This is a genomic window from Metabacillus sp. FJAT-52054 (genome assembly GCF_037201815.1).
GTDB classification, from domain to species: domain Bacteria; phylum Bacillota; class Bacilli; order Bacillales; family Bacillaceae; genus Metabacillus_B; species Metabacillus_B sediminis.
This window is the reverse complement of sequence record NZ_CP147407.1, coordinates 1,603,198-1,718,540: the sequence shown is the minus strand read 5'-3', so window position 1 is coordinate 1,718,540 and position 115,343 is coordinate 1,603,198. Positions and strand designations below refer to the sequence as shown.

118 protein-coding genes and 1 riboswitch (2 of these 119 only partly in view) are annotated in these 115,343 nt (G+C 42.5%); of the genes, 32 read left to right on the top strand and 86 right to left on the bottom strand.

Going from position 1 to position 115,343, the window contains the following annotated elements; translation table 11 throughout:
• On the bottom strand, positions 1–204 hold the beginning of the coding sequence (typA, locus tag WCV65_RS09070) for a translational GTPase TypA (protein WP_035413052.1). The gene continues 1,638 nt to the left of window position 1, outside the view; only the first 204 of its 1,842 coding nucleotides appear in the window; it begins with the start codon at positions 202–204; the stop codon falls past the left edge of the window.
• A gap of 121 nt (positions 205–325) precedes the next feature.
• Between typA and WCV65_RS09065 the strand changes: the two genes are divergently transcribed.
• Positions 326–511: a YlaF family protein gene (locus WCV65_RS09065; protein ID WP_035413055.1), complete on the top strand. Its 186-nt coding sequence runs from the start codon at positions 326–328 to the stop codon at positions 509–511.
• 42 nt (positions 512–553) lie between these two features.
• Here WCV65_RS09065 and WCV65_RS09060 read toward each other — a convergent pair whose 3' ends face one another.
• The 3 genes from WCV65_RS09060 to WCV65_RS09050 all read right to left on the bottom strand — a co-directional run bounded on the left by WCV65_RS09060 (position 554) and on the right by WCV65_RS09050 (position 2,173).
• Positions 554–964, bottom strand: a complete 411-nt coding sequence (locus WCV65_RS09060) for a GNAT family N-acetyltransferase (protein WP_338781729.1) — start codon at positions 962–964, stop codon at positions 554–556.
• A gap of 43 nt (positions 965–1,007) precedes the next feature.
• Complete coding sequence (locus WCV65_RS09055; protein ID WP_338781727.1) at positions 1,008–1,802, bottom strand: inositol monophosphatase family protein; 795 nt, start codon at positions 1,800–1,802, stop codon at positions 1,008–1,010.
• 182 nt (positions 1,803–1,984) lie between these two features.
• The gene (locus tag WCV65_RS09050) at positions 1,985–2,173 is read right to left on the bottom strand and encodes a hypothetical protein (protein ID WP_035413064.1); all 189 of its coding nucleotides are present in this window, start codon (positions 2,171–2,173) and stop codon (positions 1,985–1,987) included.
• Positions 2,174–2,430: 257 nt separating this feature from the next.
• Here WCV65_RS09050 and WCV65_RS09045 point away from each other — a divergent pair, with 257 nt between their 5' ends.
• Positions 2,431–3,066: a DUF1054 domain-containing protein gene (locus WCV65_RS09045; protein WP_338781725.1), complete on the top strand. Its 636-nt coding sequence runs from the start codon at positions 2,431–2,433 to the stop codon at positions 3,064–3,066.
• A gap of 30 nt (positions 3,067–3,096) precedes the next feature.
• Here the strand turns inward: WCV65_RS09045 and WCV65_RS09040 are convergent, their stop codons facing one another.
• Both WCV65_RS09040 and WCV65_RS09035 read right to left on the bottom strand, forming a co-directional pair.
• Entirely contained in the window at positions 3,097–3,369 is a 273-nt protein-coding gene (locus WCV65_RS09040; RefSeq protein ID WP_035413078.1) for a UPF0223 family protein, read from the bottom strand.
• A 9-nt stretch (positions 3,370–3,378) separates the two neighbouring features.
• Positions 3,379–4,350, bottom strand: coding sequence for a nitronate monooxygenase (locus WCV65_RS09035; RefSeq protein WP_338781722.1), 972 nt, complete (start codon positions 4,348–4,350; stop codon positions 3,379–3,381).
• 152 nt (positions 4,351–4,502) lie between these two features.
• Between WCV65_RS09035 and WCV65_RS09030 the strand changes: the two genes are divergently transcribed.
• Complete coding sequence (locus WCV65_RS09030; protein ID WP_338781720.1) at positions 4,503–5,978, top strand: aminotransferase class I/II-fold pyridoxal phosphate-dependent enzyme; 1,476 nt, start codon at positions 4,503–4,505, stop codon at positions 5,976–5,978.
• An 89-nt stretch (positions 5,979–6,067) separates the two neighbouring features.
• Here WCV65_RS09030 and WCV65_RS09025 read toward each other — a convergent pair whose 3' ends face one another.
• From WCV65_RS09025 to WCV65_RS09010, 4 genes are all read right to left on the bottom strand, one after another.
• Positions 6,068–6,190, bottom strand: coding sequence for a GapA-binding peptide SR1P (locus WCV65_RS09025; protein ID WP_035413085.1), 123 nt, complete (start codon positions 6,188–6,190; stop codon positions 6,068–6,070).
• A gap of 95 nt (positions 6,191–6,285) precedes the next feature.
• Complete coding sequence (locus WCV65_RS09020; RefSeq protein WP_338781718.1) at positions 6,286–6,663, bottom strand: VOC family protein; 378 nt, start codon at positions 6,661–6,663, stop codon at positions 6,286–6,288.
• A gap of 14 nt (positions 6,664–6,677) precedes the next feature.
• The gene (locus WCV65_RS09015) at positions 6,678–7,700 is read right to left on the bottom strand and encodes an S-adenosylmethionine:tRNA ribosyltransferase-isomerase (protein WP_338781716.1); all 1,023 of its coding nucleotides are present in this window, start codon (positions 7,698–7,700) and stop codon (positions 6,678–6,680) included.
• Positions 7,697–8,419 carry an SDR family oxidoreductase gene (locus tag WCV65_RS09010; protein WP_338781714.1) on the bottom strand — a complete coding sequence of 241 codons (723 nt, stop codon included), beginning with the start codon at positions 8,417–8,419 and terminating at the stop codon, positions 7,697–7,699. The genes WCV65_RS09015 and WCV65_RS09010 overlap by 4 nt, the downstream gene beginning before the upstream one ends.
• Positions 8,420–8,615: 196 nt before the next feature.
• Between WCV65_RS09010 and WCV65_RS09005 the strand changes: the two genes are divergently transcribed.
• Together WCV65_RS09005 and WCV65_RS09000 are read left to right on the top strand one after the other, a co-directional pair.
• On the top strand, positions 8,616–9,002 hold the full coding sequence (locus WCV65_RS09005) for a DUF1885 family protein (protein WP_338781712.1): 387 nt from the start codon (positions 8,616–8,618) through the stop codon (positions 9,000–9,002).
• Positions 9,003–9,319: 317 nt separating this feature from the next.
• Complete coding sequence (locus tag WCV65_RS09000; protein ID WP_338781710.1) at positions 9,320–9,718, top strand: hypothetical protein; 399 nt, start codon at positions 9,320–9,322, stop codon at positions 9,716–9,718.
• Between the two features lie 38 nt (positions 9,719–9,756).
• Here WCV65_RS09000 and lpdA read toward each other — a convergent pair whose 3' ends face one another.
• The 5 genes from lpdA to WCV65_RS08975 form a co-directional block, all read right to left on the bottom strand.
• Positions 9,757–11,169, bottom strand: coding sequence for a dihydrolipoyl dehydrogenase (lpdA, locus tag WCV65_RS08995; RefSeq protein WP_035413092.1), 1,413 nt, complete (start codon positions 11,167–11,169; stop codon positions 9,757–9,759).
• Positions 11,170–11,172: 3 nt separating this feature from the next.
• Positions 11,173–12,528 carry a dihydrolipoamide acetyltransferase family protein gene (locus WCV65_RS08990; protein ID WP_338781707.1) on the bottom strand — a complete coding sequence of 452 codons (1,356 nt, stop codon included), beginning with the start codon at positions 12,526–12,528 and terminating at the stop codon, positions 11,173–11,175.
• 94 nt (positions 12,529–12,622) lie between these two features.
• Entirely contained in the window at positions 12,623–13,600 is a 978-nt protein-coding gene (locus tag WCV65_RS08985; RefSeq protein ID WP_035413098.1) for an alpha-ketoacid dehydrogenase subunit beta, read from the bottom strand.
• Positions 13,601–13,603: 3 nt separating this feature from the next.
• On the bottom strand, positions 13,604–14,719 hold the full coding sequence (pdhA, locus tag WCV65_RS08980) for a pyruvate dehydrogenase (acetyl-transferring) E1 component subunit alpha (protein WP_035413099.1): 1,116 nt from the start codon (positions 14,717–14,719) through the stop codon (positions 13,604–13,606).
• Positions 14,720–15,661: 942 nt separating this feature from the next.
• Positions 15,662–16,324: a YkyA family protein gene (locus WCV65_RS08975; RefSeq protein ID WP_035413101.1), complete on the bottom strand. Its 663-nt coding sequence runs from the start codon at positions 16,322–16,324 to the stop codon at positions 15,662–15,664.
• A 246-nt stretch (positions 16,325–16,570) separates the two neighbouring features.
• On the opposite strand from WCV65_RS08975, the gene WCV65_RS08970 reads away from it, so the two are divergent.
• Together WCV65_RS08970 and def are read left to right on the top strand one after the other, a co-directional pair.
• Positions 16,571–16,702: a YjcZ family sporulation protein gene (locus WCV65_RS08970; RefSeq protein WP_035413103.1), complete on the top strand. Its 132-nt coding sequence runs from the start codon at positions 16,571–16,573 to the stop codon at positions 16,700–16,702.
• Between the two features lie 806 nt (positions 16,703–17,508).
• The gene (gene def, locus WCV65_RS08965) at positions 17,509–18,060 is read left to right on the top strand and encodes a peptide deformylase (RefSeq protein WP_035413105.1); all 552 of its coding nucleotides are present in this window, start codon (positions 17,509–17,511) and stop codon (positions 18,058–18,060) included.
• Positions 18,061–18,095: 35 nt separating this feature from the next.
• Here def and WCV65_RS08960 read toward each other — a convergent pair whose 3' ends face one another.
• Complete coding sequence (locus tag WCV65_RS08960; RefSeq protein ID WP_338781700.1) at positions 18,096–18,887, bottom strand: Cof-type HAD-IIB family hydrolase; 792 nt, start codon at positions 18,885–18,887, stop codon at positions 18,096–18,098.
• Between the two features lie 401 nt (positions 18,888–19,288).
• On the opposite strand from WCV65_RS08960, the gene WCV65_RS08955 reads away from it, so the two are divergent.
• A complete protein-coding gene (locus tag WCV65_RS08955; protein ID WP_338781698.1) occupies positions 19,289–19,498 on the top strand; it encodes an RNA polymerase epsilon subunit in 210 nt (69 codons plus the stop codon).
• 3 nt (positions 19,499–19,501) lie between these two features.
• On the top strand, positions 19,502–21,169 hold the full coding sequence (gene rnjA, locus WCV65_RS08950; protein WP_035413110.1) for a ribonuclease J1: 1,668 nt from the start codon (positions 19,502–19,504) through the stop codon (positions 21,167–21,169).
• Between the two features lie 54 nt (positions 21,170–21,223).
• Here the strand turns inward: rnjA and WCV65_RS08945 are convergent, their stop codons facing one another.
• On the bottom strand, positions 21,224–22,771 hold the full coding sequence (locus WCV65_RS08945; protein ID WP_338781696.1) for an MDR family MFS transporter: 1,548 nt from the start codon (positions 22,769–22,771) through the stop codon (positions 21,224–21,226).
• 11 nt (positions 22,772–22,782) lie between these two features.
• Positions 22,783–23,424, bottom strand: a complete 642-nt coding sequence (locus WCV65_RS08940) for a GTP pyrophosphokinase family protein (protein ID WP_035413113.1) — start codon at positions 23,422–23,424, stop codon at positions 22,783–22,785.
• A 302-nt stretch (positions 23,425–23,726) separates the two neighbouring features.
• Between WCV65_RS08940 and WCV65_RS08935 the strand changes: the two genes are divergently transcribed.
• Together WCV65_RS08935 and WCV65_RS08930 are read left to right on the top strand one after the other, a co-directional pair.
• Positions 23,727–23,897, top strand: coding sequence for a hypothetical protein (locus WCV65_RS08935; protein ID WP_156505993.1), 171 nt, complete (start codon positions 23,727–23,729; stop codon positions 23,895–23,897).
• Positions 23,884–24,765 (top strand): TetR/AcrR family transcriptional regulator, encoded by an 882-nt coding sequence (locus WCV65_RS08930; RefSeq protein WP_338781693.1) that lies wholly within the window; start codon positions 23,884–23,886, stop codon positions 24,763–24,765. Before WCV65_RS08935 ends, WCV65_RS08930 begins: the two co-directional genes overlap by 14 nt.
• 22 nt (positions 24,766–24,787) lie before the next feature.
• Here the strand turns inward: WCV65_RS08930 and ade are convergent, their stop codons facing one another.
• The 7 genes from ade to WCV65_RS08895 all read right to left on the bottom strand — a co-directional run bounded on the left by ade (position 24,788) and on the right by WCV65_RS08895 (position 31,559).
• Positions 24,788–26,521: an adenine deaminase gene (gene ade / locus WCV65_RS08925; RefSeq protein WP_338781691.1), complete on the bottom strand. Its 1,734-nt coding sequence runs from the start codon at positions 26,519–26,521 to the stop codon at positions 24,788–24,790.
• A 45-nt stretch (positions 26,522–26,566) separates the two neighbouring features.
• Positions 26,567–26,668: riboswitch (purine riboswitch) on the bottom strand.
• Positions 26,669–26,951: 283 nt separating this feature from the next.
• A complete protein-coding gene (locus tag WCV65_RS08920) occupies positions 26,952–27,614 on the bottom strand; it encodes a TrkA family potassium uptake protein (protein ID WP_035413116.1) in 663 nt (220 codons plus the stop codon).
• Positions 27,615–27,867: 253 nt separating this feature from the next.
• Positions 27,868–28,320, bottom strand: a complete 453-nt coding sequence (locus WCV65_RS08915) for a DUF6884 domain-containing protein (RefSeq protein WP_338781688.1) — start codon at positions 28,318–28,320, stop codon at positions 27,868–27,870.
• On the bottom strand, positions 28,317–29,777 hold the full coding sequence (locus tag WCV65_RS08910) for an NAD(P)H-hydrate dehydratase (protein ID WP_338781686.1): 1,461 nt from the start codon (positions 29,775–29,777) through the stop codon (positions 28,317–28,319). The genes WCV65_RS08915 and WCV65_RS08910 overlap by 4 nt, the downstream gene beginning before the upstream one ends.
• A gap of 291 nt (positions 29,778–30,068) precedes the next feature.
• Positions 30,069–30,494, bottom strand: a complete 426-nt coding sequence (locus WCV65_RS08905) for a hypothetical protein (protein WP_035413122.1) — start codon at positions 30,492–30,494, stop codon at positions 30,069–30,071.
• Between the two features lie 120 nt (positions 30,495–30,614).
• On the bottom strand, positions 30,615–31,130 hold the full coding sequence (locus tag WCV65_RS08900; protein WP_035413126.1) for an acyl-CoA thioesterase: 516 nt from the start codon (positions 31,128–31,130) through the stop codon (positions 30,615–30,617).
• A 288-nt stretch (positions 31,131–31,418) separates the two neighbouring features.
• Positions 31,419–31,559, bottom strand: coding sequence for a hypothetical protein (locus WCV65_RS08895; protein ID WP_338781684.1), 141 nt, complete (start codon positions 31,557–31,559; stop codon positions 31,419–31,421).
• 171 nt (positions 31,560–31,730) lie between these two features.
• Here WCV65_RS08895 and WCV65_RS08890 point away from each other — a divergent pair, with 171 nt between their 5' ends.
• On the top strand, positions 31,731–31,982 hold the full coding sequence (locus WCV65_RS08890; protein WP_338781683.1) for a hypothetical protein: 252 nt from the start codon (positions 31,731–31,733) through the stop codon (positions 31,980–31,982).
• Between the two features lie 40 nt (positions 31,983–32,022).
• On the opposite strand, the gene WCV65_RS08885 is transcribed toward WCV65_RS08890, so the two are convergent.
• Together WCV65_RS08885 and WCV65_RS08880 are read right to left on the bottom strand one after the other, a co-directional pair.
• Positions 32,023–32,436 carry an Hsp20/alpha crystallin family protein gene (locus tag WCV65_RS08885; protein ID WP_035413135.1) on the bottom strand — a complete coding sequence of 138 codons (414 nt, stop codon included), beginning with the start codon at positions 32,434–32,436 and terminating at the stop codon, positions 32,023–32,025.
• 39 nt (positions 32,437–32,475) lie between these two features.
• Entirely contained in the window at positions 32,476–34,359 is a 1,884-nt protein-coding gene (locus WCV65_RS08880) for a prenyltransferase/squalene oxidase repeat-containing protein (protein ID WP_338781681.1), read from the bottom strand.
• Positions 34,360–34,497: 138 nt separating this feature from the next.
• On the opposite strand from WCV65_RS08880, the gene WCV65_RS08875 reads away from it, so the two are divergent.
• Entirely contained in the window at positions 34,498–37,077 is a 2,580-nt protein-coding gene (locus WCV65_RS08875) for a PAS domain S-box protein (protein ID WP_338781680.1), read from the top strand.
• A 37-nt stretch (positions 37,078–37,114) separates the two neighbouring features.
• Here the strand turns inward: WCV65_RS08875 and tatC are convergent, their stop codons facing one another.
• From tatC to WCV65_RS08850, 5 genes are all read right to left on the bottom strand, one after another.
• Entirely contained in the window at positions 37,115–37,849 is a 735-nt protein-coding gene (gene tatC / locus WCV65_RS08870) for a twin-arginine translocase subunit TatC (protein ID WP_035413141.1), read from the bottom strand.
• 60 nt (positions 37,850–37,909) lie between these two features.
• Positions 37,910–38,095, bottom strand: coding sequence for a twin-arginine translocase TatA/TatE family subunit (gene tatA, locus WCV65_RS08865; RefSeq protein ID WP_035413143.1), 186 nt, complete (start codon positions 38,093–38,095; stop codon positions 37,910–37,912).
• 14 nt (positions 38,096–38,109) lie between these two features.
• Positions 38,110–39,996, bottom strand: a complete 1,887-nt coding sequence (locus tag WCV65_RS08860) for an alkaline phosphatase D family protein (RefSeq protein ID WP_338781678.1) — start codon at positions 39,994–39,996, stop codon at positions 38,110–38,112.
• A 185-nt stretch (positions 39,997–40,181) separates the two neighbouring features.
• On the bottom strand, positions 40,182–40,718 hold the full coding sequence (locus tag WCV65_RS08855) for a YtxH domain-containing protein (protein ID WP_338781676.1): 537 nt from the start codon (positions 40,716–40,718) through the stop codon (positions 40,182–40,184).
• Between the two features lie 126 nt (positions 40,719–40,844).
• Positions 40,845–42,287, bottom strand: coding sequence for an NAD-dependent succinate-semialdehyde dehydrogenase (locus WCV65_RS08850; protein ID WP_035413149.1), 1,443 nt, complete (start codon positions 42,285–42,287; stop codon positions 40,845–40,847).
• Positions 42,288–42,375: 88 nt separating this feature from the next.
• Between WCV65_RS08850 and WCV65_RS08845 the strand changes: the two genes are divergently transcribed.
• Positions 42,376–42,546, top strand: a complete 171-nt coding sequence (locus WCV65_RS08845; protein WP_338781675.1) for a hypothetical protein — start codon at positions 42,376–42,378, stop codon at positions 42,544–42,546.
• Positions 42,547–42,590: 44 nt separating this feature from the next.
• Here the strand turns inward: WCV65_RS08845 and WCV65_RS08840 are convergent, their stop codons facing one another.
• The 4 genes from WCV65_RS08840 to WCV65_RS08825 all read right to left on the bottom strand — a co-directional run bounded on the left by WCV65_RS08840 (position 42,591) and on the right by WCV65_RS08825 (position 44,252).
• On the bottom strand, positions 42,591–42,902 hold the full coding sequence (locus tag WCV65_RS08840; protein WP_338781674.1) for a hypothetical protein: 312 nt from the start codon (positions 42,900–42,902) through the stop codon (positions 42,591–42,593).
• Entirely contained in the window at positions 42,899–43,243 is a 345-nt protein-coding gene (locus WCV65_RS08835; protein WP_035413154.1) for a WXG100 family type VII secretion target, read from the bottom strand. The genes WCV65_RS08840 and WCV65_RS08835 overlap by 4 nt, the downstream gene beginning before the upstream one ends.
• Positions 43,244–43,529: 286 nt before the next feature.
• Complete coding sequence (locus tag WCV65_RS08830) at positions 43,530–43,670, bottom strand: hypothetical protein (protein WP_338781672.1); 141 nt, start codon at positions 43,668–43,670, stop codon at positions 43,530–43,532.
• A gap of 378 nt (positions 43,671–44,048) precedes the next feature.
• Positions 44,049–44,252, bottom strand: coding sequence for a hypothetical protein (locus WCV65_RS08825; RefSeq protein ID WP_338781671.1), 204 nt, complete (start codon positions 44,250–44,252; stop codon positions 44,049–44,051).
• Between the two features lie 241 nt (positions 44,253–44,493).
• Here WCV65_RS08825 and WCV65_RS08820 point away from each other — a divergent pair, with 241 nt between their 5' ends.
• Both WCV65_RS08820 and WCV65_RS08815 read left to right on the top strand, forming a co-directional pair.
• On the top strand, positions 44,494–45,111 hold the full coding sequence (locus WCV65_RS08820; protein WP_338781670.1) for a hypothetical protein: 618 nt from the start codon (positions 44,494–44,496) through the stop codon (positions 45,109–45,111).
• 95 nt (positions 45,112–45,206) lie between these two features.
• Positions 45,207–48,365 carry a DUF3427 domain-containing protein gene (locus tag WCV65_RS08815; protein WP_338781669.1) on the top strand — a complete coding sequence of 1,053 codons (3,159 nt, stop codon included), beginning with the start codon at positions 45,207–45,209 and terminating at the stop codon, positions 48,363–48,365.
• Between the two features lie 120 nt (positions 48,366–48,485).
• Here WCV65_RS08815 and WCV65_RS08810 read toward each other — a convergent pair whose 3' ends face one another.
• From WCV65_RS08810 to WCV65_RS08765, 10 genes are all read right to left on the bottom strand, one after another.
• Positions 48,486–49,262: a SurA N-terminal domain-containing protein gene (locus WCV65_RS08810; RefSeq protein ID WP_035413421.1), complete on the bottom strand. Its 777-nt coding sequence runs from the start codon at positions 49,260–49,262 to the stop codon at positions 48,486–48,488.
• Between the two features lie 176 nt (positions 49,263–49,438).
• Positions 49,439–49,834 carry a (deoxy)nucleoside triphosphate pyrophosphohydrolase gene (locus WCV65_RS08805; RefSeq protein ID WP_035413167.1) on the bottom strand — a complete coding sequence of 132 codons (396 nt, stop codon included), beginning with the start codon at positions 49,832–49,834 and terminating at the stop codon, positions 49,439–49,441.
• A 208-nt stretch (positions 49,835–50,042) separates the two neighbouring features.
• Entirely contained in the window at positions 50,043–51,353 is a 1,311-nt protein-coding gene (locus tag WCV65_RS08800) for a hypothetical protein (RefSeq protein WP_338781668.1), read from the bottom strand.
• A gap of 12 nt (positions 51,354–51,365) precedes the next feature.
• The gene (locus WCV65_RS08795; RefSeq protein ID WP_338781667.1) at positions 51,366–52,415 is read right to left on the bottom strand and encodes a dihydrodipicolinate synthase family protein; all 1,050 of its coding nucleotides are present in this window, start codon (positions 52,413–52,415) and stop codon (positions 51,366–51,368) included.
• Between the two features lies 1 nt (position 52,416).
• Positions 52,417–53,433, bottom strand: coding sequence for an NAD(P)-dependent oxidoreductase (locus WCV65_RS08790; protein WP_338781666.1), 1,017 nt, complete (start codon positions 53,431–53,433; stop codon positions 52,417–52,419).
• Positions 53,434–53,576: 143 nt separating this feature from the next.
• Complete coding sequence (locus WCV65_RS08785) at positions 53,577–53,822, bottom strand: hypothetical protein (RefSeq protein WP_035413176.1); 246 nt, start codon at positions 53,820–53,822, stop codon at positions 53,577–53,579.
• A complete protein-coding gene (locus WCV65_RS08780; RefSeq protein WP_338781665.1) occupies positions 53,819–54,091 on the bottom strand; it encodes a hypothetical protein in 273 nt (90 codons plus the stop codon). The genes WCV65_RS08785 and WCV65_RS08780 overlap by 4 nt, the downstream gene beginning before the upstream one ends.
• Positions 54,092–54,183: 92 nt before the next feature.
• A complete protein-coding gene (locus WCV65_RS08775; RefSeq protein ID WP_338781663.1) occupies positions 54,184–55,413 on the bottom strand; it encodes an MFS transporter in 1,230 nt (409 codons plus the stop codon).
• Positions 55,414–55,680: 267 nt separating this feature from the next.
• Positions 55,681–58,701, bottom strand: coding sequence for a DUF6359 domain-containing protein (locus tag WCV65_RS08770; RefSeq protein WP_338781661.1), 3,021 nt, complete (start codon positions 58,699–58,701; stop codon positions 55,681–55,683).
• Positions 58,702–59,056: 355 nt separating this feature from the next.
• Positions 59,057–60,466: a sigma 54-interacting transcriptional regulator gene (locus WCV65_RS08765; protein WP_338781660.1), complete on the bottom strand. Its 1,410-nt coding sequence runs from the start codon at positions 60,464–60,466 to the stop codon at positions 59,057–59,059.
• 208 nt (positions 60,467–60,674) lie between these two features.
• Here WCV65_RS08765 and WCV65_RS08760 point away from each other — a divergent pair, with 208 nt between their 5' ends.
• Positions 60,675–62,579 (top strand): hypothetical protein, encoded by a 1,905-nt coding sequence (locus WCV65_RS08760; protein WP_338781659.1) that lies wholly within the window; start codon positions 60,675–60,677, stop codon positions 62,577–62,579.
• 53 nt (positions 62,580–62,632) lie between these two features.
• Here WCV65_RS08760 and WCV65_RS08755 read toward each other — a convergent pair whose 3' ends face one another.
• The 4 genes from WCV65_RS08755 to WCV65_RS08740 are packed head-to-tail and all read right to left on the bottom strand — an operon-like array spanning position 62,633 to position 66,287.
• Positions 62,633–63,418, bottom strand: a complete 786-nt coding sequence (locus WCV65_RS08755; RefSeq protein ID WP_338781658.1) for a 3-hydroxybutyrate dehydrogenase — start codon at positions 63,416–63,418, stop codon at positions 62,633–62,635.
• 24 nt (positions 63,419–63,442) lie between these two features.
• Positions 63,443–64,096: a 3-oxoacid CoA-transferase subunit B gene (locus WCV65_RS08750; RefSeq protein WP_338781656.1), complete on the bottom strand. Its 654-nt coding sequence runs from the start codon at positions 64,094–64,096 to the stop codon at positions 63,443–63,445.
• Positions 64,097–64,112: 16 nt separating this feature from the next.
• A complete protein-coding gene (locus WCV65_RS08745) occupies positions 64,113–64,817 on the bottom strand; it encodes a CoA transferase subunit A (protein ID WP_338781654.1) in 705 nt (234 codons plus the stop codon).
• A 27-nt stretch (positions 64,818–64,844) separates the two neighbouring features.
• Positions 64,845–66,287: a GntP family permease gene (locus WCV65_RS08740; protein ID WP_338781652.1), complete on the bottom strand. Its 1,443-nt coding sequence runs from the start codon at positions 66,285–66,287 to the stop codon at positions 64,845–64,847.
• A gap of 444 nt (positions 66,288–66,731) precedes the next feature.
• Between WCV65_RS08740 and WCV65_RS08735 the strand changes: the two genes are divergently transcribed.
• From WCV65_RS08735 to WCV65_RS08725, 3 genes are read left to right on the top strand one after another with little or no spacing between them, the layout of a single operon-like run.
• A complete protein-coding gene (locus tag WCV65_RS08735; RefSeq protein WP_338781650.1) occupies positions 66,732–67,454 on the top strand; it encodes a type II toxin-antitoxin system SpoIISA family toxin in 723 nt (240 codons plus the stop codon).
• Between the two features lie 26 nt (positions 67,455–67,480).
• Positions 67,481–67,648 carry a hypothetical protein gene (locus WCV65_RS08730; RefSeq protein WP_156505996.1) on the top strand — a complete coding sequence of 56 codons (168 nt, stop codon included), beginning with the start codon at positions 67,481–67,483 and terminating at the stop codon, positions 67,646–67,648.
• Positions 67,649–67,685: 37 nt separating this feature from the next.
• Complete coding sequence (locus WCV65_RS08725; protein ID WP_338781647.1) at positions 67,686–67,922, top strand: hypothetical protein; 237 nt, start codon at positions 67,686–67,688, stop codon at positions 67,920–67,922.
• 78 nt (positions 67,923–68,000) lie between these two features.
• On the opposite strand, the gene WCV65_RS08720 is transcribed toward WCV65_RS08725, so the two are convergent.
• Positions 68,001–68,201: a hypothetical protein gene (locus WCV65_RS08720; RefSeq protein ID WP_035413203.1), complete on the bottom strand. Its 201-nt coding sequence runs from the start codon at positions 68,199–68,201 to the stop codon at positions 68,001–68,003.
• 214 nt (positions 68,202–68,415) lie between these two features.
• On the bottom strand, positions 68,416–69,213 hold the full coding sequence (locus WCV65_RS08715; protein ID WP_338781644.1) for an STAS domain-containing protein: 798 nt from the start codon (positions 69,211–69,213) through the stop codon (positions 68,416–68,418).
• 885 nt (positions 69,214–70,098) lie between these two features.
• Here WCV65_RS08715 and WCV65_RS08710 point away from each other — a divergent pair.
• The 3 genes from WCV65_RS08710 to WCV65_RS08700 are packed head-to-tail and all read left to right on the top strand — an operon-like array spanning position 70,099 to position 72,943.
• Positions 70,099–71,274: a M20 family metallopeptidase gene (locus tag WCV65_RS08710; protein WP_338781642.1), complete on the top strand. Its 1,176-nt coding sequence runs from the start codon at positions 70,099–70,101 to the stop codon at positions 71,272–71,274.
• The gene (locus tag WCV65_RS08705) at positions 71,271–71,465 is read left to right on the top strand and encodes a DUF3311 domain-containing protein (protein ID WP_035413210.1); all 195 of its coding nucleotides are present in this window, start codon (positions 71,271–71,273) and stop codon (positions 71,463–71,465) included. Before WCV65_RS08710 ends, WCV65_RS08705 begins: the two co-directional genes overlap by 4 nt.
• Positions 71,465–72,943 (top strand): sodium:solute symporter, encoded by a 1,479-nt coding sequence (locus tag WCV65_RS08700; RefSeq protein WP_338781640.1) that lies wholly within the window; start codon positions 71,465–71,467, stop codon positions 72,941–72,943. Before WCV65_RS08705 ends, WCV65_RS08700 begins: the two co-directional genes overlap by 1 nt.
• Before the next feature lie 57 nt (positions 72,944–73,000).
• Here WCV65_RS08700 and WCV65_RS08695 read toward each other — a convergent pair whose 3' ends face one another.
• The 13 genes from WCV65_RS08695 to WCV65_RS08635 form a co-directional block, all read right to left on the bottom strand.
• On the bottom strand, positions 73,001–73,828 hold the full coding sequence (locus WCV65_RS08695) for a PAS domain-containing protein (RefSeq protein WP_338781639.1): 828 nt from the start codon (positions 73,826–73,828) through the stop codon (positions 73,001–73,003).
• 169 nt (positions 73,829–73,997) lie between these two features.
• Complete coding sequence (locus tag WCV65_RS08690; protein ID WP_338781637.1) at positions 73,998–74,789, bottom strand: DUF4240 domain-containing protein; 792 nt, start codon at positions 74,787–74,789, stop codon at positions 73,998–74,000.
• Between the two features lie 365 nt (positions 74,790–75,154).
• Complete coding sequence (locus WCV65_RS08685; protein ID WP_156505998.1) at positions 75,155–75,316, bottom strand: hypothetical protein; 162 nt, start codon at positions 75,314–75,316, stop codon at positions 75,155–75,157.
• 292 nt (positions 75,317–75,608) lie between these two features.
• Entirely contained in the window at positions 75,609–76,349 is a 741-nt protein-coding gene (locus WCV65_RS08680; RefSeq protein ID WP_338781634.1) for a S1C family serine protease, read from the bottom strand.
• A gap of 18 nt (positions 76,350–76,367) precedes the next feature.
• The gene (locus WCV65_RS08675) at positions 76,368–77,936 is read right to left on the bottom strand and encodes a zinc ribbon domain-containing protein (RefSeq protein WP_338781632.1); all 1,569 of its coding nucleotides are present in this window, start codon (positions 77,934–77,936) and stop codon (positions 76,368–76,370) included.
• Positions 77,937–78,124: 188 nt separating this feature from the next.
• The gene (locus tag WCV65_RS08670) at positions 78,125–78,718 is read right to left on the bottom strand and encodes a YdcF family protein (protein WP_338781630.1); all 594 of its coding nucleotides are present in this window, start codon (positions 78,716–78,718) and stop codon (positions 78,125–78,127) included.
• Positions 78,719–78,853: 135 nt separating this feature from the next.
• The gene (locus WCV65_RS08665; RefSeq protein WP_338781628.1) at positions 78,854–79,993 is read right to left on the bottom strand and encodes a DUF2628 domain-containing protein; all 1,140 of its coding nucleotides are present in this window, start codon (positions 79,991–79,993) and stop codon (positions 78,854–78,856) included.
• A gap of 230 nt (positions 79,994–80,223) precedes the next feature.
• Positions 80,224–80,457 (bottom strand): hypothetical protein, encoded by a 234-nt coding sequence (locus WCV65_RS08660; protein WP_338781626.1) that lies wholly within the window; start codon positions 80,455–80,457, stop codon positions 80,224–80,226.
• 67 nt (positions 80,458–80,524) lie between these two features.
• Complete coding sequence (locus WCV65_RS08655) at positions 80,525–81,295, bottom strand: glucose 1-dehydrogenase (protein WP_035413229.1); 771 nt, start codon at positions 81,293–81,295, stop codon at positions 80,525–80,527.
• 249 nt (positions 81,296–81,544) lie between these two features.
• Positions 81,545–82,534, bottom strand: a complete 990-nt coding sequence (locus WCV65_RS08650) for an LLM class oxidoreductase (RefSeq protein ID WP_338781622.1) — start codon at positions 82,532–82,534, stop codon at positions 81,545–81,547.
• Positions 82,535–82,549: 15 nt separating this feature from the next.
• Positions 82,550–83,758 (bottom strand): MFS transporter, encoded by a 1,209-nt coding sequence (locus WCV65_RS08645; RefSeq protein WP_338781620.1) that lies wholly within the window; start codon positions 83,756–83,758, stop codon positions 82,550–82,552.
• 399 nt (positions 83,759–84,157) lie between these two features.
• Positions 84,158–84,763 carry a hypothetical protein gene (locus WCV65_RS08640; RefSeq protein ID WP_338781618.1) on the bottom strand — a complete coding sequence of 202 codons (606 nt, stop codon included), beginning with the start codon at positions 84,761–84,763 and terminating at the stop codon, positions 84,158–84,160.
• Entirely contained in the window at positions 84,751–85,338 is a 588-nt protein-coding gene (locus WCV65_RS08635) for a hypothetical protein (protein WP_338781617.1), read from the bottom strand. Before WCV65_RS08635 ends, WCV65_RS08640 begins: the two co-directional genes overlap by 13 nt.
• 474 nt (positions 85,339–85,812) lie before the next feature.
• Here WCV65_RS08635 and WCV65_RS08630 point away from each other — a divergent pair, with 474 nt between their 5' ends.
• Positions 85,813–86,049, top strand: a complete 237-nt coding sequence (locus WCV65_RS08630; RefSeq protein WP_338781615.1) for a hypothetical protein — start codon at positions 85,813–85,815, stop codon at positions 86,047–86,049.
• An 86-nt stretch (positions 86,050–86,135) separates the two neighbouring features.
• Here the strand turns inward: WCV65_RS08630 and WCV65_RS08625 are convergent, their stop codons facing one another.
• A complete protein-coding gene (locus tag WCV65_RS08625; protein ID WP_035413244.1) occupies positions 86,136–86,519 on the bottom strand; it encodes a DoxX family protein in 384 nt (127 codons plus the stop codon).
• A gap of 162 nt (positions 86,520–86,681) precedes the next feature.
• Here WCV65_RS08625 and WCV65_RS08620 point away from each other — a divergent pair, with 162 nt between their 5' ends.
• Complete coding sequence (locus WCV65_RS08620) at positions 86,682–87,500, top strand: lipid II flippase Amj family protein (RefSeq protein WP_338781612.1); 819 nt, start codon at positions 86,682–86,684, stop codon at positions 87,498–87,500.
• A 30-nt stretch (positions 87,501–87,530) separates the two neighbouring features.
• Here the strand turns inward: WCV65_RS08620 and WCV65_RS08615 are convergent, their stop codons facing one another.
• Positions 87,531–89,621 carry a UvrD-helicase domain-containing protein gene (locus WCV65_RS08615; protein WP_338781610.1) on the bottom strand — a complete coding sequence of 697 codons (2,091 nt, stop codon included), beginning with the start codon at positions 89,619–89,621 and terminating at the stop codon, positions 87,531–87,533.
• Between the two features lie 123 nt (positions 89,622–89,744).
• On the opposite strand from WCV65_RS08615, the gene WCV65_RS08610 reads away from it, so the two are divergent.
• Positions 89,745–90,260, top strand: a complete 516-nt coding sequence (locus WCV65_RS08610; RefSeq protein WP_338781608.1) for a hypothetical protein — start codon at positions 89,745–89,747, stop codon at positions 90,258–90,260.
• Between the two features lie 75 nt (positions 90,261–90,335).
• Here WCV65_RS08610 and WCV65_RS08605 read toward each other — a convergent pair whose 3' ends face one another.
• Entirely contained in the window at positions 90,336–91,181 is an 846-nt protein-coding gene (locus WCV65_RS08605; protein WP_035413433.1) for a Cof-type HAD-IIB family hydrolase, read from the bottom strand.
• A complete protein-coding gene (locus tag WCV65_RS08600; protein ID WP_035413257.1) occupies positions 91,181–91,954 on the bottom strand; it encodes a DeoR/GlpR family DNA-binding transcription regulator in 774 nt (257 codons plus the stop codon). Before WCV65_RS08600 ends, WCV65_RS08605 begins: the two co-directional genes overlap by 1 nt.
• Before the next feature lie 159 nt (positions 91,955–92,113).
• Here WCV65_RS08600 and WCV65_RS08595 point away from each other — a divergent pair, with 159 nt between their 5' ends.
• Positions 92,114–92,335: a hypothetical protein gene (locus WCV65_RS08595; RefSeq protein ID WP_035413260.1), complete on the top strand. Its 222-nt coding sequence runs from the start codon at positions 92,114–92,116 to the stop codon at positions 92,333–92,335.
• Between the two features lie 38 nt (positions 92,336–92,373).
• On the opposite strand, the gene egtD is transcribed toward WCV65_RS08595, so the two are convergent.
• The 3 genes from egtD to WCV65_RS08580 form a co-directional block, all read right to left on the bottom strand.
• On the bottom strand, positions 92,374–93,339 hold the full coding sequence (gene egtD / locus WCV65_RS08590; RefSeq protein WP_338781605.1) for an L-histidine N(alpha)-methyltransferase: 966 nt from the start codon (positions 93,337–93,339) through the stop codon (positions 92,374–92,376).
• Positions 93,336–94,601 (bottom strand): ergothioneine biosynthesis protein EgtB, encoded by a 1,266-nt coding sequence (gene egtB, locus WCV65_RS08585; protein WP_338781603.1) that lies wholly within the window; start codon positions 94,599–94,601, stop codon positions 93,336–93,338. Before egtB ends, egtD begins: the two co-directional genes overlap by 4 nt.
• Positions 94,602–94,824: 223 nt before the next feature.
• On the bottom strand, positions 94,825–95,868 hold the full coding sequence (locus tag WCV65_RS08580; protein ID WP_338781601.1) for an aldose epimerase family protein: 1,044 nt from the start codon (positions 95,866–95,868) through the stop codon (positions 94,825–94,827).
• 177 nt (positions 95,869–96,045) lie between these two features.
• Here WCV65_RS08580 and WCV65_RS08575 point away from each other — a divergent pair, with 177 nt between their 5' ends.
• Complete coding sequence (locus tag WCV65_RS08575; protein ID WP_338781599.1) at positions 96,046–97,179, top strand: zinc-dependent alcohol dehydrogenase; 1,134 nt, start codon at positions 96,046–96,048, stop codon at positions 97,177–97,179.
• Positions 97,180–97,193: 14 nt separating this feature from the next.
• On the opposite strand, the gene WCV65_RS08570 is transcribed toward WCV65_RS08575, so the two are convergent.
• Positions 97,194–97,742, bottom strand: a complete 549-nt coding sequence (locus WCV65_RS08570) for a VanZ family protein (protein WP_338781598.1) — start codon at positions 97,740–97,742, stop codon at positions 97,194–97,196.
• 194 nt (positions 97,743–97,936) lie between these two features.
• On the opposite strand from WCV65_RS08570, the gene mreBH reads away from it, so the two are divergent.
• Both mreBH and WCV65_RS08560 read left to right on the top strand, forming a co-directional pair.
• Positions 97,937–98,944 (top strand): rod-share determining protein MreBH, encoded by a 1,008-nt coding sequence (gene mreBH, locus WCV65_RS08565; RefSeq protein ID WP_035413275.1) that lies wholly within the window; start codon positions 97,937–97,939, stop codon positions 98,942–98,944.
• 312 nt (positions 98,945–99,256) lie between these two features.
• Positions 99,257–100,009, top strand: coding sequence for an STAS domain-containing protein (locus WCV65_RS08560; RefSeq protein WP_051860870.1), 753 nt, complete (start codon positions 99,257–99,259; stop codon positions 100,007–100,009).
• A 36-nt stretch (positions 100,010–100,045) separates the two neighbouring features.
• On the opposite strand, the gene WCV65_RS08555 is transcribed toward WCV65_RS08560, so the two are convergent.
• The 5 genes from WCV65_RS08555 to WCV65_RS08535 all read right to left on the bottom strand — a co-directional run bounded on the left by WCV65_RS08555 (position 100,046) and on the right by WCV65_RS08535 (position 107,766).
• A complete protein-coding gene (locus tag WCV65_RS08555) occupies positions 100,046–103,606 on the bottom strand; it encodes a heparinase II/III family protein (RefSeq protein WP_338781592.1) in 3,561 nt (1,186 codons plus the stop codon).
• Between the two features lie 243 nt (positions 103,607–103,849).
• Positions 103,850–105,052: a glycoside hydrolase family 88 protein gene (locus WCV65_RS08550; protein ID WP_338782214.1), complete on the bottom strand. Its 1,203-nt coding sequence runs from the start codon at positions 105,050–105,052 to the stop codon at positions 103,850–103,852.
• A gap of 21 nt (positions 105,053–105,073) precedes the next feature.
• Complete coding sequence (gene kduI / locus WCV65_RS08545) at positions 105,074–105,901, bottom strand: 5-dehydro-4-deoxy-D-glucuronate isomerase (RefSeq protein WP_338781591.1); 828 nt, start codon at positions 105,899–105,901, stop codon at positions 105,074–105,076.
• A 19-nt stretch (positions 105,902–105,920) separates the two neighbouring features.
• Positions 105,921–106,673 (bottom strand): 2-dehydro-3-deoxy-D-gluconate 5-dehydrogenase KduD, encoded by a 753-nt coding sequence (gene kduD / locus WCV65_RS08540; RefSeq protein WP_338781589.1) that lies wholly within the window; start codon positions 106,671–106,673, stop codon positions 105,921–105,923.
• A gap of 334 nt (positions 106,674–107,007) precedes the next feature.
• Positions 107,008–107,766, bottom strand: coding sequence for a DeoR/GlpR family DNA-binding transcription regulator (locus WCV65_RS08535; protein WP_338781587.1), 759 nt, complete (start codon positions 107,764–107,766; stop codon positions 107,008–107,010).
• A 73-nt stretch (positions 107,767–107,839) separates the two neighbouring features.
• Between WCV65_RS08535 and WCV65_RS08530 the strand changes: the two genes are divergently transcribed.
• Positions 107,840–108,652, top strand: a complete 813-nt coding sequence (locus WCV65_RS08530) for a type II toxin-antitoxin system SpoIISA family toxin (protein ID WP_338781585.1) — start codon at positions 107,840–107,842, stop codon at positions 108,650–108,652.
• A 134-nt stretch (positions 108,653–108,786) separates the two neighbouring features.
• On the opposite strand, the gene WCV65_RS08525 is transcribed toward WCV65_RS08530, so the two are convergent.
• The 5 genes from WCV65_RS08525 to WCV65_RS08505 form a co-directional block, all read right to left on the bottom strand.
• Positions 108,787–109,755 (bottom strand): sugar phosphate isomerase/epimerase, encoded by a 969-nt coding sequence (locus tag WCV65_RS08525; RefSeq protein ID WP_035413297.1) that lies wholly within the window; start codon positions 109,753–109,755, stop codon positions 108,787–108,789.
• 21 nt (positions 109,756–109,776) lie between these two features.
• Positions 109,777–110,808, bottom strand: a complete 1,032-nt coding sequence (locus WCV65_RS08520) for a Gfo/Idh/MocA family oxidoreductase (RefSeq protein WP_035413299.1) — start codon at positions 110,806–110,808, stop codon at positions 109,777–109,779.
• Entirely contained in the window at positions 110,805–111,848 is a 1,044-nt protein-coding gene (locus WCV65_RS08515) for a Gfo/Idh/MocA family oxidoreductase (protein WP_035413302.1), read from the bottom strand. The genes WCV65_RS08520 and WCV65_RS08515 overlap by 4 nt, the downstream gene beginning before the upstream one ends.
• A 139-nt stretch (positions 111,849–111,987) precedes the next feature.
• Complete coding sequence (locus WCV65_RS08510; protein ID WP_035413304.1) at positions 111,988–112,707, bottom strand: ThuA domain-containing protein; 720 nt, start codon at positions 112,705–112,707, stop codon at positions 111,988–111,990.
• Between the two features lie 54 nt (positions 112,708–112,761).
• Positions 112,762–113,793, bottom strand: coding sequence for a LacI family DNA-binding transcriptional regulator (locus tag WCV65_RS08505; protein WP_338781579.1), 1,032 nt, complete (start codon positions 113,791–113,793; stop codon positions 112,762–112,764).
• Positions 113,794–114,014: 221 nt separating this feature from the next.
• Here WCV65_RS08505 and WCV65_RS08500 point away from each other — a divergent pair, with 221 nt between their 5' ends.
• Positions 114,015–114,143: a hypothetical protein gene (locus tag WCV65_RS08500; protein WP_338781577.1), complete on the top strand. Its 129-nt coding sequence runs from the start codon at positions 114,015–114,017 to the stop codon at positions 114,141–114,143.
• Between the two features lie 261 nt (positions 114,144–114,404).
• Here the strand turns inward: WCV65_RS08500 and WCV65_RS08495 are convergent, their stop codons facing one another.
• The 3 genes in view from WCV65_RS08495 to WCV65_RS08485 are tightly spaced (at most 25 nt apart) and all read right to left on the bottom strand, a layout consistent with a single transcriptional unit that may run on beyond the window.
• Positions 114,405–114,848, bottom strand: coding sequence for a hypothetical protein (locus tag WCV65_RS08495; RefSeq protein ID WP_338781575.1), 444 nt, complete (start codon positions 114,846–114,848; stop codon positions 114,405–114,407).
• A gap of 25 nt (positions 114,849–114,873) precedes the next feature.
• The gene (locus WCV65_RS08490; RefSeq protein WP_338781573.1) at positions 114,874–115,296 is read right to left on the bottom strand and encodes a bifunctional adenosylcobinamide kinase/adenosylcobinamide-phosphate guanylyltransferase; all 423 of its coding nucleotides are present in this window, start codon (positions 115,294–115,296) and stop codon (positions 114,874–114,876) included.
• Positions 115,248–115,343 carry the end of a histidine phosphatase family protein gene (locus tag WCV65_RS08485; RefSeq protein ID WP_338781571.1) on the bottom strand. The gene runs 531 nt beyond the window's last position, so only the last 96 of its 627 coding nucleotides appear in the window; the start codon falls outside the window, past its right edge; the stop codon is at positions 115,248–115,250. The genes WCV65_RS08490 and WCV65_RS08485 overlap by 49 nt, the downstream gene beginning before the upstream one ends.

Here is a 115,343-nt window from a genome sequence, read left to right as displayed (position 1 = left end):
TTTATATTGAATAGCCGTATTTTTGGCCAAGATTGTTATTCCGCGTTCACGTTCCAAATCATTGGAGTCCATGGCACGTTCAGCAACCTGCTCGTTTGCACGGAATGTTCCAGCTTGATGAAGCAGTTTGTCTACCAGCGTCGTTTTTCCATGGTCAACGTGGGCAATAATCGCAATATTGCGAAGATCGTTTCGAAGTTTCACAATTTCATCTCCTATAAATTCAAAATACCCTCGATATTATAACACACACTGCTGGTAAAATAGAAAGTTTTTAAGTAAACTTAGTTTGAAATCTTTTTTTATACGTTAGGGGATGCAGGAAATGAAGTCGGGAAAATGGATTTTTTTAGTACTGGCAGTGCTCGCTGCCGTTATGATGATGCTGATCGGAGTTTCTGTCGGATTCAGAAGTATACTCGGTGTGATTGCATCTATTATTGGATTATGTGCTGTAATGGGCTTCGGTTTTGCCAGGAAAAAGAAGATGCGTGAAAAAGGTCTGATTTAAAATAGGAAGGCCGCGGAACATATAGGTTCCGCGGCCTTTTTTCTATAACGGGAAAATCAGAATGGTGTAGTCTTCACCTTCGTTTTTCTCCATTTTAAATTGTTCAAACCCTGCTTTGCTTAAAAATTGAATCCAAGCCAAACGTTCAGCGGGGACTCCGGCAAAGAGCACTTTATGACCCTTTTCCTTCAATTCAGCTGCAATCATGCGAATGACTCGTTCACCTATTCCCTGACTTCTTTTGGATGGATGTACCAAAATGGTGCCAAGCCACGGCTTTTCATTAGATGGTGACCATTCAATTGAAAAGGTTATGGCTGCAGGCTCTCCATTTAATTCCCAGATTCGCCATTCACCCTGATACATCTCGTATTTTTTCAAGTACTCTTCAAGAAGACCCGGTTCCGTTTCTTCGCTAATCCATTCAGGACTCTCCTTTACGCATTGAAGCAAAAAAGAAAAATCTTCCTCCTGGTACATTCTTGCCGTCAGCATATTATGCTTTGTTCAAATAGGAATTCAGTATTTCTTTATGCAGCCCCGGTCTTGAGGCAAATATACTGTTCCGTTCTAATATGCTGATCGGCTCCCCGCTGACTGTAGTTGCTATGCCTCCCACTTCATGAAGTAAAACAAGACCGCCTGCGAAATCCCATGGGGCAAGCCTCATTGTGATGTAGCAATCCAGTCTTCCTGAAACAACATAGGCGAATTCCAGTGCTGCAGATCCGTATGAACGGGTACCTCTTGCATTCCTAACCAGGGGAGCCAAAACGGATGGATCAATTCTTTTGTTTTCCGTAACCCAGGTCGCATTCAGACCGATAATCGCTTCCTTCACTTCTCGGTGTTCAAGCTTTGGCAAAGGAGTGTCATCCATAAAAGCTCCTTCCCCTTTAAAAGCATGGTACAGTTCATCATGGACTACATCATAAATGAGACCAATCATTCCGGTTCCCTCTTCGTAAATACCGATCGAGATGGCGAAATTCCGCTGCTGATGCACGAAATTCATTGTTCCGTCTATTGGATCAATAATCCAGATGATCCCTTTGGAGTCCTCGATTTCATGTCCATATCCCTCTTCCCCCAGGATACGGTGATCGGGGTAGGTTTCTTTGATCCTGCTGATGAAAAATTGCTCTGTTTCTTTGTCCATGTTGGTAACGAGGTCGTTCGGATTGGATTTAGTTTGAATTGAAAGAGACGTTGCAAAGGAACCGCGGATTCTTTCTCCCGCTTCTCTAATCCAGCTTTTTGCATGATGATCAATATCTTTCCAATTAGTCATGATTAGCCTCTTTTCTATTGGGACTTAACGGTTACAGGCATTTTGGGCCTGTCCAAAATATGTATAGGTATGTAATAAAGGATACTGCAAGAAAAACACGAATTCAAGCCGAAAGGGGAGCATGCAAAGAGCCGGGCGCAGATAAAAACGAACCTTCTTAAGGTTCGTTTAACATCCTCAGGCTATGCCTGCAGCTTAAGCCATTCTCTTCTGAGTTTTTCAAGTCTTTGTTTGCTTTCTGATTTTTGATCTTCGTTGTTATCCTGCATCGCATCAAACAATGTAGCCAGTTCATAATCCAATTCAAGCTGGATTACACTGATACGATTTTTCAATTCTCTGGGCTGTGCGGCTTTAATGACCTGTTTCATCGAAAAACTCCCCTTTCATATCTTACTTATTTTATGAATAGCTTTCGAAAACTTGGGACCGATGAGATTTTGTATATCTTATGTTCATTAATAATGACAGGGAACATGGTGAAAAAAATTGTGTATCTACCTATATATAAAGCTTGTTTACAATACTTTACCACTTTGCCGTTACGATGAAACGTGCAACTTTATTGGAGCGCGCTGCCGGTTATGCTACAATATTTTTACTTATATTCAGGAGGTTTCTCACAGCAATGAAATTCACGGGTTTCACTCAAAAAGATTTTGAAGTATTCACGATAGATGGACTGGATCAGCGAATGGAGAAATTAATCGAGCAAGTACGCCCGAAGCTTGAAAGCCTTGGCGAGCATTTCAGTACAGAATTGTCCAGCTGGACAGGAGATGAAATGTTTTCGCATGTAGCAAAGCATGCAAGGCGTTCCGTAAACCCGCCTGATGATACGTGGGTTGCTTTCGCCAGCAGCAAAAGAGGTTACAAAATGCTTCCCCATTTTCAGATTGGTTTATGGGAAACCCATGTTTTTATCTGGTTTGCCATGATTTATGAAGCTCCCGCCAAAGTAAGCTTCGGAAAAGCGGCTGAAAAAAATCTTAATCAGATTTTACATGACATTCCGGAAAACTTTGTATGGTCCTCAGATCATACGAAGCCTGGAGCAGTTTCACAAAAAGAGCTTGGGAAAAAAGGGCTGAAAGAGATGGCTAAAAGGCTTCAGACGGTTAAAAAGGCTGAAATGCTCTGTGGTGTTCATTTCAGCAAGGAGGAAGCAGAATCCATGAATCCGGAAGAATTTCTGGATAAAGCAGAGCAATCATTAAAAACACTGCTGCCGCTCTATCAGCTGGCTCAAAAATCGTCTAACTAACAAAATCCCGGGTGACCCCCGGGATTTTGTTTAAGGCATTTTTATTCGATTTCCATCTTCACTGTCTTTTGCTTTCTTTACAGTACGGTACGAAGAATAACCGCTTACCTCTTCAAATTCATCACAAAGGTTCTTCTCCTCTGCTTTACCTGGTACGATCTCCTTGAATCTGCGATAGCTGTTCATAAAATCTTCCCTGCTGATTCCCTGTTCATAGGCTTTTTCAACATTTTCGAAAAATTGAACGGCATCAATTATTTCTTCTGTGGACCAATCTGCAGAAAGCGGATATTGATAATCCATGTTCTCACCTCAATCTCTTTTGCCATTCCCCCATTGATTGCGGATGATTTCTCCCTCTTTCAACATTCTATCAAATAATTCCTGTACAGTGGGAATGTCGTATATTAGACCTGCGGACTGTCCGCTCCAGCCGAAACCTTCTGATCGATTTCCCTCATATATGTATTTTTTATTTGCCCTGCCATCAATATACTCTTTTAATCCTTCATAGCCTGATTTTAGTTCTTCAAGCTGGATAATTTGTTCTGTCCATTCGTTCGCCAAGGCTCTGGCAGGAGCTCCAATGCTCTTTTTTATAAGCACTGTGTCTGTTTCACTGGAAGAAATTAAATCCTGCTTGTAGTGATGATGGGCATGGACACATTCTTTTACAGCAATAAATCTTGTCCCCATTTCAATTCCCTCTGCTCCAAAAGCAAGGGAGGCCATTAGCCCTCTTCCGTCGGCGATTCCCCCAGATGCAATAACTGGAATTGAGACCGCCCTTACAATTTGCGGAATCAGGACAAAGGTTCCGGTATCATTTCTCCCTAAATGACCTCCCCCTTCCTGTCCAACGGCTATAACTGCATCTGCCCCCATTTCTTCCGCTTTTTCCGCCTGCCTTCGCGCTGCAACCAATACAAGTTTTTTTATTGATGTTCCTTTTAGCTGTTCAAAAATAGGAGCCGGATTTCCTCCCGTCATGGAAATGACCTTTACTCCCTCTTGGATCGCTGCTTCAAGCATGCTGGAAAACGGCCTGCCATGCTGACCTATGGCAAAGTTCACACCAAACGGCTTGTCTGTTTTCAATCTCGTTTTACGAATTTCTTCCTTAAGTTCTTCTGGAGATCCTAGAGACATGGCTGTAATCTGGCCGAGGCCCCCGGCATTGGAGACAGCGGCTGCCAAATCAGAATATGCGAGATACGCTAGCCCCCCTTGAATGATCGGATATTTGATGCCGAGCAATTCCGTTACTTTCGTTTTCCAAATCATTTTCATCCCCCCTTTTATTTTTTTCGATAGAGAAGATTCGATTTCCTTTGACAAAGCCAGTCAAAATTTACTTTATAAAAATTCTCCCTAATGATATAATTCATGTGTTTTTATTAAGGACGTATTTCAGAAAAAGAAGGTGGAATGAACCATTGAACCAAAACCTGACACCGCTTTATACCGGGTTAAAAAAACACATTGACCGGAATCCCATTCAATTTCATATACCTGGGCACAAAAAAGGTGCCGGAATTGATCCAGATTTCAGAGAATACATCGGCGAAAACGCCCTTAAAATGGATCTGATTAATATAGGACCTCTTGATGATTTGCATTCTCCGAAGGGTATTATTAAAGAAGCCCAGGAGCTTGCTGCAGATGCATTTGGAGCTGATTTCACATTTTTCTCCGTTCAAGGAACGAGTGGAGCAATTATGACAATGGTTATGGCTGTCTGCAAGCCTGGAGATAAAATTATCGTCCCTAGAAACGTTCATAAATCCGTCATGACCGCTATTGTTTTCTCAGGTGCGGTTCCCGTTTTTATTCATCCTGAGGTTGATAAAGAGCTCGGTATATCTCACGGAATTACCACTGACTCTGTGCAGACGGCTCTGGATCAGCATCCTGATGCTAAAGGAGTCCTAGTCATAAACCCGACGTATTTTGGAATATCGGCAGACTTGAAAAAAATCGTCGAAATTGCCCATTCCTACCATGTACCGGTTTTAGTAGATGAAGCACACGGTGTTCACATCCACTTCCACGAAGAGCTTCCAATGTCAGCGATGCAGGCAGGGGCTGACATGGCTGCAACAAGTGTTCATAAGCTGGGAGGGTCTATGACCCAAAGCTCGGTCCTAAACGTCAGAGAGGGGCTTGTGTCCGCTCAGAGGGTACAGTCGATTTTAAGTATGATGACAACAACCTCAACCTCCTACTTGCTGCTCGCTTCGCTTGATGTAGCCCGTAAGCGCCTGGCCATGGAGGGCAGAGAACTGATTGACCAAACCATTCAGCTTGCTCAAAAAGTGCGTCAGCAGTTAAACGCTATAGAAGATATTTATTGTGTAGGCAGCGAAATTCTCGGAACGAAGTCAACTTATGATTACGATCCGACAAAATTGATTATCTCAGTGAAGGAGCTTGGATTAACAGGCTATGACGTGGAGAAGTGGCTTCGGGAGAAATACAGAATTGAGGTTGAACTTTCCGATCTATATAATATCCTGTGCATCGTTACCCCTGGTGACACTGTAAAGGAAACAGATTTGCTCGTCGAAGCATTGACTGAACTATCAGACCGGTTTAAACACCGAGATCCGGGTCAAATCGAAGAAACCGCCGTGCTGCTGCCTGATATACCAGTGCTTGCCCTTACACCAAGGGATGCTTTTTATTCCGAAACAGAAATCGTGGACTTTAATGAATCCGCAGGCCGGATTATCGCTGAGTTTATTATGGTTTATCCTCCCGGGATCCCAATCTTTATTCCCGGTGAGATTATTACTGAAGATAATCTTGCCTATATTCAAAAAAACATGGAAGTCGGGCTGCCTGTTCAGGGACCTGAGGATCCTAACTTAAATTCTCTTCGGGTTATTAAAGAGCATAAAGCAATACGATAAGAGAACGAATCGAATCAATCGTGATAAATAAAAGCATGCGCCAGATTCAGCGCATGCTTTTCCCTTTTTATCTTAACCCCTTGTCATGTTTACCGTTTGATTTCTGTTTTTTCACACTCACAATTTAAGCATCTTCCGTACAAAGTGGAGACTTTTTCATCCTCAAAATGGCTGATTGTGCTGTTGCAATCCTGACAAACGATTGTTCCCATCTTCCCATCCCCTTTTCTTAAATGTAAGCGGTTTTAATAATTTGTTAGTTTTATATTATTATGTCACATTATATTCGTCAAGCATAAAAAGTATGTCACATTAATTTTATTTTGAGTGCCCTTTTTTTCTCAATCAGTTCGATTGTTTCTCCATCGGGTCCCTCATAGAAAACTGTTTTCCATTCGTTCGGCAGCTTGAACGGTCCAAGGGCAGGCAGGAGTCCCTTCTTTTCAAGCCGGTCAAGCCAATATTGGATAGACTCAACCTCCCACGCCAGATGAATGGCTTTTTCATTAAAAACGGCACTCTTATCCTCAATCAGTTCAAGCATTCCATTTGCACCATGCAGAAATACAATGTTATCATCCAAAAAAGAGAACTCCGTTTCTTTATTTAAATCGAAGAAAACGGTATAAAAATTCGTGGAAGCTTCCAGGTTTCGAACATTCAGCCCAATATGATGCACTTTCATCTTTTCCCCTTCTCTCATGGCAAAATAAGATTCATATCACCAAATTCATGCCATAAATAATTTTTCATTAAAGCTTCCTTATAGGCTTCTCCCAATAGATTTGGTTTAATGAAGGCACTCAGCATGTCTAAATGGCTTGCTTCCGGTTCGTGAAAGCCTGTAAGCAGTCCGTCTACAGCCTTCCGGGCAAAGTTACGGGTAACATAAAGATTTGTAACCCCTTCCGTTCCATTTGGCAAACCGCCGTTTTCGGCTGCCGTTTCCAGTGCCCTTACAACTGTGGTTCCAACTGCTATGACCCTTCCCCCTGTAAGCTTTGTATCCAATACAGCTTTAGCCGTTTCCTCTGGTACTCGATAAGACTCGAAGTGTTTAGCAGGATCTGGCCATATGTCACCTCCAAAATAGCTTAAACCTGCATGAAGCTGCAAAAAGGCTATTTGAACTCCTTGAGACTTGAGCTGCTGCAGAAGCTTCCAGGTAAACGCTCTTCCTGCAGAAGGCATCTCAACTGAACCGGGCACAGAGGCATAGACCGTTTGATAGCTTTCCAGAGGCCATGGGTGCTGGATGTATTCGTAATCAACCGCTTTGCCAATTAAGTAGATTTCCTGGAGAAGCTCCACCCCGCTTTTTGAGAACTTCAGCAGAATCAGCGGCCGTTCTATTCCTCTCCCGTAAATCACTGCTTCAAGTCTGTCATTAAATGTAATCGTATCTCCGATATTTGCTAATCCATCATATATGATTGCTTCCCAAATATGATCCGATACCTTCCTGCTCAGCCTGACCTCAACTTCTCCCTTCCTAAATGTTCCCTTTAATACAGCAGGAATGGTTCGGCTGTTATTGAACACCAATAGATCACCGGGCTTCAAAAAAGAGCCAATCTCCCTAAACGATGAATGCCTTCTCATGCCGCTTTCCGCTTCGAGAACCAATAAACGGACTGCGTCTCTCCTCCCGGTTCTCTGTTCAGCCGGTTCTGCTGCATGGAGACTGTCTGGTATATGAAATGCCTGATGCTGAATAGTCATGCTCTTCCCTCCTTATAGCTGAAGGACTGGGCTTCAAATCGCTGTCCATTTATAAGTGCTGACTGATTTGATGCAAGATATAAGAAGATATCTAGATGATCCAGCGGATTGGCTAAATCATAGTCACAATCTGGGACCGCTGTCCGGTGCATTTCCGTATCCATTTCACCGGGATCTACCATATTCATTCTTACCCCAGTATCTTTTAACTCATCAGCCCAGGTCTGTGTCATGCCTTCTACAGCGAATTTAGATATTCCATAGGCTCCCCACTCAGCAAAGCCTGTCTTTCCTGCTTCCGAAGTTAAGTTAATAATGCTGCCCTGCTGGCGGATCAGCATACCTGAGAGCACCCTTTTTGTCATTAAAAAGGGATTTAGTATGTTTACTTCAAGAACTTCTTTAAAGGCATTTTCTGTATAGTCTGCCAGTTGTAAAGGACCTGGTCCGAAAATAGAGGCATTATTGATAAGAACATCAATGTACCCGTAAGCTTCCTCTGCTAGGGATACGAAACGATCGGCTTCTTCAGCAATGGAGATATCCGCCTGGACGGCAAGAACTTCCCCTCCAAACTCAATTATTTCCCTTTCCAGTAAATTAAGCTCATGTTTCCCCCTCGCACACACTGCAATGCGTGCCCCTTTTTTCGCAAAAGTCAGCGCGAGTGCTCTTCCCAAACCTTTAGAGCCTCCAGTAATCATCACAGTCTTTTTCATAGTGATCTTTCCCCTCTTTATTTGATATAACTTTATTGTATTGGGATTAGAAGGGAATCACATCAGAAGCAAGGTGCATCCATCTCTCATAAATTAGAACGGGAATTTCTCGGTCTTTTGATTGAGTCAATTTTAATTGTAAATATCAGATTATTTAGAATACAATGGAATAAACAGAGGATAGGGAGGACTGAAAGTGGGACAACATGCGAGCATCGTTATGAATGACAGGGAGCCAATCTCTTTAGAAATCATTTATAAACATATTGACTACTATAAAGGAATTACAGCCAAAACAGGGGAACAGCTTGGGTGGGAATACAGTGAGACTGCATTCCCATATGAAATCTGCCAGGAACATGAACGCTTGCTAATTTTAAGAAGTGTCCAGCCTGGCTTCAATCATATTTATATAGGAATCATCCAATCAGAAGATGAGTCTGCTGAAGCGGTGCAGATCTACCTGCCAGCCTCTTCTGCACATGGGGACAAAGGAAAGGCCAATGAATTGTGCAAATTCCTGGCAAAAAAAATGAAAGGTGAGCTGCATTTGTTTAATGGGAAGGTTATGCGGTTTACATAATGGTTTACTAAATACAGGAAGCCTCCAGATGCGCACAGTGTCTTAGGAAAATTATCGTTCAATTGCTATAATTAAATTGACCTGGTATGTATGAAGGACAATGATAAAATACTTATGCAAAGGTTTTTATAAAACTTCCAATAAAACGAAACTTTTTTCCAGTTACTCCCGTTTATATTAATGAGAGTAACTTTTTTTAATTGAAAATCCCATTTTTCAATTCGGTAACATTTTGATGACATTTAAAGGAATGAGATGGGATTATGATAAAATGGGATTAATTTGAGACCGGAAATAGGACTGGGGAGGGATAAATCGTGTTTGCAGATAAAATGAATAAGTTCGATCGAATGTTTTTAGCAGTGATGATTGGGCCTGTTTTGTTTCTCTCTTCCTGCACGTTCCCGGGATTAATGTCCCAGACCTCAGGCACTTCCATCCAAACAAAAGATAAAGTGATTGTCTTTTTTTCAGACGGGGACAAAATTGAGGATGAAAAACAGTATTATGATGCGCTGCTGGCAATTAAAGAAAAATACCCGGTTGATTCCAAAAATTTCAAGGTGTATCAGGAGGAACAAAACAATCCTTTTGGCGTCCGTAAATATCCTTCCCTGCTTGTTATGGACAATAAAAAAGTCGTGATTCACATTGAAGGAATGGTCCAAACTAAAGAAGAAATATTAAACCCGCTTCGAAAAGTTTTGAAGCATTAAAAAGACCTCCGCTTTCGCAGAGGTCTTTTTGATGCAATTTATTTAATGATATGAATTGGGCTGCCAAGAGCGACCTCAGCAGCTTCCATCGTAATCTCTCCCAATGTTGGGTGAGCATGGATCGTCATTGCGATATCTTCCGCGGTCATTCCGGATTCGATTGCAAGTCCAAGTTCAGAAATCATGTCAGAAGCGTTCGCACCAGCGATTTGAGCTCCGATAACGATTCCGTCTTCTTTCGTTGTGATTAGCTTCATGAAACCGTCTGTTTCATTAAGAGACAGAGCACGTCCATTAGCAGCGAATGGGAATTTGGCAGCTGTTACTTCAAGACCCTCTTCCTTCGCTTGAGCTTCTGTATATCCTACAGTAGCAAGTTCAGGCTCTGAGAATACAACTGCTGGAATTCCAAGATAGTCGATCTCAGACGTTTCGCCAGCGATTACTTCTGCAGCAATTTTACCTTCATAAGAAGCTTTGTGCGCAAGAGGCGGTCCTTCAACAATATCACCAATTGCGAAAATGTTGGAAACGCTTGTGCGGCACTGTTTATCAATTTTGATAACGCCGCGGTCGCTCATTTCAACGCCTACTTGCTCAAGACCAAGTTCATCAGTGTTTGGACGGCGTCCTACTGTTACCAGTACGTAATCCGCTTCAACTGTTTGTTCTTCGCCTTTCACTTCAAATGTTACTTTCACGCCATTTTCTGTTTCTTCAACAGATTTAGCCATTGCTTTCGTATGGATGTCAACGTTCCCTTTTTTCTTCAGGTTGCGTTTAACTAGTGAGCTCATTTGTTTCTCGAAGCCCATTAAAATATCATCCAAAGCTTCAATAATCGTAACTTCAGTACCGAAGTTAGCATACGCCGTTCCAAGCTCAGTTCCGATGTAGCCTCCGCCGATTACAACCAATTTCTTCGGAACATCTTTAAGAGCAAGAGCGCCGGTAGAATGGATGACACGGTCAGAGTATTTGAATGCTGGTAGTTCGATCGGACGGGAACCCGTCGCAATGATTGCATTTTTAAATTTATAAGTTTGAGAAGAATTTTCATCCATTACTTTAATGGATTCGCCATCTACGAAGTATGCTTCTCCGCGGACGATTTCTACTTTGTTTCCTTTTAGAAGGCCTTCAACACCGCTCGTAAGCTTGTTGACAACACTGCCTTTCCATTCCTGAACCTTTGTAAAATCAACTTTTACGTTTTCAGCCGTGATTCCCATATCTTCGGAATGCTTAGCATTTTCGAAGCGGTGACCAGCTGAAATTAATGCTTTGGAAGGAATACATCCAACGTTTAGGCAAACTCCGCCTAGAGTTCCTTTTTCAACAATTGTTACTTTTTGTCCTAGCTGTGCAGCGCGGATGGCGGCTACATAGCCGCCAGGTCCCGCACCAATGACAAGAGTGTCTGTCTCAATAGGGAAATCTCCTACTACCATTGATTACGCCTCCATTAAAATAAGTTGTGGGTCGTTAAGTAAACGCTTGATGTGGTTCATTGCATTTTGTGCAGTAGCACCATCAATCATACGATGGTCGAAGCTCAAGGAAAGAGCAAGAACTGGAGCTACAACAATTTCACCATCGCGTACAACAGCCTTTTCAGCAATACGGCCAATTCCAAGGATTGCTACCTCAGGATGGTTGATTACTGGAGTAAACCATTGTCCGCCGGCAGAACCGATGTTAGAGATTGTGCAGGATGCACCTTTCATTTCGGCACCGGAAAGTTTACCATCACGCGCTTTAACTGCAAGCTGATTGATCTCATCAGAGATTTCGAATACAGATTTGCGGTCAGCGTTCTTAACAACAGGTACTAGAAGACCTTTTTCAGTATCTGCAGCGATACCGATGTTGTAGTAGTGCTTTTGAACAATTTCGTCTGTGCTGTCATCAAGAGATGTATTAAGCACTGGGAACTTTTTCAGCGCAGAAGTAAGAGCTTTCACAACGTACGGTAAATATGTTAACTTAATACCCTGGTCTGCCGCAACACCTTTGAATTTTTTACGGTGTGCAACAAGCTCAGTAACATCAATTTCATCCATAAGCGTAACGTGAGGAGCCGTATGCTTGGAGTTTACCATTGCTTTAGCAATCGCTCTTCTCATGCCGGACATTTTTTCACGTGTTTCAGGAAGCTCGCCTTCCGGAATTGCTTGTGCAGCCGGTTTTGAATCTTGTTTAGATTCTTGTTTGCTTTCTTCTGCTGCTGAAGCTTCTGTTGGTTGCGCAGCTCCGCCTTTGCCGAATGCATCGATATCTTCTTTAGATACGCGTCCGTTTTTGCCGGATCCGTTTACTTGACGGATATCAATACCTTGCTCGCGTGCATATTTACGCACAGATGGCATAGCTACAATGCGTTTATTAGGGTCAGCTTCAACCTGATCCTGGCTTCCTGCACCTGTTTCAGCAGCAGGTTCTTGCTTTGGAGCTTCTTCTTTTTTCACATCTTGACCCGCTTCGCCTGTTGATTGAACCTGAGCCTCAGTTTTTTCTTCTTTTTTCTCATCGCTTCCATGATCGTCACCCTTGAATTTAAGGTTCTCGTAGCCTGGAGCGTCAAAAGTGATTAGAGTTTGTCCAACTGTTGCAACTGTTCCCTCATCAACTTTAAGTTCTAATACTTTTCCTTTTACAGGAGAAGGAATTTCAACGACTGCTTTATCGTTTTGCACTTCAGCTAGCACGTCGTCCTCTTCAATTTCGTCACCTGGCTTAACAAACCATTTTACGATCTCGCCTTCATGGATTCCTTCACCGATATCCGGCATTTTAAATTCGAATGACACGGTTTTTCAACCTCCCAGTTTTGTGTGATTTGCTATGAACGAAAAGAAACCAGCTTCACTGATTTCTTTTCGATTGCTGTTTCGTCCTGTTTGATTAAAATTCCAAAACTTTTTTAGCTGTTTCAATTACGTCTTTGTGGTTAGGCAGCCATACACCCTCTGCTTGAGAGAAAGGGAATACTGTATCAGAAGCTGTAACACGAAGAACAGGAGCTTCAAGGCTTAGGATAGCGCGGTCATTAATTTCAGCAACAACGTTTGCACCAACTCCAGCTTGCTTTTGAGCTTCTTGAACAACGATTGCACGGCCTGTTTTTTCAACAGAAGCAATAATTGTATCGATATCCAGCGGCTGAACTGTACGAAGGTCAATAACCTCTACGGATTTACCTTCTTTTTCAAGCTCTTCAGCTGCTTTAAGAGATTCATGAACCATTGCACCGTAAGTGATGATAGAAAGATCTGATCCTTCGCGTTTCACTTCAGCTTTTCCAAGTTCAATTGTGTACTCTTCTTCAGGAACTTCCTGACGGAAAGAGCGGTAAAGCTTCATGTGCTCAAGGAAGATAACCGGATCGTTATCACGAATAGCGGCAATTAAAAGTCCTTTTGCATCATAAGGCGTTGAAGGAATAACTACTTTTAGTCCAGGCTGTTGAGTCATGAGACCTTCCAGGCTGTCCGCATGCATTTCTGGAGTATGTACTCCTCCTCCAAACGGGGAACGGATTGTGACAGGAGATGTCCATCTTCCGCCAGAACGGTAACGCATACGTGCCATTTGGCCGGAAATGGAATCCATTACTTCATACACGAATCCGAAGAACTGAATTTCAGGTACTGGACGGTAGCCTTGAAGACCAAGTCCAAGTGCAAGACCTCCGATTCCAGATTCTGCAAGCGGAGTATCGAATACACGGTCTTCGCCAAATTCCTTCTGCAATCCTTCAGTCGCGCGGAAAACCCCGCCGTTTACGCCAACGTCTTCTCCAAATACTAGAACGTTTTCGTCATTTTTTAGTTCTGTGCGTAACGCATCAGTGATTGCCTGAATCATTGTCATTTGCGCCATGGCTTACTTCGACTCCTTCGCTTTATAAATTTCAAACTGCTCCTTGAGATTATTAGGCATTTCTTCGTACATAATGCCCATAAGGTCAGTTACTTTTTGTTTTGGATAATCGTCGGCTTTTTTGATTGCCTCTTTAATTTCTTCTTTTGCCTGTTCGATTACTTTATTTTCTTCCTCTTCGCTCCAAAGCTTTTTGCCTTCAAGGAACTTGCGGAAACGAACAAGCGGATCTTTTTCTTCCCACTCGTTTTCAATATCTTTTGTGCGGTAGCGTGTCGGGTCATCCCCAGCCATTGTATGTGGTCCATAACGGAACGTAAGGGTTTCAATCAATGTCGGGCCTTCTCCGCCGATTGCGCGTTTGCGTGCTTCAGCTGTAGCAGCGTAAACAGCAAGCGGATCCATACCGTCAACTTGAATTCCTACAATTCCAGCCGCAACTGCTTTTTGAGCAATTGTACGTGCAGCAGATTGTTTTTCAACTGGAGTAGAAATTGCATAGCGGTTGTTTTGCACTACGAAAATTGCAGGAGCCTTAAATGCTCCGGCAAAGTTAATTCCTTCATAGAAATCACCTTGTGAAGCTCCGCCGTCCCCTGTATAAGTGATGGCAACTGCTTCTTTTCCACGCTTTTTCATTCCAAGCGCTACGCCGGCAGTCTGGATGTATTGAGCTCCAATGATAATTTGAGGAGACAATGCATATACATCTTCAGGCATTTGGTTGCCGTGGAAATGTCCACGGGAGAATAGGAACGCTTGATAAAGCGGAAGACCATGCCAGATAATTTGAGGCACATCACGATAACCAGGAAGAATAAAGTCATCTTTTTCCAATGCAAAATGGGAAGCGATCTGAGAAGCTTCCTGTCCGGCAGTCGGAGCATAGAAACCAAGACGTCCTTGACGGTTTAGAGAGATAGAACGCTGATCAAGAATACGCGTATAAACCATACGGCGCATAAGCTCTTTCAATTGATCATCAGATAGATCCGGCATTGCCGCTTCATTCACGACTTCGCCTTTTTCATTTAAAATTTGTAACGTTTGGAACTGCTCAGCAATCGCATCAAATTGCTTTTTGCCGTCTACAAGTGCAGATTTAGTTTTAGCAGCCATCTAAGTCACCTCTTCCTTTCATTTAGACAATTTTGATAGCAGAATGATTCCAGTCATATACAGATTTAGGATACCCTAAATTAAATCACAGACACATTTTTTTCAAACACATTCCACTACCATTTACCACATTAGAGCAACTTAAAACTTCAGGATATGTAAAGATTTAAGCTACGGAAACTGTATTAATTTTTTCAGAAGCAAAAATAATACAATACTAATAATACAAACATAGTTTACACCTCATAAAAACTGAAGTCAATCTGTTTACACAAGGTTTATTAAAGGAATTTGGCAAACTTTATTTTTACAAATAAATCCCATTTTAACAAACTGTATTAGTACAAATAAATAACCTGTACTACAATAGTAGCGTTTTCATTTTTAAAAAATTCAGCTGTTGATTTCCACTGCAGACAATCTCTTGTCCTTGAAGTGCAGTGAGCTTCCTGTACGCTTTGCATTTGCGGGGTCTCACCTGTCACGCTGTCCCAGCATGAGTCTCATACCTTCCGCTCCAATCAATCAGGTGTTAAAAAATGGTATCCATCTAAACCATGATCTTTCCCCAGACTTTTCTTTGGTTGTTGATTTGCGTTGCAGGCGCTCGCTTATCCTTGAACGGGCTGCTTGAGCCTCCTCGCCGCTTTGCGCTTGCGGGTTCTCACCTGTCCCGCTGCTCCCGCAGGAGTCTCGGCCTTCCATTCCAATCAACAGCTGTTATAAATCGACACGGGGCTTTAACAGAGCCTAATAAAAAATGGACACTGTTGATAATTGCTGTTTGCACTCTGGGGACAAAACAGGATTTTGCCCATTAAACCTATGTAAGGAAAGCGTTTCTACTATATACAGACAAAAACAAAGACTGTACAAATAAGGACGGCAGCCCCCGGATTTTGTTAACTTCCGGTGGCTTCCCTTCCATTCGCATCAGTCTTTTTATTGATCGACTTTAATATCAGCAGCCTTATAAAAAGCCTTTTTGGCTGTATTATACTGCTCTGTGTACTCATTGAACTTTTTATTCAATTCCATAACTTCTTTATAAGAGGCATTGATCTTACTGATATGCGCTTCCAGATCTTCAAGCTTCAGCTCTTTATTCTGGAACATCTTATACAGTTCTTCATCAAGTGCAATTGCCGATTTGTAGGATTTTGCAAGCTCGTTGTATGAATTATAACGGTCGTGCATGAGCTTTTTTAACTCATCTGCCTCTTTTTCAGCTTTGCCATCCTCAATTTTCCCAAGTGCTTCTTCTGCATCTTTAAATGCCTTTTCCGATTCCGCAATGCTTTTTTGCTCTGTTTCAATCCGGTCTTTTCGATCCGCCACTAATTTAAGCGCATCTCCGGAAAGTGTTTTAATTTTTTCAAAATCTTTCATGCCAAGAGCGATAATTTGGTTGTAAATCTTATTCTCCTTCTGTTCAAGTTCAAGAAGAGGTTGTTGCTCCTTCTTAAACGGGCTCTCTTTAGAGACTACATTTTCAAGCGCCTCATATGCCTGCTCGGATGGTGACGGCCCCATACAGCCTGTGAGAATGGAGCCTGATAAGGCCGCACTCATGCCAAACATTAGCCATTTATTCTTTTTCCGCACATTTAATCCCCCTTACTCTACAACTACTAACTATAAAATCTCTGTGCAAAGAACACAATACATCTCTGTAAAGTAATTGGCGAAAGCCTGCAAAAACAGGTAATTCGGCTGTCCTTTTCCTTCGATGGGTGGGACAAAACCCAAAAAGAAAAAAGAACTGGGCTAATGACTATACACATTTACCCCGCAAGCATATGTTATATCAGACGCTCAAGCAAGAGCGCTATTTTAAAGGAGGTTGTCAATATGTATTGTTATCCTGCTTACCCTGCATACGGCTGCGGTGGCTACGGCTACGGACGCACATTTGCTCTAATCGTTGTATTGTTTATCCTTTTAATCATCGTCGGTGCAGCATACCTCGGCGGAGGCTGCTAACAAGAAAAGCGGAAGGCGCTTGCTCAGCCCTGAAAGACGGTGGAGCTCTCGACCGAGGGGCGCTTTTTGCCCCGACCGAGAGAGCGAAGCGGCCGAAGGGCTAGCGCCTGGAGCTGGACATCAAAAAAAGCGGAAGGCGCTTGCTCAGCCCTGAAAGACGGTGGAGCTTCTGGCCGAGGGGCGCTTTTTGCCCCGACCGAGAGAGCGAAGCGGCCGAAGGGCTAGCGCCTGGAGCTGGACATCAAGAAAAGCGGAAGGCGCTTGCTCAGCCCTGAAAGACGGTGGAGCTCTCGACCGAGGGGCGCTTTTTGCCCCGACCGAGAGAGCGAAGCGGCCGAAGGGCTAGCGCCTGGAGCTGGACATCAAGAAAAGCGGAAGGCGCTTGCTCAGCCCTGAAAGACGGTGGAGCTCTCCACCGAGGGGCGCTTTTTAAAGGAAGTTCTGCTAAGAGCGCGGTTTCCTTCCGCAACGCAGAACTGACCCGCGTCCTGCGGGCCCGAGAGAGCGAAGCGGCCGAAGGGCTAGCGCTGGAGCTGGCAAAATAAACACCAAAGCACTCCTATTAAGGGGTGCTTATTCTAATATATACGTGCAGACAATTAAACGGTGCTTGCTTAAAACGATCCCGAGGAATGGACAGCCCCCGCGCCTGAGCAAAACCACATACATGGAAAATTCAATCCTGCAATGGATTAATGTTCTTATGAAACGGTGTTAAAAATACAATAGAATCATCTTTCATTCAAAAAGCGGTTTCTATATAATGAAAAAGATACGGGTTGAAACGATGAAAGGAAGTGCTTGCAATGCTTACAAGCAAAGACATCATTAGAGAAGGCCATCCGACTTTGCGGGAGGCGGCAAAGGAAGTGTCGCTGCCTGCTTCTCAGGAAGATCGCCAAATACTTCAGGAGATGCTTGATTACTTAAAAAACAGCCAGAATCCTGAGATTGCCGAGAAACATGATCTCCGTCCTGGCGTCGGGCTTGCCGCCCCTCAGATAAATGTGGGAAAACGAATGATTGCCGTTCATTTTTCAGATGAAAACATTCAATACAGCTATGGACTGTTTAATCCGAAAATTATCAGCCATTCGGTTCAGCAAAGTTTTCTTGCAGAGGGAGAAGGCTGCCTTTCCGTTGACAGACCGGTTCCTGGGTATGTACCCCGATATGCAAAAGTAAGAGTAAAGGCCACGGCTTTAGATGGCAGCGAAGTGGATTTGCGGTTAAAAGGTCTGGCTGCGATTGTTTTTCAGCATGAGATTGATCATTTAAATGGTGTTATGTTCTATGATCACATGAACAGCAGCGAGCCATTTTCCATTCCAGAAGGTGCCATAGCTGTAGAAAGATAAAAGGGAGCCACATGCGGCTCCCTTTTGCATTATCCTTAATTTTTTTCCGGCGCAGATGATAGAAGGCCGAGTTCGTGAACAGCATACTGAATGCCGTCTTCATCCACAGGCTTTGTGATAAAATCCGCGATTTCCTTCAGTTTAGGATTGGCATTTCCCATCGCTACACCTGTTCCAACATATTTAATCATTTCCAGATCATTTAACTCGTCACCAAATGCATATATATCTTCTCTTTCAAATTTAAGACGTTCAACTAATTTTTTAATCCCTTCTGCCTTCGAGCCGCCCATCGGCAGAATATCAGTCGCCAGGTCATGCCAGCGAATGAAATGCAAATCCTTATATTGCTTGTATGCCTCTTCCTCTCCTGCCTTGCAGAAAAGCAGTGTCTGGTAGATTTCAGATTCTGAAAAAAAATCCGGATTTACTTCTGGATGGTCAAACTTTAAGGAGCCCATGCTTTCGCGAATAAAAGGATGATCTCCCTCCGATGCCATCATGGTTTCATGATTCATAAAAACAAGCGGATGTTTTGTTTGGGACGAGTAAGCCAAAACTTTCTCCAGCGTCTCCGTTTTCAGAGGATTTTTATAAATCACTTCCCCTTCAAATACCACAAATTGACCATTAAATGAAACAAAGGAATCGATTCCAAGTTCCTCCCGCAAATCTTTAAACATAAATGGAGCCCGTCCTGTAGCAATTGCTACATGGTGTCCTGCCCGGCGCAAATCATCAATCGTCTGTCTGGTTGATGCAGGTATTTTTTTATCATGGTCAAGCAGTGTCCCGTCAATATCAAAAAAAATCACTTTTTCATTCATCATCAGACTCTCCTCTTCCTGCTGCAATAAGCTTAATAAATGTCAGATATACTATAACAAAGTTTGCATATGCGGCAAAACAATAATTTCCGAGAAAAAACTTATCTTTTAATTTCCACGAATACCCATGAAAAAAAAACCGATTATCTCATATAATATAAGTAACAGAGATAAAGCACCGGATTGATGGATGATGGACAAGTTTTATGAAAAGGGGTGTTAAAATGCTTAGAAGACTCAGGAATAAACTCAAAGATCAGTGGAAACATTTGCTAAGAAAAAAGACAATCGCGTAGGGGTCAGACCTTTAAAGGGGTTCGGCCCCCTTTTCTTACGCGCCCGTTTCGAATATAATGTTAGAAGGCAATCTAACAAACGGTATCTAAGGAGAGATTTGGCAAATGATTTACAAAGTATACTTTCAGGAATCTGTACTAGAGGTACCTGTTCGGGAAAAGACACAAACACTCTACGTGCATGGTGATTCTGAGCGCGATGTCCGACTTAAGCTTAAAGATCGGAATTATAATATTGAGTTTGTACATCTGGTTGACAATTCTTATCTTCAATATGAAGAGAAGAGTGAAAATTATAAAGTATTGGAGCTATGATCAATGAAATTCGTTAAAAACGACCAAGTTGCCGTTTTTGCCCTCGGAGGTTTGGGTGAAATCGGAAAGAACACGTACGGTGTTCAATTTCAGGATGAAATCATTCTGATTGATGCAGGAATTAAATTCCCTGAAGAAGAGCTTCTCGGAATTGACTATGTTATTCCTGACTACACATATCTAGTAAAGAACGAAGACAAAATTAAAGGCTTATTTATTACGCACGGACACGAAGACCATATAGGCGGAATTCCATACCTTTTAAGACAGTTAAATATTCCGATATATGGCGGGAAGCTTGCACTTGGCTTAATTCGCAACAAATTAGAAGAGCACGGTTTGCTTAGAACTGCAAAGCTTCATGAAATTCAGGAAGAAGACGTGATTAAATTCAGAAAAACGTCTGTTACGTTCTTCCGCACAACTCACAGTATTCCGGATTCTTATGGAGTGGTTGTAAAAACACCTCCTGGAAGCATTGTACATACTGGAGATTTTAAGTTTGACTTTACTCCGGTAGGTGAACCTGCCAACTTAACGAAAATGGCTGAAATCGGCAAGGATGGCGTGCTTTGCCTCCTATCCGACAGTACAAACAGTGAAGTGCCTCATTTCACGATGTCGGAGCGCAAGGTTGGAGACAGCATCAACGAAATCTTCAGAAAAATTGATGGCCGTCTTATTTTTGCTACCTTCGCATCTAACATCCATCGCCTTCAGCAGGTGGTAGAGGCAGCGGTGATCAACAACCGTAAAGTGGCGGTATTCGGGCGCAGCATGGAAGCTGCCATTCAAATCGGACAAGATCTCGGCTATATCCAATGTCCTAAAGATACATTTATTGAACCAAATGCGATTAACCGGATGCCGGCTAACCGCGTCGTTATCCTGTGTACAGGAAGCCAGGGTGAACCAATGGCTGCCCTTTCCAGAATTGCGAACGGTACTCACCGTCAAATTCAGATCATCCAGGGAGATACGGTTGTCTTCTCATCTTCCCCTATTCCGGGTAATACAGTGAGCGTCAGCCGGACGATCAATAAGCTGTTCCGTGCGGGAGCAGAAGTCATTCACGGACCATTGAATGATATTCACACATCCGGACACGGCGGCCAGGAAGAGCAGAAATTAATGCTTCGCCTTATGAAGCCTAAATATTTCATGCCGATTCACGGGGAGCACCGCATGCAGAAAATGCATATGAAGCATGCTATGGATTGCGGTGTACCAGCTGAAAATTGCTTTATCATGGATAATGGTGAAGTATTGGCTCTTGGCGGAAGTGATGCCGGAGTAACAGGCAAAATTCCTTCGGGCTCCGTCTACATTGACGGAAGCGGAATTGGCGATATTGGGAACATTGTGCTTAGAGACCGCCGTATTCTATCCGAAGAGGGTCTTGTCATTGTCGTAGTAAGCATTAATATGAAAGACTTCAAAATCGCTGCAGGTCCAGATTTAATTTCCAGAGGATTCGTCTACATGAGAGAGTCCGGAGATTTGATTAACGATGCGCAGGATCTGATCACGAAACATCTTTCAAAAATTATGGACCGAAGAACAACTCAATGGTCTGAAATTAAAAATGAGATTACGGATACTCTTGCACCGTTCCTTTATGAAAAAACAAAACGCCGTCCGATGATCCTTCCGATCATTATGGAAGTTTAAAGAACATACGTGCATAACGAAAAAGCGGCCGCTCAATTGAGCGGCCGCTTTTCATTAATTTGCAGCAGAAGGTATGTCTTCGATAATCTTTTCAGAATCTCTTTTGACTCTTCCCTTACCTACCGAGAGAGCAAACAGAATTCCGACCAGGACGAAAACCAATCCCGTTAAAAACGTAATGGAAAACGACGAAACCCACATATCTTTAATTGCTCCGATAAAGGCATTTTTTTGAGCCTCAGGAATCTTCAGTAAATCAGGATGAATCAAAATTCCAAATAACGCATTCGAATCAGGTGCCTGCCCTGAGCCCATTGAGAATTTCTGCTCCGCAATGGACTCCTGCAAAGAGTGATTCATCACAGCATTGAGTACCGTTACACCAATGGTTCCTCCAATTGAACGGAAGAATGTTGAAGCGGATGTTACGGTTCCTAGCTGATGCTTAGGGAACTCATTCTGAACAGCGATCATGATGGTCGGCATCACAAGACCCATTCCCAGTCCTAGTACGACCATAAAAGTATAGGCAACCCACTGAGGTGTTCCTGTTCCCATTGTGCTCATCAAGAAAAATCCAATGGTTGTAATTGCCATTCCGGAAGTTAATACAGTGCGGAATGTCCATTTAAGCAATAGCCTTCCGCCAATGACGCTTGCCGCAATCAACGCGATCATCATCGGCGTCATTGTCGAGCCAGCTACTGTTGGCGAGACCCCCATTATTCCCTGCATGAACATCGGTACAAACATGATGGCACCAAACATACCCAAGCCAAGCAAAAATCCAATCATATTCGTTGTAAAGAAAACTCGGTTCTTAAAAAGAGATAGTTCTAGAATCGGCTCTTCTGCTCGCTTCTCTGCAGCGATGAATAACCCTGTAAAAAGAATGGCCCCTGCAATTAACGCGATACTTGGAGCTGATATCCATTCAAACTTATCTCCGCCGAGAGAAAGCTCAAGCAATAAACAGACAAGCGCTGGAATGAGAGTCGCAATTCCCAGAAAATCTATTTTCGCCTTGCCTTTTCCCCTTATTACTTCGTGCTTCATTCCTGCAAAAATAAGAATAGCTGAAAGCAATCCGAACGGTACGTTAATAAGGAAAATCCAATGCCAGCTGATCGTATCAACGAGCAGCCCTCCAATAAACGGGCCAATAACTGAGCTTAATCCAAAAATTGCTCCAAATACACCCTGCCACTTTGCTCTTTGTTCCGCTGTAAAGATATCACCAATGATGGTTTGAGAGAGCGGCATGATCATTCCGCCGCCGATTCCCTGAAGGCCTCTGTAAACAATCAGCTGTTCCATGGTTTCAGCTGTCGCACACAGGGCAGAAGCGATAATAAAAAGAATCGTACCAATTAAATAAAGCTTTCTTCTTCCAAATAAATCAGAAAGCTTTCCTGTTATTGGAATGACGGTTGTGGATGTAATTAGATAAGCCGTGGTAACCCATGCGAAAATTGAAAATCCATTAAGTTCGCCAATAATCGTCGGCATAGCCGTTCCGACAATTGTTTGTTCGAGCGCACTGAAAAACATTCCAATAATTAACCCTGTTAAAACTAACTTTCTATTAATGGCTGGCTCCATATATGTTCCTCCTATAGCGGCATAAGAATTTGATCCCGCGAATCCTCGATTGTTCCTATTTCATCTCTTATATGCTCCATCTTTTGGTCCAGTAATTGAACCGCCATGGCAGCTTCATACAAATCCTGCTTTAAATAATCTGGTATCTCCCGTTCAAATTTATAGAAAATTTTATGTTCCAGACTTGCCCAAAAATCCATCGCTAAGGTCCTTAGCTGAATTTCAACTTTCACTTTTTTTACACCCTGCTTTAATGTAACGGGCACCTCTGCAATGTAGTGCATGCTTTGGTATCCATTCGGCTTCGGATTTTGGATATAGTCTTTTTTTTCAAGAATGGACATGTCCGTTCTTTCTTCGATCTGCTGCGCGACTAAGTATATGTCCTTAACGAAGGAACAAACAATCCGGACACCTGCAACATCCTGCAAATGGTCCGCTGCATTCATCAGGGTCGGCTCAATCCCTTTTCTTTTCAGCTTTCTGAAAATGCTATCCGGCTGCTTGATTCTTGCTTTGACATGCTCAATAGGATGATAGCTGCCTGAGATAAAAGCCTCTTCCTTAATCATGTTTATTTTTAATTTGCATTCATCAAGAGCGAATTTATATGGCATGAGAAAATCCCGCCACTGAGCCATTTCTGAATTCATTAATCTCTCTCCCGGCTGTTGAATTTTTTGAACGGAAGGTCTATAATTCATTTATACTGACCATCCAGTCATATTTTATATGACGGACGAGTTTCCGTCAATTACTTATCGATAAAATTGATTTATAATCATACTATGGTTTAGCGAATTCCTGCTTTTCACCCTATTCTATATCAAGCTCATGCCCCACATGATAAGAATACCCAAACGGGACGCCTGATGAGGAAAAGACTGATGCTGGGTACATGAAGCGTAAATCAGAAGCGATGTAAAGCAGTGTAAAACCATAAAAGGAGCCGGTTATGGAGCAGACAATTGATCGAATAAGAAATCTAGTAAAAACGCTACAGTCCTATGGAGTCAAAGCAGAACTTGTTCACCTCTCAAAAAACGGCAGCAAGCTTCCTGCTCCAGCTCCATTTAAAAACCTGAGTCCACTCGAGAAAGGTGTAAATGTCATTGAAGGATCGTGAGAAAATTATCATAAACAGCGCAATTAAATGCTTTTCTCAAAATGGTTATCATCAAACCTCTATTCAGGAGATTGCAGATGCTGCCGGAGTAGCAAAAGGCTCGATTTACAATTATTTTGGTTCAAAAGAGGATCTTCTGTTTTCGATTTTTCAGCATCACTTTGAAACTCTTTTCGAGAAAATGGATGAGCTGCATGAACCTGATGGAGATTACAGAGCAAGCTTTGAAAAGCAGCTATCAAGTATCTTTTATATCAATTCAACTCATAAAGAGGTACTCCATATGCAGATTAGGGAACAAATTATGAAGGAAAACAGCGAGCTGTTCCATTACATAAAAACGGTCAGACTGCGTCTGTTTGCCTGGTATTCTGAAAGGCTTGGAGAAGTATATGGGGCAGAGATTAAACCCTTTTTATATGATTTGGTTATTTTGCTTGAGGGAATGGTAAAAGAATTTTTGGTGCTGATGATCAAAGGAAAACAAACATTTCCGATTCCGGAGATGGGGCCGTATCTTCTGAAAAGAATGGATTACTTAATAAAGAGCTTCAATGAAACTGGAGATCAGCCACTTATCCAGGAGGAAGAAGCAAAAATCATATTATCCGAGCTTAAATTAGCGGAAAATAAGCCCAAGCAGCGGATCAGCGACCTCCTCTCTTTATGGATTGGAGAGATTAAGGATGATGAAGATAAATTAAAGACTGCACTTGTCTCCTTAAAAGACGAATTAAATAAAAGCTCTGTAAATGAAATCATTATTGAAAGTCTGTATATGTACATCAATCAAATAGAAAACAAATCATGCCATTCTTATAAAAACGAACTGGATAAATGGTATGGTTTATACAAAAAAACGATCTGACTGGTCAGTTCGTTTTTTAAAATCAAATCTTAACATGTTCAAATTTAGTAACATCAAATAGTCCGTTTACTGTAAGCTTAATTTCGGGAATGACAGGCAAGGCAAGAAAGGAAAGCATAACGAATGGGTTAAACGGTTCGTTAAAGCCAGTCTTCTTTAAAGCATGATGAATGTCTGTCATTCTTACAATGACTTCCTCAAAAGGCCTGTCTGACATCAGCCCGCCGACAGGAAGAGACAATTCAGCTAAAACCCTGCCTTCTTCATCCGCCACAACCATCCCGCCTTGAAGTTCCTCCAATCGGCTAATCGCTGCAAAAAGGGTTTTATCATTCGTTCCTGTCGCCATAATATGATGGGAGTCGTGAGAAATGGACACTGCGATGGATCCTGTTTTTAATTTAAATCCTTTCACTATGCCTACTCCGGCTTTCCCTGATGAGCGGTGACGCTCCACACAAACCAGCTTCAAATGATCGAGTTCAACGCTTGCATGAAAAACTCCCTCTGCTCCAGATGTTTCTTCTATTCGTTTTTTGGTGATTAGCTGATTGGGCAGGATTTCTATAATAGGTACTTTCTGATTTTTTTGCAAAGGCAAGGCGAGTTGTTCCTGATTAAAGGCACCGATATGAACCGTGTTTAACAGGCTCTCTTCATACGGCTCAGGAACCGGCCAGTCTTTGGAAATGAGGTTTCCATCTGATGCCCGCTCTTTTCCCAGTCTAAAGACATTCTTAATAGGCAGGCTTGTTAAATCATCCGTTAAAATGAAATCAGCCTCAAACCCTGGAGCAATTGCTCCTTTTTTCTGAAGACCGTAGCATTCCGCTGCGTTGATGGATGCCATTTGAATCGCCGTTAGCGGATCGATTCCTTTTTCAATTGCAAGTCTCACAAGATGGTCGATGCTTCCTTCTTCTTTTAACTCATCAAGATGTTTATCATCCGTACAAAGAATAAATCTTCTTGAATTCAGCGGAGTAACTGCCTGAATGACAGCAGGGAGATTTTGTGCTACAGATCCCTGTCTGATTTGAACATACATCCCTCTTCGAATTCTGTTTACCGCTTCCTCTGCAGAATTAACTTCATGATCGGTTTTTACACCCGCCGTCCTGTATAGATCAATAAGTTCGGAAGGCAATCCGGCAAGATGACCATCAATCGGCATTGAACGGCTTGAGGCCATATGGATTTTTTCCAGCATATCCTTATCGCCATTTACCAATGAAGGATAATCCATTACTTCCGCAAGACCTAATACCCTCGGATGATCTGCGAAAGGGACCAAATCAGGCATATGAAGGGTGGCTCCGCTCTCTTCAAAGCTTGCTGCCGGAACTGAAGATGGAAGCATGATCCTTACATCAAGCGGCAGATTTTCTGATTGTTCGAGCATAAACCGAATTCCATCTGTTCCAGATACATTCGCGATTTCATGAGGGTCAGCAATTACCGTCGTAACGCCATGCGGAAGAACAGCCTTTGCAAATTCAGAGGGAGTGACCATTGAGGATTCAATATGCACATGTGAATCTATAAACGAAGGAATCATATACATCCCTTTACCATCGATTATTTCTTTAGCAGCCCTGCGGCCGCAGCTAACAAATTCACCATTTTTTACCGCTACATCCATCTTTACAAGCTCGTGGTTGAAGACATCTGCTACAATGACATTCGTTATAAGCAGGTCCGCCATTTCTTTGCCTGAAGCAGCATCGTTTCTTTCTTTCATGTTTTCGATCGACATAAAAAAACCCCTCTCACAGATGAAATGACCGGGAGAAGAGCAAAATTTTGCCTCTATTCTTCTCGTAGTCAAACTCTTTACGGCAGTTTGGTAGAAACTTATGGACCTTATCTCCAAGATTATACGAGTATACATATTTTCATGAATATTTTGTTTTATGTTAATGGATTCACATAAGCGAGTCAATCATTTTTTTAATAAGCTCTGTTAAACTTGGCTGTTGATTGAAGCTAGCAGGCACTGAGCTTTCCTTAGGGGGGGGCGGTTATAGCCTCCTCTTCGGTTCGCGGCTGCGGGGTCTCACCTGTCTTGCTGCTCCCACAGGAGTCTCGCCCTTCCACTCCAATCTACAGGTGTTAAAAATCAACTCCAGGTTTAACAGAGCCTTTCGAAAAAAAAACGCCCTTCAAATAGAGCGTTCGTTTGATTCTTATACATCCAATACTTTTCGTTCAAAACGGTCTATGTCGGAATCCGCTCCAATGACAATGAGAATATCATTGAGCTCGATTGCTTCCTCTGCTTGAGGCGAAACGATTATATCTTTGTTTCTTTTTATTGCTACTATATTGATTCCATAGTTAGCACGGATATCAAGGTTGATCAGTGTATTGCCTGCGAGCTTTTTGTTTGCAACAATCTCAACAATACTATGTTCATCTGAAAGTTCGAGGTAGTCCAGCACGTTATTGGAAATGATATTATGGGCAATCCTTCTTCCCATATCCCGTTCAGGATGGACAATTTTGTCTGCGCCGATTTTAGCGAGTACTTTTTCGTGATAATCATTTTGCGCTTTCACGGTAATGTTTTTTACACCCAGGTCTTTTAAAATCAATGTTGTGAGAATACTCGCCTGAATATTTTCCCCGATGGCGACTATTACGTGGTCAAAATTACGGATTCCAAGGCTTTTCAATACCGCTTCATCTGTAGTGTCTCCCACTACTGCATGGGAGGCAATATTTGCGAATTCATTGACACGGTCTTCATCATTATCTATGGCCATCACTTCCATGCCTTCTTCACTTAATGCACGGCAAATACTGCCGCCAAAACGACCAAGCCCAATTACTGCAAATTCCTTTTTCATATGTATAGTCCCCTTTATGTAGGCATTGTAAAAAAGTTTATCATTCCGATTATTGAACTCCGCCACTTAATTTACTGGAGAAACTTTATTGTGGGGCCTTCTCGCTGTAAGGATAAATTCCAGCCTAACTGCCGTACAGCTTCAGCAAACGTGAAGCTATTTTTATAGTTATCCCCTTTTCCCCTGAGCTTACTAACCATATACCATTATCATAGCAGAAAATTTGATGTCCTTTTATCAATAAACAAAATTATTAACAAACGATTTCAGTCTCAGTTTCCACCGCTGTCTTTAGCTTTCTCTGCATCTCTCCAATTCCCTTTGAACCCTTTAAGGGAAATTGCACCGATTTTCCAAAAACCTCTGATAGAATCCGGTCAAATTTCTTCCCGCCCAGCATGAAAATTTGATCTACATTATTCAATTTCTTTTTGTCCAGCTGATTTCGCAGATCTCGGATACTAATAATCTCAGGATGCTTCATCTGAAAAGCGAGATCGTAATTTCCCGGAACCAGTTCCTCTGGTTTTAAAAATCCATGCTTTGCAGAGAGGATAACCCAGGAAGAAAAAAAGGTGCGGGCATATGCTTGGCAGAGAGTGTGAAAAACACCGGTATAAGCATACTGAGCTTGAACGGGTCCAAGTCCAGGCTGTTTATCCCAAATTTTCCGTTTCCCGCATGGAATAATGCATAATCTATTCATCCACTATAAGTCTCCTTCTTATTCTCAAGGTACTTCATCACTTCTGGAATCATATCCGAAATATCACTTGCAGTCATGGAGCGGGCTCCATATTTGCTTACCCACAGATCTGCCGTCTTTCCATGGATAAATACGGCATTTGCAGCTGCCTCTTTAACGTTTTGATGGGTGCACAAACAAGCGGTTAAAATTCCGGTAAGGGTATCCCCAGTTCCGCCTTTTGCAAGTGCAGAATTACCTGTCAGGTTGACTATCGCTTCACCATCAGGAAAGGCAATGACCGTATGCTCTCCCTTTAACAATAGGATAACATCATGTTCATCTGCATATTGAAGGGCAGCCTGGATCCGGCTGCTCTGAATTTCATTTACATTCAATCCAGTCATCCTGCTGAACTCACCTGGATGGGGAGTAAGAATTGGGGGTACTTCTCTTTTTTTATACTCCCGCTTTTGCAGAGCACCTGCGTCCAAAACTACTGGAAAATCTTCTTTCAGCAAGTTTTGGACTGCTTGTTCAATATAATTCTTGTTCTCTAATCCCGGTCCAATAGCGGCTGCTTTCAACTTTTCAGGGACAAACCCGCTAGCCGTTTTTTCAAGTCCGTCAAACTCGTATGTGGTTTCAGGGACTTCACCTGCCAATATTGCTGAAGCAAATTGGCTTGTCCCCATAATCAGCTTTCCAATACCGCTTCTCAGCGCTCCCTTCGCTGCGAGCATGGCGCTGCCGGGCATATGGTCACTCCCGGCTATGATATAGCCTGTACCGAAGCTTCCTTTATGAGCAAAGGGTGAAAAGGATGGCCATGCGTTAATTGCATCTTCCTCAGTCCATATCTTTAATTTGCTATCCTGGGGAAGTCCAATGGATACTGTCGACACTTTCCCATAATATGCTGTTGATGGAATCAAAATAGCGGATGGCTTGTATCCATGTAAACAAAATGTATAGTCCGCCCGGAACGCTTCACTTACCGAACCATGGTCAGCTTCCACTCCGGAAGGTATGTCTATTGAAATTTTAAGTGCTTGCTTTTCGTTTAATCGTCTGACCCATACCTTTGCTTCTTCTCTCAAGGGCTGCTGGAAGCCAATACCAAAAAGCGCGTCAACGATAACATCACCTTCAATAGCATCCGCAAAGGGTGAAAAACCGCAGGCAGTTAAATAATGGAGATGCCGGCCTGCTGTTCCATCCTCTGCAGGAAGACCAAATGGAAAGAATAGCTTTGTCTGATAGCCGTTGAGAAGCAGGTACCTGGCCAAAACAATTCCATCACCGCCATTATTGCCTTTTCCTGCAGCAATGCAAATCTCCTGCTGCTTAGTAACCAGGGTGGAAATTTCTCTATACAGTCCAGCACCCGCATTTTCCATTAATGTAAATCCGCTTATTCCTCTTTCTTCTGCCTGCCTGTCTATAAGACGTATATTCTCTTTTGTACAGATAAACATGAACGAGCATCCCCTTCATGACAAAATATAGGTAACATCCAGCTTACATAAACTTTCGCTTTCTTGACCGCTGTAAGATCCTTTGCATGTTCAATCCAAGATATTTAAATTCTCAAATTAAGCCGGCAGATGGTATTTTTAACTTCTTGCATCCTTGTATGATCATAGGACTATGCATGAGGATTATCTTATTAAAAGATATTATAGACTGCACCCGCTTTCTCCATAACAGTTCTATTCCCATATCCGGATTTAAAAAAACTGGTCCCAGCAGGGAACCAGTTAGTGAGACTAATCTAATTTAATTTTTTCAAGACCAAATTCTTCAAAATATTGATGATACTTTTCTTCTATTTCCATGAGCCGTTCAAAACGCTGTTCAGGGCTGTATGTATTCATCACCGTTTCTTCTTTCATTAAATCGCGGCGGGCGAGCAGAGCGCAAAGTTTATCCCAGAAGACTTCTTCCTCATAATCAGCAATAATGTCTTCCAGCTCCTCATCCAGCTGGCGGGAAGCATAGTATTCATCTTCCAGAGAATCATAATCTACTAAATGCTCAACACCGTATGATTTGGCAAAGGACAGGACATAATTTTCCAAATCGAAAAATTCATCCGCCTGCTCCTCGTGCTCTTCTCTTGCCCCAACCCAGGTTGAGAGGTAAAGCATCTTCAAAAGCGTATGATACTGCTGTTTCGTAAAGTTAATTTTCATAACGGATCCTCCCCCGAACCATAATGCTTTTATACCCTCATTAAATCACAATTGAGTGCTAAAAAGAAGTCAGACTGATGAAAAAACCTGTCCAGTTTATGGAATAAATTTTGGGTCACCTTACCAAGGCATATCCGTTCCGAACATTTCTGCCATTTTTTCAAATTCCTGCTTTCTATTCCTTCTTGCTTGGGCTCGTGCTTTTGCCGTTTCATTCAGCTGTTTTTCCATCTCCGTTTGAGGAATCACCTGAGGAACAGGCGTTGGCTTATTATTTGCATCTACAGCGACAAAGGTCAGGAAGCTTAACGCGCAAACATTGCGGTCACCTGAGAGCATATCCTCCGCGACCACTTTGACAAAGATCTCCATGGATGTTCTTCCGGTATAGGTCACGAATGCTTCCAAGCAAACAGAATGACCGACCATGATCGGATGCAGAAAATCAACAGAATCGGTGGAAGCCGTTACCACGAGCGTTCTTGAATGCCTTGTAGCAGCAATCGCAGCTACATCATCAATATAAGCCATCAGCCTTCCGCCAAAAAGAGTGCCATGATTGTTAGTATCCGGAGGCAGTACCATAGATGTTTTAACCACAAAAGATTCTTTACAGGTTTTAGTCGGAGTGTTCATATTTCATTCCCCTTTATTATAAAAAAATTTATCCAAATTTTATTATATCACTGTAAAAGCAATTCATACGATTTGACGGATTATTCAGCGTCCTGCCATTCTACTGATGGCGTTCTTATTTGGCATTGCACCTTTTTTTGCAATGCCTGGCATTCTCCTTCTTTTTCACCCAATGCCTGGCATTCTTCCCTGGCATTGCACCCTTCTTACGCAATGCCTGGCATCCTTCCCTGGCATTCCTTCTTTTTCACCCAATGCCTGGCATCCTTCCCTGGCATTCCTTCTTTTTCACCCAATGCCTGGCATCCTTCCCTGGCATTCCTTTTTTTTCACCCAATGCCTGGCATCCTTCCCTGGCATTCCTTCTTTTTCACCCAATGCCTGGCATCCTTCCCTGGCATTCCACTTTTTCTCCGTGATGCCTGCCATTTCATCATTTACTTCAATGTCAGTTTTTTTATGTATACATTTCTAGCAGCCTTACCTCAACATACTCACCAGCCAAAAACCAGGTCATTATACTCATTTTTTGTCGTAATTTGAAAAAAACTTACTAAATCAGCTACCATATACAAATGGAGTGAAAGTTGAGGAATTGATATGAAAAGATGGATGGTCCTGTTTCTTTTAAATGGATTGATTTATTCTATGCTGATTTTATCAGTCATTCAGATTGGACATTTTCCCCAAAAGCCGTTTACCGTTCTTTCTGAATGGGTTGGGGCATTTTTAATAATCGCTGCTGCCGGATCCCTTCTCAGATGGTTTAACCCCCGTGAGAAACAGCTTTTTTGGATTATGTTCTTAATTATGTTTACTGTGATAGGAATTGTTTTGTTTTTCCTTTTTTAGGACAAAGAGCGGGCTTAACCTCATAAGGTTAAGCCCGCTTTTATTCAACGATAATTTTCTTCCCTTGTTTTTTAGGAAAGCGTACACTTAGAATTCCACTGCGGTATTGAGCTTTCATGTCCTGTAAAATCGCGTTGCCGGGCAGCTCGATGGTCCGGATTGCCCCTTCCCATTTTGCTCCGTCTTTATTCTTCGGATCTGGGAAAAGCCTTATGATTAAATCCTGATTCTCTAGTTCCAAATCGATTTCCTCTTTTGATATACCGGGAATTTCCGCCTTAATGATATAGTGGGTCATCGTTTCTGTCATGTCCACTCCAAAGTACATCTTGTTTGGGTTTCGTGTAAAGATATCATCGATCGTATCAAGCAGAGATTTGGAGGGGCGGTTTTCGAAGAAATCATTGATCATCCTCATTGGTCCTGCATTCGGTCTATTTTTATCTTCCGGCATGACTTTAGCAGCTCCTATCCAATTGGTTTCTGCTATAGCCTATGCACTCTCCCCTTCATTTGCCCTTTTAATAAATCGTGATAATGCCAAAAGCGGATATACAAAGTCATAGCTTTCATAGTGTATATAAAATTGGCCGGCAAAGCCCTGTCCCTTAGGATAGTATGACGTCCAATCCTTTTTCCTTATATGGCTGATAAGGTAGCGAATTCCCCTTTCCACAGAAGGTGTTATCTCCTTGCTGCAGCAAAGGAGAGCTTCAATCGCCCAGGCGGTTTGTGTCAGGGTACTTGTTCCAAGCGGCACATAGTGATTCATGATATCGCTTTTACAGGATTCTCCCCAGCCGCCATCAGAATTCTGATGCTGCTCAAGCCATTGTTTTGCACGCTGTATGGGTGGAGAATCTTCTGAATATCCGGCTGCCGCAAGTCCTGTAACTGCAGCCCATGTTCCATATATATAGCAGATTCCCCATCTGGAATTCCATGACCCGTCCGTTTCCTGGTGTTTAAGGATCCACCTTATTCCTTTTTGAACAGCTGAATTCTCAGGATTAAGATTGGCAAACGTGCAAAGAAATTCAATTGTCCGCCCTGTTAAATCCGCTGATGATTCATCTGAAATGATGAATTCCGCTTTTTCAATTGGGACGAAGTGGACATATGGAGGGGCAGCATTTCGTTCAAAAGAGGCCCATCCCCCATCGCCATTCTGCATGGACAGCAGCCATTGCAGCCCTTTGTTCCATGCTTCCCGGCTTTGGAAATTTTCTGCTGCCTCTATTTTAATCGCCCTTAAAGAAGCTGTCGTATCATCTATATCAGGGTTCATTGTATTGATATCCGAAAAGCCCCAGCCTCCTGGTGCAGCTTTCGGATTGTGAATGACCCAGTCCCCATACTGTATATGCTGTTTTGAGCGCAAATACCGGTTTGCCTTTTGAATAATGGAGCCGCTTACGCCTGCTTCTTGAAGGGCATAGGAAAGAAGGGATGTATTCCATACGTGGGCTGTCGTATATTGCATATGCAGCCCTTCTGGAGTGACGGCCGCCATATTAATCAAACCTTGTACTGCCTTCGTAATTACAGGGTGCTCACGATCATATCCGAGTGACATGAGGGCAAATATCATTAAAAAGGTGCAGCTGAAATAGCTGTAAAGGGTTCCGTCCGGTTCCAGCCTGTGAAGCATGTAGGTTTCCGCTTTTTTTAAAGCATCCTTCCGTAAGCGCCCTGGTCCGCCCGCCATTAGCTGAACACCGGAACCTACCATACCGAATAATCCCCTCCACTCGCTTGAACGGTAGGTCTCAAGCGGCTCCTCCCTGTTACCTTCCATAGCAGTTAGATCTGGGGATCCCTCTATTTTAATCTTAAATTTATTCGCAGCAGCTGTAAGAATAGGAATAAGATTAGCGCGTCCATATACAGAAAGGTCATAAATATTCACCGGGAAATTTTTTGGAAGAAGGATCGCTTCAATCGGTACGGACAACAGAGACGGCCATTCTGCCTGGGAGGTAAGGGCAAGCATTATTTTTGTAAAAAGTCCTGCTTTTCTTATCCCTCCCTTAGATATGATGTATCTTTTTGCCGCTATCATCTGAGGAGCCGTCTCCTCATAGTATCCTGAAAGCAGAAGAGCGTAATAGGCTTCAATAGCTGTTGATACATCTCCTTCTTCCTGATCATGGAACAGTCTCCATGATCCATCCCTCTCTTGTTTCCTTGCGATTCTTTCAGATAGGGAGTTCAATAGATCCGGTTTATATAGACGGAGTGCCTTTATAAGAACAATCATAAAACAATCCGTTTTGATTCCAGTTTCAAATAGATAGGACCAGGAACCGTTAGGCAGCTGCTCATTTTTCAGTTTTTCTGTCAGATATAACAGTTCAAGTTCCGCTTCCCGCTTCATGGCTACACACCTCTCCAATAGTCTATGTACATGTATATAAAGACCGCAAAAAATTTATGCATATCTGCACATAATGGATTAGTATTTTTTTCACAAATCTAATAAAATAAGGATAACCAAGCCAAAGGGGGCGGGAAAATGAAGGATTCAATAATGGGCGAAAATTCGCACAACCTATTACACTACTATTTCAATCAAACGAACGAAGCAATCGTTATTACGGAACTCACATCATTGGTACCCCTTGCTGCAAAATTCTATGATTTTAATGACAAGTCATGCAGCCTTCTTGGATACACAAGAGAAGAAATGAAAAAGCTTAACCCCATTACACTGTTCTTTGGGCATATTGATTCAGAAATTTTCCGCTCTATACAGAATCGCTTCGCCATTGAACGGGAAATTACGGTTGAAATGGAGCTGCTGACGAAACTCCAAACCAAAATCCCCGTTGAAGCGAATTGCTTCCTCATCAAAATGGACGGTAAAACGTTCATTTATTCTTCCATCAAAAAAATTTCAAGAAGGAAAAAGGAATTTGATCAACTGCTCTCAGAAAAGGAATTTTCTCATTCTATTTTAGATACGATTCAGGCATTCGTCGTTCTCCTGGAACCTGATGGAAGGATTGCGGATTGGAACCGCCATTGCACGTTTCACACAGGATATGCCTTTGAGGAAGCTGCAGGAAAATATATTTGGGATGTCATGCTTGAGAAGGAGGAGAGCAGGAATGCAAAGGATTTCTTTTCTCGGTCCGTTACCCCCTTCCCTGCCTTTCACGAAAATAACTGGGTGGCAAAAACAGGCGAAAAGATGATGATTCGGTGGTCTAATAAAGAAATTTTTGACCAAAATGGACAGGTTCAATATATTGTTTGTACAGGTATAGATTTGACTGAAAATAAGCTTTATGAGGAAAAATTGAAGGAAAGCAATGAGAAATTCAAGCGTCTTGTAGAACATAATCCAGATGGAATTATCATTTACCAGAATGCCAAGCTTACCTATATGAATTTAGAGGCTGAGAAAATGCTGGGGATGAATTGTATGCAGGCAGGCGGTTCTATATCCAATCTTCTTCACCCATCAGATCAAATAGTGGCACATGAAGCTCTGCATTCACTTATAAATCACGAGCAGGATGTCGCCGGTCCTATTGAACTCACCCTTACAAGAAGAGATGGAAGTTCAATTTCTATAGAAGCAAAAGGCATTTCTGACTGGAATCAGAACGATACTTCCGTCATCGTGGTTATGAGGGATATTTCGCCCCGCAAAAAAGCGGAACAGGAATTTCAGCACGCCTTTAACCAAATGCAGGGTATCCTTTCCTCTTCAGTTGAGGGATTGCTCGGTATTGATGAACATCATCACGTCATCTTTGTTAATCAAGCCATGTTAAGCGCGATAAATATGAACCGCTCCGATATAATAGGGCAGTCAATCAAACCCTTGCTTCTGAAGTATACGGATACTGCTTCAATTCATTCTCTCCTTGAAGAGAACCGCACAATCGAGGTGAAGATTGGGGATGGCCGAAAAAAGAGGCACTTGGAGCTGTCTGCTAATCCAATGAAAAATGAGCGCGGCCAGGTTATCACTTTTTATGACCAAACAGACAGGGTGCTTCTAGAAACGGCAAAAAACCGCTATTATGATGCAATAGCCTGCGGAATCACAGTGCAAAATTCGGATGGAACGATTGTTTTTGCTAATCAATGCGCTTCAGAAATATTAGGGTATGAAAGCTCTGATTTACTAAATATGAGTTCGTTAAATATCGAATGGAATGCAAAAGACGAAAATGGACGAGATTTAACCGGACAGGAGCATCCTTCCATGACAACGCTCTTAACGAAAAAAGAAATCTCACATTTCGTTATGGGAGTGTACAATCCGATTAGAGAAGAAAACCGCTGGATCCTGATTGATACCCGGATTTTATACGCCGATCAAAGTCAGGACATCGAATACATCATTGCTACTTTTCAGGATATTACAGAAAAAATCGAATTGGACAAGATGGTCAAAAGTCAGGAAAAGCTTGCTTTAGCAGGACGAATGGCTACTGCTGTAGCCCATGAAGTGAGAAACCCCCTGACCTCGGTTCTAGGATTTCTTCAGTTAATGGAAACCTCAGATGAACTGAACAAAGACTATTTAAGAATCATGAAAAAAGATCTTGAACGCATTAAGCTTGTGACGAATGAATTCTTATCATTGGCTAAACCTGAGAGTATGGAGACTGTCAAGCTTGAATTAAAGGATGATATCCTCGTGCCTGTCGTTCACATTTTGATGCAGGACTTAAATGACCGGAACATAACATTTGAATTTTTTGAGGAGGAGAATGGTCCTTATTATGTTGAAGGGAAGCAGGAGTCTCTAAAACAAGTATTTTTAAATTTCCTTACGAATGCCATGGATGCGATTCCGAAAGAGGGCAGCATCCACCTTATCCTTTCCCATTTTGGTGAACATGTCCTCATCACCATTGAAGACACAGGCATTGGCATTGACCCAGAGCGCCTCCCTTTCCTTGGAGAGCCTTTCTATTCATTGAAAGAGAAAGGTACAGGACTCGGCCTTCTTATTTGCCGTAAAATTCTTGAAGATCACAGGGGCCATTTCAGCATAGTGAGCAGCCCTGGTGAAGGTACAAAGGTAACGATTTTCATTCCTGCAGCCTCACAATCGGATTCGGAAACTGCTTAATGAAAAAACAGGCCCGGCTCAAGTCCGGACCTGTTATTTAAATTGTCTGAAGCGGTTCTTGGTCCCCTTTGCTGTTTTTCCTTTTTACGGCTGCCGCAGCCAGAAAAATACTTGCTTCAAATAAAAATGCCATTGGAATCAGCACAAATAACTGCGAGCTGAAATCAGGCGGAGTTATGACCGCCGACAAAATGGCCAAGACAAAGTAAACATATTTACGGTACTTTCTCATCATTCCTGGCGTGATCAGTCCAAGATTGGTTAAAAAGACGACGGCTGCCGGCAGTTCAAATAAAAAACCAAACGGCAAAACAATTTGAAAGAGAAAACCAAAATATTTTTCAGTTGTGAATAACGCGGTAAACAGACCATCGGACATATTTAAAAGAAAACCTAAGGCAGAAGGAAATACAACAAAGTATCCAAAACAAATACCTCCGGCAAATAAGATTCCAATTGCCGGTACAAACGCATAGACAGCTTTTTTCTCTTCAGTCGTTAAGGCTGGTCCAACGAATGCCCAGAGCTGATGGGCTGCTACCGGAAATACAGCAGCTATTGCCATTATGTTCGCCATACTAAAGTAAACCCACATAATTTCAGAAGGACCCAGTACAGTCAGCTTAATGTCCGTATCAATTAAAAACCAGCGATACAAATCATCTGCAAGAAAGAATCCGATTCCTAAAAAAACGGCATAAGCAATGCCTGTCAGGAGGAGCCTTTTTCTCAGTTCCTCCAAATGCCTTTGCCAGAAGGTCATTTGAGACATGGTGTTTTCCCTCCCTCCATAGGATGAGGCAATCCAATCAGACCTCCCCCTGATTACTCATTAACTTTTTATTTCATCACTCTTTTTAGAATCTTCATCTCTAATTGCTTCTCTCGTTCCATTCTTAAATTCCTTGAGGGCAGAACCAAAGGATCTTCCAATCTCAGGAAGCTTGGAAGGACCAAAAACAATCAGAGCAATAACCAATATTAAAATAAGACCTGGAACTCCAATATTTTGAATCATTTTGAATTTCCTCCCTAGAATAGACTATTATTTTCATGAATTACGAGTTCTGCCTTTCCATTTGGCACTTCACATTGCCAGAGCAATTCCTTCTTAGATGTTTCTTTTTCAATATTGTCTACCTTGTAAGCTGTCCACATTGATTTTTCCTTTGTTACTTCCAAAACGGCATATCCGTGGGCCGTGCTGTCAAAAAGTTTAATCCATGGATTTTCAATTTTGACGATGTTTTGGAGTTCCTTGAATAACACTTCTGCTGTTATTGTGCTGAGATCGGTCAGCTTTGTTCTTAAAAGGCTGATTAGCTCGCTAATGGCGTTCGCAGGCATAGGACTTGATGGATCCGGGATTTTATTCAGGATATTTCGGATCGACTCCCTCAGGTTGCTGGACGTCACTGAGCCTACCATTAGTTCAACCCCTATCTGTTTCTCATCCTTAAACAGACCGTAGTTGTCTCTCATTACTGATGCTTCAAATGTATGGAAGTCTCCCGTTAGGGCAATTAAATTGGAGATTCCGTTATCCGTAATGGTTTTGGCAATGACATCACGTTCATACGTATATCCATCCCACGCATCCAGATTAGCGAGTTTCCCAAGGATCTTTAGCTGGGTAAGCTGCACTTCGTTTCCCCACAGCTTCCATTGCTGATTTGAAGTTTTCAGTTCATTTAAAAACCAGTCCAGCTGCGAAGCTCCAAGCATCGTTCTTTCAGAGCTGGATACATTTTCACAGCCTCTGGTTAAATAACGGTCCAACGTTTCCTCTCCGCAAGGATGAGAACTTCTGTATAACCGCTGATCGGTCATTATAATTTTTGCCAGGTTTCCATAGGTAAACGAACGATAGATGCGGATGGACTCTTCAAAATTCTTTTCAGGATTAAACGGAACTCGAGCCGGCATATATTCATACCATGCCTGATTGGCTACCAGTCTCCGCTCCGGGTTTGAATTGGGATCATCGTCCGGTGCGACGGCGGGATAGTAAGTATCATTTGCAAATTCATGGTCATCCCATGTTGCAATCATCGCATGCCGGCTGTGCAGTTTTTGAAGATTTGGATCCGTACGATATTTTTTATATAGCGTTCTGTAATCCTCCAGTGAGGATGCTTTAGGCTGACCGCTTGGCAAATCGATTTTTCTCGATGCCAGATTTCCCTGATATGCGGCATCTCCAACAGATTCATATATATAATCGCCAACATGGAGGAAAAATGCCAGGTCTTCATCTGCCAAATGCCCAAGGGCAGTAAAATGACCGTTTGTATAATCCTGGCAGGAAACATAGCCTAATTTTACACGCTGGATATCCGCCTGATTTTTTGGCAGTGTTTGAAAACGTCCTGTCTGGCTGACGTAGCCGTTCTTCGTAATAAAGCGGTAGTAGTAGATTTCAGAAGACTCTAGAAATCCGTCTAAGTCCACCCTCACGACTTGATCGTGTTCCTTCCAAATCGGTGAAAACCCTCTCGCATCCAAATTAGAAAAATCCTCTTGGCGGCTTACTTCAAACATGACAAAATTTCCTGCTTCAATAGCGGCGGAGAGATTTTCATTGCCTGCATTCTCTTTTTCCAGCCAATAAATTACATTCTCGCCAATTTGATTGTCTGTATAGCCCGTTTCTTTAACCGGGTCCACTCGGGTCCATATCATCGCCCCGGATTCAGTAGGATCACCAGATAATACAGCCTGTGGAAAACCTTCTCCTGCTTGATAAACAGGGACATATGGCGATGTTTCCGCTGCATGGGCTCTGGAAAGGATTCCAGTTAACCGGCCGGCACCTGATGCCTCTACTGCCACTACGGCTGAACCAGCTAAAAAGTATTTTAGAAATTTTCTTCTGTCCTGATCATAATCTCCATTAGAATCTTCAAACTTGTCCCGCATCATCGTGCCTCCTATAGCATTTTTCAATACTTCTTTATTCTGGATAGGAATCATGAAGGAGGCTTTACAAATAAATAACAAGCCTTTTAAAAGCTTGTTAAGGAAGGTAAATTTTTTGGTAAATAATTGAACAAGAGTAAAATAAAAACGGACAGCATCAGCTGTCCGTTCTATGTAAGCATGAATTATAATTTAGCCGAATCCTCTGCTTTTACAGATTGGCTCGGAATGGATGAATCGAAATTGACCGTGCTTGCAGAAGATGTACGGGTGTCATTTTCAGCAGTTATTGGATCTGTCAGCCCGGATCCGGCATCGGCTACTTTTGCTCCAACGTCCTTCATATCTCCTGCTGCTTCCTTCACATTGTTAAGAGCTTCCTGTGAGGTTGATGCGACTTCTGTTATTTTTTTAAACACACCGTTGTTCAAGCTTTCGTAAATATTTTGTGCATCACGGATAGCGGATTCCAGTGTGTTTCTTGCATTGTTAAATTGAGAAACAAATTGCTCTTTAACTTCGCCTGGGTTGTCCTTGACATTTTGGACAATGCCAACTGTCGAATCTTTAATTCCGGCAGCACCTTTCGTTACCTTGCTTCGAGTTGTAGAATCCAGCATCGAAACAGCTCCACCTATAATAGCACCTAAAATCATTCCTCTGACTAGCTTGCTGTTTTTATCCTTTTGTCTTTTGCTATCCTGAATCGTAACTTGTGTCATTGCTTGAACTCCTCCTCTTAATCAATTTGTGTATTTTATACCCCTGGCCGCTAAACGATAAACAAGTAAAATTACTACATTTTATAAAAAACGCAATAAAGTCTGGCCGAAGGTACCAGCTGCCTGTCACCGGAGTCCAAGAGATACGTATTTCACTTCTAAATACTCTTCAATCCCTTGCCTGCCGCCCTCTCGGCCAAGACCGCTCTCCTTCATGCCTCCAAAGGGAGCCTGCGCAGTTGATGGAAGTCCATCGTTTAAGCCTACGATGCCGTATTGAAGAGCTTCTACGATCCGGATGCCCCTGGATATATTTTCGGTAAATACATAGGCAGCTAAACCGAAGGAAGAATTGTTTGCTCTCCTGATTGCTTCCTCCATATTCTTTACCCGGGTAACAGGTGCGACCGGACCAAACGTTTCTTCGTTCATGCAGAGCATTTCATCTGTAGCATCACTAATAATAACCGGCTCCATAAAATACCCTTTTAAATCTGGCAGGCTTTGAGGACTTTTTATAAGAGTTCCGCCTTTATTTTCAGCGTCATGCAGATGCTCTTTTACTTTATTAACTCCATCATCATCAATAAGAGGACCGATTGCAATCTCTTCATCCAGTCCGTTCCCCACCTTTAGGCTGAACACAGCCTGCTTAAACTTTTCCATAAACTCATCATAAACAGCCTCATGGACATAAGCCCGGTTGGTACAAATGCACGTTTGGCCTGAGTTGCGGAATTTTGAGGCAGCCATAGCCTGAGCAGCACTATCGAGATCCGCATCATCCATTACAATGAACGGCGCGTGTCCGCCAAGCTCAAGCGAGATTTTTTTCATCGTATCAGCTGAGCCTTTCATGAGCGTTTTCCCTACTTCGGTAGACCCCGTAAACGATAATTTTTTCACTCTTTCATCTGCCATCCAGGCTTCGGAAATTTCTTTAGATGAACCGGTAATAACATTCAAAACTCCTTTTGGGATTCCTGCTTCTTCGGCTAATTCAGCCAGTCTCAACGCTGTAAGCGGAGTAGAGGAGGCCGGCTTGACAACAGCTGTACAGCCTGCCGCCAGTGCTGGACCCACCTTTCTTGTAATCATTGCAGCCGGGAAATTCCACGGCGTGATTGCTGCAATGACCCCAACAGGCTGTTTGATAACAAATAAACGCTTATTAGCAGCAGACGCCGGAATGGTTTCTCCGTAAATTCGTTTCCCTTCCTCTGCATACCACTTTACAAAACTATTGGCATAGCCCACTTCTCCTATTGCTTCTTTAAGCGGTTTTCCTTGCTCCTTCGTCATGATTTCACCAATCTCATTCTGATGCTCTTTAATTAATGCGTGCCACTTTTCCAGGTATTCTGCCCTTTCATAGGCAGTTAGCGAAGACCATTCTGTAAGAGCATGATATGCTGCATCAACTGCCGCTTTTGCTTCCTTTTCGCCGCCTTTTGGTACAGATGCGATGATGTCTTTAGTTGCAGGATTTTCAACTTTTATCGTTTCCTCTGTATAAATCCACTCGCCATTTATGTATACCGGCCACTTTTTCAAATGAAACCCTCCCATGTATAATTGGACTTTCTATCTTTCTTCCACTAACCTGTATAATATTAAACATACATGCTGGTTATGACAAAGGAGGTGACGGATCATAATGAAGCCATTTAAACTATGGAAAGCAGCTGGTGCTGTTGGCTTGATGGGATTTCTTGCATGGAATGAATTTAGGAGATTCAAAAAAGAGCTGGAAAAATCCAGCTTGTCTGAAAGAAATGCAAAGGTAAATATGAAGGATGTAGAAACCAATCCAAATCAAGATTGCTGAGGGCCATTTATTAAATGATTACTCCATTTGCAGGAGAAAAGGCATTAAATTTGAGAGATTTGTTCTGCTGAATGCTGATCGGCATTGTTTAGCTGGGCTGGTGTCAATTGGGTGATTTCTGCAAGCTGGGCCATGGTTTCAATTAACCTTTCCATTTGCAGTTTTATAGAGGCGGCGTGGTAGGAAATATCCAGCTGTTCGATGTTAGGATAATGGGAAGATGCTTTATAATAGGAATGATCGAAGCCCTTTTGTACTTCCTGCAGCTCACGCTCTCTTTCTTTCAGGCGGCTGCTTAATGAGAGCAATTCATTCACATTGATGCTAATTTCGAAAGGTAGGTTTGACGTGTTCATTGAAGTGATTCTCTCGCTTTCTCTTCTAGTTGGGCGGCAAGCTCGGCTAAACGGACTTCCTCATGCTGGAGTCCGGTGATCATTTGATTCATATGGTCGTATATTGTCGTAAATGCATCTGATGCTTCCTCCATGACCCGATTAAAACTTTCAGCGCTCTTCCCTTTCCAGTCATGGGCAGCCTCGGATACATGGTTCGTCGTCTGGTGAATGATACCAGTGAACTGGTCCATAATCTGAACTAATTCTCCTCTGAGCTGCTGCACCGCGTAGCAATCACCCTCTGTATTCATGACACTCCGCATTAGCTGATTGAAGCGATCCATCTCACTCACTGCCATTCACCTTCCATCTTCTTCTTTCTTCAAGTATAGGAGAAATTTTCAAGTTTGCACAACGGAAATTTGGATTATTATCTTTGATTACGTTAGAGAAGTTTTTGTCGAATTACGTCGAATTTATAGGTCTGCATTTCAATTACTGTGTATCTTACCTTATATTTATTAAGAGTCCTATGTCCTATTTTGTATTTCCAAGCAAATTCAGGAGGGATCTCACTGGCTTGAATGTAAAACCACGGACTGATTATCATGTCTTTAATCCTACTATTTTTCCATATAAAGGAATTTATGTTTTGATTTCTTGAAAGCGAATTTGATCCTTTTTAGGAGTAATCAGCAGTTCTCTGACCAAAAATTCTCCGTAAGACCGGGGAATTTCTGCATACAGGATGTCAAGGTTTCCTTTTACGAAAACAATGATATTCATGTCTTCCCTTTATTCCAGATTGCTTTCATTCTTGAATGGCATCCCAAGTTCTTTTTCTATTTCATCTTCTGTTGTATAAGGTCCAAATATATATGCCTTTTCCCATGAATCAGCTGCATGACTCAGCCTAAACTCTGATTTATGCAGACTCATCTCTGATCGTATGTCCTTTTTCAAAGATTGACTTTCTTTTACTTTTGGATGTAGCCGTACACCGCTATGGAAAAGAGAATTAGTAAAGCTGTGACCCATTTCTGCAGTCTAAACCCTATCGTACTATGATCTAGACGATTTTTCATTGGGGCGAAAGGGGTGTATTAATTTAAGACGCTATAAGGAGTTTTTGTACGCCTCTCCCTAGAGAATGCGGGATATCTTTTAGAACGGCTTATAGCATTTTCGGCAAATCTGCTCATGAAACTGGCGTTTATTTTTCGTACCGCAGCTGGTGCAGAAGATGACAAAAGAGTCAAAAGAACCATTAAAGGCTAATCTTTCTCCCCGCTTCAATGCTTTAATACTAAATAGAATATCACCAGCAAGCATCAGTCCTGCCAAGAATATCAATAAGGCTATAAACATATGAGAACCCTCCCAAATGCAATTCACAAATCCATTCACCTTCTATATTTTACCATAAAATAAAGATGAACGAGCTATGAAAATAGCGTCTCTCATTCATTTATTTCTTTGCCAGCAAGTATCTGGAAAAGAAATTTCACGTAAACGATCATGCTCTTTCTGCAAACTTCCCCACCTACCGTTTAGACATTTCAGGTCGTCTGCGAATATACTGCAAGAGGCTCAAAAAGAAGGTGATAACATGGCAGCATATGTAGTGATTTTAGAAATAACAGGTGCCTGGATCCAAACGGCCGGGACAGCCATTGCAGCAATTGGTGAAACACTTGTGGCAGGGGAGGAGCCGGGATATAACACAGGGGAAAAATTAGTCGTAATAGGAAACGGTGTCGAAGCTGCAGGCAATGCGCTTCAAGCAATAGCCCTGTCTTCCGATCTAAACCGCACGATGTCAAGCTTAGGTGCGTGGCTGCAGGCGGCTGGAAATACTGCAAATGCGGCAGCTGGAATCATTATTTTAAATGGAGATGAAAAGGCTGGATTGATGCTTGATATTTTAGGCGATTCTATCCAATCAGCCGGAGCTGCAATCGAAGCAAATTTTGTTGATGGAAGTCTTCCATTTGCTGGTGCAATTGTAATTGGTGAATATCTTATTTCCCTTGGAGCAGCCCTTGAGGCCATAGGAGCTTATTATCTTCTAAAAGGAAAAAAGGTAAGCGGCGATGCAATCCAAGCGTTCGCAAGCTATCTTGAATTTGCAGGTGCAGGAACCATTGCTGCAGCGTTAACAAAGGGATTCGTATGGACGCAAAGGGACTATGGGGATGAAATTCTATATCGTTACCCCCGTGCCTGACATTCAAGGAAAACAGAATTTTTCATTATCTACCAGATCTTCCTTGATTTAATAAATGCTGCTAAAATAGGACCTGACAAGGAAAGGGGTTCTATATGCAATCGAATAATGGTTACTATGAAGAATTATTCCTCACCGGAAAGGAATATCCGGGCGCACATGTAATCCAGCGGCTTTCTCCAAAAGAATACATAGAGGTTCTTGTACTGCATGCTGCCAGGGGATTAAGCGAAAAATTCACGAGTTTAATAGAAAATGATCAATATAGCGAAATGACTAGGTTAGCTTCGGAATTATCCAGCCTCCTCAAGGACGGCGAGGATCAATTTTCGCTTCCGCTTTCCATGGTTACATATAATCGTGATGGAAAAGAAATGCCTTATTTTCAGGATTTCTTTCTTTCCCGCCTGAATTTACTGCATAACGAAAAACATTCAATTAAAAATTTCTTTAAAACTTTGAAATTTGAAATGCTCACAGCAGATTCTGCAGAGTTTATGGTTAGTTTTATCCGGATGTCCGGTCTTCAGCTCCTTATACAGCCGCTGCTTGAGCTGGAACAAAGAGGTATTCCGGTACGAATTATTACATCAACTTATCTGGGGATTACAGAGGCAAAAGCATTAAAGAGGTTACAGGGTTTCTCCAATGTAACAGTTCGGGTGCTTCCTTCGCAAACCGAGTCATTTCACACGAAAGCCTATCTGTTCCACCGGCATTCCGGTTTCCATAACGTCATCATTGGTTCATCCAACCTGTCTCATTCGGCCCTTATTAATGGGCACGAACTAAATGTAAAAATTCCTGATTCACCCTATTTCCCTGTTTTTGACCAAACAAAAAAGGTCTTTGATTCCACCTGGCAAGATCCGAAGTGTCTTCCTCTAACTGACGATTTGATTACAGAATACGAGTCCTATCAAAAAGCAAGAAATGATTATGAACAATTTGCCTATAAACAGGCTGCCGCTGCTGCAGAGGCTCCTGCTTTATATACAACTGGCATCATACCGAATTCCATGCAAAAAAAGGCTTTGGAAAATTTGGTGAAGACCCGCAGCTCAGGCAACAGAAAAGGAGTCATTATTGCAGCAACCGGAACGGGGAAAACATACTTATCTGCGTTTGACGTAAAGGCAGTAAAACCAAATAGGCTGTTATTCATCGCCCACCGGGAAGAACTGCTTGATAATGCCATCTCTGCTTTTCAGAAGGTCATTCCCGATGCCTCGCTATATGGAAAAGTAACGGGAACACAGAAGCAATTTGATCACCGTTATGTCTTCAGTACTGTGCAATCCCTCCACAGGGAAAATAACTTGGTCCGATTCCATTCAGACTCTTTCGATTACATCATTATTGATGAATTTCATCATGCAGAAGCTCCTTCGTATAAAAGGGTGCTTGATTACTTTGAACCTGATTTTTTATTAGGTTTGACTGCAACACCAGAACGTCTGGACGGGAAAGATGTACTGGCCATTTGCGACCACAATGTTGTTTACGAAATCAGGCTACGTGACGCCCTGGAATCTGAATTGCTAGCACCCTTTCACTATTTTGGCGTTTCGGACCAAACAATCGATTATTCTTCCATTCCTCTTCGGAACGGACTGTATCAGGAGGATGCTCTAGTTAAAGCATTAAGTACCAATCGCCGAACTGATTTTATTATTGAAATGATGGAACATTACGGATATGACGGTGACCGCCTGACTGGGCTTGGTTTCTGTACAAATATTGCCCATGCCAAATATATGAGTACAGAATTTAATGCAAGAGGATACGTGACTTCATTTCTCACAGGTGAGCACTCCATAACCTATCGGAAAGAAATGGTCAGTAAGCTGGAAGATGATCATCATCCGCTGCAGCTCATTTTTACAGTTGATATTTTCAATGAGGGAATTGATATACCAAAACTAAACTTGCTTTTATTCTTGCGGCCCACAGAATCATCTGCAATCTTCATTCAGCAGCTTGGACGCGGATTAAGGAAAGTACCAAGAAAAGAGTTTGTAACGGTGCTTGATTTTATCGGAAACTACCAGAAATCCTTCGTTGTTCCTCTTGCTCTTTCCGGCCAGATGAATCAGAGAGGATTTGACAAGGATTCGCTGAGAGTTGCCATCACCCATGAGTTTTCTGATCTTCCTGGCGGTTCGTACGTGGACCTTGATCCAATCACAAGAAAAGAAGTTCTCGATCGAATTGATTCCATCAAGATGAATTCTTCTGAAATGCTGAAAATGCTTTATCATCAATTCCGAAATGAACTGGGACGATCACCAGAAATTCTGGACTTTCTCTATTCTGAACAATCACCCAGCTTTGGGTACTTTGTACATAAATACGGGACGTGGGTCAAGGTCAAGGAAAAAATGCAGGATCTTTCCCCATTGGACGAGGAGATTCTGAATAATCGCACCTTATTGTTCCTTATAGAGCGCCTTGAAAAAATGGTTCCCGTTAAATGGCCATATGAGCTGATTGTCTTGGAGCTCGCATTCATGCAAAAGGATGTACTGGCTGAGGATGTTACGAGGCACATGGAGAAAAAATTTGGAGTACCTGTCAAATTTGCAACCCATCAGACGATCATCCAGCAGTCTTTTTTAAGATTGAGCACACCGGATAAAAAAACAAAGCTCGTTATAGGGGAATCAGACGGTTCTGTTTTGAGGCTGAGAGAAGAGATTTTAACTCTTTCAGAGAATCCCTCTGTATATCAATACATTAAGGACCGAATTGATTATGGAATTATTGAATTTAGACGAATGTATCATCCTGAAAAGTTTTTAAAAGGAGACAAGCTCTCTCTTTATCAAAATTATACGAGAAATGATTTGATCTTTTTATTTGAAGCGGGAGTCGCGGAAGGAACATGGCGCGAGGGTGTAAGCAAAACAGGCTGCCATTACCTGCTGTTTATCAATTTGAACAAGTCTGACCGAGTGGAAAAGCACCTTCACTATCAAGACTATTTTATTGATCAAAAGCATTTCCACTGGCAAAGCCAAAACCAAACATCCCATTCTTCAACTGTAGGACAAAATTACATCCATCATCAAGAGCTAGGCATTCACATCCATTTGTTCGTAAGGAAATTTACTGAAATGCACGGTATGACTCTCCCATTTTCTTATCTTGGAGAAGTGGATTATGTCTCAAGTCATGGCGACAAGCCAATGAGCATTCGATGGAAGCTTCATCATGCCATTCCAGAAGATTTGTTTATGGACCTCGTCCGCTAAATTTTTTGAGTGTAACGTCTATTCCCTCTAACGGAGATTGGCACCCATTGTTGCGTCTATTATAACAGGAAAACGACCCATATCAGCTTATGGGCCGTTTTTGCCTTCAAGTTCATATTCTTAAATTTTAATTTCTACCTTAGCTGTTTTCTTAAGCTCTTCTACCTTTTTTCCAAGTGCTTCGTTTTGCTTTTGCTGGGTCAGCTGCTGCTGGATTTGCGGTTTAACTTCCTCAAGCTTAGGCGGTTTTTGTCCGCCTTGTCCGCCCTGCTGTGCAAACTGGTTATAATATTCTTCAATCTCTTTGTCCGTTACTTTAGGGGCAGGAATTTCTTTTGATACATACTGGTTCATTTTAATGCTTTGAGCCACTTGCTCATTAAGCTGCTTTTCGTCCATTCCCTGCATCTTAAGTGCTTCCTGGAACTTTTTATCATCATTATTGTATTGTTTTTTAATTTCATCTATCTGCTTCTTTACTTCATCAGCAGATGCTTTGTAGCCTTTTTTATCAGCTTCCTGCATCAGGATATTCTGACCGACCAGCGTATTAACGGTCTGATCTTTAACTTGCTTTTCCGCTTCTTTTGAAGTTGGATCCTGGCCCATTTGCTGCATTTGCATTTGAGTGGAAGACAGAACACTATTGTAGTCGCTTCCTGTTATTGCCTTACCGTTCACTGTAGCGACTGTTTTCTTTTCATCTACTTTTTGAGCTTCCATTTTCTTCTGCATTTCTTCCATTTGCTTTTGCTGTTCTTTTTGGCTTGGCTGATCTGCTTTAGCCTGTTCTTCTGTTTTCTTAGGTTCTTCCTTTTTTGCCTGGTCCTGGGCTCCGCATGCCGCCAAAACCATACTCATTAATCCTATGGTGAGAGGATACATTATTTTTTTCATCTTTTCTCCTCCTGCTGCGATAATATTTGAAAATAGCTTCATTTCGCATTGTATCGAACAGGCAATGAAAAAGAAACCATTTCCGTCCAAATGTTATCTCTTTGAAACGTTCTGTAATCTTGTAACAGTTTGCATGACAGAATAAGAGGCGGAATACATATTCCCGGCTCTGCCTTTTAGTTCCTATTGTTCAAGTGAAGGACGGTGGGAATATCTGCCGGCGCCCATTCCAATTCATTAAGCGCCTCCACAGCCGTCCATCTTAATTCTGCATGCTCCTTCGCTTCAGGATTCCCTGAAACAATGGATGCATGATAGGTTAATAAATTCACAATAACCTTGTCGTATTCGTGTAAAACATCCACAATTTTTTCTTTTACATGTATTCTGCACCCAAGCTCTTCTTCTATTTCACGAACAAGACTTTCTTCCGGGCTTTCCCCATCTTCAATTTTCCCGCCAGGAAACTCCCAATAGTCAGGCAGTGACATTTCAGGAGAACGCAGAGCGCATAGAATTTGGTTTTGATCATTATGTATGACCGCTCCAACGACTTTTACGGTTTTTTTCATTAAGAACTACCACCTTCATTATTTTTTCTATTGAACACCTGTAAATATGAAAAATTTAAGTAATGGGCAGTCCGGCAAGGATTTCCCGAAATTCTTTGGTCCGGTTTTCCTTTCATTTTATCATAATCTGTTTCTTTCAAATCGATGTATTCTATGAATGGTTAAGAGAAATCCTGTCTTGAATTCACATGAAAAGGCCGCCATATTCTCAATGGCTGCCTTCCTGCTTTTCTTCAATGAAAATCTTATAAAGCTGCCGGGGCCGGCCTTTTGTTTTCAGCTTTTCTTCCCCTGCCGCTGCTGCAATGCCTGCTTCTGTCCATTGCAGCAAGATCCGATGGGCCGTTCGTATTGTAACATTTAAAATGGAAGACATGTCCTGGGCTGTGTAAAATTCTTTTTCTGTACGATGCATTTTAGCGAGCATCCGCTCCAGATGGACGGCTGACATCCCTGCTCTTTTCGCTCTGTTTATCATTTCAGCATCGGAAGAGGAAAGCTGATACACCAGAGGACTTGCCATCTCAATTGGTCCAACTGCACTTTTATCCTCCCGTACAATAAAACATTGATTCATTCCAAACTCTGATGCCTGTCTTAAAGCAATTCTCGAATGCTCACCAGCCTCGCTTGCCGTATACCCAAAGCCAATCCCCATTGAGAGCATCCTTTCGTACTTTTGTTTAGCTTCTTCAAGAATCGGAATAAATTTATAGCCTTCTGTTACACGTTCAAATACTCCTCGTGTTGTGACAAAAACATAATGCTCTCCCCCTAAATAAGTAAGATGACCCTCAAGGCTTTCTGCATAGTCCAAAATGTCAGCGTGGAGCTTAAGCTTTTCACGCTGATAATCGTGCTCTGATGAAGCACCTTCCCTAAAACGTTTGAAATCACTAATTCGAATCGTGCCGATCACAATTTGGGCTTCAAGGCTTTTTCTTTTTTCCGAAGAGAGCAATGCACGCTCCAGTGCTACCACAATGTCTCCCTTTGTAGGTGTAACCCACTCTGCATGGATTCCTGCCATTTCAAGCTCCTCGGCAACTGACTTAATCCCTGTCAAAACCCCGGTGCACAATCCTGAATCTACATTATTTTTGTGTGTTTCAGCATTCGGGAGGTCTATCACTTTAATGATACTTGATGTTTCATCAAGTTCATGAAGCACAGACTCCACCTGTTGAGAGGATAAAGTATCAATTGATAGCTTTGACAGATCACCTGTTTTATTTTTCAACCTGTGCAGCGAGCGATATAGACCTGAGCCTTTTAAAGGAATATAGTGAACTGGCAAATTAAATTTATATTCCTTGAATGCTTGCAGATACGGTTTTTTTCCAGAGAATAAAAGAATGTCTGTTTTCTCCATCAGTTCAGCTGCAAAAAGAGAAGCATCCTCGACCCGGTCAGACAGTCTAAATATAGGCTTCAGGGAAGGGAAGTCTTTTATCGCTTTTCTAATATTCTCACCGACTTCATGCGGACCGATAATGCCAATGATTATTGGCTGTTTCAAATCTCTTTCCCCCTACTTAGCCGTAGTCCATTCGTTCAGCTGAGAATGAACGAATCGATCGTCATTTAAATGAGGATAGCTGATATAGACCCGGCTGATTTCTTCTGATTGTCCCGGACTTAGCTGTTCGGATTCATTCAGGCACCAGTTTCCCTTCAGTAATCCCTGTCGTTTCAAAACCTCATTAATTCCAGCAATACATCCACTGAATTGATGGGCAGGATCAAAGAACGCGGCATTTGCATCCGTGATTTGTGTTCCCAGAGCAAATAGGTCTTTAAATCCATCACCCGTTCGCCTTGCAATTTTGACTCTCTCAAGAAGCCCAACTGCCTGTTTTGTCCATACTGCCCAATGTCCGAGTAAGCCTCCGGCCACTTCCTTCTCTACGATTTGCCCATCTATATTGAAACGAAACAAGGTAAGCAGATCTGTCACAATACTGTCATCATTTCCGGTATAAAGAGCAATGTCTTTACACCTGCTTGAATGACAAACAGCACGTGCTACATCAAGTGTTTGATATCTGTTAAAGGGAGCCATTTTTATTGCTGCCACTCCGGGAATCTCAGCCATTTCTCTCCAGAATTCGTATGAAAATACACGTCCCCCTACTGAAGGCTGCAGATAGAATCCGAATACAGGAAGAATTTCGCTAATTTGTCTAGTCCTCTCAATCAATTCTATTTCCGATTGATGAATCAGTCCCCCGTTGCTTACAAGGGCAAGATCGTAGCCAAGGCTCTTCGCTAGCTCCGCTTCATGCAAAGCCTGCTCTATAGGACCGCAAACACCAGCAATTTTCAAAAAAGGCCGGCTGATTGTTTCTGCTTCTTCAGCTGCCATCCGAAGAACTGGCTCAAGCAAATTGATACCAGGTTCACGGATTTCAAATTGAGTTGTATGAACTCCTACAGCGATTCCCCCTGCTCCGCTGGCCATATAATAGCGGGTAAGGGCACGCTGGCGTTCTTCGTCAAGCTTCCGGTCAGCTGTTAACGCAAGTGGATGAGCCGGAATAACCGTTCCTTCCCTTAATAATGTCCATTTTGCCTGATCCAAATTAATAGGCCCCCTGACGTTCCTGAAAATGAGTAGGTTTATTGATCGTTTCACCATTTGACATCACCCATTCCGCAGTCCAATCGATCATTTGCAGCAGCGTCACACTTGGATAACCGAATAGCTGATGAGCTTTAGAAGCATTGCTGATTAAAGCGGTCGTTTGTTCTTCCCCTATAAAAAGCGGCTTTTCATTAAATCTTTTCCCAAACTCCCCGGCAAGCCAGCGGATGCTGACCGTTTCCGGACCAGTCACATTAAGAATACGCGGGGGTGACTGACAGATGGATAAAGAACGGATTGCCATTTCGTTGGCATCCCCCTGCCATATTACATTAACCTGTCCCATCGTCACATCGATGGCTTTCCCGGATTTCACCGCTTTTGCTATTTCGAGTAAGACCCCATAACGCAGATCAATTGCATAATTCAAGCGAAAATGCACCATTGGAATCCCATATTGGTGGGAAAAATAAGTAAAAATCCGTTCTCTTCCCAGACTTGATTGCGCATATTCACCAATAGGTCCCGGATCATGTTCCTCTGTAGGTCCGCCTTTAAAAATTTCTGTAAGCGGATAAACATTTCCTGTTGAAAAGGAAACAATTCTTGAATTCCTATAGTGCTCGGCGATCCTGCCAGGCAAATAAGTATTCATAGCCCATGTAAAATGCTCATTCCCTTTCGTCCCAAATTTATTGCCCGCCATATAAATCACATTTTCTGAGAAGGGCAATCCCTTTAGCTGCTCATCCTTCAAAAGATCAGCCGAAATTGTTTCCACTCCGTTCTTTTCAAGATCTGCTCTAACTTCACTCCCGGAAAAGCGGGATACAGCAATGACCCGCTGCTTGCCTCCTCCGTCTTTGATTGCGTTTTTTGCAAGTTTAGCAAGCGTTGGCCCCATCTTTCCTCCTGCCCCTAGGATGATTACGTCCCCCTTCATTTTTTTCATTTCCTGCACGAGAGCGCCGGATGGACTTGTCATTCTCTCCTCAAGCTGCTGAATGGTTTTCATAGGTTTCCCTCCTCAAAATTCACAAAATTTTCTGATTTATATACAGTTTACTATTTAGAGACATGTCTTTAATAGGTCTTTAATTCCAATATTCAATACTGGAATAGAGCATAAAAAAAACTGACCCAAAAGCCAGTCAATTCTTATCTCTTTTGACTGTTCGCTTCTGAGAGCAGTTTTTTTACAGTATTCAGTTTCGACCGGTAATGAATGATATTGGCATCCATTTGTTCTTTAAGGTGTTCAATAGAGTCGGTCGATGTCAAATGGCTGTCAGGATAATCAGAATCAAACATCGCATTAAGAATCCTCGTAGCTTCGGTAGCGGATACTTCTGCTTTTTCCACTTCGAGCTGAAGTCTTGAAAGCTCTTGATCTTTTTTCTTCATCCTATCCTCTCCAGGACCTTAAGGGATTTATTCATTTCCTGTTTGAGTTCAAGTCCGATTTTCTTTAATTCTCTCTCTGTATGCTCGAGGTCTAATGCTGCCTTTTTTAATTGTATGGAAAAACGAGTATCAGCAAGGTCAGTTTTTTGAAAAATTAAACTTGTTTCCGGAAAGATATTTAGAAATTCCCCAACCTTGTCTGTTTTATAGAGAAGTACAGCAGCCTCCGCCGTCATTGGACTGCTTTGATTATTCGTTTCACCAATCATATCTGCCCCTCCTCCATTACAGCCTGCGGCGATTTTAATCTGCTGATTATCAATGTGTATTTATAGATACGATACCCTGTTTAATCAATAGGTCAAACAGGCTTTTTTAAGCTATTTTCAGTTTTGTTTGATATTTTTTTATTAAATGCCAATAACATCACACCTTCTGCAATAAAGCCAACGGCACCTATCAAGCCCAGGATTCGATTAGGGATCCACTCTAAAAGCATGCCTGCTCCAAACATAGAAATCCCTAAAATGGTGTTAGATAGTGTTGCAAGCAAGCCGAAAATGAGCCCCTGATGCATTTTCGGACATTCCTTCATAACCATGGAGTCAAAGCAGGTATTCCCAATGCCTGAAGCAAATCCCATCATGATGAATAAGATAACAGCTGCAGCAGCGGATGCAGTACTGCTTAATAACCCAAGAAAAATTCCTTCTGCTATAAGGGCGCCCAATCCAATCTCAATATGGCGGCAATAGATCCGGGGACTCACGAGAAAGCTGAGCATAAGCCCTGCTCCGAGTGATCCGTAGAAGAGTCCTACACCAAACTCTCCAAGCCTATATTCCTGAATAGCGTAAACACTGATTAGTACATTATCGATCCCATTAAATAAAGGAATCGTTATTTCAAAGAGAAAAATGACTGATAAAACCGGGGACGTGTATAGGAGCGTTCTAATCAGGCTTAAAGGTTTCATAGAAGATAAAGGAGTGCTCTTTCCCTCCCCCTTCGCACTGTATGTGCAAGGCAGTCTGCTATTCAGCAGACCAGCTGCCAGAAAAGAGAGTCCGTTAAACCAAAAGGTCAGATCTGGGCCGAATAAGAATGTGACAGCTCCACCTGTTAAAGATCCTGCGATCAAAACCAATCCAAGCATAACCTGTTCCAGGGCATTCACCTTATTCAAATTTTGTTCATTCACTAAAAACGGAATAATCGATCTTCGGGACGGAGCATATACCGCCTCTCCGGCCGCCAGGAAGAATGAGCTTACATAAGCTAGCCAAATCATGGATGGAGTATCAATGAACACGAATGAAACAGCAAAAATAATTCTTGAAAAATCAGCAGCCATCAAGATCGTTCTCTTTGAAAACCTGTCCGCCAGGAATCCTCCAATTGGTCCAAACAACAAAAACGGCAATAGCCTGATAGCCATCGCAATGCCGACCGCCAATCCTGAACCCGTTAAATACAGCAAAAGAGACAGAAGCGCAACCTGGCTGAACCGATCACCAATTCCATTTACGAGCCCGGCATAAAAGAGCTTGGAATAATTCCTTTCCTCTTCTAAAAGCTGAAAAACACTCATAAAATTTGCTCCCGACAATCAATTTAGATATGCATCTAATTAGATGATAATAAAAACAGTTCGGTATAGCAACAGTTTTTAAAAAAATCAGCTGATCGTTATTTCCCTGCTGACACGTTCAGCATCATGTTTAATTTCATCGAACTCAACTGACAGTGCTAGAATTTTGCAGGATTGCAGCCACCCCTATTTTCTCAAGTACAGCTTCAACCAGCACATCAGCAGCACAAAAAAGACCTGCTGACGATCAGCAGGTCTTCATAAGTTTTATCGGGAACACAAATCATCGTACTGGTCTTTGTAAGAGTCTGGAAGCTGCTCCAGAATACTGCATATTCTTTTCTTTGAGCTAAAATCAACTTGTATCAGAAGGGGATCATGATCACTTGCTCGGCCTTGCTGTTCCATGAAAGAGGAGTTAATGTGAACAATATCCGCTTTAGTCGTTGCAGCAAGGTGCTTAGAAACCAGGATGTGATCTAACACTTGAGAATTCCCTTGATACGTATAAGAATATCTTTCTTCAGGTTTGATTTTTTCTACCATGTTGCTAAGTTCAGATCCTTTTAAAATCTCGAACGTTTTTGAGAACTCAAAATCATTAAAGTCTCCAAGAGCAATTACGCTGGCTTGCGGATCCTTCTTTTTAATATCTTTAACGAAAGAATTCACAATTCCCGCAATTTGATGCCGTTGAGCTTCACTCTTTAGCAGCGGCGGCTGATTTTTACCGAACAGCGGCTCATCTCCGCCTTTTGAGTTGAAATGATTAGCAATGACGATGACATTTTCACCGCCGAATTTAAATTGTGCTGCAAGCGGTTTTCTGCTTGATTCGAATGCTTTGTTCATAGGATTAATACGTCCAGGATTTAATGTAAGTTTTCCTTTTTCATATCCAACAGCCTGCGTAGCTGTACCCTTTGTTCCAGGTGCCAGGGTAACACGTTTTTTGTTATAGAGAAAACCTACACGAATGTTTCCTCCCGGCTGTCCGCCATCTTTTTTATCTTCGGGAGCAATATCTGTAAAAGCGTATTCCGGACCGCCAAGAGCTTTAATTTTATCAATAAGCATTTTGAAGCTTTCGTCAGCTGCTGTCGTTCCTGTATCTGCTGGTCCATCATTATCCTGCATTTCAGTTAATCCCACAATGTCAGGATTCTTTAGGTTTTTAACAATTGCTTGTGCTAACTTAGTTACTTTTTCATCACTGTCCGCCGGAGAGAAATTTTCTACATTATAGGAAGCAACAGTAAGTTCATCTTTTTTGCTTTTAATAGAAGTCGTTTCTCTTTCCGTTTTACCAGAAATAAATTTAGGAAGGTCACTGCTTGGGCTTAACATTTTGTAGTTGCTGAAACCGTAGCTCATCACCCCATTTATCGTTCCCTCAAAATAATCTCCAGTTTTAGCAAGGAACGATTCATCATTGATGTCAATATGAAGGCGTTCAGGATTAAAATCTGTTTTTTCTGCCCGAAGCCCGCCGCTTTTCGTATTTGTTTTCACATTTCCCGGCACAACGACAAGTTCACCATAGTTTTGAGGAGCCACCACTTTAGGATTTTCAACGGCTACTCTCATTCCCTCAAGACTTTCGTAAAAATCAATACCGTCTTCATCCGGATCGAAGGCTGCAAATTGATCGTTGTCAATGACTTCTGCAGGTGCGACGCGGTCTTTACCGATTACAACCGGTTCCGGCAAAGCGCTTCCTGAGGAAACTTTTGTGATTGCAGAGGCATTGATTTCTGTCACAGCTAAATCCGTTTGAAGCTTTTCGCTGTAGCCTTCCAATACCCACTCTTTTACCTGTCCGCTTGCCTTAACTACGTCTCCGGCTTTTAACCCATGGGACTTTTTGTAAACAAGAATTCCCTCTGATGTATTTTTATTATCATCCGGCTTCAAATCCTGCATGTAAAAATTACTGCTGTCTGCAACATGCGTGACAATTCCTTCCACATCGGCTACGGTTTGTCCGTTAAAAGGAGATGTATGGCTCTCACTCTGTATATCATGAATTCTTACCGCATCTTTTTGAATTTTATAGTCAAATTCTGCTGCTTCACTGGAATTCAATCCAGTTTTCATAGCGATTGCTTTCACAACCGTATCTTTCTCAATCTTGATTGCTTCAGTGTATTTTGCGGATTGATCGGTCGGCTGGCTGCCGTCCAATGTGTAATGAATCGCTGCTCCCTGTGTTTCTGTTGAGAGCGTTACTTCAGTGCCTTTTTTCACAAAACCGGATGCAGGGTTCGCAGTAACTGGACGAACAGCTGAAGCATCCTCTATAATATCCTCTGCACTTCTTGGAACAAGCTTGTATTCGTTAAAATTATAATCAATCACTCCAGTAATCGAATCATAAGACTTCCCGGATTCTAACAGAGAGCTGTCAGCAGGCTTGATGACAAATTTACCTATAGAGTCCGAGGCAGCAATGTTTCCATTGCTATCTTTTGTACCAGCAGATATATTCTTTATTGTTACAATTTCTCCCTCTGTTTCCTCATTCAAATCCTGTGAAGAAATAATCTGCGGAGCTGGAACGCCAGCATTTGCCTGTACAATCTCTACCGATTCAAGATTAGCCGGTTCAAGCTGCGGCATTCCGAAATAATCATTAACAGGCCCAGCAGCTTTGATTTTATCTCCAACCTTCACTTTCGAATCCAAACTTGCTGCTCTTACAACAAGTCCGGCAGTAGCATCTTGAATGAACACATTGTTTTTGCCGCCTGCTGTAAATATAGCGGTTACCGTTCCAATAACGGATGCAGATGTACCTTTAGGCAGTACACGCGCACTTGCAATGGTCTTTTCTTCAGCTCCGGGAGGTACACTGGTGTCATCAGAAAATACCATGCTGCTGGCATTTTTTATTCCTGGCATTCCATTATAAGCAAGAAGTTCGCCTGTTACTTGAATCTTTTTTCCAATGTTTGCTGGATTGGTTTGAAGACCAAACTTTGCCCGGAAGCTTGCTGGCAGCTGGACAGAGACCATTTTGTTTACATCTTTCTCTGTGCTGCTGTCCGCAATCGCAACATTGTAATCGTTACCAAAAGGCGGGTCATATTTTACTGATTTTGCACCTGTTGTGTGAGCTACAATATACCCCTCAACAGCCGCTGTCTGACCATTGTTGTTGGCGATGGCATCTGCTACGGTTAAGGTATCTGCTGCTTTGGAGACACTTATAGAACCCGGTGCAAGCAAACTTAAAATCATTGCAAATACGATTGTTAATTGAACGAACCACTTCGAATTCCTTTTCATTATTTATCCTCCTTTGGTAAAATCCTCGTAAAAAATATATATCAATGTTCCTGGTTTTTCTATGTGATTCTTGTAAATTTTACACGCTTCAGTGTAAATAAAATGACGATTTGATTAATCACGCCTATGAATATCTATACAAAATTAGATCTTTTGATATATTTTTTTCTAATTCAGATTCAATTTTCCTTAGCCATTTATCTTGAATTTCAAAATTCGACAAATCCTGATAAAGGATGTTTCCATCTATCCTTCCAAAGAAATTCCTGTATAAGAAAGGATGCATGAGCCTTTTTTCCATAGATCATGTGAACCAGTTCTAAAGTAATGTTTTTTCCTTCTATTAAATTTACATTCATTTTATTGAATATTGCTTGCATTTATCATATAAACTCGTCTTTCCAATTTCTAATAGCTTTGCAGCTTCCACTTTATTTCCCTCCGTCTTTTTTATAGCATTTATAATAGCTAATTTCTCCGCCTGCAAAACAGTCTCTCTTAAAGGAATTATTTGAAAGGGCTGTTCAGGAAAAAAGGAGGAATCAGGAGGGGAAGAGGACACTGGTCTTTCTTCTCCTCTTAAATAAAGCGGCAAATGCTTCGGCAAAATAATGGGTCCATCCAGCACATTCACTGCGCGCTCCAGAACGTTTTCCAGTTCACGGATGTTACCTGGCCAGCTATGCTGTTCGAGATAGCGGGTTGCCTCTTCGGAAAGCTCGAGACCTTGACGGTGAAACTTTCCTTCCAGCTTTCTGAGCAGAACGGCACTGACAGGCGCTATGTCCTCTCTTCTCTCCCTTAATGATGGAATATCAATTTTTATTACATTAAGGCGGTAATAGAGATCCTGGCGAAACAATCCCTTTTCGACCATTTCTTCCAGGTTCCGGTGCGTGGCTGCAATGATGCGCACATCAATCCTGACAGGTGCTCTTCCTCCAATTCTTTCAATCTCTTTCTCCTGAAGCACCCTTAATAATTTACTTTGCATTTGCAGAGGGAGATCCCCTATTTCATCCAGAAAAATCGTGCCTTTATTCGCAAGCTCAAACTTCCCTTTCTTTCCTCCCTTTTTGGCACCTGTAAAAGAACCCTCTTCATATCCGAAAATTTCAGATTCAAATAAATGCTCTGGAATTGAAGCGCAGTTCAATCTCATAAACGGTGCATATCTTCTTCCGCTTGAATGATGGATAGCATGGGCAAATAATTCTTTACCGGTTCCTGATTCACCGAGCAGAAGAACAGCTGAATGACTGTCCGAAACTCGCTCTGCAAGAATCTTTGCTTCTCTAAACTTCCCGCTCTCTCCAATCAGATCCCCAAAATGATATTTACTATGAAGTTCTTTTTCAAATCGATTTTTATAATAGTTCAGCTCTTCCATTAACGGCTGCAGCTTCCTTGAGTAGTCCAGCCACTCCTTGGGATTCCGGAACATCACGGTCCCCACTGCTCCCACAAGTTCCCCTCCAACAAAAAGGGGATAACGATTAGCCACCATTTCACTTCCATTAATCGGATGGATTGATGCAACTTCAGCCTTCCCGGATTTTGCGACAATCTGCATCCTGGAATTTTCAATTATATCCTGGACAGGTTTTCCAATCGATTCCTCCGCTGATACATGAAGGAATTCGCAGTATGCATTGTTTATGTAAAGAATGATTCCGTTATGATCCACTACGACTGTGCATTCCGCAGCCAGATTGATTACTTCTTCAAGCCATTCCGATGGGATCAGTTCGATAAGTCCCTTCATATTCTGCCCCTCCATTTGTTAACGCTTTCAATATATTGAATCTATCATACTTACAGAAGCCTGGGGAAATCAATAAAAACAGCTAATAAAATCTCTTCCCATTTTGTTTCAAATTTTTCTGCTGCTAAAATAAAATGGTGCTATACTATTTCAGTAACAGATAGCACCTGTTACTAGTTTCTCAGTTTGAAAGGAAGGATTTTCACTTTTGAAAAAAATCATCCAATATTTGCTTGCTGCCATTCTTCTAATCGCCGCTTTCTCATTACTCAGCACGACTCCTTTGGCATCCGCTATTACCCAATACAGCAGCGCATCTGTTCAAGGTGAAAAGCTCAAAAAAGCAACAGAGCATTTTAATTCACTTATCGCTGCAGGTGATCTTAATTTAATAAACGCAAACTATGATTCCTTTACGCTCCAGCTTAAACAGACAGAAGCATTGATAGGGCAGGTCCCTGGCAGACTAAATCGCTCAAATTTGAGTGCCCAATATGTACGGCCGGCTAAAATTGCGAAGGAGCGGACAATTTATGAGGTCTCGCAATATAGGCTGATGAATATGATTGATAACCGCTTCATGCAGGCCAGTCTTGAAAATGCCGGTCCTGATCTTGCAAAATTGTCTCGTCTCGAGGAACGGAGCAGGGCAATTAAAGCCGCAGGAAACTATCAGCTATTAAGTGTCAAAACCACTCAAACTTTAATTGAGAAGCGAATTCAGCTAGAAAATGACTATTCAAAACTGAAAAAAACCTTCAATGCCAATGAACCAGCTTTCCTTTTTCCTAAACTCACAGAACTTAAAACAAATTGGGCTGTACTAAGTGAAGGAGAAAAGAAAGAATTTATCCGCAAGGATCCCTGGACTCTTGCCGGGAACACAAAATACTTAGGGTATCTTCCTAAACATTTAGGATTTCTTTATCATTTGACAGGTGAGCAGGATTATAAAAAAATGGTTCAGGATATGCTGCCTTTATATGAAAGGTACTATTTTAAAAAGGGCCGGTTTCAATCTCCAGAATATCAAAATACAGGCTGGTGGTACCGCGATCAGTTTGCGAGAGATGGCCGAGGTTTGCTGGAAGCCTATCAATATACGCAGCTGCCTGAAGTATTAAGATTCGTTGACAGCCAGGCAGAAAAATGGATACAGCAGGTCCCGCGCGGCAGAAATCTTGGATTTACAGTATTTCCATATGGAATATCAGATAAAGGTGAAACAGGCCCGCTGGAAATTAATCCGAATCAAAATTTACAGGTAGCATCCCTGTTTTCTGAATTATACTGGGAGCCAAAATCCAGATTTTATCAAAGTCCGCTGGCAAAGGACATTGTTATGAATGAGGTTGGAGCTGTTCTTGCTTTGCAAAAGAAAAATGGATCCCTTCCTTTGACTCAAAACCTTCCTCTTGTGGAAGATACGAATTACGGCGGTTATTCAGGCAATATGCTCTACCAGCTCGCACAGGTCTGGGGCAATGAAAAATGGATGAAAGCTGACGTGGAAATTGGAAAGTGGCTTTATAATGAATACACCATGGAACATCCGTGGAACACTCCGGCTGACGCCCCTAATTATGCAATAGACCGGATTGGCAGCTTTAATCTCATCAGCCGTGTTCAGCCGTTTTACGCAGCAGGAATACCTGATGAAAAAGTGCAAGCATGGATTCAATTTTCTGAGACGCGTTTTCCAAATGAAAAATTGTATCTAATGGAGAGATGGTACATCTCCCAATCTGTTCCCAGAGACTATTTAGATAAAAATATCACACGAAAAAACCAGCTGCCTCCTAAACTCTACACGGAAGCAGCGGATCGAACCGTTTCCGCGAGAATGATAGCAGAAGAGATAACAGATGTTAAAATAACCGTCGTTGATACTGACGATTCATCTGTACCATTCAGTTACTCAGAAATAGAGGATTTGAAAAAGGAGATTCCATTAAAGTCCGGTAAGTATAAGGTCAATTTTGACGTACACGAAGCAAATGGAAGCATTACACAGGCCAGCAAAGAACTTGTCCTTACAGCAGATCATTCAGTCCAGTTGGAGGTCAAGCTATTCGACAGAAACCACCGTTTTTACGAGAAACTTGAGCATTGACTAAAATTTATTCACCATAGAAAAAGGAACTCCATCGACGGAGTTCCTTTTTTTCATTGCACCGTATAGCCGCCATCTAATACAACAGCCTGACCAGTTACTCCTTTTGCCTTTTCACTTGCAAGAAATACGGAATAATCGGCGATTTCCTGGACATCGAGCAGCCTTTTTTGCGGGACAAGCGGATAGATGACTTCTTCAAGCACCTTCTCCAGTTCTACATTTCTCGTTCTAGCGAGATCCGAGAGCTGATTGCGTACAAGAGGTGTATCCACATATCCGGGGCAAATAGCATTAACAGTAATTCCATGCTCTGCGCCTTCAAGAGCGGATACTTTTGTCAGGCCGATTACTCCATGCTTGGCACTGTTGTATGCAGCTTTGCCTGCAAAACCAATCAGCCCATTTATGGATGCCATATTGATGATCCTGCCAAACCTTTGCTTTTTCATAATTGGAAATGCGTGCTTCGTAGCGATGAAAGGAGCTGTCAGCATCACCTTAATCAAAAATTCAAATCGATCTGTCGGAAATTCTTCAATCGGAGAAACATACTGCAGCCCTGCATTATTTATGAGAATATCGAGACGGCCGTACGTTTCCATAACCGTTTCAATGGCTGCAGCAATATGCTCTTCTTTTGTTACATCACACACAGCAGAAATTGCTTCTCCCCCTGCCTCTCTTAATTGACTAGCTGCCTTTTCTGCTGATTCTGCCTTTAAATCAGATACGATTACTGCTGCACCTTGGGAAGCGAATTCTTTCGCAATTTCAAATCCGATCCCGCTCGCTGCACCTGTGATCAGGGCCACTTTCTTTTCTAGTAAGCGTTCCATGCCTGGCTCCTTTTCCATGTGATTTTAGTGGGCCGTCAATAAATTTTGGCTGATGGAAAAAGAGGCTTCTGTTTTTTTCTTCACCTCTTCAATCGAAATCCCTTCCTGAAGTTCCACCAGTTCCATTCTTCCTGAATGGAAATCAAAAACAGCCAAATCTGTAATAAGTCGATGTACGACTTGCTTTCCTGTCAAAGGCAGAGTACATGCGGATTTCACTTTGGACTCGCCATGTTTATTTACATGCTCCATAATGACGATAATTCTTTTGGCACCATTCACCAAATCCATGGCGCCGCCCATTCCTTTAATCATTTTCCCCGGGATCATCCAGTTAGCCAGATCCCCTTCCTCGGATACCTCCATGCCTCCAAGTATGGCCAGATCGATGTGGCCGCCGCGTATCATGGCGAAGGATTCAGCACTATCAAAATAAGAGGAGCCAGGGACGGCCGTTACCGTTTCTTTACCGGCATTAATCAAGTCAGGATCTTCTGCTCCTTCAACAGGATATGGTCCAATTCCGAGAAGTCCATTTTCTGACTGAAGCAAAACATTGTAATCAGCAGGGATTTCATTGGCTACAAGTGTCGGGATGCCAATCCCCAGGTTTACGTTCATGCCGTCTCTGATTTCTTTTACGGCTCTCTTGACCATTTTTTGGCGATTTTCCATCATTGCATTCTGCCTCCCTTTACTGTGCCTGTAGTACGGTTCGCCGCTCGATGCGCTTTTCGTAATTTTCCCCAAGGAGTACGTGCTGGACGTAAATTCCCGGCGTATGGATTTCATCCGGGTCAAGCTCGCCAGCTTCTACAATCTCTTCAACCTCGGCAATGGTAATCTTTCCAGCCATAGCAGCAACAGGATTAAAGTTCCTCGAGGTTTTTCTAAACACGAGATTTCCGAGAGAATCTGCCTTCCATGCTTTAACTAGAGCAAAATCCCCGATGATACCGCGTTCGAGAATATACGTTTTCCCGTCAAACTCCTTATGTTCTTTTCCTTCCGCTACTTTTGTTCCAACACCTGTAGCTGTGTAAAAGCCGGGAATTCCGGCTCCTCCAGCTCGCATTCGTTCAGCCAGTGTTCCTTGAGGAATAAGTTCAACCTCCAGCTCTCCGCTTAAAAACTGGCGTTCGAATATCTTGTTTTCTCCTACATAGGAAGACATCATCTTTTTTATTTGATTATTGGCCAGGAGCAATCCAAGTCCCCAGTCATCCACCCCGCAATTGTTGCTGACGACAGTCAGGTTTTTCACTCCTTTTTCCTGCAAGGCAAGAATGCTTTTTTCAGGAATACCGCATAGACCGAATCCACCAACAATCAATGTTGCGCCATCCTCTATCGGTTCAATCGCTTCTTCAAAAGATGTAAGAATTTTTCCTTTACCCATGAGTTTCCCCTTTCCTGATGCTGTTTGTTAGACTAAACCAGTTAAACTGTAAAGACCGATGATGACAAAAACGGCAAGGGTCTTAATAATCGTGATCGCAAAGATATCTCGATAGGACTGGCGATGTGTTAACCCTGTAACAGCAAGCAAGGTAATAACCGCTCCGTTGTGCGGCAGTGTATCCATACCGCCGGAAGCCATAGAAATGACCCTGTGCATGACCTCAGGCGGAATATTGTACTTTTCAATTGCTTGCAGGTACGTCTCTGACATTGCACTCAGCGCAATTCCCATACCGCCTGATGCAGAACCCGTGATACCTGCTAATGTGGTGGTTGTAACCGCACCGTTCACAAGCGGATCGGTAAATGTGCTGGAAATACCAGAACTAACGGTTTTGAATCCAGGCAAAGCGGAGATCACTCCTCCAAACCCATACTCTGCTCCAGTATTCATGGCTGCAAGAAGGGCTCCGCCAATTCCAGCATTCAGACCTTCCTGAATATTGGATGTAACAGCTTTCCAATTAAATGCAAAGGTCGCAAGAATTCCGATGAGCAAGGCAAGTTCAACAGACCAGATTGCTACAACGGATGAAAGCTCGATTTTTCCGAATGCCTCAAGACCAATGGCCGTAAAATCAAAACCCTCCGGATACCACTTAGGAAAGGAAACCGTGAAAAATTTGTTCATCACGCCAACAAGAATAAGCGGGACAAATGCAAGGATCTGCCTTGCTGTTGAAGGATCTGTATTAGCCGATACTGCGGCGGCTTCTTTTTCAAGAGCAAGATCAGATTCAGATCCAGCAGCCAGCTCAGAAGTAAATCCTGCATAGCCTTCGCCAGCCTTTTCCGCTTTTTTACGGCGGGATTCCAAATAAAGCATACCAAGTGTTAAAACAAAAACAGCTCCAACAATCCCTAGAACAGGTGCTGCATAAATGTCCGTTTTGAAGAAAGTTGTTGGGATAACATTCTGAATCTGAGGTGTTCCCGGAAGTGCATCCATCGTGAAAGTAAATGCGCCAAGTGCAATCGTACCCGGAATAAGACGTTTTGGAATGTCTGCTTGAATGAACAGGTTCTTAGCAAACGGATAGACAGCAAATACAACTACAAACAGGCTGACACCGCTGTAAGTAAGAATTGCCCCCATCAGCACGATGGCAAGAATTGCTCTTTTCGCTCCTACCAGCTTCACGATTGTCTTAGCTATCGTTTCAGCCAAGCCGGACATCTCCACGACTTTTCCAAAAATCGCCCCTAATAAAAAGACCGGGAAATACAGTTTGATAAAACCAACCATCTTTTCCATAAAAATGTTCGAGAAAAATGGCAGGACAAAGCTTGGATCTGTAAGCAATACGGCAAAGAGTGCACAAATCGGAGCAAACAAAATGACTGAAAATCCTCTGTACGCTACAAACATCAGCAAACTTAAAGACAATAAAATAATAACGATTTCCACATATATCCCCCTTTTCCTTCTATGTCGCCGGTTGGAAAGGAAGCGCTTTCAACCAACTTATAAACTATAGTAGCAAGAAGCGTGCCAACCAATCACATTTGGACAACTATTCAAAAAAAGCCATAAACCATAGACAAAGTGCATGATAGTAAATTTTTTTTATAAAGAACCTGCAGAAAATTCCGAAATTCCGGAATAAACACTGCCTTTCTTCCGGAAAAACGGAATTTTCCGTTTTTCCGGAATTTCCATTTCCTTTCTCCTTACCCTCATCAACAATCTGCCATATATATGAGTGCTTACTTGCCTTGCAATAACTTTTGAAATAAAGAAATTCTTTTTAAGAAGTAGGGTTTTCCTTGATTTTTGTCGAATAAGCAGACAGGAAAGGGAGGAGAGCGCCTTAATGATTTTAGAACGAAAGGCTTCCATAAAAATTAGTTTATGATTCTTTTTTATCAAGGACTGGTTTGGTTTGTGCTTTGTTTACTGGCATTTTACGGTATTTCACATTGGATTTGGGAGGATCGGGTAAAGAAAGCTTCTGAATCAATCCGGAAGACATGGTATGTGCTATTCTTGCTGGGAGCTGCCGTATTCTGGACAGCGCACCCTGCATCCTTATTCTCCGATTGGAAAAACTATCTGATTGTCTTTGGAGTTTTTGTTTTAATTGATGCTTTCCTGTTTCTCGGTATGTATATTAAAAAGCTTGGAGTGAACGAACTTGAGCGGCATACGGAGGTATTAGAGGAGAACGCCAGGCTTGTCCAAGAGAACAACCATCGCCTGAAAACTTTTGCAAACCTCCTCCAGCATGTTTCCATCAATCTCTATCAGGGGGGTATTGCGGAATACATGCAGGGGCTGGATGAACTGATTCAATTATTTGCAGAAAAGAATGATTTGACCGCTTCCTTCCATTCGTTTGATACGGATCAGGAAAAGGAGCAGCTACTGGGTGTGATTGAAAGAAAAGGAAGCATTCGTTCCGCACTTGAGCGGAATGAAATTGTCTATCGGCCTGAAGAAAAGACAGCTTTGATCCCGATTGAAATTCAGGGAGTTACATTTGTATTAAAGATTAAAGCTGCTGCTGATGAAGTCAATGAATCAGATTGTCTCCTTTTTCTTTCTTTAATTCATATGTATGATATAATTTATTAAAAGAACCTAAAAGGCGGTGGTTCATAATGAATCCAAAAACCATTGAGCACGACTTCGGGGACAATAGGATGAAACGTGTGAAAAAATCAAGCATTAAAGCACCTTCTGTTACGATGTCACCCCAGACTAAACGCCTGCTTGAAGCCAACAGCAAATTGCTCTCCGAGTATAAGAAAACGCGATTTTCTTCATAATATAGACGCTGGGATTATTTCCTAAGCGTCTTTTTTTATGCTTAAAGCATATAGTGAAATAATGGGTGAGTCCTCCCAACATGGCGCTGACAGCCCTCCAGCCTTTCCTAAAACAAGAAAAAGCGGTGATGATATGCAAAAACGTACAGTTTCTTCCTCTATTAAATCTCCTTGGGTAACCGAATCCCCGGGAACTAAAAACCTGCTGTTAAAAAATAAGGAAGCGTTAAGATTTTTAAACGAACTGAAGAATAAATGGCTGATAGGCAGTTAAATTCTGTTAATGAATTCTCATTCTCTTTCAGGCATTGATTTTTCATCTATCTGCCAGCATAAATAATGTATTATCTATTTATTTTTGCATCGTCACTTTTCTAACGGCTTCTTCAATGGCTTTTTCCTTAATCGAATGAGTGGCTCTTGCATACTTGTTTCTTTTGATGGGATGCTGCGCTACGGCTGAATAGGATTTGCTTTTTTTTGTTACCTTCACCCAAATGGTAAGCATATCATTGTAATTATAGGCCATGGTTTCTGTATGCAAGGCTAACATCTTATTTCCTCCGATATAAAATTAATTGATGTATTTTAAATATCGGTTTTATTCAAAGAAAATTCCATAGACCTAAATCACTGATTTTTCAAAGGTCAAAAGCACAAAAAAATATGGTAAATGCATCCTTTACATACCAAAAGTCCATGCACCCTCTAGCTTAAGTAAGTGAAAAGAACCAAAAAAAGACTCCCGGATCCGGGAGTCTTTCTCATTATTCTTTTATGCTTGCGATTGCCTGATGCAGGCTTGAGAAGGATTGCACTTCAAAGTTCACACCTAACTGAGTCATTGTAATGGCAAGCTCAGGACGAATGCCGCTGATTTTGCTGGTTACTCCTGATATCCTAAGAGCTTCCAGAACCTGGAATATTTGCTGTGCCACCATTGTATCGATAACCGGAACTCCTGAAAGATCAAGAATTAAATACTCCAGTTTAAATTCTGCACTCTTCTCAAGAGCTGTGACCATTAATAGCTGGGCTCTTCTTGTGTCAATGTCTCCAATAACGGGCAGAATTCCAATTCCTTCTTCAATTTTCACTACAGGAATGGAAAGCTCATCTACTGCATGCTGGGCAGAAGAAATTTTTTCATCATGCGCTTTCATATAACAAATGGAAACAAGCTCAACCGATTGGTCTACTACTCTATCAAAAATGGAATAGATTGAATGATATTCATTAATCGTCAGCTCTTGCTTGTTTGCTTCTTCTTTAAGGAGTTCCCCAATATTCTGCTTGGCAGTCCTCATCTCAACAATCGCTGCATCAAGCGGCAAGCCAAGTTCTACCAGCTTGTTCGCAAATTCCTCCCCCCATTTCTTAACTTCATCTGCTGATTTGTCTGATGACAGGGTTAATGAATTTGCATAGATCTCAATTAGTTTCTTCCTCCAGTTCGTCAAATCCTGTTTATTTCCCCTAAATGAAATAAAGCTTTGATCGCTGTATGCCTTCTGAAGGACTAAATCCTTGAAATTATCTAAATTAATATTCGCTGAAGTGGCCACTTGTCTTCCTCCTTGCCGGTATATACAAGTAAAAATCTTCTACTATTTTAACGCAAAATCTTAAAAGATCCAACCCATACATCCAATGTTCCATTATTCCCCAGACTCATTTTTCCAAAAAGTTCGATTTCCCCGGCATTTGGTCATTGTGTTTGAAGGTATCTTCGAAGGTATCTGAAGCAGCAGATAAACCATTAGCAAATCTGTACATGAACCTGCAGCATTTAATAGGATCAGCATTTTCAATTCCGTATTTAGCATCCCATTACTCCCAGCAATAATTGGAACTGCGAGTGAAATCAAGGTATAGGGTGCGGAAAGGAGGATAATTAGCCTGGTTCTGGATAATTTGTTTTCCAAGTATATAAATGCGCCTAGAAAGGACAGACCTGCATATGTACTTGAGGACCTTATAAAAGACGGAACAAGCACAAGGTGCAAAGCCTCATATATCCCTATTATTAACAGGATGCCAGCTAAAAAGGAGACCGATAGCTTACTTGTTAATCCACTATCGCTAATTCCAAATTCTTTAACAGAAAACGGGTCAAACAGATTCATGATGAAAAAGGAAACGATCGTGCCCGCTGCCATAAATGGAAGGGAGGATATAAGAGCAGCTCCAATCGAAGAAGGTTCTTTAAGGGGTTTCCAGCCATCCTGGACTCATTTTTTATGATCATGCTGACTTGACTTCGGCAATCTAAATACAAATTTAATAACTGACCCCTCCTAAGTTTTTCCTTCCTGTATAGTTCTATTTCCTAATCCTTCTTCCTCCCCCCTTTACATTCCTTTTTTACTTCTTAACCAAAAAATACTTTCTTAATTTTCTCAATTTTAATATAATTGCAACTATACCTAAAAGGGATGGAGGATGTATGAATGATTATACAGGCAGAAGACCGCAAAAAAATGATTAGCTGGAGAAGGCATCTTCACATGCATCCAGAGCTTTCCTATCAGGAAACAAAAACGGCTCAATATATCTTTGACGAACTGGAGAATATGAATGGTTTAGAGTTATCCAGGCCAACTTCAACTTCTGTTTTAGCGAGGCTTAATAAAGGGAAAGCGGGAAAAGTTCTAGCAATCAGAGCGGATATCGATGCACTTCCGATAGAGGAAGAAAATGATTTTGAGTTCGCCTCCCAAAACCCGGGAGTTATGCATGCCTGCGGACACGATGGACATACCGCAATGCTTTTAGGAGCAGCAAAAATATTATCTGAGCATAAGGAAAAGCTGTATGGAGAGGTACGGTTCATCTTTCAGCATGCGGAAGAACATCCTCCCGGAGGAGCAGAGGAACTGGTAAAAGCAGGAGTCATGGATGATGTTGATTTCGTGATTGGGACCCATTTATGGTCCCCCCTTGAAACAGGAAAAATCGGAATTGTTTATGGTCCGATGATGGCTGCTCCTGACACATTTAAGGTTCGTGTAATTGGAAATGGAGGACATGCGGGAGTGCCTCATGAAACAGTGGACAGCATCGCGGTATCTGCCCAAATCATTTCCAGCCTGCAGCAGATCGTTTCCAGGGTAACGGATGCTTCCGAACAGCTTGTCCTTTCAGTCACGCAAATTTCGGGAGGAACGGCGGACAATGTGATCCCCGGGTTTGTTGAATTCAGAGGAACCGTTCGAAGTTTCAATGAAGAATTGCGAAACCGAATTCCCGGGCAAATTGAGAGGATTGTTAAAGGGCTTACGGATGCGCATCAGGCTTCTTATGAATTTGATTATTCGTTCGGCTATCGCCCTGTCATTAATGAAGAACACACAACAAAACTTCTTCATGCAGCGGCTGAACACCTATACGGTCAAGAGGCTGTTGAAATCATGAAGCCCAGCATGGTCGGTGAAGATTTTTCTGCTTATCAGCAAAAAGCGCCCGGATGCTTTTTCTTTACAGGGGCAGGGAACCGAGTAAAAGGAATCACCTATCCCCACCATCATTCGAAATTCACCATCGATGAGGATGCACTGGAAATCGGTGTAAGCATGTTTGCTGAAGCAGCCAAGGTTATGCTTTCCGGTAAGGGGGACAAAGAATGAGACCCCTTTATTTGCTGGCATTTCTCCCTGTTATAGGATTTTTTGGCGGTCTCTCATTTGCCAACCGTGTGGAACCATACGTATTAGGACTTCCTTTTTTATTTTTCTGGATTATTTTATGGGTGGCACTGACATCGGTTATTATGGCTGTCATCTACCGATTTGACCCTGCAAACAAGGAGGAGTTGTAATGGTTGTATCACTGCTGATTGTAGGTGCCTTTTTGCTTTTCTCCCTCTTTCTTGGACTCAGAGCAAAACGCGGCAAAGATATGGATTTGGAGCAGTGGACGGTCGGCGGACGGGGATTTGGAACGATGTTCGTATTCTTGCTGATGGCTGGTGAGATTTATACAACGTTCACGTTCCTCGGCGGCAGCGGCTGGGCATATGGCAAAGGCGGACCGGCCCTCTATATTCTTGTTTATGGCACGCTTGCCTATGTTTTATCCTATTGGCTCCTTCCACCAATCTGGATATATGCCAAGGAGAAAAATCTGATGTCTCAATCGGACTTTTTCGTCAGTAAATATAAGAGCCCGATGCTCGGTGTTCTTGTCTCCCTAGTAGGAATAGCTGCGCTCATTCCATACCTGGTTCTGCAGCTGAAGGGTCTTGGAATTATCGTATCAGAAGCTTCCTACGGAGCTATTTCTCCCGTCATCTCCGTTTGGATTGGCTTAATTACCGTAACAGTCTATGTTATGCTGTCAGGTATTCATGGCTCAGCCTGGACTGCCGTCGTGAAGGATCTATTGATTCTCGTCATGGTCGTTTTTCTTGGGATTTACTTGCCCATTCATTATTACGGAGGGTTTCAGCCGATGTTTGAATCCATTGAAGCGGCAAAACCAGGATTCCTTACTCTTCCTGATTCAGGCATGAGCATCAGCTGGTTTATCTCAACAATCGTTCTGACGGTATTTGGATATTACATGTGGCCTCACACTTTCGCATCGGCCTACACGGCTCAAAATGCAAAAGTTTTTAAGAAAAATGCCTTTCTTATGCCCCTATATTCGGTTGTATTGATTTTCGTGCTATTTGTCGGATTTGCAGCGATATTGAAAGTACCCGGCTTAGAAGGTGCAGATAGCGACCTTTCTCTATTCAGACTTTCCATTCAAACGTTTGATCCCTGGATGATTGGCTTGATTGGTGCAGCAGGCCTCCTGACTGCCCTCGTGCCAGGCTCGATGATGCTGATGGCAGCCGCAACTTTATTTGCAAAAAATGTGTACAAGGCTGCTGTTCCTTCTGCTACCGATCAGCAGGTGGCCAAGCTCGCAAAATATCTCGTTCCGGTCATAGCTTTAATTGCCGCTTTTTTCACCTTTAACGGAGGTAATACAATTGTCACGCTTCTTTTAATGGGATACAGCCTGGTCACTCAGTTATTCCCTGCCTTACTGTTCAGTCTGTTCCGCAGCAGATTTGTTACAAAGCAGGGAGCAATGGCAGGAATCATTGCAGGAGTATTCATCGTCGCTTATACAACTCTTGCGGGAACGACTATAGGAGGCTTATTTCCAGTACTTCCACAGGCAGTTAAAGATTTAAATGTAGGAATTGCCGCCTTATTATTCAACTTAGTTTTCATGCTTGGTGTGAGTATCGTGACGCGTTCCAGCGATGTGAATAAAGCTGCCGATGAAGAGCGGACTGCATAATTAGCATAAGAAAACCCGGACCTGTTATGCCAGGTACCGGGTTTTTATAGAATTCCATCAGATACGGTTTTTGAATAACAAATCAGAGCTTTGGCTGTTTTCTTTTTTTATATATTCCAAAGCGTGCTTTACAGCTGGAAACACTTTAACCGCGTTCAGTTCCTCACAGTCCTCAAGAACTGTAATGGCCATACGGGGGTATATACCTGTAATCAAGAGCTCTGTACCCAGAAGCTTAAGCCATCCATTTAAGTTTACAATATAGTTCGAAAGCGCACGGTCGAAAACGGAAAGTCCTGAAACATCAAGGATTAAATATTTATCCCTCGTTTTATCTTTATGCTCCATAATATTTCTCATTAAGATGGTAAGCCTCTCACTTGGAAATGAGCCAATCAGCGGAAGAACAGAAATCTGATCTTCAATGGAAATAATAGGGGTTGATCTTTTATCTGCCTCCATTTTCGCCTGTTCCATTAAAGATTGATAATGTTTTTCCATTGTGACATCTTTTTGGACGCCAATAAAATAATAGCGATTTTCTTCTTCTATATAGAATGGGTCAATATTCAGCTGATTAAAAAAAAGAGTTCCATCTTTGCGGTAGTTTAGCAATGTTACAGAAACAGACTTCTTTTCCTGGACAGCCTCTCTGATTTTATCTACTTCTTTTTGATCTGTTTTTTCCCCTTGGAGGAACCTGCAGTTTTTTCCAAGAACCTCTTCTTCCGTATAGCCCGTTACTTCCGTAAATCCCCTGGACATATAGACGATGGGATTTTCTTTTTTAGATGGGTCGGTGATAATAATTCCTGTTTGAGAAGAATCCAATGCTTTAAACAGCAGTTTCAGCTGAGGATGATCTATATTTTTTTCAAAAATCATTTTCTCCCTTCCCCCTTCCTGCAATGGTCTCTTCTTTTGCATTCCCTTACTTTTCTTGACTTACTATATCAATCCAGTTAACCGTGAACAAATATGGATGTGCCCGGCGTGTTCTTTGATGACCGCAAAAAGAAAAATGATCCCCGGTTTCAGGAATCATTTTTCTTTTTCAGCATTCAAGAGGATTTTCCCCATAACGTTCCCATAGCTTAGGGAAACGGAGCATTAAACCTTCTTCATCATCCTCATCCCAGTCAAGCACAATATTGGGCTCTACTACTGATTCAAGCACAATTTGATCATATAACTCATAAAAGCTGTTATCATCCTGCCCTGTCTTTTCTTCGAATGCAAGGGCTCCAATGTACGTTAAATCCTCGAATTGCGGAATCTCGTCATTTTCTTCCAGCTTTTTTAGAGAAGGAATCAAGCTCTCAGGATCACGAATAGCTGCTTCATATACCTCTTTACCCTGATAAAGAAGCCAAGCTCGAAAATAATCAAAGCTATCATCAGAACAGCCGCCCATTATAATAAAAGCTGCTGCCCATAGGTGTGAGGTGTAGGATCGCACAAAATAACGGGAGAAGATTTCATCAAATTTAATAATGTCCTGAACCGGCTTTTTTGCTAAATGATCTACAAGCCATTCCAGCTGTTCCTCCTGCTCATCTCCCTTTGTTTTAGCCTGCTCGAATATTGACCAGAATACAGCCTCTGTCATCCCGCTTTTTTTTATCATCTGCAGCGATGACCTGCCTGGCCTGTACCCCTTTTTGAGTTTTGATTGAATCAGCCGTTCAGCCTCCTGGCGGCATTCACCAGCACTTTCAAACTTTTTGGAACGAACCGTTCCGGTTGTACCCGCTTTACCAAAAGTAACGATATATGCGGTTCCGGTAACATTGATTTTCCAAAATTTATTTGATGAATCATCCTGAAAATGTAATATAGTCTCCACACTAATCTCCTCGCGGCCAATTTTTCTTTCTATTCGGTTAGTCCTATTTTGTAACATTTTATGGGGAATGGCAACTTGTCATGCAAATTATTTCAATGGGGATAATAGCTAGTAAGAAAAGGGATTGTTTAAAACGTCGTGCTGAGAGAACATGATTGAAACCCCCGGAACGCAGCGAGCATTCCGAGGGTCTTTTTTTCCATAATTGGAAGAAGTATGAGTTAGGCTGATTGAATCGGAAGGTGTTAGACTCCAGCCGGTGCAGCAGGCACCCGCAGGCGCTGGCGCCGCGAAAAGGGAACATCCTGCAGCGGAAATCAGCCAAAACCTATATCATATAAAAATACTTCCTTCCTGCACAGCGCTTAAAGGCGGTCATCCTGATCATTTGTTTGTTCTTCAGCAGATTTCTTTTTAGCGTTTTTAACCGACTTAACGATCACGACTCCCATCATAACGAAAATGGCCGCTAATACGATGGCCAAACCAGCAACTAAAATCATAAACAATAAATTTCCCGAACCCATTACAAAACTCCTTCGGCACCTTAATATTAGCCATTATACCCTTATCAAAACACCGCCACAATGAATAGCTTTACAAAACAGGTGACAGAGTTATGAAAGCTTACTGCAAACAGTACGTATTCATCATCTAAAGATGGGAATGATATTCGCGGCATAGGGCGTTCAATGGAGTTGCTTGGTTCTTTGCCTGAACCATGCTTTTGCTGCAAGTTGGACAGCAGGGCTGCTCCGGATGATTAGAATAGTCCTTTAATGAAACAGACAGCCTTTTGTACCGGCTGCCTGCTTCCTATCATTGAGCTTGACCTGCCCAGGAATCTATTTCATCCAGCACAGCTATAATCGGGATGCTGAAGCCGATTGTTCCCTGATCTGTCGCTGCAGAATTTATACCAATTGCCTTCCCTGTTTTCTTATCTACGAGAGGACCTCCGCTGTTACCCGGGGCAATCGGAGCAGAAATTTGATAAGCATCCTTGTAGTAGGTTTGCTCAATATTCACTTCTCTGTCCACACCGCTGATAATCCCGTCTGTAACTGTGTTTTGAAGGCCAAGCGGGCTTCCCAATGCCAGCACTTCATCTCCTATAGCTGATTTCTTCTTGCGTTCAACTGGAAGCGGATCATTCCCCTCCAAATCCTTTACTCGGACAAGTGCGATATCTCTTGTAGGATTTACTCCTATGACTTGCCCTTTCATCTCACGTGAATCCTTTGTTAAAACCACTACCTCATTCTCATCGGCTACAACGTGGGCATTGGTGATAACATCTCCTTTTTCATTGTACTGAAATCCAGAGCCAAGAGACCCATCATCAAGCTGAATTGTGACAACATGCTTTTGGGAATCTTCAATGATCTTTTTCACAGCATCCTCGCTGTTGGTGCTTGCAGCCTTTGCACTATCAAGCTCAATAATTTGCGAGGAAAGCTTTAGCTCCTTAGGAATGTTGTTCTGTACTAAAAAAATCCCTGTAACACCAGCTGCCCAAATAAGAACCGTTGCAATGCCGCTCCAAATCCACTTTTTCAATTTTTTTCACCCGCTCCTCTATTTTCTGTAAACTACCTGATCAATTACAATTTTTACTTCCTTTCCATATTCCTTATCCAGGAAAAAGAAAAATTCTGCTTCCTTGCCGCTTTTTATGGACACTTCCTTTGACGAAACATCTTCGTTGAATAGGAACTTTCCTTTTTTGTCGTAAACTTTTAAATAAAGGGTTGGATTATTTAAAGTAGATCTCGTCATGCTCTTAAGTTTTCCTGTTACAACATAAGTGAATTGGTCTTCTTCAAAAGTCACTTTTTCAATCTTTAGGGGCGGTTTTTTTGAACGCATCGCTTTAGAATTAATGACAGACCAGTGCCTTTCCAAAAATACCGGAAGAGAACCTGAATAGCTTAATTTTTCATCTTCAATCTCACTAAGCCTGCTTGTGAGCTCGGCATTCTCATAATTCGTGTATTTAAGGCCGGACCTCAGGGCCCCGATAGCTGCATCAAAATTCTTCTTGCTCATGTATTCCTCTGAAGTCTTCTGAGATATTGAAACAATCTTCTTTATAAGCTGGCCTTTTACTTCCTCTGCTGCCGCTGTCTTCAAACTCATAATTTTTTTTAGCTGCTCCCCGATTTCATCTACTGTATCCATCTCTGCGGATTCTGTTTTAACCATTTCAACCACTAACTCTGTTTCCTGGTCAGATGTTTTCGTCTCAAGTGGAGCAAAAATTGGACTTTTTCTCGTTTGGATATCATTGCGGACGCTGTTCAGTGCATCCTTCGCCTCACCGAATTCTTTTTTATCAATCTTCTGTTCTATGGATAATAAATGATTATCTACCTTTAATGCAGACTCTACCTCTGCCTTAACGCGTTTAATAACGGAGTTGTCCGGTCTAATTTTTGATGCTTCAGTTAATTTGTTAACTGCTTTTTCATAGCTGCCATCAAGAGCATACTCTTCTGCTTCATAATGAAGTGCTTCTGCCTTTTGATTGGCGTTTTTCTCACTCGATTGGACGGCAAGTGCTGTACCGGTAAAAAGGAGAAGGCTTGCTGCTGGAATTCCGATCGTTAATAACCATTCTTTTTTCGTCGTTTTCCTTTTTAGTTGTGAGGTACTTTGGCTAACCTCTGAAGTCGGAGCGAACTCCGTAGTTTGATCATGCTTTTCCTCAGCGTACGGATCATATTGAGGTTCTTCAGGGTATGGAACATTGCCAGTTGAATGAGGATTGGGTACCTCATGGTGAGTATTCAAGTTGTCATCTGCCACAGGACATTCCTGCTGATGATCATTTTCGTAAATCGGAGTCACAGGGAAGTCTTCTGCATCTTTTTCAGCTTTGTTTTCTTCCTGAAAAGGGCTTTCCATCCCGATAATTGAATCTTTATTCTGCTGGTTATTTTGCAAGTGAATAGATTCTGGAGCATCCTGAACTTGTTCAATTTCATAGTCTGTTTTCTCTTCATATCCGTCAGCAGTTTTCTTATGTAAAGGCTCCTCCTGATCGTCACTGTGTACGAATCCTTGGTCTTTTATGACTTTTGTCCCGCACATTGGACAAAAATCTTCACTGCCGTTTAATTTTCTCCCGCATTCCCTGCAATACAAGCAAATGACCTCCCTATTAAAAGTTAAATTAGCACGACCATCATAGTCATAAGTAACAGTAATCTTTAACCATTTCCACACATTTCGAAACATATATTGGAAAAAATGTTGAATAGCAGGGTAAATCGTCACAAAAAAAGAAAAAAAAAGAGACCCAGGAATTTCCCTGCGTCTATATGCTTAATAAATTATTTCGGCTGCTGAATATTTCTCTGAATAAAAAAGTTTGATAAGGCAAGATATTCTCTTATGTAAGACTTCAATATTATTACTGAAGGAGTTTTAGCAGCCAGTCCTGAAACTTCGAGTCCATGGTCTTTTGCAATCATAATCGAACGGTACAGATGAAAATCATTTGTAACAATGATTCCTGCTTTCGCATTCTTTGGAAGGAGCAATTTTGAATTCCGGATATTTTCATTGGTACTTGTTGATTGATCCTCCATCATAATTCGCGCTGAATCAATCCCAAGATTCAGCAAACCTTCTTTCATAGCATCCGCTTCTGTGCGGTTCTCTCCCGGTCCCATCCCTCCCGAGACAATAGCCATAGTTTTTCGATTTTCTCTCAAATATTGAGCTGCTGCTTCAATTCGGTATTTTAAAGCTAGAGATGGGACACTTCCATTTACCTTAGCCCCAAGCACAATTAAATAATCTGCATTTGCAGGCGGTTTGGCTTGAGCATACTGCTGTATTTTCACGTTCAAAAAAATAAAATAAATAAACCCTGTTAACAGCAGCCCTGCAATCAGCCATAAAGACCATTTCTTTTTTTTCATTCTCTACCTCTCTCAACAAACGATACTCTTTAAAATACCTGGAAGCATGCGCCCAGGTGATTCTTCCATTATAAAACAACGGCACCAAGACGTAAATATGCCTGAAATCAAAGAAAACCGGCATGCGCCGGTGCTTTAAAAAATGGAAAAAATGAGAATGGATATAAGCAAATACGCGATTATGATCCCCGCGGCGATTAATACACCGGTCCAATTTGTTCCCCCTTTTGAGAGAAGCAGCTGACGTTTTTCCTCCCAAGAACCTTGAGAAGACAGAACTCTGTCCATTGTTTCTTTCGCATGACTGAGATAAATACGGTTCGCAAAAAAACCGATCATCAGCATACATAACGGCACCGCTATAATAGCAAGCCAGGCCATCCCTGAAGCCGCGATTGCCAACCCTGCCAGAATAAAAGAACCAGCTGAAATCACCATAGGAGCAAACAGCTTTCGATAGCCCATCCAAAAAATCGTGAGGAAAAAAGCTGCCCAGTTCATACTATATTGTTTTTTCCAGCTGGACAGGTAGTACTCACTGTTAGGACCAGCAAACACCCTCAAAAGCTCAGCCTCCTGCGGATCAAGAGGATGTGAACCTGCATTTTTGCTTAGCTCCGGGCGTCCATGCGCCTGCTGAACAGCGCCAGTACCAGTGAAGTCATTTCCCGGGACATAGAGATGGGACTCATTAACAGTTTCTTGTACAGCAGAGTGCGATGTAAATCGCGTGGATTCTGTTCCAGTTTTTTTAATTTGAAGGGTTTTATTCCTGACCTTATCTTCTCCCACTATATTCCTGGAGTCATTCACCATAATTTCAGCGGGCTGCGTGCTTTGTACATTTCCAGAAGAGTCCATATGGGAATTTGACTTAGTCTCCGTAAAAAGCCCGGCATACGCCAATTCCGGCGATTCATGGCTCACTTCCTGATTAGGATTAAAAGGAGCTGAATTGCTTTTATGGACCGCATTAGGGCGGACTGCAGATTCGTTAAATTGGGCTCGGATGGGCCCTTGGTCAACATGGTCTTCGATGTTTGAATTCTGCTCCTTAACGTTGTTTCGTATAGTCTGATTTTCCATGCTGATTTTCGGGATTTTTATAGTCCCCATAGGAACAGCTTCTGCACGATCCTGCATATCCTGGACAGCGGCCGCATGCTCGTTGTAAGCAGGTTCATAAGGTTGCTCTTCTCTGATAATAGCATTGCCGCATCTCACGCAGAATTTGTCTTCTGCTCTAAGCTTCGTTCCGCATTTCGTACAAAACATGATACAGGCTCCTCTCAGGTATATGGTCTTATGTACAGGATGTTTTTTCTGGGTGAACATATCTCAAATACCCGCACCTAGTGTTTCTAAAACATTCCTTTTATGTTAATTTTAGTATGTTTATCTCATAAAGGCACAGAGGGCAGATTTCGTTCATGCTCCGTTCGGCGAAAATCGCAGACTAGAGTCAGGTAAATTAAAAAAGCCCCCTGTTAAGAGGACTATTTCCGTTACATTTGAGCTGAGGGGCTGTTTTTTATTTCCATATGATACCCTATACTATTTAAAACTCTTTTGAAAGCCTTTTGAGCGGCTTCTAATTTAATGGGATCATGTTTGTTTTCCTCCAGCATGGCACGGTAATCACGTTTCAAAGCCTGCAGCTGATAGGGATGCAGCTGCTGAGGAATATAATGATCTTGGATAATTGTAAAATGAATCTCGTTTGCATAGAATTCTGGCACCTTAATCCCTCCTGGACTGGCAGATTATAGGTCGTTATTCCCTCCTAAGCAATCTCTGAAACCTATATTAGAAACCATGAATTGTCATTCCGCCATCTATAAATAACGTTTGTCCTGTCACATAATTTCCCGCCTCAGACGCAAGAAAAACAGCAGGTCCGACGAGTTCCGGCAGCTGACCAATCCGGTTTAGCGGTGTAACTGACAGAAGCTTTTGAACGTATTTTTCATCCTGCAGAAGTTTTTCTGTCAGCGGTGTTTCGAAATACCATGGACCCAAAGCATTTACATGAATGTTATGTTTACCCCATTCATAAGCAAGAATTTTGGTCATTTGGATAAGAGCTGCTTTCGTTGCTCCATATACCACTCCTGTAGGAAGAGCGGTATGCCCCGCTACTGATGCAATGTTAATAATTCTTCCTCCGCTTTCTATCATCATCTTTGCAGCTTCCTGAGAAGCCATAAAAGCAGATTTCAAATTCGTATTAACAATCTGATCCCATTCCGCATCCGTAACCTCTGCTGCAGGTGTCCGAATATTCATTCCTGCATTGTTGACGAGAATATCCAGCTTACCGGCCTTTTCCTGAATTGATTTGAAGGCAGAAACGATGTCTTCCCTAACGGTTACATCCGCTTTAATAGCATAGGCTTTTCTGCCAAAGTCCTTCTCAATCACATTTTTCACTTCATCTAAATCCTGCTGAGTCCTTGCGATAAGTCCCACATCGGCACCAGCTTCTGCAAATCCAATGGCAATGGCACGTCCAATTCCTTTTCCTGCTCCAGTTACAATCGCTGTTTTTCCTTCAAGGCTGAAAGACGGCAAAAACATAGTTTTCTCCCCTTTATATGTAAGATTCCTTTTAACTGTAAGCAAAAAGGGTGAGGAAGTAAACTGAGCAGGCTTTTGAATAGCAAGCTCTGTTAAACTTGGGAGTTGATTGCGGCTTACGAATGCTGCACCAATCAAAAGTTGTTAAAAAGCAAGCATCATATTTAAATATGGGAAAAAAAGAGAATCCGGTAATTGCTGCACCCGGATTCTAACTGGTTTTGCCGAAAAGCCGATTTATCTTTATTATTATTTTGATCGAGAGAAAGTTTCAATTCCTGGCACAGCATGCGCAGGAAAATGAGGCAATACTTCTTCCCCCAGCTCCTGGATCACTTCATCTGCCGGGCGTTCTCCGTCAAATAATGCAAAGAATAGGTGATTAACCCCGATTTCTCTGTATACCTCAAGCAGTTCGATTAAGGTGTTCCGGCCAGCTCTGAATCCAAGCCTAATCGGGACTGGCATCTCGTTTGGATCTTCAGCTAGATCAAGATGCATAGGCTGGCTGAACGGTTTAAACACACCAGGATGGAATTTGGCTGAAAGCTCCCTCCACTGCTTGATCGATTCTTCCTGCAAATGCGGGGTGCGCGGATAATACATCCATCCATCACCATACTTCGCAAACCACTCCATATCCTGCTGGCTGTAGCCTGTAATCATGGTTGGAATCCTTTTATCCGGTTTCGGAACCAGATTAGCTCCACTGATTGATCCCAGGGATCCGGAAAGTTCCGGAAATTCATTATATAAGACATTATTCATATAATGGAAGGCTTCAGCAAAGCGCTCTCCTCTGGTGGCATGAGTTACACCCAATGCCTGAAAATCGGCGCGCCGGTCTCCAGAAGAAACCCCCAGAATCAGTCTTTCTGGAAAAAGCGCTTCTAATGTGGCCGCTTCTTTAGCAATCCTTAACGGATGCCTCAACGAAAGAACGGCAGCGGAAGTTCCTAGAGCAATTTCTTTCGTTTTACTTGCCAAGTAGGTTAAATAAATCATCATGTCATAAATCTGCCCTGTGGCAGGATCGCCAAATTGAGGATCCTGCAGCAGAACATCTCTGAACCAAAGACTGGTAAAACCGTACTCTTCTGCCTTTTGTGATAGCTCCACCTGTTTTTCCATGGTCGGTGCTTCAAAGCGGTAATTTTCAAGCGGGATATGCAGACCTAGAGTCAGCTCTCCCTCTTTATACATCCGATTGTAAGAACGGTGTCCATTAAACAGTGTCATCCGAGCATTCCTCCTTTAAGCAGAACGTGTGTGTTTTTTCTCAATCGCAGAACTCCAGGCGGTTAGAAGAACAGCACCAAATACCATCACGCCGCCGATCCAAGGTGTGTGAATCAATCCAATAGAGTCCACAATCAAACCTCCAACGAATGCACCGATTGCAATACCTACGTTAAATGCTGCTATATTAAGAGCAGAAGCAACGTTTACTGCAGAAGGAACATGGCGTTCAGCCAGCTGAACCACAAATACCTGCAGCCCCGGCACATTCATAAAAGCAAGCAATCCCATTAAGAAAATGGTAATTAAACCTGCTACTTTAAATGGAGCGGTAAAGGTGAGCGCGACTAATACGATGGCTTGTACCAAAAACATCCAGAACAAAGCTTTTAGCGGATTATTATTCGCTACTTTCCCTCCTACTGCATTACCAATAGCAACAGCTACTCCATAAACAAGCAGCAGAACGCTGACTGAGCCGGCAGCAAATCCTGTAATATCTTCAAGAATTGGAGCTAAATAAGTGAACGCTACAAATGTTCCGCCGTACCCTAATGCAGTGATGGCAAAGGAAAGCATAAGCGGACCGTTTCCAAGAATTTTAAAGTTATCGCTGATTTTAGATTCAGGTGCTTTTTTCAAGTTGCCAGGCACTAAAATTGCACTTGCAATGATGGCGATAACTCCTAATGCCGCCACTGCCCAGAATGTTGCTCTCCAGCCGAAAGCCTGGCCGATGAATGTACCAAGAGGCACTCCTGTTACAGTTGCTACTGTTAATCCTGTAAACATAAAGGCAATCGCGCTGGCACGTTTGTTCTCAGGTACCAAGTCCGCAGCGATTGTAGAACCAATGGAGAAAAATACCCCATGTGAGAAGGCTGTAATAAAACGGGCAATTAAAAGCAGGGTGAAGCTTTCGGACAATGCTGCAACTGAGTTTCCTACAATAAAGACAACCATGAGCAGCATAAGCAGCGTTTTTCTGCTCATCTTATTAGTAAGAGCAGTTAACACAGGAGCTCCGATTGCAACTCCCATGGCATAACCGGAAATTAATAGTCCAGCAAGTGTAATCGATATATTTAAATCATCAGCTAAAGATGAAAGCAAACCGACTGGCACAAATTCAGTTGTTCCAATTCCAAAGGCACTAATGGCCAAAGCAAGAAGGGCGAGTGACCCGCCTTTTTTCTCCTTTTGATTGATTGCAGTTGAGCTCATTCGAACTCCTCCTTTTCATATAAATACACATAAATAATTGCGGCTTCAGAAATGCGGGCCCTGCATTCCTGTGACCTTCTAAAGTTATTATGACCCATACTATTATTTAATAGAAGTACGCACTTTGAAGTGCTGTAGGTACTTAAAAGTTCCTATAGGCTTCGTTCCAAACAGTATGAGGTAACTGTTAGTCATTATGGGTTATTTCAGTTCATAGGGAAAGTACGCACTTTAATGTACGATAGGTACCTGGAAGTTCCTAATGGAGGGCAAAAAAAAAGACCAGATCAGAATGGTCTTTTAGTTAGCTTATGATCGCATGCTTGGCTGCTAGTAATATAAATGAGAAATGGTTACATCTCAGTCTGACCAGTCGAGATGCTCCTAAAGTGCCTTTAATTAGTGATAACTAGATGATTTTCCGCTCTCAAAATAAGCTCGGTAAGTGAGAACACCAGTTTCATTTTCACCGATTGTCTCCTTATTTGTAAGAAATGACTCCACCATGAATTGTTCTCCTGTAAACTTCTGTTTAGATGTAAATAAAAGATATGTTCCTTCAAGCTTGTAGTCAACTCCCTCTCTAAATAAAGGAGAAGAGGCTGAAATTATGTATTGACCAGTGGTTATGTCTGACTTTACGCCTGCAGTGATCCGTAAAATTTTATATTGGTTGGGTGCATCTTTATTATCGGAATGAATCGGATCTAAATCTCTCAGCTTCATTAAGTATACATATTTCTTGGTGTTCCTGTTATAAAGGGCTTCAATTGAAAGATCAATATTATTTATGCCACTGCTGAATATGTTTCCGGAAGTCGTATACCGGACCAGTTCTTCATTCCCCGAGCTCAAATCCTTTACAGCCATTGTAGATTCCGGAGATTTCGGTACTTTATTTACAACTTCTTTTGAATGTGTAATCTGGCACCCGGCTAAAAGAAGGAAAATGGATGCCAGCAGCAGTGCCCGGATCATATGACGTTTTCCTTTTAAATGCTCCATATGGATACACCATTCGGATCCTTCACAAAAACTATGCCATTTATTACGACCTGCTGCACGTTTATTTCTTCATCCAATACAGAGAAAACCCGAACATCCCTATTGAATAAACGATGCAAATCTTTTTCCAAGCCTTCCTTACGTATACTAAGAATCATTTTTTCTATAGCTGCATCGCCAGCAGCCAGGACATCAGGATGGGTTTGAAGCTCAATGCGAAAACCATATGGAGTAGAAATAAAGGTTCTCCTTTCATCTTCCTCTACCTTCCACCCAAGATTCCTTGCCTTTTCGCACACTATTCCATGTTCCTCTTTTGAAACAAAGAAACCAATGTGATCAAACATAACCTTTTTACCATATCCGACCGTAACGTTGATGTTCCCCTTTTTCATTTCAATAATACGGAACAACGGCGGATTTTCACGGAAGTCTTCCCATACCAGCGGCGGATTAAAAGATTGAAATGAACCATTTAGTCTGCCGATCCTCTGATGAACTGTGAACCCGAGTTCTGTGTAAAACTTTTCTGTCTCTTCTAAATAAGGTGTCCAGTAATGGTAATGAAAAAGCATCGTGATCTCCCCTTCCCCTATATCATACAGGATTATTTTACCATTTAAATATATTAATTTCCGAAACACTTTGTTTTGCTTGACTGTGAATTTTGTCTGCAGGTGTAAGCGCCAAGATGGCAGGTTTTTAGCCGTTCCGCTTACTTATTTAGCTGTTTCGGAACTGGATTTTGTCCGATGCATTTTATTTGACCGTTGTCACCGTTATCTAGCCGTTCCGCTTGCTTATTTAGCCGTTCCTGAACTTTTTTTGGCCGGTCGGAACTGGATTTTGTCCGATGCATTTTATTTGTCCGTTGGCACCTGTTATCTAGCCGTTCCGTTTGCTTATTTAGCCGTTCCTGAACCTTTTTTGGCCGGTTGGAACTGGATTTTGTCCGATGCATTTTATTTGTCCGTTGTCACCCGTTATCTAGCCGTTCCGCTTGCTTATTTAGCCGTTCCTGAACTTTTTTTGGCCGGTCGGAACTGGAATTGTCCGATGCATTTTATTTGTCCCTTGTCACCCGCTATCTAGCCGTTCAGCTTGCTTATTTAGCCGTTTTTGAACTTTTTTTGGCCGATCGGAGCTGGAATTTGTCCGATGCATTTTATTTGTCCGTTGTCACCTGTTATCTATCCGTTCCTGAAGCCGTTCGGAACTGGAATTTGTCCTCTGAGTACTATTTGTCTGACCGCTGCAATTCAAGAAAAAAAGGAGTGCTCTTATGATCAGAGCACTCCCTCCTGCAGCTATTAATGATGCTGCAGGTGTTTTTTATATGTTTACTTTCCCGTATGAGCTATTCCATGGTGCATTATAAAGAAATAGATCCAGGACCAGCCAATGCAAGTACTAATGCAGCAGCAATAATCAGCAGATTGTATTCAAATCCGCCCTTCCCATTCCAATATCCATTTTTTCCATGAACCGTTGCTATTGCAACGACCATAGTTAGGATAATCAGTGCTGCTCCAATTCCAGTCCATAATCCAAGTACAAGCAGCAGGCCCCCTAATAGTTCAGATGCTCCCGCTCCTACCGCAGCAACTTTCCCCGGCTTCATTCCAAGCGACTCCATCCATTGAGCTGTTCCATTTAGTCCATATCCTCCGAACCACCCAAAAAGTTTCTGGCTTCCATAAGCCATAAATGTTAATCCGATAACAAGACGTAAAATAAGCAGTGCAATATCCATAATGATTCCTCCTATTTACTTTGAAATAAAATATCTTGATTTAAAGATAATACATTCCGAATCTAGAGTCAATGATTTATTTTGAATTCGAGATATTTATTTGATTTCCAATATCTTCTTTTTCCTATATAATGCATGTAGATTACATAGTTAGGAGACTTACTCATGCATCTCATTACAGAGAGAGTTATGTTCATTTCTGTTTTCCTGCTGATTATAACAACTGTTGAAACACTTGCGTATTCTGCAAGGATTTCAGGCGCCCGGGTTAAATTGATTGCGACTGCCCTTTCCTTATTCAGCACAATGGTTCTCGTCTCCCGTTTCTCTGTCATGATTCAGCAGCCTTTGACAGCCAAGCTTATTACAGATGCTTCAAAGCTTGAAAACAAAATGGTCATTATTGAAGAACAATACAGAATTTTAATTGCCGTTACGACGATAGGAGTTCTTTTGGGCATTCTTTTGTTTCCAACATTTATTGCCCTCTTTTCAAGAGCGATTATCCAGTTATCCAGAGAAAGAGGTTCTGTCGTTTCACTATTAACAAAAAATTTCAATCGGAACGGTTTCAGGAAAATGATCAGCTGTTTTCATTTACCTAAATGGTCTCATTTAAACGGCATAACATTCAAAACGATTCCCAAACGGATTTTTGTCATAAACATACTCATTTCAGCAGTATTCACAGTTGGAGTGTTATCTTCTATTTATGCTTCGGAGCTGGTTCCTGAAAAATATTCACAGGCTGCCCTTATGTCTTCAGGAATTATCAACGGTGTGGCAACCATCCTGCTCACTCTTTTTATTGATCCTAAAGCTTCCGTTCTTGCAGACCGTGTCTCCAAAAAGCAGGAAGGCTATATTTACTTGAAAAGCTATTCCTTGACCATGGTCAGCTCAAAGCTTATCGGAACGGTAGCTGCACAGGCGCTGTTCTTGCCCGCGGCATGGTATGTTGCGTGGTTTGCTAAGTGGATTTAAGCAAAGAACCCGCCATTATTGGCGGGTTCTTTATGAAGGGATCAGCGTGGATGCTTGTTTGGAAAAAATGACAGTCAAAGAATGGAGCGCACGTGTACAGCCTACATATAATAGCTTCGCATCGGAAGCAGCATGCTGATAATTGTAAGCTTCTGCATCCACAATCAGCACGGCGTCAAATTCAAGTCCTTTTGTTAAATAAATTGGAATAATAGAAATACCGCCCTGATATCCTTCCTGGCCTTCACGGACAAGATGAACATCCACCCCATCCTTCTGCAATTCAGAAAAGTATTCCTCTCCATCTTTAGCCGTTCGGCAGACAATTGCCAGACTGCTCGCACTAGCGGCTTTTCGCTCAGAAATCCAATTCTTCACAAAAGCGATTGGGTCATCTTCCTGTGTTACAGTCACCTCTTCACCGCTCCTAAAGACCGGTTTTGCCAATACAGCAGGTTTATAGGCAGCTGAGAGCACCCGATTGGCAAACTCAATGATTTCCATTGTGGATCTGTAGCTTCTCTCCAATTCCCTGTATGCGAGCTTGCCTTCTGAAAATACCGGCATGATTTCCTCCCATGCATGGATGCCGATGTTGCTGTGAATGCCTTGGGAAAGATCCCCAAGAATCGTAAAAGAATTTTTCAGCGAAAGCTTTTGAAGCATGGCAATTTGATAAGGGGAAAAATCCTGTGCTTCGTCAATGACAATGTGGTGATATCGCTCGCCTCTTTCAAGTCCATTCAATGTTAGATGAATATGAATAAGCGGGGCCAAGTCTTCATGGGCAGCTACTCTTTTCCTTAAATAGTTAACGGTTTGCTGAAGAATTTCATCCGATAATTGAGCCCTTATAGACTCTAATGAGAGCAGCTGTCTGTATACCGAAAGCGGGTCAAGCTCCGGCCACGATTTCATATATGCACGAAGTCTTTGTCCTGCCTTTGTTTTCATTTCTTTCTGGACTTTTTTCTCCCAGATCTTCTCGAGCTCATTGCTTAGCCACTGTTTAATCTTTATGGAGATCAGTTCCCGCTTTTTCACGGCAGGATAATCCCTGAACTCTTCTGCATACCAATTTTCAATAACCTTCTTTTTCAAAACCATACCATCCCATGGCTCGAAATCCTTTTGGGGAAGTCCGTTTTGTATAAAAAGCTGAAGCGCTTCATCCATTGCGTTCAAAAAAGCGAGTGAACCCTTTACCCTTCCAGGCTCTTTGCTTCCGCTCTCCGCTCTATTCACCCCAGGTTCAAACCACTGCTGCCAATCTGCTGTTTGGACCTTTAAACGGCCGCCGAGCTTAAGAAGAGCCCATTTCGAAAAGGTGGTTTGCTGTATATCACCGACCCCAAGTTCCGGCAGAACGTTAGAAATATAATCCAAAAACATCGCATTCGGAGCGAAAATAATCATTTGATCTGCAAGCATCTTTTCTCTGTACTCATATATAAGAAAGGCAAGGCGGTGAAGGGCAACTGTCGTTTTCCCGCTCCCTGCGACTCCTTGAATAATAAGGGCTGTATCACGGGATGCCCGGATCATATCATTCTGCTCGGCCTGAATGGTTGAAACAATGTCCCGAAGGCGGTTATCCTTGCGATCCCCCAGCCTGTACAGCAAAAATTCATCGGCAGCTCCAGCGTTTTCTTGTCCCTGCTCATAGGTATCGACGACCCGCTGAAGATTTCCTTCACGAATAACGAGGTTTCTCTTCAAGAAGATGTCCCCTTCAATCATACCTTCCGGAGCCATGTAATAGACTTCCTCTTCCCCGCCGGTAAAGGAATAGAAAAGGCTCGCGACAGGAGCCCGCCAGTCGATAATCATTGCCTTACCGCTCTCCCCTTCTGAAACACCGGCCTTGCCGATGTATAGAGGAGCTGCTTCTTCTTGATCCGTCTCTTTAAAATCCATTCGGCCAAAATACGGTTCTTTTGCAGCGATAGCTAAATTTTTTCGATTCCGTTCCCTTGAATCCTCCAGTGCCTGCTCCGTTAAATCCTCACCTCTATACTTAGGAACAGAATGTAAACGGGTACGCTGGCGATTGATCTCGGCAGCAAATGTTTTGAGCTGCTGCGACTCGAATTGAAAGGCACTTTGAACATTTTTTTCCATGAATCAGTTACCTCCTCCTATGAGATTGTACGCCTGAATATTCAGATAGAGAATGATTTTACCATAATGGACCAGGCAATACCAGTCATATAATGAACGAATATCCCAGAGAGGCAGATGACTATGACTCCTTCAAAAATTGTCCTGCTGCGTCATGCAGAAAAACCGGATGAGCCCTCGGATCATAACTTGTCCGCAGAAGGAAAAACCCGTTCCCAACTGCTTGTCCAATTGCTTTTATTCCTCTACCCAAGTATCGCCGGCATTTATGCAGCCGGGACAGGACCAAACGATCCAAGCAAAAGAAAAATTCAAACTGTGATTCCTTTGATCAAATATTTGCTTCATGATGATCATCAGCCCATTGCTATAAATACGGTCCGCTTAGCTAAAGAAACGGAACAGACAGCTAATGAGATCCTTTCAAACGCTCTATATCTTACAAAGACTGTCATTGTTTGCTGGTCCCATCAAAAATTGCCATCATTGGCAAAAAAATTAAACGCAAAACACGTACCTGAAAAATGGCCGGAAGACCGATATGATGTGCTATGGGAGATAGATGGACAAAGCGGGAAACTAAAACAAATTCCCCAGCTGCTTATGCCCGGAGATTCTTTGTATGGAATTGGGGAATGATGTGTTTTCAATAGACAAAAATGAAACCTGCTCCGTCACGCCCCGAAAAATCAGGTTACGCCGGCAGCAGGTTCGTTAGAGGCTATTTAACATTTCCGCTACACCATGTTCATCATTTGTACCGAAAATGGTGTCGCTTATGTCCTTAATTTCAATTCTTGCATTTCCCATTGCGTATCCTTTTCCCGCCGTTCTTATCATCGATTCATCATTCATGCTGTCTCCTATTGCTGCTGTTTCTGATAGCGGGATCGAAAGTCTTTTTGCAAGCTTTGTCAAAGCCAAGCCTTTTGATGCTTTTTCATGTTCAAGCTCGAAATTATGATTGGCTGATGTTACGATCGTCAATCCTTCTCTTTCTTTGAATTCGTTCCAGCCGGTTTTTCTTTTTTCTTCATCAAAAGAAAACGCAAGTATATTATAGATTTCGGCCTCTCCAGGAATGTCCGTAAAGGATTCAATAAATGAAAATCCGGATTGGCTGTATTGCTTGGATGCAGCTTGCTGCAATTCCTGAATGGATACTTCGGGATTTGAACTGCTGATCCGGTCCATTTCAATTTGAAGCAGCTCACGCCCTCTTTGGGGTGTATAGATGAAATGGCTGCTGAAAACTTCATAATAAAAATCATTTTCCTCAAGCCAAGCCATTATTCCATCGGCCTCTTCCCTATCTATAGGAACAGAATGGAAAAGGGTTCCATCAGGATGGTGAATGGTAGCACCGTTTGCTGCTATTATCCAAGGATTAAGACCGGTGCCGGTAAATATTTTCTGTACATCGAAATGGGCCCTGCCTGTTGCAATAACAACCTGAATGCCTCTTTCTTCAGCCTTTTTAATCGCTGATACGTTTTCCTCACTAATTTGGTTTTTGCTGTTCAAGAGGGTTCCATCCAAATCAATAGCTGCGAGCTTAATCATCCTGTTTCCTCCGTATCTGCTATTAATAGTTCTACATGGTTTTTTTCTAATACGGTCATCATGTTCTCAGAAGGTTCTCTATCCGTGATAACAATATCGATTTCTGACAGATCGGCGAACTTAAAAAAGTCTGTAATCTCCATCTTAGAGTGGTCCGCTAGAATGATTACCTGTTCTGCCTGCTTCAGCATTCTTCTTTTCACCATTCCATCCTCTTCATGTGCAATGGTCAATCCATGTTCGGAAATCCCGACGAGACCGATAAAAGCCTTTTCGACGTGATAGTTCGCTAATTTATCCAGTACAGCAGATCCGTATAAAAAACCGTGCTCCTTTTGCAATTCTCCCCCAAGAAGATGGATTTGAATGCCTCTCTTCCCAGCAAGGATTCCCGCTTGGTGGATGGAGTTTGTAATGACCGTGCAATCCTCTTCAGACAGAGATTCGGCACATGCCTGAACAGTGGTGGAAGAATCAAGAATGACACGGTCTCCCGATAAGATGAGTGAAGCGGCTTTTTTACCAATTCTCTCTTTTTCAGCCGATACGTGCTTTAAACGATTGGTATAGTCTCTTATTTTGTGGTGAGCTGATGGCAGAATAGCTCCGCCTCGTGTCCGGATTACCGCCTTTATTTCTTCGAGCTTGACTAAGTCTCTTCTGGCAGTATCCCTCGATACTTGATATATAGAACAGATTTGCTCTATAGATATTCTTTTTTCAGTTCTTAAATAATCTATGATTGCCTCAAGTCGCTCTTCTTGATACATTAATATCCGCCTTCGTAAGTAATAATAAGTAATACATAAGTTATTATAAGCAATTAACTTATTTGATGCAACCACACAAAAAACTTTTTCGAGTTACATATTTTTAATCATTTAAGGGTATTGATTTGAAAGAAAGATATTTTGCGAGGAGAGCTGAAAATGAGAGAAACGACAATCCAGGTTAAAGAGCCGCTGAATGAAGAGAGAATTCAAATGATTGAATCACGTCTTGCTCAAACGGAAGGAATTGAGAGGGCTTTAGTGGATATTGAGTCTGGAAGCATTTGGATTTCGTATAATGAAATGCAAATAGCCCCAGAACTGATTATGAAAGCTTTAAGTGAGCATGGCATGCAATCAGAAGAGATTCAAAACGCGTAAAAGCCCAGCCAGGTTTTAACCCGGCTGGGCTTTTTTTGCTACCTTAATTCAAGATAGTGGAGACTGAACAGCCTGTTTTCATCTGTCCAGAATTTTCTTGCTGCAAAACCGCTCTTTGATGCAAGGTTGTGAAATTCCTCCACTTCATACTTATAGGAATTTTCCGTATGGATCGTTTCTCCTCTTTGAATAACAATCTCTTCTGATTGAATGGTCACTTTCTGATCTTTCTGGCTAATAATATGCATTTCTATTCTGCCTTTTTCCTCGTTGTAAAAAGCATGATGGCGGTATGCATCCAAAGCGAAGTCCGCACCGAGCTCACGGTTCATCCTTCTCAGCAGATTCAGATTAAACTCTGCAGTAATCCCTCTGGCATCATTATAAGCTGAATGTAAAATATGGCTCTCCTTTTTCAAATCTACCCCTACTAAAAACCCGTCCCCTTTTTCAAGCATGGCTGCAACCGTATCTAAAAAAGCACCGGCTTCGCGGGGTTCAAAATTTCCAATTGTCGATCCAGGGAAAAAGGCGGCTTTTTTCCGGCAATTCAAATCAGGCAAGGTCATCGGAGCCGTATAATCCCCCGAGACTGCATGAATATGAAGGGTGGGATAATCGTGAGCAAGCTTCAAGCTGGAAGCATATAAAAATTCCTTGGAAATATCAATCGGCACATAGACGGATAAATCTTTAAGGGACTGCAGCAGGATTTGAATTTTACGGCTGCTGCCGCTTCCGAACTCTATAAGTGCAGCTTCCGGTCCAATCAGCAGTGCTATTTCATTCTTCACACTTTCCAAAATATCAATTTCAGTTCTAGTAGGGTAGTACTCAGCTAGATTCGTAATTTCCTCAAATAACTCAGAGCCTCTTTCATCATAAAGGAATTTTGCAGGCAGGGTTTTCGGCACACGCTTTAAACCATCTAACACCTCTGTTAAAAAACTGGAATATTCAACTCCGTTATCCGTAAACTGTATGGCCTGCTTCAATGTTGTCATTCCGCATCCTCCGCAAGACGAAATCCGCTGAACTGCCAGCGTTTTTCAGGCTGAAAGAAATTCCGGTAAGAAGATCGTATGTGGGAAGAAGACGTTGCGCAAGAGCCTCCTCGCAGAACCATCTGGTTACACATGAATTTGGCGTTGTATTCACCCAGGGCTCCTTCAAGAGGTTTGCTGCCCGGATAAGGAGAATAAGCACTTGCCGTCCATTCCCATACATCTCCATACGCCTGATGGAATTTTCCGTTCCCGCTTCTAGCAGAACGCGGGTGAAAGGTGCGGCTTTCAACAAAATTCCCGTCACAGACGGTGTCTTCTAAAGCATATTCCCATTCCGACTCTGTCGGGAGGCGCTTTCCTGCCCATCTGGCATAGGCATCCGCTTCATAGAAACTCACATGGCATACCGGCTCATCGAGTCCGATTTTTTTCTGTCCGCCAAGTGTGAATGAATTCCATCCGTCCTCTGCCTTAAACCAGTACATAGGAGCGTTCCAGCCCTCTTTTTTGATATGAGCCCAGCCGTCGGATAGCCAATATTCAGGCTTTTCATAGCCGCCCGCCTCTATGAATTTCAGATACTCGCCATTTGTAACTGGATGGGAGGCCAGGGAAAATGGTTCTAAATAGACTTTATGTCTTGGCGATTCGTTATCAAAACAAAAGTCGCCTCCGCTGTGCCCGATTTCTGCCAGCCCGCCGTCTAATGGAATCATTTCAAATACCCGGCGATTTATGCCGGATGGTTCAGAAGACTCGGAGTAGACAGGGAGCAGCGGGTTTTGGGAAAAATTATATTTAATATCCGTCAGCAGCAGCTCCTGATGCTGCTGTTCGTGCTGCAGACCGATTTCAAGCAATTCCAGAACAAGCTCTGCTTTGCTTTCAGGCAGATTGTTAAGAAGCTTCTCTATATGTGCGTTCACGTAATTCCGGTAAGAAAAGACCTCTCTCGCTGTGGGCCTTGTCAGTAAACCCCTCTGGTTCCTGGGGTGAAAAGGTCCGATCGTCTCATAATAGGAGTTAAACAAATAATCAAACTGAGGATTCAGCTCCTCATACTCAGGCAAATGATCTTTAAGAATGAAGCGTTCAAAGAACCAGGTAGTATGGGCCAGATGCCATTTCGGAGGGCTCGCATCCACCATACCCTGCACAACAAAATCCTCGGTTTCAAGCGGTTCTGTTAATTGTTCCGTTAAGTACCGAACCTCTTTGAAACGCTTTAGCAATTGTTTTTGATCATTTTTAAGCAGCATGATTTTCCTCCCTGAATATGGACGGACCAATACCGTCCCAAAATAAAATCAACAGCTTTGCTCATAATCTGATTTTTACCCCGAATAGGAAAGACGAAACCACGTGATGCTTTTCAAGTATTATTTTCAGTATAGACTAAGCCTGAATGGAGAAAAGTAAATATTTTGTTAATTATTAACCTTGGAAAGTTAACAAAAAAAGACAGCGCTCACGCTGTCTCTTCTATCTAACTGAAAATGTCCATTTCGTTTCGGCGTGATATTTTTCGCCATTTCGAAGAATAATGGATGGAAATGAGTCGTGGTGTACGGCATCTGGCGGAAATTGCGTCTCAAGGCAAACGGCCATATGCTTCTCTGCAGTCTTTCCTTCCTGCAGCACAATATCATCTCCCATTGAATTGCTTGTATACACAATGACAGCAGGCTGATCTGTTTCCACTGTAAGAAGGCGTCCGCTGTTAGCTTCATAAAGGATCATCTCCTTCCCTTCATCAAGCAGGAACGGATGATCATAACCACCGCCGGCAATTTTTATTTGTTCGTGATCGGAGAAGATTCCATCCTTCAGTTTCCTGCCTTGCCGGAAGTCAAAGACCGTTCCTTCTGTTTCAAGCTCTCTCCCTGTAGGCAATGATTCATCATCGAGCTCCAGGTAATGGCCGCTTGGAAGGGTCAGCGCATGTTCAGCTATCGAATCTTTGACAGAACCGCTCAAATTAAAATAGGTATGATTCGTCATATTCAGAACAGTATCCCGATCCGGTCTTCCTTCATAGGTCAAAATGAATTCGTTTTTCTCCGTTAACCTGTAAGTTACTTTCACCTCAAGATTTCCTGGAAACCCTTCTTCTCCATCTGGACTAAAGTAAGTAAATACAACTGCTGCATCTTGCTCAGATTCAATTGCATGTGAAGACCAAACCCTGTGACTGAATCCTTTTTCTCCGCCATGCAGGTGATTGCCTTCCTGGTTCGCAGTTACCTGATAGGTTTTTCTGTTTACAGGCAGATGCCCTTTTCCGATTCTTCCTCCTACACGCCCGACTACCGCCCCAAAATAAGGAACTCTATGTATATAATCCTCCAGCTCCCTGCAGCCGAGTACGATATTTTCAACCCTTCCATCCCTGTCAGGCGTTACAATTCTGGTTATCGCACAGCCGTATTCCATGCATTCAACCTCTACTCCATTGCTGTTTCTTATTCTGTAGCCATAAACATCCTGACCGTCCAATTGACCAAATATCTTTTTTTCTGCCTTCATAACGGACTCCTTCCAGCCTTTATCTGATTCTATTAAATTGAGCATAATCTTAATGCTTTACATTGTAAAGTTTCACGAGAGGAAGCTTTTGGCATATTTTTCGAGCCAATCCGATTACAAGATGTTAAAAGGGGAAAAGAACAGGAGTGTGACAATATATAACTAGGAGTGTGAAGAATGAGAGCAGTTACTTATCAAGGCAGTGAGAAGATCGAAGTAAAACAGGTGGAGGATCCAAGGATTCAGGAGAACAGCGATATGATCGTTAAAATTACCTCTACCGCAATTTGCGGATCAGACCTTCACCTCTATCAAGGAAATATGCCTATAAATAAGGATTATGTAATTGGCCATGAACCGATGGGAATCGTTGAAGAGGTCGGTTCTGAGGTTACAAAGGTAAAAAAAGGCGACCGGGTAGTTATCCCATTTAATATTGGGTGCGGAACATGCTTCTACTGCAGAAATCAGATGGAAAGCCAATGCGACAACTCCAATCCTATGGGAGATCAGGGAGGACTTTTTGGATTCACTGAAATGTTCGGAGGTCACCCTGGGGGACAGGCTGAATACCTGCGCGTACCTTATGCTGACTTTACCTCTTTTGTAGTGCCAGAATCCTGTGAACGCGAAGATGAAGACCTTCTTTTCATGTCTGATGTACTTCCTACCGCATACTGGAGTGTAGAAAACGCAGGAGTTAAAGCCGGAGATACAGTGATTGTCCTTGGCTGCGGACCTGTTGGTCTAATGGCGCAAAAGTTTGCAGCAATGGCTGGAGCAGAGCGGGTTATTGCTGTCGATCAGCTCGATTATCGATTAAATAAAGCGAAAAAGATGAATTCAGTTGAAACATTTGATTTTACCAGTACGGATGACCCCGGCTCTTATCTGCACGAATTTACAAAGGGCGGAGCAGATGTTGTAATCGATTGTGTAGGAATGGATGGAAGAATGACGGCTATGGAAAAAATCGGCCAGAAGTTTAAGCTTCATGGCGGAAGTCTTGGTCCAATCCGAATCGCTTCTGAAGCCGTCCGTAAATTCGGAACCATTCAGCTGACAGGTGTTTATGGAGAATCCTATAACGACTTTCCGCTTGGAGATATTTTTTCCAGAAATATCACCGTCAAAACAGGACAGGCACCTGTCATCCACTTTATGCCAAAACTGTTTGACATGATTCAATCCAATCAAATCGTTCCTTCCGAGATTGTCTCGCACAAAATCTCGCTGGACGAAGCTTCCCATGCATATAACATTTTCAATGATCATGAAGATGAGTGTGTAAAAGTTGTTTTGAAACCATAAAAACAGGGCGATCCTCATTTGGATCGCCCTATTTTTATTAAGAGGCTGAAAAGCAGATAGCCAAAAACTCCGCCTGCTGTATTAAGAAGCAGGTCATCCACATCAAAGACACCGAGAGCTAATGAAAGCTGAATGATTTCCAAAGCGAGACTGAAAAGAAAAGAAAGCAAAAGCATCAGCCAGCTATTTCTTAATTTTTTAACCATTACCGGTATGAGCAAGCCAAATGGAATAAATCCGGCCAAATTTCCTAAAAGATTTGGAATGCTTAATCCCGGCCTGCTATGAGCTACCATCATATAACGCTTTACGGTAGCAAAAGGCGTCATATTGCTGTATGCAAAATTTTGTTTTATCAAATCTCCGCTCAAAGCTGCAAAATGTTCCGGAGACTCATGCAGTGGAATTTGTTTGAATAATACCAGTTTTAGCAGAAATGCGAGATAGATAATCAATGTCCCTGCTGCAACTGTTTTTAGCTGTTTCTTTACCATTATCATTCCATCTTTCATTGACAAAACTTTTTTTATATCATCAATAATTCCCTTAATCTTTCTTCTCATAACCTTAATTCCTTTTCCAGACTAACTGTATCAAATTCTTATGTGAAATGATAGGCAAAAAAGAGTGCGAAAACTCACGATAGAGGATAAATAATTGCCTTCCACAACATTCCATTGAAACCTACCCCCATAAATCGACATAATGAATAGAAGCCATATATAAGACTAGAATTCTATAAAGAATGGGTGAAAACATGTTTTCTAACACTGAAATCGGGATTGATCTTGGAACCGCCAATATATTGGTTTATACAAAAAACAAAGGAATCGTTCTAAACGAGCCTTCTGTAGTGGCAATTGATACAGAAACTAAAACAGTGCTCGCTGTCGGTGCTGAAGCGAAAAGCATGATTGGAAAAACACCAGGTAAGATCGTGGCAATCCGTCCGCTGAAAGATGGCGTAATAGCGGACTACGATGTAACCACTGAAATGCTGAAACAAATTATGAAAAAAGCAGGCAAGCAGCTTGGATTCTCCATTAGAAAACCAAGTGTTGTCGTTTGTACACCTTCAGGATCTACATCGGTTGAACGCCGTGCCATCCATGATGCAGTTAAAAACTGCGGTGCAAAGCATGTGCACTTAATTGAGGAACCTGTAGCTGCAGCCATTGGGGCGGACCTGCCTGTAGCAGAACCGGTAGCAAACGTTGTAGTGGACATTGGCGGAGGAACGACGGAAGTCGCCATTATTTCCTTTGGAGGAGTAGTTTCCTGCCACTCCATCCGAATTGGCGGAGATCAGCTTGACGAGGATATTGTTACATATGTCCGAAAAAAATATAATCTTCTTGTAGGAGAACGGACTGCTGAACAAATTAAAATAGAAATTGGATATGCATTGGTCGATCACGAAGAATTGACAATGGATGTACGCGGACGTGATTTAGTAACCGGACTCCCTAAAACCATCCAGCTTCGTTCTAATGAAATTCAGCAGGCGATGAAAGAATCGCTTTCTCATATTCTTGAAGCAATCCGTGCAACATTAGAAGATTGCCCGCCGGAGCTCAGCGGGGATATTGTGGACCGCGGAGTCATTCTTACTGGAGGAGGAGCGCTTCTGAACGGCATGCAGGATTGGCTGAGTAAAGAAATTGTGGTGCCTGTCCATCTGGCACCAAACCCGCTTGAATCAGTCGCAATTGGAACCGGACGCTCTCTCGGTGTCATTCACAAACTTCAAAAAGCAGCTAAATAAACCATTACTTCCGAAAAAGCCTGGAGGCAAACTCCAGGCTTTTTTAATGGTCAAATTGCGGCACTCTATTCAAAGAACCTCCGCTTGAGTGCAAAGGGTGTGAAAATGCAGGAGGAGCAGGATTCCAATAAGACTCCGCCGGTTTCCGTAACTGGGAAAGAAAAAGCATATGCACCACTAAAGAGAGTACATCCTGAAGCAAAAACAAGTGCACCGAAGGTTTTTATTCAGTAAATCATGTTAGATAGAGAAAGTTTAGAGCTTTTGAAAAAGGGAATAATTCTTATAGAAAATTGACCGGGAGGAACCTTTTTGACGAATAAGATGCTGAGTGATGAATTATTTAAAAAGACACTGGATTCTACTCATGTTGGAATTACCATAACTGATCCGTCCCTGCCGGATAATCCGCTCATTTATGTAAATAAAGGATTTGCAGAGATGACAGGCTATTCCTATGAAGAGGTTCTGGGAAAAAACTGCCGTTTTCTTCAAGGCAGGAATACAAGTTATGAGACGGTTGGGAGGATTAAAATGGCGCTGAAAGAAAATAAGCCAATCCTCACTGACATTATGAATTACAGGAAAGACGGCTCCTCCTTTTGGAACGAATTACATATCGAACCTGCCTTTGTGGAAAGTGAACATAAAACTTATTTTATCGGTATTCAAAAGAATGTAACAAAACAAAAAGAATACCTTGAAAGAATTACTGAGCTTTCCACTCCAATTGTTCCCATCAGTGACAATCTTTCCGTTCTTCCGTTAATAGGAGAGCTTAGCAACAAAAGATCCGAAGAACTCATGAATTCCGTTTCTGCCTATGCTTCCACTATTAAAAATCATGCCATCATAGTGGACCTGTCAGGACTGATTAAGGTAGAAAAAGATGAGGTTGCAAGTTTGCTGAAGCTTTTTAATGTATTGAATATGATGGGGACAGAATTGATATTAACAGGTGTCACTCCTATGCTCATACTGCAAACGAGCACTGAATTGATTGAGGAGCTTTCCATTATTCGGACGTATATGAACGTGAAACAGGCCATTGATGCGTTTAATTAAAACAGCCCCTTGCTGAAATCTGCAGGGGCTGTTTTCTTATTGGTCAATAACCGTCAATCCGTTCATTTCAATGCCGGAGGTTTCTTTTCCATTGACAGTAATGGATTTATAGCCAGTGCCTTTGATCATAAGAGTCGCACTTCGCATAATGGTTTTAGCCGGCAGAATGATGGTCAGCTTCTCACCACCTGCCAGGACTTTCATAGGAAGGTCCCGGCAGCTTTTCACCTTGCTTTTATCAAATGCGATCCTCCCTGCGAAAAGTCCGCCTGCTTCCGTTTCCGGATTGGCAATTATACAGGCTGCTTCATTCCCATCCTCTATTTGAATACCGTATTCGTCAAACCAGCTTGCGCTGAATTCCATCTCTCCTGCACCAAAAATGTTAACAAAGCGCGCTTTCTCCCCTTTTTGCCGCTGAAAAAGAACGGAATAGGTTTTTTCGGGTTCTGAAGAAGGTCCGGGGCCCATAGCCTCAGCAACTTCCTTCAGTCCTGTTCCCAGTGAAATCATACGGAGCGTTTTATTATGAAGCTTCCATTGAGAATGAAACGAATCCTTTACAAAAGCGCTTTTTGGATCCTTAAGAAATTGATATCCATTCTGGGTTCCGAGTGGAGAATGGCGTTCAGAAAAATTCAGATTGGTTGAGAAGTCACCAAGACCATGGAACACCCAATCATATTGTCTGATTTCTCCAAGGCTTGACGCTTCCATCCAGTCCAAGGCAAAACGATCCCACATCAAGACTGTCCGTTTTGCTTCAACACCCGGGAAGGCATCTCCCCCCTCCGCCTTCATGACCTGCAAATTCTTGCCCAAAGCAAAATGTTCTAGTTTCCCCTCTGCCGCTTTTTGGGAAGTTCCATCTACAGTCAGCGTATTATGGCTGACTGTTTGCTTATACCATCCAGTGTAAAGGACGTGCCCATAGCTTGGGGTTCCAAAATCGGGCGCAAATGCTTCTCCTTCAGCAAACAAATCCATATGCAGTTTATCAGGGTGTCCGTGGGAGCCCCCGTATGGGCCATAGTCCATGAGGGCATACATGCTGCCGGTTCGAAGTAAACTTTGGCCCGCTCCTTCGAAATTCCGGCTCTTCCATTCATAGGAACCGGTTTCCGGAATCGTCGGAATTCCTTTAAATAGAGCGTATTCGCCTTCACGCGGAATTTTCTTGTATTTTGTATCCAGCAGCCAGGCAAAGCCAGGAGACTCATATGCCGAATAGGCCGGTTCATAATCAAAATTCCCTTTTTTACTCACTGGATCCATCAATGAGCTTCCGTATATTCCTCCATCATTATTGAAAGGGAGCCCAAAATTCGGGTATGCATAATCCAGTGGAACCTCATACATTTTTTTTAGTTCAGGACTGCTGTACAAATCATAGCCCCAGCTTTTAGCCCCATCTGCCAGATTCTGCAGAGCCCTAAGCGCATATAAATGATAGGCCATGGACCCCTCCCACCAAAATCCGTCTGAAAGGACACTCTCCTTCATCAAGTAATAAAATCCATGCTCCCCTTTGATGGCAAATTCCATGTATTCCCGGTCTCCAAGAACAAAACCAATCATGCCGACAGCAGCATTATGCCATGCCTGCCAGTTGGACCGTCCCATATCATACTCACTGATGGCAACAGCTGATGGCCGGAGCATATTCAGCTCGATGTTCGCTTTATCCTGCTCTGACAACAATCCGCTGTCATAAAGCAGATCATACGTGTAAGCAAGATCAACCATGCTTACCGATTCATCAAGCGTTTGCCAATAAAGCCTTCCTCCCCTCGCCTGCTTGGAGTAATTTGGATAATAATTTGCGTATTTGATAATCAGATCTGCAGCTTTTCTGCCATAACGCACATCGCCGCTCAGTTTGTAGGAAGATGCCAGCGTGCGGGCAGCTTTGATGATTTCATTGTGGCGGTAATAACGCCAGCCTGCATCATAAGAATCCCCTGTATAAAATTTATCCTCTGACGGGCAGTAGTGTTTATTGGGGCTCGCCGGGTCATATTGAAGGGGTGAGCTGTCATCACATAGGAACCACATTCCATGGCCGCCTGCCTGGTCCGGAACATCCAGGTTTGAAATGAGCTGCTGGTCAGCTTCCTTTCTCAATTTCTTAAAATAATCTGCTGCCCACGGTTCTTCGGCGATCCTTTTCTTGGCTTCTGATAGCTCATTAGCGTTTATAAAAGATTTCGGCCTTGTATGGCTGACTTCCTTCCACTGATACGGCTTCGATTTAAGCTTCACTTGAAAACTTGCCCCAAGCTTTAAGCGGGACAATATGGATATCGTCATGGTCTGTTCCTCTCCTGCCTGTGTTTCCTTAGGCCATTTCCATTGAACGGTCAGAATTTTGGATTTTCCCGGCTGCAGGTCTCCTGATTTCTCACTTACAGTAACAGCATCTGAAAACTCTTCCGGAATACTGACGTCAAAATGGTCCGCCTGATTGGCTTTATTCAAGATCGTCACAAAGTACGTTTGCTCAGTTCCAGGCATTCCTTCTTTGGAAATGGATTTAGGAGAAACCTGAAACGATTCTCGCACAAGCTTCATATCATCAAAATATACGACTGTCTCCGGATCTGGTGGCTGATTGCTGTACCAGAAGGAGTGAAATGTCAGCTTTTTCACAGTATGAAGCCCCAGCGGCTGCCTGGATGGAGTAAAATCTTTTAAATCAATGGATACCTGCTTCCATCCTGTCCAGTCTATTTTCAGACCTGCAAGGAAATAATCAAATCCTTCTGTTGCCGGATCATCGGAGTCCAGTATAGGATAAATCATCGTGCCGGTTGCCTTTTCAGAGTACATCCAAAAATCAAGCTTGTCATACCGTGACCAGTCCTTTGGGATTGCAGTAGACTGAACCGCTTTTTTAGAGGGCATTTGATCCCATTTTCCGCTGAAAAGTCCTTCTTTCACATATTGGGTGTTCTCTGTAATTGATGTCCATTTCTTCGAATCCTCGAATCCGTCTATAGGCAGAATATCAGATTCTTTCGTATAGTCCAGTGTCATTTGATCCAGGATTAAACGGGTATCTGGATTAGGGGTTTCCCCGTACCATGAGGCATGAAGTCTTAGCTGATCAATTTTGCTGAAGCCGGCAGGCGTATATCCTGCCCGGAAGGAATAGTAGGGCAGCCTGACTTTTCGCCAGCCCTGCCACGTAATTTGTATAGAGGTGATATAGTAATCAAGCTGTGCGGTAGCAGAATTATCTGAGTAGAGGACTACGTAGATTCGGTCGTTTGTTGATTTTTCGGAGTGGATCCAAAGATTCAATGAATCATAGGAGGTCCAGTCATTAGGGATGGAATTGGTTTCAATGGCTTTTGTCAGTTTTCCGGTGTTTTTATCTGTAATCATCCATTTCCCGGCGGAGCTGCCTTCATGTATGGTTTCAGTTTCCCTTATTAGTCCCTTCCAGTCGGCTATATCTTCAAAGTCCTGAATGACAAGCTGCTCTTCTTCTCTATTTTCTTCAGCAGGCGGATCATCAGCTTTTACAATATCAGGACAGATCGGCATTAATAGCATCAAAGACAGTAAGATCAGTATCCCTCTCTTGATTACCATCCATTTCCCCCGGTTAAAGCCCGCTCACATGCTCTTATCCTGGCAGAAAGCAAGTGAATCCATCTCCATGAAAATGAGCCGAACCGAATTTTAAAAGCGCTTGCATTTCTCTTTTTAATGCTCTGTTAAACTTAGCTGTTGATTACAGTCAGCAGGCGTTCGCTCCAATCAACAGATGTTAAGAAATCAACATAATGCTTTAACACAGCCTATTTCAAATAAGCAGCTGTTAGGCAGCTGCTCTTACCAATACAGATTCCAGTTTTTCTTCAGACGGACGAGGCCTTCCATATAATAATAGTCACCCCACAAATTCCCTTCATCCACTCCCAGTTGTTCAGGCTTTGCATATACTCCATGCAAGATGAGAGCATTTGATTCAGGATGATTTCTTGTTGAGTAGCCTTCATAGAGATCTCTCAGCATCGCGGAAGCAGCCTGGCCATAATAGCTTCTTAATTCCTTGTCCGTTGTGTGCTTTGCCAGTTCGTGCAGTCCGCAGGCCGCAATGGCCGTTGATGAGCTGTCCTTTTCCTCCCCGCTTCCATCTGTAAAGGCAAGGTCCCAATATACGACACCGTCGGCCGGGGTCCGATTCAAAAAATAATGGGCAAGCTTTTCAGTCAATTCCAGGAATTCGAGATTATTGGTATAGATAAAACTTAACGGGAACCCATAAATTCCCCAAGCCTGGCCCCTTGCCCAGCAGGAATCATCCCGGTACCCCTGATGTGTTTTTCCATACTTCGCTTCTCCCGTTTCCGTATCAAAGAAATAGGTGTGGTACGTAGATGCATCTTCCCTTACAATCCACTTACAAGCATTGAGTGCGTGCTTTTCCGCAGCCGTTTTGTAACGAGAATCTCCCGTAACCTCTGCGGCCCAATACAGTAATGGAAGATTCATGAGACAATCAATAATAATCCGGCCCCTTTGTTTCGGATCATTCAAGTCTCCCCATGCCTGGATAATACCTGCACTTTCAAAATAACGAGTCATTAAATGATCTGCTGCCAATAGAGCTGCCTTTTTCGCTGTTTCATTTCCTGTCAGCTTATATCCGCTAACACAGGAAAGCGTATACAGAAACCCCAGGTCGTGATGATCGCAGTCCAGTTTCTGAATAATCCGGTCATAAAAACTTTCAACATGAACTTCTGCTGCTTTCCGGTACTTTTCATCTCCAGTTATTTCATAAGCAAGCCAGATGATACCGGTCCAGAAGCTTGTGGTCCATCCGAAGTTGCCGCCTCTCATTTGATCGCTTCTTTCAGGCTTGCGGGGGTAATACAGGCCCTCTACCGTCGTGTCATCGGGGAAAATATAGGTGAACGGCTCCAGGTTCGCACTGATTTTTTCCAGAGCCTGCGCCAAAGCCTTATCTACGAATTCAGGTGAACCATCTAAAGCTTTGTACCGGTTTATTTTTATTCCTTCATTGACCACATTCAAGAATCTGTTCCCTCCTTATCGCAAATCACTCATCGAGACTTGTTCCATGTCATCAAATGTATAATTTTCACCAGCCATTGCCCAAATAAATGTGTAATTGCTCGTGCCGATACCTGAATGGATCGACCAGCTTGGAGAAATAACAGACTGTTCATTCTTCACAACTAAATGCCTTGTTTCGGAAGGCTCGCCCATGAAGTGAAAAACCCTGGTATCGGCTTCCATATCAAAATATAAATATACTTCAGAGCGGCGGTCATGGATATGTGCTGGCATTGTGTTCCACATGCAATTGGGTGCCAAAAGCGTCATCCCCATCATCAGCTGCGAGCTTTGCACGCCCTCCGCATGAATATACTTATAAATCGTCCGTTTATTGGAGTTTTTCTCATCGCCCAAATGTACGGGAGCGGCTTCATTGATGCCAATCTTAACTGTCGGAAATTCTTTATGCGCCAAAGCAGATAAAATATAAAACCGGGCCGGATTTTTCACATCTTCACTTGAGAGCACCACTTCATTTTTCCCGAGCCCCACATAAAGACAGTCTTTTTGATCTAAATGATATTCTTCTCCATCCACTTTAATGGAACCCGGTCCGCCGATATTAATGATTCCGGCTTCTCTTCTTTCAAAAAATGCCTTTGTCTTAATATCAGGCTCGATCAGAGTCAAAGGCTCTCTTACAGGAACAGCTCCGCCAATCAGCATCCTGTCTTCATGGGTATATGTGAGCTTCAGCTGATCATCTTCAAAGAGCGACTCAATTAAAAAAGCATTTCTTAGCTCTTCTGTCGTATAACGTTTCGTTTCTTCTTTGCTTGCACAATGTCTCGTTTCCATTTTTCCCTCTCCCTGTTTATTAAAAATTTAGCCATCCTCCATCAACCGCCAGTATGTGACCGCTTACATAATTGGAAGCATCCGATGCAAGAAAAACAACCGGTCCCTTTAAATCTTCTGGCAATCCCCATCTCCCTGCCGGAATCCTGGATTGGATAAATGCGCTGCGCTCCTTATTCTGTCTAAGCGCTTCTGTGTTGTCTGTCTCCATATAACCCGGAGCAATCGCATTTACACAGATTCCCTTTCCTGCCCACTCGTTTGAAAGTGCTCGTGTCAAACCTGCTACCGCATGCTTGCTTGCCGTATAAGCAGGTACGCGGATTCCGCCTTGAAAAGAAAGCATGGAGGCAATATTAATGATTTTACCGGAGCCCCGCTCCAGCATATGCCTTCCTGCTTCGGAGCACAGCTGAAATACCGCATCCATATTCAAATTGTTGACTGCTCTCCAATCCTCCATTGTATAATCCTCAGCAGGAGATCGCCGGATCATACCGGAGTTATTGACAAGAATATCAATTTTCCCTTTTTCCTCAATGGCCTTTTTAATCAGATTGGTCCGCTGTTTTTCATCTGATAGATCCGCTTTGATTCCCATAAATGATCTTCCCAGACTCTCAATCTCTTTTTGCACAAGGGACATATCACTGATTCCAGCACCGATAATGTCTGCACCTGCTTCTGCCAATCCAAGCGCCATTCCCCTGCCGAGACCGCGGCTTGCCCCTGTCACAAGAGCCACCTTTCCATGTAGAGAAAATTGCGGCAAAAGAACCCCTCCACTTCCCATTTGTGTTCATATTTGTATCTTTATGTTCGTTTTTATTAGTTTAGCACACTGGGAAAAAGAGGGATAGTGAATTTTGGAAGTTTTTGAGATTTTCCAAATATAGCAGAAAATCTAAAATGCCGGCTGACATCCGGTCAAATTTTAGGTTCCTAATCGTTACGCCCTATTTATTTTCCTCATGAGATGTAAGGGATTAACTGATATTTATATGATTACATGGTTTCTCATCCGGCACCTATTCTCTTCCCTGGAATATCTTCTAGCATCCGTCATTTCAGTTTACAATTTACCTATAGGTGTCCTGATTTAGAGGTCATTTTCCATAACAGACTGGAATGCCCATTCTCCCCAGATCTTTTTTCCAGGCTTCCGGTAATTCATTATTTGTAATCACTTCATCGAGAATATCAAAATCAGCATATTGAATTAATGCCGTTTGTCCAAATTTTGTATGATCTGTTACGAGAGCAACATAATCCGCAAGCCTGATTATTCTTTTTTTGTACTCTGCCTGAGCATGACTGAAAACAGTAAGGCCATTTGATAAATCAGCTGCTGTTGTCCCCAGAAACAGCTTTTTAACTCTGAGTTTCTGCATGGCCTCCTCTGCGATGGGCCCAAAAAGACTGGCCGATCCGGGAATTCTTCCTCCACCCGGCATGATCAGCTGAACTTTTTCTGCTCCTATTAGAGTGTGCGCGATTTTGATATCGTTTGTTAGGACGGTTATTTTCCGGTGGATAAGCAGCTTGGCAAGCTCGAGCATCGTACTCCCGCCATCCAGAAATATGGTATCCTCTTCTTCTATTCTTTCAGCTGCAGCTTTTGCTGCCAGCTTTTTTTCATATAAAAAGCTGGCTTGTCTTTTTTCGACAGGCAGCATTCCCGTACTTTCAGGTAAGATCGCTCCCCCGTAAATCCGTTTGAGCAATCCTTTATTTTCAAGCACGATGAGATCCTGCCGGACGGTTTTTTCCGTTACGTTCAGGCTAATGCTCAGTTCAGTTACCTTCACCATTTTCTCTTTTTCAAGGGTTTGAATGATTTTTTCATGACGTTCTACAAAATGCATGGACTTTTTCGCCCTTTCTCTATCATCTTTCTGCCTCCCGTCCAATAAATATGGTTAGGAAGGGGGTATGCGTATGTATGTACAGTGGCTGTTTCTAATCATGGTCCTCTATTCTGCCGCCGCTATCGTACTTTATATGATAAACAGATCTGTCTACTCTTCCCTGCTGCAGGCCTTAAGAAAATGGCTGTACGCACTATTTTTGCTGTTTCTTTCCGTGTGTTTCTTTTTTCAAATACTATCTATGAAGGATTGGCCTCTTATCCTCCAGCTCGCAGCTGCTGCTGTCTTTATTGATCTTAGCATTTTTCAGACTCCCAATATCCAAAAAATCGGATCAGCCGAATTTAAGCATAGTGAATGGATTGAACAAACCATTCAGCATAATGAGCGGACTCTGGAATATATGAGGAAAAAATCAACTGCGTTTTCGCTCATTATACAGGAGGAAGAGGACTTGATGCCAAAGGAATCGTCCCTCCAAAGCTTTGAAGATTATGAGAGATCCATAACTGCATACGTGGAAATTTACACAGATCAATTTGATTTTCATGTGAAGCTTTATCATCTTGTCGGGGATGATGATTATCATTTTACCCAAAGCATCCACCAGGTGCTGGGACGTCTGGAAACCATTTTTAACATTTCCATCAACGATAAACAGCACGTTACAGACCAGCTGAAACAGGCCCGGGTCCATTCATTTAATGAAGAAAAGGTGGCCGTGATCCCCATTTACGGACACTACTCGTATCTGCTTATCCTCTCAGCCAGAGAAAATTCAGTCATGGAAATTGACACCCTGCATGTCATCAATTTAGTGAAGATATTGGAGTGGCGGACGCAATCAAAGAAGAGTGAACCTGGAAGTCTAATGGCGGAGTAAGCTTTATATTTGATATGGTATTTTAAAATATGCTGAGGATCATGCAGCTTAAATCCATTGCTTTGATCACCCAGATGACATTTCCGCCTGTAAAAAAGGACAGCTCCTAATGACAAGGGCTGTCCTTTTTGTTATTATACCCACCACATATCAGCAGGTTTTTCTTCTATAAGTACGGATTGCAGATTGGTTACGGCTCGTTTGAAGCCTTCTTGGATACTCATGATCGGGTCTTCGTGCTCGATGCTGACCACGTAATCATATCCGTATGTGATCAGCGTGCTGATCATGCGGCCCCATTCATCATTGCTATGGCCGCAGCCGACAGAGCGGAATGACCAGGCTCTGGAACGGACTTCGCCGTAAGGCTGCATGTCAGTTAAGCCGTACATGTTGACGTTTTCCGGGTCAATATGGGTGTCTTTAGCATGGAAATGGTGAATGGCGTTTTCTTTAGCAAGAATTTTAATCGCTGCTACCGGATCAATTCCCTGCCACCAAAGATGGCTTGGATCCAGGTTTGCGCCAATCGCATCACATGTTTTTTCACGAAGCTTGAGCAGGGTATACGGTGTGTGAACCAGAAAACCGCCATGAAGCTCGAGTCCGATTTTCACATGATGCTCTTTTGCAAGTTCCCCAACCTCTTTCCAATAAGGAACAAGCTTATTTTCCCACTGCCATGTCAAAACATCGCCGTATTCATTCGGCCATGGAGTCACGGGCCAGTTCGGATATTTTGCGTCTTCGGATTCACCTGCTGTTCCGGAAAAGCAGTTGACAACCGGAACCTCGAGAAGCGAAGCCAGTTTGATTGTTTTTCGAAGAGTTTCATCCGATTCTGCTGCAAAAGCACGGTCAGGAGAAATCGGATTGCCGTGGCAGCTGAAAGCACTGATCGTCAGTCCGCGGCTTTCTACTTTTTCTTTATACTGCTTTCTTGCTTCTTCGCTGGACAAAAGCTCGTCCAAATTGCAGTGAGCATTTCCCGGATAGCAGCCTGTCCCGATTTCGACCGCATGCAGACCCGCTGCTTGGACGGTATCAAGCATTTGCTCGAATTCCATATCGGAAAATAAAACAGTGAATACGCCTAGTTTCATATCTCCCACTCCTTTTATGCTCTATTCTTTAATGGTAATCTTCCCGCTTTCGTAGATCGCATCGATTACTTCAGAAACCTGCATCGCTTCTTCAGGCTGAACAATCAGCTCTTCTTCATTAAAGCAGGCAGCAATAAAATTCTTAGCCTGAAGAATTCCGGGATCCTCTTCTCCAGGAATCCAGGCTGGCTGACTATTGAACAGCATGTTGTATTTAGTTGTGTACAATTCCATTGGAAAAACACTGATCCCGCCATTTACGCCTGAAATGCTGAGATGTTCCTCATCATCACGGATGTTCGTTGCCCAGGACGTTTCAAATAGCATCGACGTACCATTCTCGAAGCGAATATAGGCCGTCACATGATCATCGACGTTAAATCTTTGATGATCATAATGGCCCCACAGGTTTACCTGATTCGGCACTTTGCTTAACGCATTGTATGTGCTGCCTGTTACATCAATTATTTTCGGATTGCCGATCAGCCATAGAGCTAGGTCAAGCAGGTGGCAGCCGTAATCAATTAAGCTGCCTCCTCCTTGAAGCTCCTTGTTTGTAAAGACTCCCCATCCCGGAACTTTTCTGCGCCTTAGAGCTTTAATGCGGACGACTAGAGGTGTGCCGATTTCCTCGGTGATCATTACTTTCTTAGCTGCCTGCGATTCCTTCATATACCGGTAATGGTAGGCGATAGCAAGCTTTCTCTGGCATTCTTTAGCCGTTTCAATCATTACTTTGCATTCGGCAGCTGACAGCGCCATCGGCTTCTCGCATAGTACATGAACTCCTGCCCGGAGCGCGGCAATGGAGATTTCCGCATGGAATTTATTCGGTGTACATACGACTACTGCATCTACTTCAGGAAGCATTTCAGTATAGTCCCCAAAAAACTGAGGAATCCCGAACTCTTTTGCTACATCTTCTGCACGATGGACATTAATATCGCTCACAGCTGTAATTTCTGCCTGGTCTGAAAAGTGCTGAAAGGATGGAATATGGCGTCCCGTAGCAATGCCTCCTGCTCCAATGATGCCAATCCTTAGCTTTTTCATGCAATAACGCCCTGGCTGATCGACACAATTTGCTTTGTTTCACTGGATTCCATAGCAGCTAAAATCACTTCAAGCGATTTTTTTCCTTCTTCCCCAGTAACCAGCGGCAGCTTATCCTCGACGATGCAGTCAACGAAATGATTGACAACTTTGGAAATGACTTGACCGCCTTCTTCATTTGACTGAATCTTGCCAAGCTCAAATTTTGCGATTTCACCATTTGAGTATTGAATGACCAAGCTGTGAACAGGATCATCCTCCAGGCGGATAATTCCATTTTCACAATAAATGATGGTGGAATTGTCCTCCTTACCTGTATAAGACCAGCTCGCCGTTAATGTACCAAGTATCCCTGATCCTGTTTTCAATACACACACCGCATTATCGTCCACATCTCCGAACGTTTTTGCACTCGTTTGAACGAATGCTCCCACTTCCGTAAATTCTTCTCCAAGCAGGTAGCGCATTAAGTCTGTTTTATGAACACCCAAATCTCCCATTGCACCAATAAATGCTTCTTCTTTTTTGAAGAACCAGCTGTCTTTTCCATCGATGCTCCATGCTTCAGGTCCAGGGTGGCCAAATGCTGTACGGAAGCTGTAGATTCTTCCCATTTCACCGGATTCAATCAGCTTGCGTGCTTTTTGATGAGCAGCAGTAAAACGCTGATTGTGAGCAATCATGAGCTTTTTGCCTGATTCCTTTTCAGCAGCAATCATTGCTTCAGCGTCTTCTTTTGATGTGGCCATCGGCTTTTCGCAAAGCACGTGCAATCCGGCTTTAAGCGCTGCAATTGATACAGGAGCATGAAGGTAGTTCGGCGTGCAGACACTGATTGCATCTACCTTGCCGCTGTTAATTAAGTCCTGATAATCAGTATAGGCAGCTGCTCCGTAGATAGATGCCATTTCGTTTGCGCGCTCCTCGACGATGTCGCATACGGCTGTAATTTCTGCAGTATCCAGGACTGCATATTCAGGCAGGTGGCGGTGGATGGCAATGCTTCCGCATCCTACAACACCAATTCTAATTTTTGTCATGTGATGGTTCCTCCTCAAAATGGATAATATTTAATCTGGTTCTTTCGAAAAATTGCTTCCGGCAAAGCTTCATGATGCAGGTATTCCTAAGCAGGTTGGGTTCAATAAGCCTATGAATACACAACCGGCTTTTCTACCTTTATTTTACTGTGATTTTTTCAAGCGGCTGTGCATTACCGTATACCGGTTTTTCACGATCGGCAGGCGCTGCCCAGCGTACTGCATTTCCAATTACTTTTTGAATGTCTTTATTGTGATAGGTTGGGTATGTTTCATGGCCCGGACGGAAATAGAACACTTTACCGCTGCCTCTTTTATATGTACAGCCGCTTCTGAATACTTCTCCGCCTTCAAACCAGCTCATGAAAACAAGCTCGTCAGGTGCTGGAATGTCAAAGTGCTCTCCATACATTTCCTCTTTTTCAAGTTCGATGTACTCGCCGATTCCATCTACGATTGGATGGCTTGGCTCAACTACCCACAGACGTTCTTTTTCGTCAGCTTCTCTCCATTTCAGATCACAGCCTGTACCCATTAGGGATTTAAAAATTTTAGAGAAATGGCCGGAGTGGAGAACAATCAGTCCCATTCCGTCTAATACCCTGTTTTTCACTTTTTCTACAATTACACTGTCTACTTCTTCATGCGCAAGATGCCCCCACCAGATCAAGACTTCTGTGCTGCGAAGAACGTCATCTGTTAAACCGTGTTCCGGCTCATCCAATGTGGCTGTCTGAACACGGTGGCCCATTTCTTCAAGAAATCCCGCAATGGTTCCGTGGATTCCGTCTGGATAAATGGAGCGCACTTCCGGGTTTTTCTGTTCATGACGATTCTCATTCCATACTGTTACATTCATTTCCTGCACCATCCTTATGTATTTTTCTATCAATTAACCGGCTGGGTTAATCGTTTACGTAATCTGCATAGTTGACTCTCTGACTGCGAGCTCAACCGGAAGGACTTTTTTAGTGAGTCCCTGCTCCTTTTGAAAAAGAGCCGAGAAAATCATTTCAGATGATTGAATTCCTTTTGCCAAAATATCCTGCCTTACTGTGGTCAGACTTGGAGATAGATACTGACTAACATTTAAATCATCAAATCCGACTATTGAAAAGTCCTGAGGAATTCTTTTTCCCATTGAAGCAAATCTTCTCATGATTCCTAGACACACAATATCAGAAGTAGCGAATACCGCAGTAATGGGCTCTGAACTGTCCAGGATGCTTTGTCCGGCATCCAGTGAGGCTTCAAGCGTACTGTTACCGCTCTCAAAAATCAGTTCTTGTTTAAACGGAACGCCAAATTCCTTCAGTGCCCTTTTGTAGCCTTTAAGCCGCTGTTCATCAACCGGGCTGTTTTTTGCTTCTGCAACAACCATGGCAATAGATGTGTGACCAAGTGAAAGCAAATGTGCGGTCGCCTGATAGCCGCCTTCCTCGTCATCGATATTCATTGTGTGATAGCTGCCTTCCGGTACATCATATGTATCTACCAGAACGATCGGAATAGCTATATGGCGGGCCAGCTCCTCTGCGATGGAGCCTGATGCATTCATGACAATCAGTCCATCCAGATTCCTTCTCTGAACCCATTGGCTGCATTCATCTGCCACACCGATTCCTGCCAGGAGAATATCATACCCGTAACCCCGGGCTACACTTTCGACTCCGCTGATAAATTCATTATAATAAAGATTTGTCTGGAATACCGGCAATAAGGAGTCCTGATTTAAAATTTTAAGCAAGCCGATCAGCTTGGATTGCTTTTTAGAAAGACTAATGGCTGTCAAATCGGGAAGATAGTGAAGTTCCTCAATGGCTCTGCGGATCTTTTCCTTCGTTTCTCCCGAGACCTTATTTTTCCCGTTCAGGACATAAGAAACAGCTGCGCTGGAAACGCCGGCATGTTTGGCAACATCCTTAATCGTGACTTTCTTTTTCATAATTCCTCCTAGTTAACCGGTTAACTCCACTTACATACTAAACGATTTATTTTCGAAAAACAATCTTTATTTTTCTAAATATTTAAGTTTTAGAGACCGCTTCCATTCTATTAAACACTTATCCTCATTTCTCTATTTTTAAATAGGCAGAAATCCGGATATTTTTCACGGTGATTGACATATAAATATAACATGATGAGCGGCAAGGGAGAGGTTCGGCTATGGAGCAAAAAAATAAAAAAAACAGCTTTAAAAAAACAAAAAAATTCACGACAGCTGACCTGGGATATAAAGTATCAGAGGAAAATCAGAAGCTTTTGAAGATGCTGAAAAACTTAAAAAAAGCCTGATCATTCTGTGAGGGAAACAGGCTGAAAAAGACCTTTGCAAACATTCATTAATTCAGTATTATACGCTTTGTCGTATGACATAATGACACAGGACGCAGGCCCGGCCGATTTGTGTATATCAAGCTCGCATTCTATGAAGCTGGCATGCGGGCTAAGGATTTTTATCTCATGGACAATCCCTTTTGATCCTGCTGGTATCAGTTCATATACAGCTGGATGTGCCAGCAGCTTGAGAAAAAGGGGAATAGAAATCATTTCATCTTATTTTCTATCAAGCACTTCAGAACCTACAAGCGGCTGTCCGATCACTGCAAATCCGGCCCCGTTTGGAGTGTGGCCAGTTCTTACATTGGATGCTTTACCAAGAACCGTTATTCCAAGTGCCGACTGAATCATCTTCATATTGCTTTCGGTACTGCCTGATATGGACACTTTGCCAATTCCCGCTTCATCCAGCAATTCTCTGCAAGCCTGTTGAATGCGTTCCCATGCTTGCTCTCCGTTAAAGTTATGCAGCATGATGGAAAAAGGATAAGCCCCTGCGGACATGCATTCCATCAGTGCTACTCTCAATGTATGCTTTGCCACCGTTTCCAGGGGGGCATGAACCTGATCCTCTGCCTTTTCGCCGATAGCCCCCGCATTATCTGATGCTGCAACCAGCCACTCACCTTTAGAGAGCTGGAATGTTTCGATATCCCGCATACTCTACATCCTTCCGCCATTCCTTTTATTTCAAAGGGGTTTGAATGCCGTACCAGATCAGATCCGCCTGAACCGACTTCCGCATGATTTCCTGGTAGATCCACCCCGTTACATCTCTCCAAAGCCTGTTTTCCGCTTCAATTGGGACAATTCCCTTTGAAATATCCGAACCGATCAGGACAAGCCTTCTGCCGTGAGCATGTTCTTCCCATTCCAGCCACCTGCTGATTGCAGCCCGCCATTGACCGGAAGTCTCTTTACCCGTTTGAAGGACGTCTTCCCGAATATATTGTTCAAGTCCTTCAATGACCGTAACCTGTCTGAAGCCTTGAATTAAAGGGTCTTTTTTATAGGCACTGATCCATAAACCTTCCTCTTCCTTCCACCAGCTTTGCTCTCTTACCCATTGAGCCTTGCCGTTGCAGGCACCGCCCGTAACGAAGTGCATGGTTCTCCCCTCCTGAATGAATCTTTTGTCCAAATCAATTCATATCC

Excerpts from the sequence above, each read along its gene's own strand:
- WCV65_RS09065 (WP_035413055.1), top strand. The coding sequence starts at position 326 with ATGAAGTCGGGAAAATGGATTTTTTTAGTACTGGCAGTGCTCGCTGCC.
- WCV65_RS09055 (WP_338781727.1), bottom strand. The coding sequence starts at position 1,802 with ATGACTAATTGGAAAGATATTGATCATCATGCAAAAAGCTGGATTAGA.
- WCV65_RS09050 (WP_035413064.1), bottom strand. The coding sequence starts at position 2,173 with ATGAAACAGGTCATTAAAGCCGCACAGCCCAGAGAATTGAAAAATCGT.
- WCV65_RS09045 (WP_338781725.1), top strand. The coding sequence starts at position 2,431 with ATGAAATTCACGGGTTTCACTCAAAAAGATTTTGAAGTATTCACGATA.
- WCV65_RS09040 (WP_035413078.1), bottom strand. The coding sequence starts at position 3,369 with ATGGATTATCAATATCCGCTTTCTGCAGATTGGTCCACAGAAGAAATA.
- WCV65_RS09035 (WP_338781722.1), bottom strand. The coding sequence starts at position 4,350 with ATGATTTGGAAAACGAAAGTAACGGAATTGCTCGGCATCAAATATCCG.
- WCV65_RS09025 (WP_035413085.1), bottom strand. The coding sequence starts at position 6,190 with ATGGGAACAATCGTTTGTCAGGATTGCAACAGCACAATCAGCCATTTT.
- WCV65_RS09020 (WP_338781718.1), bottom strand. The coding sequence starts at position 6,663 with ATGAAAGTGCATCATATTGGGCTGAATGTTCGAAACCTGGAAGCTTCC.
- WCV65_RS09015 (WP_338781716.1), bottom strand. The coding sequence starts at position 7,700 with ATGACTATTCAGCATCAGGCATTTCATATACCAGACAGTCTCCATGCA.
- WCV65_RS09010 (WP_338781714.1), bottom strand. The coding sequence starts at position 8,419 with ATGAAAAAGACTGTGATGATTACTGGAGGCTCTAAAGGTTTGGGAAGA.
- lpdA (WP_035413092.1), bottom strand. The coding sequence starts at position 11,169 with ATGGTAGTAGGAGATTTCCCTATTGAGACAGACACTCTTGTCATTGGT.
- WCV65_RS08985 (WP_035413098.1), bottom strand. The coding sequence starts at position 13,600 with ATGGCGCAAATGACAATGATTCAGGCAATCACTGATGCGTTACGCACA.
- pdhA (WP_035413099.1), bottom strand. The coding sequence starts at position 14,719 with ATGGCTGCTAAAACTAAATCTGCACTTGTAGACGGCAAAAAGCAATTT.
- WCV65_RS08970 (WP_035413103.1), top strand. The coding sequence starts at position 16,571 with ATGTATTGTTATCCTGCTTACCCTGCATACGGCTGCGGTGGCTACGGC.
- def (WP_035413105.1), top strand. The coding sequence starts at position 17,509 with ATGCTTACAAGCAAAGACATCATTAGAGAAGGCCATCCGACTTTGCGG.
- WCV65_RS08960 (WP_338781700.1), bottom strand. The coding sequence starts at position 18,887 with ATGAATGAAAAAGTGATTTTTTTTGATATTGACGGGACACTGCTTGAC.
- WCV65_RS08955 (WP_338781698.1), top strand. The coding sequence starts at position 19,289 with ATGATTTACAAAGTATACTTTCAGGAATCTGTACTAGAGGTACCTGTT.
- rnjA (WP_035413110.1), top strand. The coding sequence starts at position 19,502 with ATGAAATTCGTTAAAAACGACCAAGTTGCCGTTTTTGCCCTCGGAGGT.
- WCV65_RS08945 (WP_338781696.1), bottom strand. The coding sequence starts at position 22,771 with ATGGAGCCAGCCATTAATAGAAAGTTAGTTTTAACAGGGTTAATTATT.
- WCV65_RS08940 (WP_035413113.1), bottom strand. The coding sequence starts at position 23,424 with ATGAATTCAGAAATGGCTCAGTGGCGGGATTTTCTCATGCCATATAAA.
- WCV65_RS08935 (WP_156505993.1), top strand. The coding sequence starts at position 23,727 with ATGGAGCAGACAATTGATCGAATAAGAAATCTAGTAAAAACGCTACAG.
- ade (WP_338781691.1), bottom strand. The coding sequence starts at position 26,521 with ATGTCGATCGAAAACATGAAAGAAAGAAACGATGCTGCTTCAGGCAAA.
- WCV65_RS08920 (WP_035413116.1), bottom strand. The coding sequence starts at position 27,614 with ATGAAAAAGGAATTTGCAGTAATTGGGCTTGGTCGTTTTGGCGGCAGT.
- WCV65_RS08915 (WP_338781688.1), bottom strand. The coding sequence starts at position 28,320 with ATGAATAGATTATGCATTATTCCATGCGGGAAACGGAAAATTTGGGAT.
- WCV65_RS08910 (WP_338781686.1), bottom strand. The coding sequence starts at position 29,777 with ATGTTTATCTGTACAAAAGAGAATATACGTCTTATAGACAGGCAGGCA.
- WCV65_RS08905 (WP_035413122.1), bottom strand. The coding sequence starts at position 30,494 with ATGAAAATTAACTTTACGAAACAGCAGTATCATACGCTTTTGAAGATG.
- WCV65_RS08900 (WP_035413126.1), bottom strand. The coding sequence starts at position 31,130 with ATGAACACTCCGACTAAAACCTGTAAAGAATCTTTTGTGGTTAAAACA.
- WCV65_RS08895 (WP_338781684.1), bottom strand. The coding sequence starts at position 31,559 with ATGGCAGGCATCACGGAGAAAAAGTGGAATGCCAGGGAAGGATGCCAG.
- WCV65_RS08890 (WP_338781683.1), top strand. The coding sequence starts at position 31,731 with ATGAAAAGATGGATGGTCCTGTTTCTTTTAAATGGATTGATTTATTCT.
- WCV65_RS08885 (WP_035413135.1), bottom strand. The coding sequence starts at position 32,436 with ATGCCGGAAGATAAAAATAGACCGAATGCAGGACCAATGAGGATGATC.
- WCV65_RS08880 (WP_338781681.1), bottom strand. The coding sequence starts at position 34,359 with ATGAAGCGGGAAGCGGAACTTGAACTGTTATATCTGACAGAAAAACTG.
- WCV65_RS08875 (WP_338781680.1), top strand. The coding sequence starts at position 34,498 with ATGAAGGATTCAATAATGGGCGAAAATTCGCACAACCTATTACACTAC.
- tatC (WP_035413141.1), bottom strand. The coding sequence starts at position 37,849 with ATGTCTCAAATGACCTTCTGGCAAAGGCATTTGGAGGAACTGAGAAAA.
- tatA (WP_035413143.1), bottom strand. The coding sequence starts at position 38,095 with ATGATTCAAAATATTGGAGTTCCAGGTCTTATTTTAATATTGGTTATT.
- WCV65_RS08860 (WP_338781678.1), bottom strand. The coding sequence starts at position 39,996 with ATGCGGGACAAGTTTGAAGATTCTAATGGAGATTATGATCAGGACAGA.
- WCV65_RS08855 (WP_338781676.1), bottom strand. The coding sequence starts at position 40,718 with ATGACACAAGTTACGATTCAGGATAGCAAAAGACAAAAGGATAAAAAC.
- WCV65_RS08850 (WP_035413149.1), bottom strand. The coding sequence starts at position 42,287 with ATGGGAGGGTTTCATTTGAAAAAGTGGCCGGTATACATAAATGGCGAG.
- WCV65_RS08845 (WP_338781675.1), top strand. The coding sequence starts at position 42,376 with ATGAAGCCATTTAAACTATGGAAAGCAGCTGGTGCTGTTGGCTTGATG.
- WCV65_RS08840 (WP_338781674.1), bottom strand. The coding sequence starts at position 42,902 with ATGAACACGTCAAACCTACCTTTCGAAATTAGCATCAATGTGAATGAA.
- WCV65_RS08835 (WP_035413154.1), bottom strand. The coding sequence starts at position 43,243 with ATGGCAGTGAGTGAGATGGATCGCTTCAATCAGCTAATGCGGAGTGTC.
- WCV65_RS08830 (WP_338781672.1), bottom strand. The coding sequence starts at position 43,670 with ATGAATATCATTGTTTTCGTAAAAGGAAACCTTGACATCCTGTATGCA.
- WCV65_RS08825 (WP_338781671.1), bottom strand. The coding sequence starts at position 44,252 with ATGTTTATAGCCTTATTGATATTCTTGGCAGGACTGATGCTTGCTGGT.
- WCV65_RS08820 (WP_338781670.1), top strand. The coding sequence starts at position 44,494 with ATGGCAGCATATGTAGTGATTTTAGAAATAACAGGTGCCTGGATCCAA.
- WCV65_RS08815 (WP_338781669.1), top strand. The coding sequence starts at position 45,207 with ATGCAATCGAATAATGGTTACTATGAAGAATTATTCCTCACCGGAAAG.
- WCV65_RS08810 (WP_035413421.1), bottom strand. The coding sequence starts at position 49,262 with ATGAAAAAAATAATGTATCCTCTCACCATAGGATTAATGAGTATGGTT.
- WCV65_RS08805 (WP_035413167.1), bottom strand. The coding sequence starts at position 49,834 with ATGAAAAAAACCGTAAAAGTCGTTGGAGCGGTCATACATAATGATCAA.
- WCV65_RS08790 (WP_338781666.1), bottom strand. The coding sequence starts at position 53,433 with ATGAAAACCATTCAGCAGCTTGAGGAGAGAATGACAAGTCCATCCGGC.
- WCV65_RS08785 (WP_035413176.1), bottom strand. The coding sequence starts at position 53,822 with ATGAAGAAAAAAGATCAAGAGCTTTCAAGACTTCAGCTCGAAGTGGAA.
- WCV65_RS08780 (WP_338781665.1), bottom strand. The coding sequence starts at position 54,091 with ATGATTGGTGAAACGAATAATCAAAGCAGTCCAATGACGGCGGAGGCT.
- WCV65_RS08775 (WP_338781663.1), bottom strand. The coding sequence starts at position 55,413 with ATGAGTGTTTTTCAGCTTTTAGAAGAGGAAAGGAATTATTCCAAGCTC.
- WCV65_RS08770 (WP_338781661.1), bottom strand. The coding sequence starts at position 58,701 with ATGAAAAGGAATTCGAAGTGGTTCGTTCAATTAACAATCGTATTTGCA.
- WCV65_RS08765 (WP_338781660.1), bottom strand. The coding sequence starts at position 60,466 with ATGAAGGGACTTATCGAACTGATCCCATCGGAATGGCTTGAAGAAGTA.
- WCV65_RS08755 (WP_338781658.1), bottom strand. The coding sequence starts at position 63,418 with ATGGAACGCTTACTAGAAAAGAAAGTGGCCCTGATCACAGGTGCAGCG.
- WCV65_RS08750 (WP_338781656.1), bottom strand. The coding sequence starts at position 64,096 with ATGATGGAAAATCGCCAAAAAATGGTCAAGAGAGCCGTAAAAGAAATC.
- WCV65_RS08745 (WP_338781654.1), bottom strand. The coding sequence starts at position 64,817 with ATGGGTAAAGGAAAAATTCTTACATCTTTTGAAGAAGCGATTGAACCG.
- WCV65_RS08735 (WP_338781650.1), top strand. The coding sequence starts at position 66,732 with ATGATTCTTTTTTATCAAGGACTGGTTTGGTTTGTGCTTTGTTTACTG.
- WCV65_RS08730 (WP_156505996.1), top strand. The coding sequence starts at position 67,481 with ATGAATCCAAAAACCATTGAGCACGACTTCGGGGACAATAGGATGAAA.
- WCV65_RS08725 (WP_338781647.1), top strand. The coding sequence starts at position 67,686 with ATGCTTAAAGCATATAGTGAAATAATGGGTGAGTCCTCCCAACATGGC.
- WCV65_RS08720 (WP_035413203.1), bottom strand. The coding sequence starts at position 68,201 with ATGTTAGCCTTGCATACAGAAACCATGGCCTATAATTACAATGATATG.
- WCV65_RS08710 (WP_338781642.1), top strand. The coding sequence starts at position 70,099 with ATGATTATACAGGCAGAAGACCGCAAAAAAATGATTAGCTGGAGAAGG.
- WCV65_RS08705 (WP_035413210.1), top strand. The coding sequence starts at position 71,271 with ATGAGACCCCTTTATTTGCTGGCATTTCTCCCTGTTATAGGATTTTTT.
- WCV65_RS08700 (WP_338781640.1), top strand. The coding sequence starts at position 71,465 with ATGGTTGTATCACTGCTGATTGTAGGTGCCTTTTTGCTTTTCTCCCTC.
- WCV65_RS08695 (WP_338781639.1), bottom strand. The coding sequence starts at position 73,828 with ATGATTTTTGAAAAAAATATAGATCATCCTCAGCTGAAACTGCTGTTT.
- WCV65_RS08685 (WP_156505998.1), bottom strand. The coding sequence starts at position 75,316 with ATGGGTTCGGGAAATTTATTGTTTATGATTTTAGTTGCTGGTTTGGCC.
- WCV65_RS08670 (WP_338781630.1), bottom strand. The coding sequence starts at position 78,718 with ATGAAAAAAAAGAAATGGTCTTTATGGCTGATTGCAGGGCTGCTGTTA.
- WCV65_RS08665 (WP_338781628.1), bottom strand. The coding sequence starts at position 79,993 with ATGTTTTGTACGAAATGCGGAACGAAGCTTAGAGCAGAAGACAAATTC.
- WCV65_RS08655 (WP_035413229.1), bottom strand. The coding sequence starts at position 81,295 with ATGTTTTTGCCGTCTTTCAGCCTTGAAGGAAAAACAGCGATTGTAACT.
- WCV65_RS08650 (WP_338781622.1), bottom strand. The coding sequence starts at position 82,534 with ATGACACTGTTTAATGGACACCGTTCTTACAATCGGATGTATAAAGAG.
- WCV65_RS08645 (WP_338781620.1), bottom strand. The coding sequence starts at position 83,758 with ATGAGCTCAACTGCAATCAATCAAAAGGAGAAAAAAGGCGGGTCACTC.
- WCV65_RS08640 (WP_338781618.1), bottom strand. The coding sequence starts at position 84,763 with ATGGAGCATTTAAAAGGAAAACGTCATATGATCCGGGCACTGCTGCTG.
- WCV65_RS08635 (WP_338781617.1), bottom strand. The coding sequence starts at position 85,338 with ATGCTTTTTCATTACCATTACTGGACACCTTATTTAGAAGAGACAGAA.
- WCV65_RS08620 (WP_338781612.1), top strand. The coding sequence starts at position 86,682 with ATGCATCTCATTACAGAGAGAGTTATGTTCATTTCTGTTTTCCTGCTG.
- WCV65_RS08615 (WP_338781610.1), bottom strand. The coding sequence starts at position 89,621 with ATGGAAAAAAATGTTCAAAGTGCCTTTCAATTCGAGTCGCAGCAGCTC.
- WCV65_RS08610 (WP_338781608.1), top strand. The coding sequence starts at position 89,745 with ATGACTCCTTCAAAAATTGTCCTGCTGCGTCATGCAGAAAAACCGGAT.
- WCV65_RS08600 (WP_035413257.1), bottom strand. The coding sequence starts at position 91,954 with ATGTATCAAGAAGAGCGACTTGAGGCAATCATAGATTATTTAAGAACT.
- WCV65_RS08595 (WP_035413260.1), top strand. The coding sequence starts at position 92,114 with ATGAGAGAAACGACAATCCAGGTTAAAGAGCCGCTGAATGAAGAGAGA.
- egtD (WP_338781605.1), bottom strand. The coding sequence starts at position 93,339 with ATGACAACATTGAAGCAGGCCATACAGTTTACGGATAACGGAGTTGAA.
- egtB (WP_338781603.1), bottom strand. The coding sequence starts at position 94,601 with ATGCTGCTTAAAAATGATCAAAAACAATTGCTAAAGCGTTTCAAAGAG.
- WCV65_RS08580 (WP_338781601.1), bottom strand. The coding sequence starts at position 95,868 with ATGAAGGCAGAAAAAAAGATATTTGGTCAATTGGACGGTCAGGATGTT.
- WCV65_RS08575 (WP_338781599.1), top strand. The coding sequence starts at position 96,046 with ATGAGAGCAGTTACTTATCAAGGCAGTGAGAAGATCGAAGTAAAACAG.
- WCV65_RS08570 (WP_338781598.1), bottom strand. The coding sequence starts at position 97,742 with ATGAGAAGAAAGATTAAGGGAATTATTGATGATATAAAAAAAGTTTTG.
- mreBH (WP_035413275.1), top strand. The coding sequence starts at position 97,937 with ATGTTTTCTAACACTGAAATCGGGATTGATCTTGGAACCGCCAATATA.
- WCV65_RS08555 (WP_338781592.1), bottom strand. The coding sequence starts at position 103,606 with ATGGTAATCAAGAGAGGGATACTGATCTTACTGTCTTTGATGCTATTA.
- kduI (WP_338781591.1), bottom strand. The coding sequence starts at position 105,901 with ATGGAAACGAGACATTGTGCAAGCAAAGAAGAAACGAAACGTTATACG.
- WCV65_RS08535 (WP_338781587.1), bottom strand. The coding sequence starts at position 107,766 with ATGCATTTTGTAGAACGTCATGAAAAAATCATTCAAACCCTTGAAAAA.
- WCV65_RS08530 (WP_338781585.1), top strand. The coding sequence starts at position 107,840 with ATGTATGTACAGTGGCTGTTTCTAATCATGGTCCTCTATTCTGCCGCC.
- WCV65_RS08525 (WP_035413297.1), bottom strand. The coding sequence starts at position 109,755 with ATGAAACTAGGCGTATTCACTGTTTTATTTTCCGATATGGAATTCGAG.
- WCV65_RS08520 (WP_035413299.1), bottom strand. The coding sequence starts at position 110,808 with ATGAAAAAGCTAAGGATTGGCATCATTGGAGCAGGAGGCATTGCTACG.
- WCV65_RS08515 (WP_035413302.1), bottom strand. The coding sequence starts at position 111,848 with ATGACAAAAATTAGAATTGGTGTTGTAGGATGCGGAAGCATTGCCATC.
- WCV65_RS08510 (WP_035413304.1), bottom strand. The coding sequence starts at position 112,707 with ATGAATGTAACAGTATGGAATGAGAATCGTCATGAACAGAAAAACCCG.
- WCV65_RS08505 (WP_338781579.1), bottom strand. The coding sequence starts at position 113,793 with ATGAAAAAGAAAGTCACGATTAAGGATGTTGCCAAACATGCCGGCGTT.
- WCV65_RS08500 (WP_338781577.1), top strand. The coding sequence starts at position 114,015 with ATGGAGCAAAAAAATAAAAAAAACAGCTTTAAAAAAACAAAAAAATTC.
- WCV65_RS08495 (WP_338781575.1), bottom strand. The coding sequence starts at position 114,848 with ATGCGGGATATCGAAACATTCCAGCTCTCTAAAGGTGAGTGGCTGGTT.
- WCV65_RS08490 (WP_338781573.1), bottom strand. The coding sequence starts at position 115,296 with ATGCACTTCGTTACGGGCGGTGCCTGCAACGGCAAGGCTCAATGGGTA.